This is a genomic window from Streptomyces sp. NPDC004721, from assembly GCF_053601495.1.
In genome coordinates this window covers 1-113119 of the sequence record NZ_JBSGBZ010000023.1, presented here as the reverse complement: position 1 = coordinate 113119, position 113119 = coordinate 1, and the positions used below count along the sequence as shown (strand labels likewise).

Annotated in this window: 99 protein-coding genes, 4 tRNA genes and 1 pseudogene; 55 read left to right on the top strand and 49 right to left on the bottom strand. The window is 71.7% G+C overall.

Going from position 1 to position 113119, the window contains the following annotated elements:
* Nucleotides 1-110 precede the first annotated feature (110 nt).
* The 3 genes and pseudogenes from ACWEK3_RS22225 to ACWEK3_RS22215 form a co-directional block, all read right to left on the bottom strand.
* A pseudogene (locus tag ACWEK3_RS22225) lies at nt 111-324 on the bottom strand (Scr1 family TA system antitoxin-like transcriptional regulator); the annotation flags it as partial.
* 85 nt (nt 325-409) lie between these two features.
* Nucleotides 410-970: a cysteine hydrolase family protein gene (locus ACWEK3_RS22220; RefSeq protein WP_450541035.1), complete on the bottom strand. Its 561-nt coding sequence runs from the start codon at nt 968-970 to the stop codon at nt 410-412.
* Between the two features lie 144 nt (nt 971-1114).
* Entirely contained in the window at nt 1115-3172 is a 2058-nt protein-coding gene (locus tag ACWEK3_RS22215; protein ID WP_453250408.1) for a bifunctional glycosyltransferase 87/phosphatase PAP2 family protein, read from the bottom strand.
* A gap of 412 nt (nt 3173-3584) precedes the next feature.
* Here ACWEK3_RS22215 and ACWEK3_RS22210 point away from each other — a divergent pair, with 412 nt between their 5' ends.
* Nucleotides 3585-4949, top strand: a complete 1365-nt coding sequence (locus ACWEK3_RS22210; protein ID WP_453250407.1) for an MFS transporter — start codon at nt 3585-3587, stop codon at nt 4947-4949.
* Between the two features lie 281 nt (nt 4950-5230).
* The gene (locus ACWEK3_RS22205; RefSeq protein WP_450541029.1) at nt 5231-5902 is read left to right on the top strand and encodes an O-methyltransferase; all 672 of its coding nucleotides are present in this window, start codon (nt 5231-5233) and stop codon (nt 5900-5902) included.
* Nucleotides 5903-5945: 43 nt separating this feature from the next.
* Here ACWEK3_RS22205 and ACWEK3_RS22200 read toward each other — a convergent pair whose 3' ends face one another.
* Complete coding sequence (locus ACWEK3_RS22200) at nt 5946-6338, bottom strand: hypothetical protein (protein ID WP_453250406.1); 393 nt, start codon at nt 6336-6338, stop codon at nt 5946-5948.
* Nucleotides 6339-6438: 100 nt separating this feature from the next.
* On the opposite strand from ACWEK3_RS22200, the gene ACWEK3_RS22195 reads away from it, so the two are divergent.
* Together ACWEK3_RS22195 and ACWEK3_RS22190 are read left to right on the top strand one after the other, a co-directional pair.
* Entirely contained in the window at nt 6439-6843 is a 405-nt protein-coding gene (locus tag ACWEK3_RS22195) for a DnaJ family domain-containing protein (RefSeq protein ID WP_365418135.1), read from the top strand.
* Nucleotides 6844-6938: 95 nt separating this feature from the next.
* Complete coding sequence (locus tag ACWEK3_RS22190; protein ID WP_453250405.1) at nt 6939-7439, top strand: GNAT family N-acetyltransferase; 501 nt, start codon at nt 6939-6941, stop codon at nt 7437-7439.
* Between the two features lie 137 nt (nt 7440-7576).
* Here the strand turns inward: ACWEK3_RS22190 and ACWEK3_RS22185 are convergent, their stop codons facing one another.
* Nucleotides 7577-9541: an MDR family MFS transporter gene (locus ACWEK3_RS22185; RefSeq protein WP_453250420.1), complete on the bottom strand. Its 1965-nt coding sequence runs from the start codon at nt 9539-9541 to the stop codon at nt 7577-7579.
* Between the two features lie 975 nt (nt 9542-10516).
* Here ACWEK3_RS22185 and ACWEK3_RS22180 point away from each other — a divergent pair.
* Complete coding sequence (locus ACWEK3_RS22180; protein WP_453250404.1) at nt 10517-11341, top strand: peptidoglycan-binding protein; 825 nt, start codon at nt 10517-10519, stop codon at nt 11339-11341.
* A 97-nt stretch (nt 11342-11438) separates the two neighbouring features.
* Here ACWEK3_RS22180 and ACWEK3_RS22175 read toward each other — a convergent pair whose 3' ends face one another.
* Together ACWEK3_RS22175 and ACWEK3_RS22170 are read right to left on the bottom strand one after the other, a co-directional pair.
* Nucleotides 11439-12098: an HAD-IA family hydrolase gene (locus ACWEK3_RS22175; protein WP_361408948.1), complete on the bottom strand. Its 660-nt coding sequence runs from the start codon at nt 12096-12098 to the stop codon at nt 11439-11441.
* A gap of 318 nt (nt 12099-12416) precedes the next feature.
* Nucleotides 12417-12995, bottom strand: a complete 579-nt coding sequence (locus tag ACWEK3_RS22170; RefSeq protein ID WP_453250403.1) for a TMEM165/GDT1 family protein — start codon at nt 12993-12995, stop codon at nt 12417-12419.
* Nucleotides 12996-13428: 433 nt separating this feature from the next.
* Between ACWEK3_RS22170 and ACWEK3_RS22165 the strand changes: the two genes are divergently transcribed.
* Together ACWEK3_RS22165 and ACWEK3_RS22160 are read left to right on the top strand one after the other, a co-directional pair.
* A complete protein-coding gene (locus ACWEK3_RS22165; RefSeq protein ID WP_453250402.1) occupies nt 13429-14082 on the top strand; it encodes an HNH endonuclease family protein in 654 nt (217 codons plus the stop codon).
* Between the two features lie 241 nt (nt 14083-14323).
* Nucleotides 14324-14947 carry a DedA family protein gene (locus tag ACWEK3_RS22160; protein ID WP_376550257.1) on the top strand — a complete coding sequence of 208 codons (624 nt, stop codon included), beginning with the start codon at nt 14324-14326 and terminating at the stop codon, nt 14945-14947.
* Nucleotides 14948-15018: 71 nt separating this feature from the next.
* On the opposite strand, the gene ACWEK3_RS22155 is transcribed toward ACWEK3_RS22160, so the two are convergent.
* Both ACWEK3_RS22155 and ACWEK3_RS22150 read right to left on the bottom strand, forming a co-directional pair.
* The gene (locus ACWEK3_RS22155; protein ID WP_361408938.1) at nt 15019-15249 is read right to left on the bottom strand and encodes a DUF2277 domain-containing protein; all 231 of its coding nucleotides are present in this window, start codon (nt 15247-15249) and stop codon (nt 15019-15021) included.
* A 56-nt stretch (nt 15250-15305) separates the two neighbouring features.
* The gene (locus ACWEK3_RS22150) at nt 15306-15506 is read right to left on the bottom strand and encodes a hypothetical protein (RefSeq protein ID WP_450546403.1); all 201 of its coding nucleotides are present in this window, start codon (nt 15504-15506) and stop codon (nt 15306-15308) included.
* 158 nt (nt 15507-15664) lie between these two features.
* Between ACWEK3_RS22150 and ACWEK3_RS22145 the strand changes: the two genes are divergently transcribed.
* The 4 genes from ACWEK3_RS22145 to ACWEK3_RS22130 all read left to right on the top strand — a co-directional run bounded on the left by ACWEK3_RS22145 (nt 15665) and on the right by ACWEK3_RS22130 (nt 18650).
* Nucleotides 15665-16018: a hypothetical protein gene (locus tag ACWEK3_RS22145; protein WP_453250401.1), complete on the top strand. Its 354-nt coding sequence runs from the start codon at nt 15665-15667 to the stop codon at nt 16016-16018.
* A gap of 96 nt (nt 16019-16114) precedes the next feature.
* Nucleotides 16115-16186 (top strand) — tRNA-Val (locus ACWEK3_RS22140).
* Nucleotides 16187-16391: 205 nt separating this feature from the next.
* A complete protein-coding gene (locus tag ACWEK3_RS22135) occupies nt 16392-17162 on the top strand; it encodes a DUF4097 family beta strand repeat-containing protein (RefSeq protein WP_453250400.1) in 771 nt (256 codons plus the stop codon).
* 69 nt (nt 17163-17231) lie between these two features.
* Nucleotides 17232-18650 carry a hypothetical protein gene (locus ACWEK3_RS22130; protein WP_450546407.1) on the top strand — a complete coding sequence of 473 codons (1419 nt, stop codon included), beginning with the start codon at nt 17232-17234 and terminating at the stop codon, nt 18648-18650.
* A 31-nt stretch (nt 18651-18681) separates the two neighbouring features.
* Here the strand turns inward: ACWEK3_RS22130 and ACWEK3_RS22125 are convergent, their stop codons facing one another.
* The 3 genes from ACWEK3_RS22125 to ACWEK3_RS22115 form a co-directional block, all read right to left on the bottom strand.
* Nucleotides 18682-19923: an amidase domain-containing protein gene (locus ACWEK3_RS22125; RefSeq protein ID WP_453250399.1), complete on the bottom strand. Its 1242-nt coding sequence runs from the start codon at nt 19921-19923 to the stop codon at nt 18682-18684.
* A 186-nt stretch (nt 19924-20109) separates the two neighbouring features.
* Nucleotides 20110-21450: a hypothetical protein gene (locus ACWEK3_RS22120; RefSeq protein WP_453250398.1), complete on the bottom strand. Its 1341-nt coding sequence runs from the start codon at nt 21448-21450 to the stop codon at nt 20110-20112.
* Nucleotides 21451-21508: 58 nt separating this feature from the next.
* Nucleotides 21509-23680: a transglycosylase domain-containing protein gene (locus tag ACWEK3_RS22115; RefSeq protein ID WP_453250419.1), complete on the bottom strand. Its 2172-nt coding sequence runs from the start codon at nt 23678-23680 to the stop codon at nt 21509-21511.
* A 385-nt stretch (nt 23681-24065) separates the two neighbouring features.
* Between ACWEK3_RS22115 and ACWEK3_RS22110 the strand changes: the two genes are divergently transcribed.
* Nucleotides 24066-24287, top strand: a complete 222-nt coding sequence (locus ACWEK3_RS22110) for an FmdB family zinc ribbon protein (RefSeq protein ID WP_100567009.1) — start codon at nt 24066-24068, stop codon at nt 24285-24287.
* Nucleotides 24288-24317: 30 nt separating this feature from the next.
* On the opposite strand, the gene ACWEK3_RS22105 is transcribed toward ACWEK3_RS22110, so the two are convergent.
* The 3 genes from ACWEK3_RS22105 to ACWEK3_RS22095 are packed head-to-tail and all read right to left on the bottom strand — an operon-like array spanning nt 24318 to nt 28907.
* Nucleotides 24318-25130 carry an HAD family hydrolase gene (locus ACWEK3_RS22105; RefSeq protein WP_450546413.1) on the bottom strand — a complete coding sequence of 271 codons (813 nt, stop codon included), beginning with the start codon at nt 25128-25130 and terminating at the stop codon, nt 24318-24320.
* Nucleotides 25130-27691, bottom strand: a complete 2562-nt coding sequence (locus tag ACWEK3_RS22100) for a phosphoribosyltransferase (protein WP_453250397.1) — start codon at nt 27689-27691, stop codon at nt 25130-25132. The genes ACWEK3_RS22105 and ACWEK3_RS22100 overlap by 1 nt, the downstream gene beginning before the upstream one ends.
* A 37-nt stretch (nt 27692-27728) precedes the next feature.
* Entirely contained in the window at nt 27729-28907 is a 1179-nt protein-coding gene (locus tag ACWEK3_RS22095) for an HpcH/HpaI aldolase/citrate lyase family protein (protein WP_453250396.1), read from the bottom strand.
* Nucleotides 28908-29078: 171 nt separating this feature from the next.
* Here ACWEK3_RS22095 and ACWEK3_RS22090 point away from each other — a divergent pair, with 171 nt between their 5' ends.
* On the top strand, nt 29079-29870 hold the full coding sequence (locus ACWEK3_RS22090; RefSeq protein WP_453250395.1) for a TerD family protein: 792 nt from the start codon (nt 29079-29081) through the stop codon (nt 29868-29870).
* A 30-nt stretch (nt 29871-29900) separates the two neighbouring features.
* Here the strand turns inward: ACWEK3_RS22090 and ACWEK3_RS22085 are convergent, their stop codons facing one another.
* From ACWEK3_RS22085 to ACWEK3_RS22060, 6 genes are all read right to left on the bottom strand, one after another.
* The gene (locus tag ACWEK3_RS22085) at nt 29901-30638 is read right to left on the bottom strand and encodes a TerD family protein (protein ID WP_361408903.1); all 738 of its coding nucleotides are present in this window, start codon (nt 30636-30638) and stop codon (nt 29901-29903) included.
* Between the two features lie 123 nt (nt 30639-30761).
* The gene (locus ACWEK3_RS22080) at nt 30762-31910 is read right to left on the bottom strand and encodes a DUF475 domain-containing protein (protein WP_453250394.1); all 1149 of its coding nucleotides are present in this window, start codon (nt 31908-31910) and stop codon (nt 30762-30764) included.
* Nucleotides 31911-31961: 51 nt separating this feature from the next.
* Nucleotides 31962-32540 carry a TerD family protein gene (locus tag ACWEK3_RS22075; RefSeq protein ID WP_365426390.1) on the bottom strand — a complete coding sequence of 193 codons (579 nt, stop codon included), beginning with the start codon at nt 32538-32540 and terminating at the stop codon, nt 31962-31964.
* A 115-nt stretch (nt 32541-32655) separates the two neighbouring features.
* Entirely contained in the window at nt 32656-33231 is a 576-nt protein-coding gene (locus tag ACWEK3_RS22070; protein ID WP_361408894.1) for a TerD family protein, read from the bottom strand.
* Between the two features lie 136 nt (nt 33232-33367).
* Nucleotides 33368-33826 carry a peroxiredoxin gene (locus tag ACWEK3_RS22065; RefSeq protein WP_141361258.1) on the bottom strand — a complete coding sequence of 153 codons (459 nt, stop codon included), beginning with the start codon at nt 33824-33826 and terminating at the stop codon, nt 33368-33370.
* Between the two features lie 118 nt (nt 33827-33944).
* Nucleotides 33945-34382, bottom strand: a complete 438-nt coding sequence (locus ACWEK3_RS22060; RefSeq protein ID WP_225075000.1) for a DUF3052 domain-containing protein — start codon at nt 34380-34382, stop codon at nt 33945-33947.
* 414 nt (nt 34383-34796) lie between these two features.
* Here ACWEK3_RS22060 and aceE point away from each other — a divergent pair, with 414 nt between their 5' ends.
* Entirely contained in the window at nt 34797-37544 is a 2748-nt protein-coding gene (aceE, locus tag ACWEK3_RS22055) for a pyruvate dehydrogenase (acetyl-transferring), homodimeric type (RefSeq protein ID WP_450546427.1), read from the top strand.
* 75 nt (nt 37545-37619) lie between these two features.
* Here aceE and ACWEK3_RS22050 read toward each other — a convergent pair whose 3' ends face one another.
* Both ACWEK3_RS22050 and ACWEK3_RS22045 read right to left on the bottom strand, forming a co-directional pair.
* On the bottom strand, nt 37620-37967 hold the full coding sequence (locus ACWEK3_RS22050) for a small hydrophobic protein (protein WP_453250393.1): 348 nt from the start codon (nt 37965-37967) through the stop codon (nt 37620-37622).
* Nucleotides 37968-38202: 235 nt separating this feature from the next.
* Nucleotides 38203-39753 (bottom strand): MFS transporter, encoded by a 1551-nt coding sequence (locus tag ACWEK3_RS22045; protein WP_450538910.1) that lies wholly within the window; start codon nt 39751-39753, stop codon nt 38203-38205.
* Nucleotides 39754-39961: 208 nt separating this feature from the next.
* Here ACWEK3_RS22045 and ACWEK3_RS22040 point away from each other — a divergent pair, with 208 nt between their 5' ends.
* The 3 genes from ACWEK3_RS22040 to ACWEK3_RS22030 all read left to right on the top strand — a co-directional run bounded on the left by ACWEK3_RS22040 (nt 39962) and on the right by ACWEK3_RS22030 (nt 42955).
* The gene (locus tag ACWEK3_RS22040; protein ID WP_453250392.1) at nt 39962-40654 is read left to right on the top strand and encodes a TetR family transcriptional regulator; all 693 of its coding nucleotides are present in this window, start codon (nt 39962-39964) and stop codon (nt 40652-40654) included.
* Between the two features lie 149 nt (nt 40655-40803).
* Nucleotides 40804-42021, top strand: coding sequence for an alpha/beta hydrolase (locus ACWEK3_RS22035; protein WP_450538796.1), 1218 nt, complete (start codon nt 40804-40806; stop codon nt 42019-42021).
* 67 nt (nt 42022-42088) lie between these two features.
* Entirely contained in the window at nt 42089-42955 is an 867-nt protein-coding gene (locus tag ACWEK3_RS22030) for a DUF4429 domain-containing protein (RefSeq protein WP_450538798.1), read from the top strand.
* A 76-nt stretch (nt 42956-43031) separates the two neighbouring features.
* Here the strand turns inward: ACWEK3_RS22030 and ACWEK3_RS22025 are convergent, their stop codons facing one another.
* Both ACWEK3_RS22025 and ACWEK3_RS22020 read right to left on the bottom strand, forming a co-directional pair.
* Nucleotides 43032-44054 (bottom strand): aldo/keto reductase, encoded by a 1023-nt coding sequence (locus ACWEK3_RS22025; RefSeq protein ID WP_453250391.1) that lies wholly within the window; start codon nt 44052-44054, stop codon nt 43032-43034.
* A 103-nt stretch (nt 44055-44157) separates the two neighbouring features.
* Nucleotides 44158-44631 (bottom strand): MerR family transcriptional regulator, encoded by a 474-nt coding sequence (locus ACWEK3_RS22020; RefSeq protein WP_453250390.1) that lies wholly within the window; start codon nt 44629-44631, stop codon nt 44158-44160.
* Nucleotides 44632-44736: 105 nt separating this feature from the next.
* Here ACWEK3_RS22020 and ACWEK3_RS22015 point away from each other — a divergent pair, with 105 nt between their 5' ends.
* Complete coding sequence (locus ACWEK3_RS22015) at nt 44737-45207, top strand: GNAT family N-acetyltransferase (RefSeq protein ID WP_453250389.1); 471 nt, start codon at nt 44737-44739, stop codon at nt 45205-45207.
* Nucleotides 45208-45225: 18 nt separating this feature from the next.
* Nucleotides 45226-46050 carry a serine hydrolase domain-containing protein gene (locus tag ACWEK3_RS22010; protein ID WP_453250388.1) on the top strand — a complete coding sequence of 275 codons (825 nt, stop codon included), beginning with the start codon at nt 45226-45228 and terminating at the stop codon, nt 46048-46050.
* A gap of 461 nt (nt 46051-46511) precedes the next feature.
* On the opposite strand, the gene ACWEK3_RS22005 is transcribed toward ACWEK3_RS22010, so the two are convergent.
* Entirely contained in the window at nt 46512-47168 is a 657-nt protein-coding gene (locus tag ACWEK3_RS22005; protein WP_453250418.1) for a pirin family protein, read from the bottom strand.
* A gap of 101 nt (nt 47169-47269) precedes the next feature.
* Between ACWEK3_RS22005 and fasR the strand changes: the two genes are divergently transcribed.
* The 5 genes from fasR (at nt 47270) to fabF (ending at nt 52243) form a co-directional block, all read left to right on the top strand.
* Entirely contained in the window at nt 47270-48475 is a 1206-nt protein-coding gene (gene fasR, locus ACWEK3_RS22000) for a fatty acid biosynthesis transcriptional regulator FasR (RefSeq protein WP_361408856.1), read from the top strand.
* 89 nt (nt 48476-48564) lie between these two features.
* Complete coding sequence (locus ACWEK3_RS21995; protein WP_450538825.1) at nt 48565-49482, top strand: ACP S-malonyltransferase; 918 nt, start codon at nt 48565-48567, stop codon at nt 49480-49482.
* 22 nt (nt 49483-49504) lie between these two features.
* Nucleotides 49505-50536, top strand: coding sequence for a ketoacyl-ACP synthase III (locus ACWEK3_RS21990; RefSeq protein WP_376394683.1), 1032 nt, complete (start codon nt 49505-49507; stop codon nt 50534-50536).
* 100 nt (nt 50537-50636) lie between these two features.
* A complete protein-coding gene (locus ACWEK3_RS21985; protein WP_003989952.1) occupies nt 50637-50885 on the top strand; it encodes an acyl carrier protein in 249 nt (82 codons plus the stop codon).
* Nucleotides 50886-50971: 86 nt separating this feature from the next.
* On the top strand, nt 50972-52243 hold the full coding sequence (gene fabF / locus ACWEK3_RS21980; RefSeq protein ID WP_453250387.1) for a beta-ketoacyl-ACP synthase II: 1272 nt from the start codon (nt 50972-50974) through the stop codon (nt 52241-52243).
* A gap of 114 nt (nt 52244-52357) precedes the next feature.
* Here fabF and ACWEK3_RS21975 read toward each other — a convergent pair whose 3' ends face one another.
* Nucleotides 52358-52852, bottom strand: coding sequence for a DUF3145 domain-containing protein (locus tag ACWEK3_RS21975; protein ID WP_326802325.1), 495 nt, complete (start codon nt 52850-52852; stop codon nt 52358-52360).
* Nucleotides 52853-53107: 255 nt separating this feature from the next.
* Between ACWEK3_RS21975 and ACWEK3_RS21970 the strand changes: the two genes are divergently transcribed.
* Together ACWEK3_RS21970 and ACWEK3_RS21965 are read left to right on the top strand one after the other, a co-directional pair.
* Complete coding sequence (locus tag ACWEK3_RS21970) at nt 53108-53989, top strand: SGNH/GDSL hydrolase family protein (protein WP_450538828.1); 882 nt, start codon at nt 53108-53110, stop codon at nt 53987-53989.
* A 56-nt stretch (nt 53990-54045) separates the two neighbouring features.
* Complete coding sequence (locus ACWEK3_RS21965) at nt 54046-55017, top strand: aldose epimerase family protein (protein ID WP_450538830.1); 972 nt, start codon at nt 54046-54048, stop codon at nt 55015-55017.
* Nucleotides 55018-55206: 189 nt separating this feature from the next.
* On the opposite strand, the gene ACWEK3_RS21960 is transcribed toward ACWEK3_RS21965, so the two are convergent.
* On the bottom strand, nt 55207-56016 hold the full coding sequence (locus tag ACWEK3_RS21960; protein WP_453250386.1) for an EI24 domain-containing protein: 810 nt from the start codon (nt 56014-56016) through the stop codon (nt 55207-55209).
* Between the two features lie 161 nt (nt 56017-56177).
* On the opposite strand from ACWEK3_RS21960, the gene ACWEK3_RS21955 reads away from it, so the two are divergent.
* Complete coding sequence (locus ACWEK3_RS21955) at nt 56178-57332, top strand: serine hydrolase domain-containing protein (RefSeq protein WP_453250385.1); 1155 nt, start codon at nt 56178-56180, stop codon at nt 57330-57332.
* Between the two features lie 116 nt (nt 57333-57448).
* Here ACWEK3_RS21955 and ACWEK3_RS21950 read toward each other — a convergent pair whose 3' ends face one another.
* The 4 genes from ACWEK3_RS21950 to ACWEK3_RS21935 all read right to left on the bottom strand — a co-directional run bounded on the left by ACWEK3_RS21950 (nt 57449) and on the right by ACWEK3_RS21935 (nt 60888).
* Nucleotides 57449-58636 (bottom strand): alkaline phosphatase family protein, encoded by a 1188-nt coding sequence (locus ACWEK3_RS21950; protein ID WP_450538836.1) that lies wholly within the window; start codon nt 58634-58636, stop codon nt 57449-57451.
* 383 nt (nt 58637-59019) lie between these two features.
* On the bottom strand, nt 59020-59301 hold the full coding sequence (locus ACWEK3_RS21945; RefSeq protein WP_453250384.1) for a hypothetical protein: 282 nt from the start codon (nt 59299-59301) through the stop codon (nt 59020-59022).
* Nucleotides 59302-59340: 39 nt separating this feature from the next.
* On the bottom strand, nt 59341-59769 hold the full coding sequence (locus ACWEK3_RS21940; RefSeq protein ID WP_361408825.1) for an organic hydroperoxide resistance protein: 429 nt from the start codon (nt 59767-59769) through the stop codon (nt 59341-59343).
* A 120-nt stretch (nt 59770-59889) separates the two neighbouring features.
* Nucleotides 59890-60888 (bottom strand): NADP-dependent oxidoreductase, encoded by a 999-nt coding sequence (locus ACWEK3_RS21935; protein WP_453250383.1) that lies wholly within the window; start codon nt 60886-60888, stop codon nt 59890-59892.
* 86 nt (nt 60889-60974) lie between these two features.
* Here ACWEK3_RS21935 and ACWEK3_RS21930 point away from each other — a divergent pair, with 86 nt between their 5' ends.
* Nucleotides 60975-61424: a MarR family winged helix-turn-helix transcriptional regulator gene (locus ACWEK3_RS21930; RefSeq protein WP_361408819.1), complete on the top strand. Its 450-nt coding sequence runs from the start codon at nt 60975-60977 to the stop codon at nt 61422-61424.
* Between the two features lie 70 nt (nt 61425-61494).
* Here the strand turns inward: ACWEK3_RS21930 and ACWEK3_RS21925 are convergent, their stop codons facing one another.
* Nucleotides 61495-62439, bottom strand: coding sequence for an SCO2400 family protein (locus tag ACWEK3_RS21925; RefSeq protein ID WP_453250382.1), 945 nt, complete (start codon nt 62437-62439; stop codon nt 61495-61497).
* Between the two features lie 220 nt (nt 62440-62659).
* Here ACWEK3_RS21925 and ACWEK3_RS21920 point away from each other — a divergent pair, with 220 nt between their 5' ends.
* The 12 genes from ACWEK3_RS21920 to ACWEK3_RS21865 all read left to right on the top strand — a co-directional run bounded on the left by ACWEK3_RS21920 (nt 62660) and on the right by ACWEK3_RS21865 (nt 79753).
* A complete protein-coding gene (locus ACWEK3_RS21920) occupies nt 62660-63823 on the top strand; it encodes a mandelate racemase/muconate lactonizing enzyme family protein (RefSeq protein WP_390873884.1) in 1164 nt (387 codons plus the stop codon).
* On the top strand, nt 63820-64824 hold the full coding sequence (locus tag ACWEK3_RS21915; protein ID WP_453250381.1) for a zinc-dependent alcohol dehydrogenase: 1005 nt from the start codon (nt 63820-63822) through the stop codon (nt 64822-64824). Before ACWEK3_RS21920 ends, ACWEK3_RS21915 begins: the two co-directional genes overlap by 4 nt.
* Before the next feature lie 165 nt (nt 64825-64989).
* On the top strand, nt 64990-65958 hold the full coding sequence (locus ACWEK3_RS21910) for a hypothetical protein (protein ID WP_453250380.1): 969 nt from the start codon (nt 64990-64992) through the stop codon (nt 65956-65958).
* A 60-nt stretch (nt 65959-66018) separates the two neighbouring features.
* Complete coding sequence (chvE, locus tag ACWEK3_RS21905) at nt 66019-67128, top strand: multiple monosaccharide ABC transporter substrate-binding protein (RefSeq protein ID WP_390873774.1); 1110 nt, start codon at nt 66019-66021, stop codon at nt 67126-67128.
* Between the two features lie 53 nt (nt 67129-67181).
* Nucleotides 67182-68741, top strand: coding sequence for a multiple monosaccharide ABC transporter ATP-binding protein (mmsA, locus tag ACWEK3_RS21900; RefSeq protein WP_453250379.1), 1560 nt, complete (start codon nt 67182-67184; stop codon nt 68739-68741).
* The gene (gene mmsB, locus ACWEK3_RS21895; RefSeq protein ID WP_453250378.1) at nt 68738-69982 is read left to right on the top strand and encodes a multiple monosaccharide ABC transporter permease; all 1245 of its coding nucleotides are present in this window, start codon (nt 68738-68740) and stop codon (nt 69980-69982) included. The genes mmsA and mmsB overlap by 4 nt, the downstream gene beginning before the upstream one ends.
* A 176-nt stretch (nt 69983-70158) precedes the next feature.
* A complete protein-coding gene (locus ACWEK3_RS21890) occupies nt 70159-71856 on the top strand; it encodes a pyridoxal phosphate-dependent aminotransferase (protein ID WP_453250377.1) in 1698 nt (565 codons plus the stop codon).
* A 302-nt stretch (nt 71857-72158) separates the two neighbouring features.
* On the top strand, nt 72159-75125 hold the full coding sequence (locus ACWEK3_RS21885; protein ID WP_453250376.1) for a glycoside hydrolase family 35 protein: 2967 nt from the start codon (nt 72159-72161) through the stop codon (nt 75123-75125).
* Nucleotides 75126-75308: 183 nt separating this feature from the next.
* On the top strand, nt 75309-75833 hold the full coding sequence (locus tag ACWEK3_RS21880; protein WP_384430198.1) for a toxin: 525 nt from the start codon (nt 75309-75311) through the stop codon (nt 75831-75833).
* Nucleotides 75830-76987, top strand: coding sequence for an MAB_1171c family putative transporter (locus ACWEK3_RS21875; protein ID WP_453250375.1), 1158 nt, complete (start codon nt 75830-75832; stop codon nt 76985-76987). The genes ACWEK3_RS21880 and ACWEK3_RS21875 overlap by 4 nt, the downstream gene beginning before the upstream one ends.
* 166 nt (nt 76988-77153) lie before the next feature.
* The gene (locus ACWEK3_RS21870; protein WP_453250374.1) at nt 77154-78329 is read left to right on the top strand and encodes an MAB_1171c family putative transporter; all 1176 of its coding nucleotides are present in this window, start codon (nt 77154-77156) and stop codon (nt 78327-78329) included.
* Nucleotides 78330-78355: 26 nt separating this feature from the next.
* Nucleotides 78356-79753 carry an FAD-dependent monooxygenase gene (locus ACWEK3_RS21865; protein WP_450538857.1) on the top strand — a complete coding sequence of 466 codons (1398 nt, stop codon included), beginning with the start codon at nt 78356-78358 and terminating at the stop codon, nt 79751-79753.
* A gap of 32 nt (nt 79754-79785) precedes the next feature.
* Here ACWEK3_RS21865 and ACWEK3_RS21860 read toward each other — a convergent pair whose 3' ends face one another.
* Entirely contained in the window at nt 79786-80631 is an 846-nt protein-coding gene (locus ACWEK3_RS21860; RefSeq protein WP_450538859.1) for an SMP-30/gluconolactonase/LRE family protein, read from the bottom strand.
* A complete protein-coding gene (locus ACWEK3_RS21855) occupies nt 80628-81401 on the bottom strand; it encodes an IclR family transcriptional regulator (RefSeq protein WP_450538861.1) in 774 nt (257 codons plus the stop codon). Before ACWEK3_RS21855 ends, ACWEK3_RS21860 begins: the two co-directional genes overlap by 4 nt.
* A gap of 190 nt (nt 81402-81591) precedes the next feature.
* Between ACWEK3_RS21855 and ACWEK3_RS21850 the strand changes: the two genes are divergently transcribed.
* Nucleotides 81592-82197: a hypothetical protein gene (locus ACWEK3_RS21850; RefSeq protein WP_390725006.1), complete on the top strand. Its 606-nt coding sequence runs from the start codon at nt 81592-81594 to the stop codon at nt 82195-82197.
* 13 nt (nt 82198-82210) lie between these two features.
* Here ACWEK3_RS21850 and ACWEK3_RS21845 read toward each other — a convergent pair whose 3' ends face one another.
* Nucleotides 82211-83080 carry an ATP-grasp domain-containing protein gene (locus ACWEK3_RS21845; RefSeq protein WP_453250373.1) on the bottom strand — a complete coding sequence of 290 codons (870 nt, stop codon included), beginning with the start codon at nt 83078-83080 and terminating at the stop codon, nt 82211-82213.
* A gap of 369 nt (nt 83081-83449) precedes the next feature.
* Entirely contained in the window at nt 83450-87109 is a 3660-nt protein-coding gene (locus tag ACWEK3_RS21840) for a S8 family serine peptidase (RefSeq protein WP_453250372.1), read from the bottom strand.
* 317 nt (nt 87110-87426) lie between these two features.
* Here ACWEK3_RS21840 and ACWEK3_RS21835 point away from each other — a divergent pair, with 317 nt between their 5' ends.
* The gene (locus tag ACWEK3_RS21835) at nt 87427-88467 is read left to right on the top strand and encodes a rod shape-determining protein (protein ID WP_390724008.1); all 1041 of its coding nucleotides are present in this window, start codon (nt 87427-87429) and stop codon (nt 88465-88467) included.
* A gap of 39 nt (nt 88468-88506) precedes the next feature.
* Here ACWEK3_RS21835 and ACWEK3_RS21830 read toward each other — a convergent pair whose 3' ends face one another.
* Nucleotides 88507-89442: an anti-sigma factor RsbA family regulatory protein gene (locus ACWEK3_RS21830; protein ID WP_453250371.1), complete on the bottom strand. Its 936-nt coding sequence runs from the start codon at nt 89440-89442 to the stop codon at nt 88507-88509.
* Nucleotides 89443-89752: 310 nt separating this feature from the next.
* Here ACWEK3_RS21830 and ACWEK3_RS21825 point away from each other — a divergent pair, with 310 nt between their 5' ends.
* Nucleotides 89753-90583 (top strand): ANTAR domain-containing response regulator, encoded by an 831-nt coding sequence (locus ACWEK3_RS21825; RefSeq protein ID WP_450538869.1) that lies wholly within the window; start codon nt 89753-89755, stop codon nt 90581-90583.
* Nucleotides 90580-90741, top strand: a complete 162-nt coding sequence (locus tag ACWEK3_RS21820) for a hypothetical protein (protein ID WP_172632976.1) — start codon at nt 90580-90582, stop codon at nt 90739-90741. Before ACWEK3_RS21825 ends, ACWEK3_RS21820 begins: the two co-directional genes overlap by 4 nt.
* A 160-nt stretch (nt 90742-90901) precedes the next feature.
* Here ACWEK3_RS21820 and ACWEK3_RS21815 read toward each other — a convergent pair.
* The 3 genes from ACWEK3_RS21815 to ACWEK3_RS21805 form a co-directional block, all read right to left on the bottom strand.
* Nucleotides 90902-90978: transfer RNA gene (locus ACWEK3_RS21815), tRNA-Ile, on the bottom strand.
* 189 nt (nt 90979-91167) lie between these two features.
* Nucleotides 91168-91240 (bottom strand) — tRNA-Asn (locus tag ACWEK3_RS21810).
* Nucleotides 91241-91245: 5 nt separating this feature from the next.
* A tRNA-Asn gene (locus ACWEK3_RS21805) sits at nt 91246-91318 on the bottom strand.
* A gap of 146 nt (nt 91319-91464) precedes the next feature.
* Between ACWEK3_RS21805 and ACWEK3_RS21800 the strand changes: the two genes are divergently transcribed.
* From ACWEK3_RS21800 to ACWEK3_RS21785, 4 genes are all read left to right on the top strand, one after another.
* The gene (locus ACWEK3_RS21800) at nt 91465-91767 is read left to right on the top strand and encodes a YtxH domain-containing protein (RefSeq protein WP_450538871.1); all 303 of its coding nucleotides are present in this window, start codon (nt 91465-91467) and stop codon (nt 91765-91767) included.
* 91 nt (nt 91768-91858) lie between these two features.
* Entirely contained in the window at nt 91859-93313 is a 1455-nt protein-coding gene (locus ACWEK3_RS21795) for a xylulokinase (RefSeq protein WP_390724005.1), read from the top strand.
* A 277-nt stretch (nt 93314-93590) separates the two neighbouring features.
* Nucleotides 93591-95324, top strand: coding sequence for an ABC transporter ATP-binding protein (locus ACWEK3_RS21790; RefSeq protein ID WP_450538874.1), 1734 nt, complete (start codon nt 93591-93593; stop codon nt 95322-95324).
* A complete protein-coding gene (locus tag ACWEK3_RS21785; RefSeq protein ID WP_450538876.1) occupies nt 95324-97252 on the top strand; it encodes an ABC transporter ATP-binding protein in 1929 nt (642 codons plus the stop codon). The genes ACWEK3_RS21790 and ACWEK3_RS21785 overlap by 1 nt, the downstream gene beginning before the upstream one ends.
* Nucleotides 97253-97306: 54 nt before the next feature.
* Here the strand turns inward: ACWEK3_RS21785 and ACWEK3_RS21780 are convergent, their stop codons facing one another.
* From ACWEK3_RS21780 to ACWEK3_RS21765, 4 genes are all read right to left on the bottom strand, one after another.
* A complete protein-coding gene (locus ACWEK3_RS21780; protein WP_365775376.1) occupies nt 97307-98512 on the bottom strand; it encodes an RNA polymerase sigma factor in 1206 nt (401 codons plus the stop codon).
* Nucleotides 98513-98685: 173 nt separating this feature from the next.
* Nucleotides 98686-100596, bottom strand: a complete 1911-nt coding sequence (gene dnaG, locus ACWEK3_RS21775) for a DNA primase (protein ID WP_390724001.1) — start codon at nt 100594-100596, stop codon at nt 98686-98688.
* A 38-nt stretch (nt 100597-100634) separates the two neighbouring features.
* On the bottom strand, nt 100635-101900 hold the full coding sequence (locus tag ACWEK3_RS21770) for an NAD(P)/FAD-dependent oxidoreductase (protein WP_453250370.1): 1266 nt from the start codon (nt 101898-101900) through the stop codon (nt 100635-100637).
* A 194-nt stretch (nt 101901-102094) separates the two neighbouring features.
* Nucleotides 102095-103441, bottom strand: coding sequence for a deoxyguanosinetriphosphate triphosphohydrolase (locus tag ACWEK3_RS21765; RefSeq protein WP_450538882.1), 1347 nt, complete (start codon nt 103439-103441; stop codon nt 102095-102097).
* Between the two features lie 238 nt (nt 103442-103679).
* On the opposite strand from ACWEK3_RS21765, the gene ACWEK3_RS21760 reads away from it, so the two are divergent.
* Nucleotides 103680-104393, top strand: coding sequence for a SanA/YdcF family protein (locus tag ACWEK3_RS21760; protein WP_453250369.1), 714 nt, complete (start codon nt 103680-103682; stop codon nt 104391-104393).
* Nucleotides 104394-104586: 193 nt separating this feature from the next.
* Here ACWEK3_RS21760 and ACWEK3_RS21755 read toward each other — a convergent pair whose 3' ends face one another.
* Entirely contained in the window at nt 104587-105048 is a 462-nt protein-coding gene (locus tag ACWEK3_RS21755; protein WP_384078792.1) for a gamma-glutamylcyclotransferase family protein, read from the bottom strand.
* 135 nt (nt 105049-105183) lie between these two features.
* On the opposite strand from ACWEK3_RS21755, the gene ACWEK3_RS21750 reads away from it, so the two are divergent.
* Nucleotides 105184-106827: a M4 family metallopeptidase gene (locus tag ACWEK3_RS21750; protein WP_453250368.1), complete on the top strand. Its 1644-nt coding sequence runs from the start codon at nt 105184-105186 to the stop codon at nt 106825-106827.
* A gap of 124 nt (nt 106828-106951) precedes the next feature.
* A complete protein-coding gene (locus ACWEK3_RS21745; RefSeq protein ID WP_450538889.1) occupies nt 106952-107434 on the top strand; it encodes a hypothetical protein in 483 nt (160 codons plus the stop codon).
* Between the two features lie 57 nt (nt 107435-107491).
* Here ACWEK3_RS21745 and ACWEK3_RS21740 read toward each other — a convergent pair whose 3' ends face one another.
* On the bottom strand, nt 107492-107896 hold the full coding sequence (locus tag ACWEK3_RS21740) for a nuclear transport factor 2 family protein (protein WP_450538890.1): 405 nt from the start codon (nt 107894-107896) through the stop codon (nt 107492-107494).
* Between the two features lie 403 nt (nt 107897-108299).
* Here ACWEK3_RS21740 and ACWEK3_RS21735 point away from each other — a divergent pair, with 403 nt between their 5' ends.
* Together ACWEK3_RS21735 and ACWEK3_RS21730 are read left to right on the top strand one after the other, a co-directional pair.
* Nucleotides 108300-108836: a hypothetical protein gene (locus ACWEK3_RS21735; RefSeq protein ID WP_376409304.1), complete on the top strand. Its 537-nt coding sequence runs from the start codon at nt 108300-108302 to the stop codon at nt 108834-108836.
* Between the two features lie 172 nt (nt 108837-109008).
* On the top strand, nt 109009-109626 hold the full coding sequence (locus ACWEK3_RS21730) for a class F sortase (RefSeq protein WP_365425878.1): 618 nt from the start codon (nt 109009-109011) through the stop codon (nt 109624-109626).
* A 25-nt stretch (nt 109627-109651) separates the two neighbouring features.
* On the opposite strand, the gene ACWEK3_RS21725 is transcribed toward ACWEK3_RS21730, so the two are convergent.
* Both ACWEK3_RS21725 and ACWEK3_RS21720 read right to left on the bottom strand, forming a co-directional pair.
* Nucleotides 109652-110434 (bottom strand): sulfite exporter TauE/SafE family protein, encoded by a 783-nt coding sequence (locus ACWEK3_RS21725; protein WP_376547160.1) that lies wholly within the window; start codon nt 110432-110434, stop codon nt 109652-109654.
* 127 nt (nt 110435-110561) lie between these two features.
* A complete protein-coding gene (locus ACWEK3_RS21720; RefSeq protein ID WP_450538893.1) occupies nt 110562-111488 on the bottom strand; it encodes an oxidoreductase in 927 nt (308 codons plus the stop codon).
* Between the two features lie 1007 nt (nt 111489-112495).
* Here ACWEK3_RS21720 and ACWEK3_RS21715 point away from each other — a divergent pair.
* Together ACWEK3_RS21715 and ACWEK3_RS21710 are read left to right on the top strand one after the other, a co-directional pair.
* A complete protein-coding gene (locus ACWEK3_RS21715; RefSeq protein WP_450538894.1) occupies nt 112496-112732 on the top strand; it encodes a hypothetical protein in 237 nt (78 codons plus the stop codon).
* A gap of 180 nt (nt 112733-112912) precedes the next feature.
* Nucleotides 112913-113119 (top strand): TetR/AcrR family transcriptional regulator (locus ACWEK3_RS21710; protein WP_453250367.1); only part of this gene is annotated, 207 nt, incomplete at its 3' end.

The window sequence follows — 113119 nt, the reverse complement described above, 5'->3', positions numbered from 1 at the left end:
GGGTGAGCACCGGGCCGGCGGGGGTCTTGGAGTCCCGTACGGCCACGGTGGCCTCCGGCATCTCGGCGATTTCAAGGCAGTTGCCGCCCTGGTCGCCGCTGTACGACGACTTACGCCACTGGATTCCCGTCGGCACCACGTTGTTTCCCCATAACGCTCCTCCATCACGTGCCGGATCAGCTCCGCCGAATCCCTGAGCGAAAGCGCGGCGGCCTGGAGGTGATCTTAACGGAGCGAACAGTCCATGACTGTGCCCGGATCGGCGCTCGGATGCCCGCTGCCGTAGCCCTCCGTATAAACGATGTCGGGGTCTCCGGCGAAGTGAAAGAGGTGAGGGGCAACAGCCCCGTCACCACCGCGGTGAACCACCCCGGACTCGGGGCGGCGAGTGGTGTCACCGACCCCAGGATCAGCCGGCGCCGGCGAAGTCGACGTCCTTGGTCTCGACGGTCCCGGCCGTGCGTCCCGGTGCCGCCTGGTAGTTCCAGTACAGGTTGGTGTGGGCGATGACCTGGCCCGGCGGCGGGGCGCCCCAGGCCGTCGTGTCCGTCGTGGTGTGGGCGTCACCGACCAGGATCGTGTCGTATCCCCGGACGAACGCGCCGTGCAGTGTCGAGCGGACGCACGCGTCGGTCGACGCCCCGGCCACGACGAGCCGGCCGGCCCCGAGACCCGACAGCACGGTCTCGAGGGTGGTGTCCTCGAAGGAGTCGCCGTAGTTCTTGTGGACGAGCGGTTCGCCCTCACGCGGCGTCAGCTCGGGGACGATCCGCCAGCCGTCGCTGTCCCTCACCAGCTCCTCGTCGGCGTGCTGGACCCACACGACGGGGACCCCCTCCTGCCTGGCCCGCTCGACCAGAGCGGCGATGTTCGCGACGACCGTGTCACGCTCGTGGGCCTTGTGGACGACGTCGTTCTGCACGTCGACGACGAGAAGCGCGGTGCTGGGCCGGTCCTGAAGTGTGGTCATCGTTCCCCCTTGCGCGTACCAGGGCTGTCCGCACTCACCCTAGGCCCGGCCACTGACAATGAAGGCGGCCGGCAGCCAAGTCCAGGACACGAGCCCCCGCCGGGCCGGTGCCGGCACGCCAGACGTACGGCCGTCCTCGCGGCGTCAGCTCGGCGCCCGTTCCTTGTCCTTCTCCTTCTTCACGAGCGCCGGCTCACCGGCCACCGCGACGGCCGTCGCCGCCCGCGCCCGGGGGCCCTGCAGTGCATACGCCAGCGCGAAGCCCGCGCCGACGACGATCGCGCCGCCCACCGCGTCCAGCACCCAGTGGTTGCCGGTGGCGACGATGGCCGAGACCGTGAAGAGGGGGTGGAGGAGGCCCAGGGCCTTCATCCACCACTTGGGGGCGACGACCGCGATGACCACGCCGCACCACAGCGACCAGCCGAAGTGCAGGGACGGCATCGCGGCGTACTGGTTGGTCAGGGACGTCAGGGTGCCGTAGTCCGGCTGGGAGAAGTCCTGGACGCCGTGGACCGTGTCGATGATGCCGAGGGTCGGCATCAGGCGGGGCGGGGCCAGGGGGTACAGCCAGAAGCCCACCAGGGCCAGGACGGTGGCGAAGCCGAGGGCCGCGCGGGCCCAGCGGTAGTCGACGGGGTGGCGCCAGCACAGGACGCCGAGGACGGTCAGCGGGACGGCGAAGTGGAAGGACTCGTAGTAGAAGTCGAAGAAGTTCCGCAGCCAGCCGATCTTCACCACGGCGTGGTTGACCGCGTGCTCGATGTCGATGTGCAGGAAGCGCTCGAGGGAGAGGATCTCGTGACCGTGCTGCTCGGCTCGGGCCCGGCCGCCGGAGATGGTGCCGCCCGTCGCCGCGAGGCGTACCTGCTGGTAGGCGGCGTAGGTGACGCGTATGAGGAGCAGTTCGAGGAACAGGTTCGGGCGGGTGAGGACCCGGCGCAGGAAGGGGAGCAGGGGGACCCGTCGGAAGCGGACCGGGACCGGGGGCGCGTACTCCGTCGGGACGGGTGAGGCGTAGTGCTCCGAGGTGCGGGACAGGAACGGCACGACCGTCGCGGCGGCGAGGGCGGCCAGCAGGACGATGTTGTCCCGCAGCGGGTTCAGGGCCGCGATGTGCGGCAGCATCATCGTCGCCGGCAGCGTCATGACGAGGATGACGGCGACCGGCCAGACGTACCGGTCGGAGGCGCGGCGGCCGACCCGGCCGACGACCGCGAGGAGCACCCACAGCAGCTGGTGCTGCCAGGTGGTGGGCGACACGGCTATCGCCGCGCAGCCGGTGATAGCGACGGCGAGCAGGAGCTGGCCGTCGCGGGCGTAGCGCACGGCCCGGCGCAGGCCGAGCACCGCGACCGCCGCGCCCAGCAGCAGGAACAGGCCTATCTCCAGCGGGCCGGTCAGGCCGAGCCGCAGCAGGGCGCCGTGCAGGGACTGGTTGGCGAGGGCATCGGCGCGGCCGCCGAGGCCCACGCCCGCCATGTGGTGGACCCAGTAGGTGTAGGAGTCGTGCGGCATCGCGGCCCAGGCGAGCGCGGTGCACGCGGCGAACGTGACGGCGCCGGAGACGGCGGCCGGCCGGCGCCGGGTGAACCACAGCAGGGGAGCGAAGAGGAGCACCGTGGGCTGCAGCGCGGCCGCGAGGCCGATCAGCGCGCCGCCGGCCCGCTGTCCGCGTACGACGAAGCAGCCGAGCAGCACGAGCAGGACCGGGATGATGCTGGTCTGGCCGAGCCAGAGCGTGTTGCGCACCGGCAGCGACAGCATGAGCAGGCTGATCGCGACGGGCGCGGCCAGCAGGGAGGTGCGGCGGCCGACCGGATCGGGCAGGGCGCGGGCGGCGATCAGGCCCAGGGCGACCACCAGCAGCAGCGTGCCGAAGGTCCATCCCCAGCCGAGCGCCTGCTCGGCTGCCCTGGTCAGCGGCTTGAGCACGAGGCCGCCGAACGGGGTGCCGGTGAACTCCGTCGACTCGTACAGCGACCCCTTGACGTGCAGGACGCCGTTCGGTCCGACCCAGGTCTCCAGGTCGGTGAGCCGGCTGCCACGCGGGGTGCCGAGGACGACGGCCACCTGCCGTATCGCGAGGATCCCGGCGATCAGCCACAGACCCAGGCGGGTCGCGTGCAGGCGGGCCGTGGCCGGGTCCGCCGCCGCTCCGAACGCCGCCGCCGGCCCCCCACTGCGCTCCGCATTCGCCACGCCCTCTCGGCCTCCCGCCCCGTATGTCCCGCGCGCTCCCGCGCCGGGAACCCATTCGCCATTCCCGAGAGGCTCGCACCTCCCCGGAGAAGGACGCGGCTACCCCCGATTCACCTGGCGTCCGCTCGCCTTTTGTCCAGATGACGATAGTGCGCGGAGGGTTCGGTTCCCCGGCCGGGGCGCGAGAAGGATCACAGTGCGGAGCGGGGAATCACGGTCCGTGCGGGGACTAAGTGCCTGCACATCGAACATTTAGGTGCAGTATGCATCGACGTGCGTACGGTGCGTAACGGACACAGACAGTCGTATGGTCGATTTTCGGCCTGCCCAGGTGGGCTACTTTCGGCCCCCGCGTCAGCGCCGCCGCACGGGCCTGGTCTCTGTCCCCGTCGAAAGGCAGGCGAGCGAAGCCTTGTCAGCTGTCACCGTCACCGCGCCACGGTCCGTCTCCCTCACCAAGAGCCGCCACACCACCGTCACCGACCCAGCGCTCGTCCGGCGCGCCGTGAAGGCCGCCGCGCTGGGCAACGCCATGGAGTGGTTCGACTTCGGTGTCTACAGCTACATCGCGGTGACGCTGGGCAAGGTCTTCTTCCCCTCCGGCAACCCGACGGCGCAGTTGCTCTCCACGTTCGGCGCCTTCGCCGCGGCCTTCCTGGTCCGCCCGTTCGGCGGCATGGTCTTCGGCCCGCTGGGCGACCGCATCGGCCGCCAGAAGGTGCTGGCCTTCACCATGATCATGATGGCCGTGGGCACCTTCGCGATCGGCCTGATCCCGTCGTACGCGACGATCGGCGTCGGAGCGCCGCTGCTGCTGCTCGTGGCCCGGCTGGTGCAGGGCTTCTCCACCGGCGGCGAGTACGCGGGGGCGTCCACCTTCATCGCCGAGTTCGCCCCGGACAAGCGTCGCGGCTTCCTCGGCAGCTGGCTGGAGTTCGGCACCCTGGCCGGTTACATCGGCGGCGCGGGCCTGGTCACCCTGATGACGGCCCTGCTGTCCTCGGACCAGATGACCTCCTGGGGCTGGCGGATCCCGTTTCTGATCGCGGGCCCCATGGGCATCATCGGCCTCTACCTGCGGATGCGCCTGGAGGAGACCCCGGCGTTCGCGGCCGAGGCGGAGAAGTGCGAGTCGAACCGCCCGAAGGTGCCGCTGCGCGAGATGATCGTCGGCCAGTGGAAGGCGATGCTGCTGTGCGTGGGCCTGGTGCTGGTCTTCAACGTCACCGACTACATGCTGCTGTCGTACATGCCGAGCTATCTGACCAGCGTGCTCAAGTACGACGAGACGCACGGTCTGGTCGTCGTGCTCGGCGTGATGGCCCTGATGATGATCGTCCAGCCGTTCGCCGGCGCGCTGACCGACCGCGTCGGACGCCGTCCGATGATCGCCGCCGGCTGCGCGGGCTTCCTGTTCCTGTCGATCCCCGCGCTGCTGCTGATCCGCCAGGGCAGCCTGGCGGCGGTCGGCCTGGGCATGGCCGCCCTGGGCCTGCTCCTGGTCAGCTTCACGGCCGCGATGCCGTCCGCCCTGCCGGCGCTGTTCCCGACCCGGGTCCGCTACGGCTCGCTGTCGATCGGCTTCAACGTCTCCGTCTCGCTGTTCGGCGGGACCACCCCGCTGGTGGTCACCGCCCTGATCGGCGCGACCGGCAACCTGATGATGCCCGCCTACTACATGATGGCGGCCTCGCTGATCGGCGGCGTGGCGGTCTGGTTCATGGCGGAGTCCGCGGGCCGGCCGCTGCCGGGGTCGGCGCCGTCGGTGGAGGCGTAAGCCCCCTCCTTCCGGCCGCCCGGCCCACTCGACTTTCCACCGCCGCCTCCGGCTCCTGCCGGGGGCGGCGGTGCCGTTGCGTCCCGAAGACGACTGCCGTCGCAGCCCGGCGGCTGCCGTTGCGTCCCGAAGGCCGCTGCCGTCACGGCCCTCAGGCAGCAGCCCGGACCCACGGGCCGCCCCCGAACGACTGACATTGCCTGACACCACCACCGCACCCGGCTATATTCGTTAGCCCGGCTAGTTAGAGAATCTAACTAGACATACGAAAGGCTTGGTGCATGAGCGACTCGCAGCTGTGGGACGACGTGGACGCCTACTTCACCAGTCTGCTCTCCCCGGAGGACGAATCCCTTCAGGCCGCGCTGCGCGACAGCGACGCGGAGGGGCTGCCGCGCATCAACGTCACCCCGAACCAGGGCAAGCTGCTGCATCTCCTCGCCCAGGTCCAGGGCGCCCACGCCATCCTGGAGATCGGCACGCTCGGCGGCTACAGCACCATCTGGCTGGGCCGCGCGCTGCCCGCCGACGGACTGCTGATCTCCCTCGAGTACGACCCGCGCCACGCCGACGTGGCCCGCCGCAACATCGCGCGCGCCGGTCTGGACCGGGTCGCCGAAGTGCGGGTGGGTCCGGCCCTGGAGTCGCTGCCCCAGCTCGCCGACGAGAACCCGCCGCCCTTCGACCTGGTCTTCATCGACGCCGACAAGGCCAACAACCACCACTACGTCGAGTGGGCCCTGCGCCTGACCCGCACCGGCAGCCTGATCGTCCTGGACAACGTCGTACGCGGCGGCCACGTCACCGACCCCACCAGCACCGATCCGAGCGTGCTCGGCACCCGGGCCGCCCTCGAACTCATCGCCGAGCACCCCAGGCTGGACGGCACGGCGATCCAGACGGTCGGTACCAAGGGCCACGACGGCTTCGCGCTGGCGCGAGTGCTGGAGTGACTGGCCGGAGTGACCTGCCGCCCTTCCGCCATTCGCGCGGCGCTCACGCCTCGTGGAAGAACCCGACGTTGACGCTGCGCGGACTCGTACGGTCCTGCACCACGATCTCGCCGGATCCGCCCCGGGGCAGCGCGACGGTCCCGCCGTAGGCGAGCGGCTGGGTGTGCTCACCGATGGTCAGCCGGACCTCGGACGACGGCTCCGGCTGGGAGCCGCGCAGCCAGGTGACCTGCCAGGTGCCGTCGGCCGCGCACTGGAAGTCCAGGTGGACCCGGGAGACGAACAGCCAGTCCTCGGGCGTCACCAGGCGGCACACGGCCGGGTCCCGGCCCACCCGCAGCGCGGCACCCGGCTCGCTGGGAGCGTCGGCCATGAGCATCCCGGCCGTGGCGCCCGCGTCCGTCCCGGAGACGGAGGCCATGGTCAGTTCGAGCACGTGGGTTCCCCTTGAGACGTCCTTCGCGCGGTGGCCGGATTGCCGTACCGCCGCCGCATGATAAAACGCCCGGGCCTGCCGCGTCCGGCACAATGGACCCATGACCGAGCGAAAGCCACCTGGTGTCGCGTTCGGCTCCTGGGTCGACAAGCAGATCCGCGACGCGCAGGGACGCGGAGAGTTCGACCGCCTGCCGGGCGCGGGAAAGCCGCTGCCGGACGACATGACGTACGACGAGCTGTGGTGGGTCAAACGGAAGATGGCCCGCGAGGGCCTGTCCTACCTGCCGCCGTCGCTCGCACTGCGCAAGCAGGCAGAGGACGCGCTCGCGGCGGCCCTCGCGGCCCCCTCGGAACGGATCGTCCGCGCCGTCATCGCGGACATCAACACCAAGATCCTCGACATGATGCTGAAACCCCCACCGGGCCCACCCCTGGGCCTGAAGCGGTACGACGTCGAGGAGATCGTCCAGGAGTGGCGAAGGCGACGGGGGACGGCCGAGTAGACCCTGACGCCCGACCGGCCTCCCGGCCCCGTGGCACGTGGGGCGTTCGGTGCGCGCTTTAACCGGTTGCGCCCGCCGCCCTCCTCGTCCCCACAATGTCGGTCGTGACCTGGACCATCGCACCCGAGCCCTTCAACTCCCCCGTGGCTGCGGCGCTGTGGCGCGCGTACTACACGGAGGTCAGCGACCGCTGGTACCTGCTGCACGAGGGGCGCCGCACCGACCCCGACGAGCTGGAGCGGGAGATCGCCGCCACCACGGGCGCCGAACTCGCCCCGCCCACCGGGCAGTTGCTCCTCGCCCGGTACGACGGCACCCCGGCCGGCACCGCCGGCATACGGCTGCTGGACGCGGAGCGGGCCGAACTCACCCGGGTGTTCCTGCGCGAGGAGATGCGGGGCAAGGGCGGCGCCGCCCTCCTGGTCACCGCGGCCGAGGACGCCGCCCGCGCGCTCGGCGCCCGGCGGATGATCCTGGACACCCGCAGCGACCTCGCGGAGGCCCGCGCCCTGTACGCCCGGCTCGGCTACACGGAGAACGGACGACACAACGACGATCCGTACGCCGAGCACTGGTTCGGCAAAGCCCTGCGCTGAGGACCCCGGCGGGTGACCGAGCGCCCAGCCCCGTGGCCGAGAACCCCGGCGGGTGACCGTGCGCCCTGGCCGGTGGCTGAGCGCCCAGGCCGGTGGCTGCCGGCCACGGCCGGGGTCGGCGGTCACCGGCCGCCGTCTCACATCGGGCGGGGAGCCGGCCGCCGGTCGTCGTGCGGCCGCTCCCGGTCCGGCCGCTCCCGGTCGGACCCGCACAACTCCCCCGTCAGCTCCTTCACCAGCTGCACCAGGTCGGTCGGCCGGGCCGGCCCCCACCAGTCGCCGAGCAGCCCGGCGAGCGACTCCTCCCGGGCGTGCGCCAGACGCTCGGCGGCCTCCAGGCCTCCCTCGGTCAGTACGAGGTCCACGCCGTGACGCTCGCCCAGGTGCCGTTCCTCGACCTGGCGGGTGGCCCCGATGATCACGCTCAGCGGGATGGTGGTGCGCTCGGCCAGCAGGGCGGGCTCCACCCAGCCGTACTTCTTGATCCGCAGCACCAGCCAGCTCGCCGCGGGGTCGAGGTCGCAGCCCGCGCGCTCGGTGATCTCCCGGTAGATCTCGCGCCGCCCCTCGCGGGTGCCCAGCACGGACAGCGCCCGGCACACCTCGTCGTACGAGGACCGCTCGACCGGGTTGGTCGCGTACGTCTCCGTCACGTCGGGGGCCGTGACCGAGCCGCGCAGCCGGTCCTCCTTCAGGAACCAGGCCAGCACGAAGCCGAGGAGGGCGACCGGGGCGGCGTAGAGGAAGACGTCGGTGATCGCGGACGCGTACGCGTGCAGGGCCGCCGGGCGCAGCGTGGCCGGCAGGGCGGCGATGCCGCGCGGATCGGACTTCAGCGTGTTCGCCGACACCCCCGGCGGCAGCGGCACGCCGGTGAAGGCGGCGGTCAGTTTCTCGCCGAGGCGGCCGGCGAAGACCGTGCCGAAGATGGCCACGCCGAAGGAGGCGCCGATGGAGCGGAAGAAGGTGGCGCCGGAAGTGGCGACGCCCAGGTCCTTGTAGCTGACGGCGTTCTGCACGATGAGGACGAGCACCTGCATGACCAGACCGAGGCCCACGCCGAAGACGAAGAAGCAGGCGCTCATCACGGCCGTCGAGCTGTGCTCGTCGAGCTGGTGCAGCAGGAGCAGGCCGATCGCGGTGACGGCGGTGCCCACGACGGGGAACACCTTCCAGCGGCCGGTGCGGCTGACGATCTGCCCGGAACCGGTGGAGGCCGACAGCATGCCGACCACCATCGGGAGCATGTGCACTCCGGACAGCGTCGGCGAGATGCCCCGGACGACCTGGAGGAACGTCGGCAGGTAGGTCATCGCGCCGAACATGGCGAAGCCGACGATGAAGCTGATGACCGCGGAGAGGGAGAACGTGCGGATGCGGAACAGCTTGAGCGGCAGCACCGGCTCGGCCGCCCTCCCCTCCACGGCCAGGAAGGCGAGGACGAGCACGACGCCGACCACCGCCAAGCCGATGATCTCCGGCGAACCCCAGCCCCAGGTGGTGCCGCCGAGCGAGGCGACCAGCACCAGGCAGGTGGCGACCGAGGCGATGAGGAGGGTGCCGAGGTAGTCGATGACGTGCCGCTGCGACCGGTGCGGGATGCGCAGGGCGGCCGCGATCACGGCGAGGGCGACCATGCCGACGGGCAGGTTGACGTAGAACACCCAGCGCCAGCTCAGGTGCTGGGTGAACAGCCCGCCGAGCAGCGGCCCGAGCACGCTGGTCGTGCCGAACACGGCACCGAACAGGCCCTGGTAGCGGCCGCGTTCGCGGGGCGGGACGACATCGCCGACGATCGCCATCGACAGCACCATCAGCCCGCCGCCGCCCAGGCCCTGCAACGCCCGGAACCCGATCAGCTCGGGCATGTTCCGCGCCATGCCGCACAGCGCGGAACCGATCAGGAAGATCACGATCGCGGCCTGGAAGAGCTTCTTGCGCCCGTACTGGTCACCGAGCTTGCCCCACAGCGGAGTAGCGGCAGTCGACGCCAGCAGATACGCCGTGACCACCCAGGACAGATGCTCCAGGCCGCCGAGGTCGCTGACGATGGTGGGCAGTGCGGTCGACACGATGGTCTGGTCGAGCGCGGCCAGCAACATGCCGAGGAGCAGCGCGCCGATCGAGACGAGGACGTTGCCCGGCACCTGCTCGGGCGGGGCCGCGGGGTCGCCGGGCGGGGGTTGGGGGACTTGTGGAGGCCGCGGCGGCCGCGGGGACTGCGACGACGCGGGCATGACCGACGACGGCCGGTCGCCGTCCGGGACGTCGCCCGTCGTCCCCGTCATGCCGGTCCTGCCGTGCCCATCGCCGGCCATGGAGTCCTCCCGACGCTCTCGTGACATCTCCCATCGTCATCGGAGTGTCCCGTTATGGCCTGTTGAGTCCTCCCGGAAGCCGCCATTCCGGGGGGCCTTCAGGGAGAAGGTGTGTGGAGGATCTGCATAATCCTTGGAGTTCGTACGGGAGGGGACCGACGCGTGGAAGAGCGGAAGGGGCATGCCTGCCCCGAATGCGGGGTGCCCCGGGGCACGGACAACACCCCGTCCTGCGCCTGCGGAAGCCGGGCGTCCGACGCTCTCCGCGACGCCCGAACGGCCGAAGCCGCGGCGGCGGAGGACTTCAATCCACTGCGGATTCGGCCGTACGTGGACATCGGGGAGACACCGGCGGAGGCCGGCGCGCTGACCGGGAGCGGCGCCCTGACGGGTGACGGCACCCCGACGGAGGGCGGCGCCCTGGTAGGGAGCGGCCCGCTGAGTGGGGGCGGCGCGCCGGCAGGGAGCGTCCCGGCAGGGGGCACCACCATGCCGGGGGGCGCCCCGGCTGGGGACGGCGGCCCAGCAGGGAACGGCGGGGCCGCCGGATCCGTCGGAGACGCCCGGGTTGCTGGAGCCACCGGAGACCTCAAGGCCGCTGGAGTCACCGGCGATGCCAGGGCCGCCCAAGCCGCGGGAGCCACCGGGGCTTCCGGAGTCATCGGACCCGTTGGGGCCGCCGAGACCGCAAGGGCCGCCCCTGGGGCCACCGGAGTCGCCGGGGAGGAGTCACGGCCCCCCTCCCCCGCGGAGGCCACGATGGCGCTGCGGGCCATCCCCGCGCAGCCGCCGACCCGCACCATCCCACCCGGCCTGTTCGCACCGCCACCGGGCGAACCGAGCGCGGCCGACGTGAGCCTGTTCGACACGGCGACGAAGGCGGACCCGGCGGCCACCCCGGAGCCGATCGCCGGCACGGAGGGCCCCAAGAGCCGGGAGGGCAGCCACCGCGGCGGCCGGCGGACCCGCCCCGCCGTCGTACTCGCCGCGTGCGCGGTCGTGGTCACGATCGTGGCCGGCGCCGGGTTCGCGAGCGGGCTGTTCTCCTACGAGTCGCCGGAGCGGGACCATGCCTCCCGCCAGGTACGGGAGAGCGTGCCGGACGCGTGGGTGGAGACACCCACGGGCTCCGCGCCGACGGCCGCCGCACCGTCGTACGCGTCGTCGACGCCGACGACGGCGAGCGAGTCGCCATCGCCCGGCGCGAACGCCTCACCGTCCGCGTCGGCCTCGGAGTCGGCGACGGCGGAGCCGTCGCCGTCCGGATCGCAGGAGGGTGACGTCACCGGCACGGGGTCGGAGCCGGCCGGGCCGACGCAGACCCCGACGACGATGCGCGCCAGCGCCCCGGCGGCCCCCGCCCCGGTACTGCGCCGCGGCGACCAGGGCTCCGAGGTGACGGAACTCCAGTTGCGGCTCGCCCAGTTGTTCCTCTACCCGGGGAAGGCGGACGGCGTCTTCGGCCGCCGGCTGGAGAAGTCCGTGCGCGCGTACCAGTGGTCCCGCGGTATCGACGCCGACGAACTCGGGGTGTACGGACCGGCGACGAGGGCGCGCCTGGAGTCGGAGACGACGGCGCCCTGAGCCGGGGGCCGGGGGGCCGGGTTGCTGTCAGGCTGATGCCGGCACCCGCGCATGACCCGCGTGGGAACCGGCGCCCCCGGGCGTCCGGGTGCCGCCGCTAGGCCACGTGCAGCCGGACGTTCCCGTCGCCCACGGCCTCGACCCGTACCCGGGTCAGGTCCGGGACGACCGCGTCCGGCCGGTGGAACCCGGCGCGCGGGCCGACGCCGATCACCCGCATGCCCGCGGCGCGGCCGGCCGCGATCCCCGCTCCGGAGTCCTCGAAGACGACGCAGTCGGCCGGCGCGACACCCAGTTCGGCGGCGCCCTTCAGGAAGCCCTCGGGGTCGGGCTTGCTCGCCCCGACGGACTCGGCGGTGACGCGCACGTCGGGCAGGGACAGGCCGGCGGCGGCCATCCGGGCCGTGGACAGGGCCACGTCGGCCGAGGTCACGAGGGCGTGCGGCACCTCGCGCAGCCCCGCGAGGAACTCCGCCGCCCCGGGGATCGGGATCACGCCGTCCATGTCCGAGGTCTCCTCGGCGAGCATGCGCGCGTTGTCGGCGAGGTTCTGCTCCTTGGGCCGGTCCGGCAGCAGCAGCGCCATCGAGGCGTGCCCCTGGCGGCCGTGGACGACCTTCATCACCTCGTCACCGTCCAGCCCGTGGCGGTCGGCCCAGCGGCGCCAGATCCGCTCGACGACGGCGTCGGAATTGACGAGGGTGCCGTCCATGTCCAGCAGGAGGGCGCGGGCGGTGAACACGGCGGTGGCCGTCATCGGCAACTCCAAGACACAGCGAAGGGGGGCGTGGGAGCACGCCCCCGAAGAAACAAGGCGGCCCCGTCCACCGGTCAGGGAAAGCGGACGGGAGCCACTTTGTTTCTCCACGGTACAAAACATCCGGGCATCTGGCCACCGCACCCCGGAGCCGGGGACGGAGCGGCCGAGCAAAGAGGGGCGCAGGGGCGAAGCCCCCGCGGGGTCTGGGGCGGAGCCCCAGGCCGGGACCCTCACCCCACCGAGACGGGCGGGCGGGTGGGCAAATCGAGCCCGCAGAGGGCAGCACCCCCACCTGACTCCGGGGCGGAGCCCCCGTCACGCCACCGCCTCCCACAGGCTCCACACCCCCAGCCCCGCCATCAGCAACGCCGCAACCTTCGTGATCAACGCCAGCGGCACCCGCCGCATCAACGCCTTGCCGCCCACGATGCCCAGCCCCGCCACCGCCCACAGCGCCAGCACCGCCCCCAGCCCCACCGACAGCGGATCGTCGTAACGAGCAGCAAGGTTCGCCGTCATGATCTGCGTGAGGTCACCGAACTCCGCGACCAGGATGAGCATGAACCCCGCCCCCGCGACCTTCCAGAAGGACTGGCCCTCGGGCCGCCGGACGTCCTCCTCACCGTCGCCCTTCTTCAGCAGCAGCATGGCCGCGCCACCGAGGAACAGCACGCCCGTCAGTGCGTGCACGATCCGCTGCGGCAGAAGCGTCAGCACGCTGCCGGCCGCCACGGCCAGCACCACGTGCAGCAGAAACGCGGCGGCGACGCCGGCGAAGACGTACGAGGCCCGGTAACGCGTACCGAGGACGAGCCCCGCGAGTGCCGTCTTGTCCGGCAGCTCCGCGAGGAAGACGACGCCGAAGACGAGCGCCAGGACGCTGAAGGTGATCACTGTTCCTCAATCGGTCGGGGCCACCCCGCCGAGAGTGCTGCGACTGGTGCGACAAGACGCCTCGGCAGGGCAGCACACGGTTCAACCCTGCCGTACGGCACGGGCGTGCACTGCTTACCGAAGGTCTCGCTGGCCGACCTCACTCACGAGGTCCGCCTCCGGGCGCCGGCTCAGCCGAGCTGAGCAGTATGTCGACGGTCCGGCGAAGAGCTACTCCCCTTCCGCGCCCCCATCGTACGCGACCGCCCGCGCGGCCCGGCCGGCACCGAGATCCGCATCACAGCGAACAGCGAGTCCAGCCGCACCCCTTGCTGTGTCATGCACACGTCACTAACTTCTCACCGCACACTCACCCGCCCGCAACACTGCGCGGCGAGCATTCCCTCGCTTCCCCTGCTCACACCCAACGCCCCTCACCTCCAAGGGAGTTCGTATGTCCCGCAGGTTCAAGCTCTACGCGCGTCAACGCCTCAGCATAGTCGCGGCGATCACCGGACTCATAGCCTCCATAGGCCTGTTGAACGGCCCGACCGCCTCCGCGGCCCTCCCCACCCCCGTCAGCGCGGCCACCGCCCGCACCTACCTCGCCTCGCTCACCGTCGCGACGCCGAACCACACCGGCTACGACCGCACCCTCTTCCCGCACTGGATCACCATCAGCGGCAAGTGCGACACCCGCGAGACGGTCCTCCAGCGGGACGGCTCGAACGTCGTCACCGACGCCAACTGCGCGGCCACCAGCGGCAACTGGAAGTCGGCGTACGACGGCGTCACCTTCACCGTCTCCTCCAGCCTCGACATCGATCACGTCGTTCCGCTCTCCGAGGCCTGGGACTCCGGCGCGAGCAAGTGGACCACCGCCCAGCGCCAGGCGTTCGCCAACGACCTGACCCGCCCCCAGCTGATCGCCGTGTCGGCCAGCTCCAACCGCTCGAAGGGCGACAAGGACCCGGCGCAGTGGATGCCGACCCAGACGTCGTACCACTGCACCTACGTCCGCGCCTGGGTGCAGGTGAAGTACTACTACAACCTCTCCGTCGACTCGGCCGAGAAGAGCGCGCTCCAGAACTACCTCGCCGCCTGCTGATCCCCGGCCCTCCCCATCCGCCTCCGTCGCCCCGTACCGCCGCCGTGCCGTACGGGGCGGCGGAGGCCGGCCGGACAGCCGCCGAGGCCTCGGTAATCACATCAACCCCAGTGAAACTTCTGTCACACTTCCGGCGTACGCTGTATGGCTGTTCAAGGCCGCTCCTGCCGCTCCCGCACGACACCGCGGCACGGTCCGCGGTTCACGGGGGTGACGGGGGGAGTTCTCGGTGCTGGAGAGTATGGCGAGGGTGGGGTCACTCACCGGCACTCCATGGATCTACGTCATGGTGGCCGCCTCCGTACTGCTGGATGTGTTCCTGCCGGTGCTGCCCAGCGGCGTGCTGATAGTGACGGCCGCCACGGCGGCGGCCGCGGGCACCGGCGCGGCGACCGGGCACGTCCCGCAGAACGTGCCCGACATCCTGGCCCTGACCCTGTGCGCGGCCACGGCGTCCGTACTGGGTGACCTCGTCGCCTACCGTCTGGCCCGGCACGGCGGGGAGCGTCTGGACCGTGCGATCTCCCGCTCCCGGCGGCTGAGCAGGGCGCAGGAACGGCTCGGCGCGGCCCTGTCCCGGGGCGGCGGCGCGCTGGTCGTCCTCGCCCGCTTCGCCCCGGCCGGCCGCTCGGTGGTCTCCTTCAGCGCCGGAGCGGCACACCGCCGGATCCGGGAGTTCCTGCCCTGGTCCGCGCTGGCGGGCCTGTCCTGGGCCACCTACAGCGTGGCCCTCGGCTACTTCGGCACCCGCTGGCTGGGCGCCGCCTGGCTGGCGACCTGCGTGTCGGTGGCGGCGCTCTTCGCGGCGGGCGCGGGAGCGGCGTACCTGATGCGGCGCCCGCTGAAGCCGGCGGAGGCGTCGTAGGAGAAGGCCGGCGACGGGCGCCCCGCACCCGGCGCTCACCGTCACCCGCCACCCGGCCGCCGTCCCGGCCGTCACCCGGCCCTGGACGCCGCCTGCCCCCGCACTTCCAGCCCCGCCAGCAGCTCCTGCGTGGCCTGCGCGATCACGTCGACCGCCCGGTCGAAGACCTCCTGGTTGTGCGCGGCGGGTGCCCGGAACCCCGAGACCTTCCGCACGTACTGCAACGCGGCCGCCCGTATCTCCTCCTCGGTCGCCTCCTCGGGCAACGCGGGTGGACGCAGTGTCTTGATGCTCCGGCACATGCCCCCAGTGTCAGCACGCCCCGCACCCACCGCGCAAGCGCCCTGCCGCACCATCCTCAGGCGGCGACCTGGCCGAGGGCCGGCATCACGCGGAGCAGCACACCCAGCAGCGCCGACCCGATCGCGGCGACCCGCGCGCCTCCGCGCGGGTGCGGCATCCCGCCGACGGTCCCCAGGGCCACCACGGGCACGACGCCCTGCGCCACCACCACCTGCACGTCCCCGTACCGGAGCGGCCCGACCGCACCGTCCTCCATGGCCGAGACGGCACGGACCGTGCCCCGGCGCCGACATCCGCGTTGCTACTCAAGAGCTCCTGCTCAAAAGCCGCTCCCGCCACCCGGGGCGAACTCGAACACATGAACCCCCCGCATTGCGGTCGCGCGCCAAATTCGAACAGGCGTAGCATTGCGGCGTGGCTACGCGCTATGACTTCCCGAGTGACCTCCTCGCCGGTCAGGAGGAGCTGCACCAAATCCGGGCCGAGCTGTCGGCCCTGCTCAAGCGGCTGCCCTGGTCGGTCGAGCCGCTGGACGGGTTCAGCGACGACGGCGGCTGGCGCAAGGTGGAGCGGCCGGCCTCACCGGGCTGGACACCCGACGAGCAGGCCGCGGTCGAAAAGCTCCGCCGCCGCGAGCACGAACTCGCGGTGTTCGTCAGCACCCACCGCTACTGGTCGGAACTACCCGGCCCGGACTGCGTCACCGCCCGCAGCCACCTGAAACACACCCACGAGCCCCCGGACGAGACCCCGCCCTCGACCGCCTGAACCACGGCACGCTCCTGGAAGTGACATGGGACGCCGAGGGCCGGACAACGGGTTTGCGGGACGGCTCCCCCGGCAAGGTAGGCTGTCCACTCGTCCGGGTGCGTAGCTCAGGGGTAGAGCGCCTGCCTTACAAGCAGGATGTCGGCGGTTCGAAACCGTCCGCGCCCACCGGTTGCAGTGCAGTACGACGAAGGCCCAGGTCCACGGGTGACACCCGGAGATCTGGGTCTTCGTCGTGTCAACGGACCCGGTGCTGCGGGGGTTTACCCCACCCCCCGTCCGGTAGCCCGCCGGATTCTCCGTGGCGGGGGTTCTTTCTACGGTCTTCACAGTGCCGTGGGGGCTCGTCGTCCGTCGTCAGGGGGAGATCGTCATGTCCCGTTCCGTGCCCGCTCGTGTCGCCGCCGTCGCCGGTGTCGTCGTGGTCCTGGTCGCCACGGCCACGGCCTGTGGGGGCTCCGCCGAGGACGACACCAGCCCCGACCGGCGCTCCTTCGCCCTGCACGGGAACACCCTGACCGTCGACTCGGACGACTCGGCGCTGGAGATCGTCGCCGCCGGTTCGGCGAAGGCGGGGACCGTGGGGGTCACCCGCTGGTTCCGTGGGTCCGTGCTGGTCGGGGACGATCCGAGGGTCACCTGGTCCATGAAGGACGACCGGCTGGTGCTGCGGATGAAGTGCTCGGGGGTCGTCGCCGACTGCTCGGCCAAGCACCGGATCGAGGTCCCGGGCGGGATCGCCGTGAAGGTCGAGGACCGCGACGGCAGCGTGCGTGCGCGCGGTTTCAAGGACGCGCTGAGCATCCGTACCGGCGACGGATCCGTGCATGTGACCGACTCCACCGGGCCCCTGGAGCTGCGCTCCGGCGACGGGACCGTACGGGCGGAGGTCTCCTCGCGCCGGGTGCGGGCCACCACCGGCGACGGCTCGGTCCGCCTCGAACTGGCCGCCGTGCCGGACCGGGTGGAGACGAGTTCCGGGGACGGCTCCGTCAGCCTGGTGCTGCCGCACGCCGCGTACCGGGTGACGACGAAGACCGGCGACGGCTCGGTGGACGTCTCCGTGCCCCGGGACGACGCCAGCTCTCACGTGGTGTCCGCGACCACCGGCGACGGAAGGATCACACTTCGTACGGCTGACTGACCGGCCCGTGTGTTCGTCCGCCGCGAATGGGAGAATGACCACACGCATGGCGGACGACAGGAGAGGGATGTGACGGCGACACCGGCGCCCCCCGTACAGCCGCACTCGCCGTATGCACGGCCCCGGCCTCGGAGCGCATGTCCGAGCCCGGCGCGCGCCTCGGCCGCCCGCGACGTCCGTGACGTCCTCGTACTGATGGGCCTGCCGGTGTTCGCCCTGCTCGCGCTGCCGGCCGCCTTCGCGGGCGGCGGCACCCGGCGCTGGTTCGGCGGACGGGCCGAGACCCAGCGGGTCGAGGCGCAGGCCGCCAAGGACGCCGCCGCGGCCGCCTTCTACGAGCTGGACAGCGCCCAGCGCGACCTGCGGATCTCGATCGAGACGATCACGGCCGTCGACGACTCCCCGGACGCCCGCCGCGCGATCGCCGACTTCGAGGCGCTGGGCCGGCGCATCGACGAGGTCAGTCAGCGTTACATCCAGGCCGTCGACGCCCAGGACCTGGACCGCGACGACCTGGAGGCCTCCGTCGCCTCCCGGGCGCGTGTCGACCTGACCGCCGCCAAGGACGAACTGCTGGGCGTCAAAAGGGACCTGGACCGTTTCGGCCGTGGTCTCGGGCCGCTGCTCGGCAAGGCGGAGACCCAACTGGCACGGGTGGCGCCCGCCGTGGAGCGCGCCCGGCAGGCCCTGAGCGCCGCCGCCGGCGCGCTGGACGACGTCCGCGGCTCCGGGCTCGGGGCGGACGACCTGGCCGCCCGGCTCGCCGCGCTCTCCCCCGAGCTGACCAGGCTCAACCAGGGCGCGGGGCAGCACGGCGTGCAGCCGACGCTGGAGCGCGCCGAGCGGGTGGCGCGAGAGGCGGAGGCGATCCGGGCTGACGCGGTGCGGCTGCCGGAGCAGGCCGCCGAGATCGATCACCGGCTGGTGTCGCTGCGCACCCGGGCGCAGGCGCTGAGTACGCGCGCCGGGCAGGTGGAGCCGGTGCTCAGCGAGCTGCGGCGGCGGTTCACGGTCGCCTGCTGGCAGGACCTGCAGCAGGTGCCGGAGCAGGCCGCCGGGAGTGTGCGGGAGGCGGAGGCGAAGCTGCGGGAGGCGCAGTCCGCGCGGGACGCCCAGCGCTGGCCGGACGCGACGGCGCTGCTGTCGACGGTGCGGGCGCTGCTGAACACCACCGACGAGGCGGTGTCGGCCGCCGGGGACCGGCTGCGGCGGCTGAATTCGGTGCAGAAGGACCCGCAGGCGGAGGTCGAGCGGACCCGGTTCGCGATCCGGGACGCGCAGCGGCTGGCCATGTCGGGCCGTACGACGCCGGATCCGCGGCACGCCCGCCCGCTGGACGACTCGGTGGGTCGGCTGGAGCGGGCGGTGGCCTCGCTGGAGGGCCGCCATCCCGACTACTGGCACTTCCTGACGGAGACCGAGGCGGTCCGGCAGACGGTGGCCGCGGTGGTGTCCCGGATCCGCGAGGAGCGGGGAGCCGGCCACTGACGGCCCGCTCCCCGCTCCCGGAAGGCACCGCTCAGGTCCGGTAGGCGTAGTAGTACGCGTCCGGGTAGGAGGCGATGATGCTCGCCACCGACCTGTTGTAGGTGTTGGTGGAGTGGTACGACAGGTACGGCACGCCCTGCGCGGTGCGGGACGTGACGATCATGGAGTGGTCCTTGGACCCGTCCCGGTTGAAGTCCACCTGGAGCACGTCGCCGATGTCCATCTGGTAGACGTTGGCGAGGCTGGTGACCCGCTTGGAGGACAGGGCGAACCAGGAGAACTCGTTGACGCCGACGAACGAGTCCGACTGGATCTCGGAGTTCCCGAACCACTTGTGGAAGTCGTACGTGTAGCCGGGTTCGTGCTTCCAGCCGCCCGCCTTGAGGGACTGGCTGACGAAGTTGGTGCAGTCGCCGCCGGCTCCCGCCCCGTTGAAGTCGGGGTAGTCGGGGTTGTAGTTGTTCCAGTACTTCGTCGCGTACGCCGTCATGGCCTTGTAGTCGTAGGCGCCACCGGAGAGTTTCTTCGGCGCGGCGGGCGGGTTCACGGTGATGGCCGCGCGGGGGGCCGAGGGCGGGTTGCCGTCGTCGGCGACGGTGGCGGCCGTGGTGGAGGCAGCCGGGGCCGCGGTGGTCGGAGCCGCGGTGGTCGGAGCCTGGGTGGTCTGAGCCGCGGTGGGCGCCTTGGTCGAGGCCTTCGCGGTCGGTGCCGTGGTCGACGGCTTCGCGGTGGGCGGCGTGACGACGGGCGGTGCGGCGATCTGGTTGACGGCGACGCCGTCGTCCGTGTCGTGGATGCCGGTCAGCTGCCAGTTGCCCTGCTGGTCGGCCCGGAAGGTCAGCTCGTGGTGGGCCTGGAAGCCGGTGGTCTTCGGCTCGTTGCCGCGGATCTTCCGGTACGTCAGAGTCGTGGTCTCGGTGACGGCGACCTTGGCGTCGCGGCCCTGCACCTGGGTGGCGTCCAGCGACACGCTGGTCTTGGCGGCGCTGTACTTCTCGCCCAGCTTCGCGAGCCGCGCCTTACGGCCGCGCAGTTGGTCCAGGGCGGAGGTCTCCTCGCGCGACTGCGTGCCGGACAGGCGGACCTTGCCGGAGAAGCCGGACGTCAGCCGGTGGTGGCGTCCCTTGCTTCCCGGGGCGTCGTCCACCAGGGCTTGGGTGCGGTCGGTGAAGACCGCGTCGGCCAGCTTCTGGAAGGTGGCCTTGGTGGCCGCGTCCACCGTCGGGTCGTCGGTGACCGCCGCGCCCGCGCTCCAGTTGGGCACCAGCGCCACGCCGGCGACGACCGAGGCGGCCGCCGCCGAGACTATGGTGGCGCGACGCCGTTTACGGCTTAATTTTCTTGATTTCAATGGTGTTCCCCTCTACGCCGGTAGACCTACCGGGCGACGGCATCTTCGCATGCGGTGTGGAGCTGCTGTGAAGTGGGGTCCACAAGCGGAACTCCCCATTTCTACACGTCAGTTGGCCACTGAGGACCAGTCGGGGGACTGGGCCGGGTCCAGGGCGCGCAGCCGTTGCAGCGTCTCCGGTTTCTGGACGTCCAGCCAGTCGGCGAGCTCCCGGAACGAGACGCACTTGACGTCCTTCTTGGTGCAGATGTTCTTGACGACCTGGTCGATGGCCTTCATGTAGATGCCGCCGTTCCAGTCCTCGAAGTGGTTGCCGACGAACAGGGGCGCCCGGCTGCCGTAGTAGACGCGGTTGAATCCGGCCAGGTAGGAGTCGACGGTCTGCTGCTCCCACTGCGGGAAGTTGGCCGGATCGCCCTGGGTCTCGCCGTTGGACTGGTTGTAGAGGAAGTTGAAGTCCATCGACAGGCCCTGGTACTTGCCGTCCTCGTAGGGGAGCATCTGGAGCGGGAAGTCCCAGATGCCCTCCTTCTTCGACGGCCAGATCTGGAAGTCGCCGGGCGAACTGGCGTCGTAGCGCCAGCCGTAGTCCTTGATGGCCTTCAGCAGGTTGGGCTGTCCCTCCAGGCAGGGCGCGCGTCCGCCGGTGATCTCCTTCCTGAAGTCGAAGGGCAGCGGCGGGACGTCGGTGAGGCCGCTGTTGGTCTTCCACTTCTCCGCGAAGGAGTAGAACTGGTCGATCTCGCTCTTCCACTCCTCGACGCTCCAGTCGCCGCCGCCCTTGGCGCCGCAGAAGTGGCCGTTGAAGTGGGTGCCGATCTCGTTGCCGTCCTCGTACGCCTTGCGGAGCTGCTCCAGGGTGGTGCCGATGTGGTCCACGGTGGCGTAGTCGATGGCGGCGGCGCCCGCCGAGTGCTGAGGCGGGTGGTAGAGGTCCTTCTTGGCCTTGGGCAGCAGGTAGATGCCCGTGAGGAAGAAGGTCATGTGGGCGTCGTACTCCTTGGCCAGCTCCCGGTAGTGCGAGAACAGGCGGTCGTCGCCCTCCAGGGCGCCGTCCCAGGAGAAGACCACGAACTGCGGTGGCGTCTCGCCGGGTTTGAGCGGTTTCGGCTTCCACTCGGCCTGCTGCGGGCCGGTGTAGGAGGTGGAGCCGTCGCCGAGCACCCGGACCTTGCCGTCCCACTCGGGCTCCTCGGCCGCACCGGACGGGGAACCGACGTCCTCGGGGCCGCCCCTGGAGCCGCCCCTGGAGCCGCCCTTGGAGCCGGCTTTGGCGTCCTCTCTCTTGGATCCCGCGGACGCGGTCGGCGCGGTCGAGTCGGCACGGGTCAGCGTCAGGAACCCCGCCACCACGGAGGCGACGACCAGCAGGGCGGCCAGGGTCAGGAACTCGGGGCGGGTGGCGCGGCGGGGTGCACGGGCCTTGCGTCGACGGCCGGTTGACTTCATGGGGGGGCTCAATCTGCGAGGGGGGTGGTGGGGGGTGGGTGCGGCCGGGCCGCCGGGTTCAGCCGAGTCGGTTCATGGCACCGGCCCAGATCCCGTAGGGAACGCTGTCGGCCGGGGTGCCGGCGACTCCTTCCAGCGGCAGCGGTTCGAGGCTCTTGGCCAGGTCCATGCGGTAGACGACGACCGCCGTGGACACCGACCCGGCGGTGCCCACGTACCAGGCGGCGGTGTCGTCCTCGGTGGTGCCGGCCTTGCCCGCGACCGGGGCCGTGCCGGACGCCGCGTCCGGGTGGGCGGTGCGGAAGGAGTCGCCGAGCGCCTCGGTGACCGCCTCGGCCACGTCCTGGCCGACCGCGCGCCGCGTGGCCGGGGTGTCCAGCCGGACGGAGGAGCCGTTGCGGGTGATGCGACGCACCGAGTACGGCTCGGTGTGTGTGCCCTTGGCGGCGAAGGTGGCGTAGCCGCCGGCCATCCGGATCGCGCTCGGGGTGGCGCTGCCCAGGGACAGCGCGGGCACCTGCGGTCCCATGCTGGAGGGCAGCAGTCCGGCCGCCTGGGCGGTCTGCTTGACCCGGTCAAGGCCTGTGTCCATGCCGAGTTGCATGAAGGGCGTGTTCACGGAGTTCGCGAGTGCCTGGTGCAGGCTGATCCGCCCCCAGGACTTCTTGTCGTCGTTGTGGGCGGACACCTTCTTTCCGCTGCGGTCCCAGTAGGGGCCCTCGGGGGTGGTGACGGGCACGTCGTCGTCGCCGTCGTAGAGAGTCTGGGGGGTGACCCGCTCCCGGGGGACGTCACGCCGCTTGGTGACGCCGTGCTCGAGTCCGGCCGCGTAGACGAACGGCAGGAAGGCCGAACCGGCCGGGACGGTGGAGGCGTTGGACTCGTTGTAGCCCTGGGTGCGGTGGTCGGGGCCGCCGTGGACGGCGAGGATGCGGCCGTCGGCGGCCACGGAGGCGGCACCGTAGTGCACGGTCCCGGCCGGGCCGGGGGTGGTCTTCCGCGCCTTCTTGCGGGCCTTGGTGACCGCGTCGGTCAGTGCGCTCTCCCGCTTGCGGTCGAAGGTGGTGTAGATCTGGTAGCCGCCCAGGTCGAACTCCTGGTCGGTGATGTGCGCGGTCTTCCTGGCGTACTGCGAGGCCAGTTCGACCAGGTAGTCGCTCTGCTGACCGGTGTCGTAGAGCGGGTTGCGCTTGAGCGGCTCGGGGAACGTGCGGTACGTGGCGCGTTCGCCTCGCGACAGCTTGCCGATCTTGACCATGCGGTCGAGGGTCCAGATCCAGCGCTCCACGGCACGGCTGTGGTTGGCCGGGCTCAGGGTGGGGTCGTAGAGCCCGGCGCCCTTGAGCAGGGAGGCGAGGAAGGCGGCCTCGCTCGCGTTGAGGTCGCCGACGTCCTTGCCGTAGTAGGCCTGGGCGGCGCGCTGGATGCCGTAGGTGCCGCGGCCGAACCAGCTGGTGTTGAGGTAGCCCTCGAGGATCTTGTCCTTGCTCATCCGGTTGTCCAGCTTGAGCGCGATCATCGCCTCGGTGAACTTGCGGCTGACGGACTGGTCCTGGGAGAGGTAGACGTTCTTGACGTACTGCTGGGTGATGGTGGAGCCGCCCTGGGTGTCGCCCTTGCCGACGGTGCGCCACAGGGCCCGGCTGATGCCCGTGAAGGAGATGCCGGGGTCGCTGTAGAAGCTCTCGTTCTCGGCCGCGAGCACCGCCCAGCGGACGTCCTCGGGGATGTCCTTCAGCGGCATCGCCTGGCGCTGCACCCAGCCGGTACGGGCCATGGGGGTGCCGTCGGACCAGAAGTAGACGTTGTCCTGCTGGGTGGCGTAGGTGTTCAGGTTCCGCGGAATGTCGGTCGTGGCGTAGGCGATGGCCAGGAGGAAGGTGCTCAGGCCCAGGGCCGAGAGCGTGGCGCCGAGCCACTGCTTCCAGGAGGGGAGCCAGCGCCGCCAGCCGGTGCGGCCGGGGCGCGGGTAGACCGGTTTCAGTTTCCGCGCGTACGGCGCGGCCACCGCGACGAGGGGGGCGAGGCGCCGGGTCAGGGCCGGGGGGAGCGTGGGGCCGGTGCGCGGCTTGCGGCGGTCGGCGCGCCGCCGGGGCGGACCGTCGGGCGGGTCGGACGGAGCAGAGGGGCCGGGCGGGTCGGGCTGCGTCTGTAAGGCGCGTAACTGCATCGTCTCGTGCGGCTGCGCGCTCGCGTGCCCGCCGCGGAGGGTGTCGACCTTCAGCTGCATGGTCTCGTCCGCTCGGCGCAGTGCGTCGACCTTGAGCTGGATCGTTTCCTCCGTACACACCGACCGGTCGGTCCGCGACCGGCCCGGTGATCCGGCCTCGGCGCGGCTCCCGCTGGTCCGGCGGTCCTCCTCCGGAAGGCCGTCCCCCCGTCCTGCCTCCGTCACGACTGCGTCCTCCTCCGCACGTTCGTATTGCTCGCGCGGGTCGACACAGTCACCGCAACTGCGGCTGCCCTCCCCCTTGTTCGCAGCCGCCACGCGGCCCTCGCGGCGCTACAAAATTATCAGCCGTCTTTTCAATTCCTCCGCACAAGAACTGGACAGAAACCAAGACATAAGAAACACGAAGGGCTGTGCGTCCGGTCACGCCCGTTAATCTGGGCGCATGCCTCGCTACGAGTACCGCTGCCGGAGCTGCGGCGACACCTTCGAACTGAGTCGTCCCATGGCGGAGTCGTCCGCCCCGGCGAGCTGCCCCGCCGGGCACGACGACACGGTCAAGCTGCTGTCCACGGTCGCGGTGGGCGGCTCGGCGGCCGCCCCGGCACCCGCGCCGCGGTCCGGCTCGGGCGGCGGCGGGTGCTGCGGCGGAGGCTGCTGCGGCTGACGCTCCTGCCGGCTGCCGCGGCCGGCGCTCCTACCGGGGCGCCCGGGCCGCCCTGAGGAACTCCCGCACGATCCGCTCCCCGGCGAGCACTCCGCGCTCGGGCAGGGCGGCGATGCCGGGTGCCGTCCAGCCGGTGTCGGCCAGCTCGCCGTGTCCGGGCCGCCAGCCGCGGTCCACGGCCTGCAGCAGGTCGGCGTCCAGCAGCGAGTCGCCGGCGCCGAGAACGAGGTCGGCGCCGGTGCGTCGGGCCACCTCGCGGACGGCGGCGCTCTTGGTCAGCGGCTTGGGGACGGCGTAGAGCTTGCGGCCCTGCAAGGAGACCGTCCAGCCGCGGCCGGCCGCCCACGCGGCCAGCTCCTTCACCCACTCCTCGGGCAGCAGCTCGCGCTCCACCACGAGGTAGGCGAACAGGTCCTCGGCGACGCGGTGCTTGCGCACCCAGGCCGGGTCGGCGGTGCGCAGCAGGTGCTCCTGGACCTCCGCGAGCGACGCGCACTCGTCGGCCAGCCGCGCGAGCACCCGCCGGTGCCAGTCGCCGTCCGAAACGCCGTCCACCAGCAGATGGCCGCCGTTGGCGCAGATGGCGTACGTCGGGGCCGGGCCCGGCAGGTTGATGCGCAGGTACTGCTTGCGGGTGCGGGTCGTGGCGGGCACGAACACCGCCGTGTCGGCGAGATCGGTGAGCAGCTGGGCGGCCGTCTCGGTCAGGTACGACAGCGGCCTGCTCTCGTGCACCTCCACGCACAGCAGCCTCGGCGCCCGCGCGTCCGGCATGGTCAGCGCCAGGGCGGCGGCGGAGTAGATGAGCGTACGGTCGAGATCGCTCGCCACCAGGACCGGCATCAGCGGGTCACCGCCCTGCCGTCGGCGCCGGTCGCCCCGCGCGTGTACCGGGGGTGGATCAATCCCACGCAGCTGTACGGCAGATCGCCCACCTCCTCGACCGGGACCCCGCGCTGCCCGGCCAGCAGCCGTACGTGGTCCAGGTCGGCGCCGGCGCCGGCCCGCGCCAGGATCTTCCACGGCACCCGGCGCAGCAGCACGCGGGTGGTCTCGCCGACGCCGGGCTTGACCAGGTTCACGTCGTCGATGCCGTACTCCTCGCTGATGCGCTCGACCGCCGCCCAGCCCTCCCAGGTGGGGGTGCGATCGGTGGACAGCAGTTCCTTGGCGGCGGTGTCCACGCTGTCGGCGACCTCGGGGAAGCACTGGGAGACGGCGTCGAGGAAGACGTTCGACACGTCGGCGCCGGCCAGTTCGCGGTAGAACTTCGCGCCGTGGAAGTCGTGCGGGCCGACCAGGTCCGCGCGCAGCACGGTCCGCGAGATCAGGCCGGACACGGTGGAGTTGAGGCAGGCGGAGGGTATGAGGAAGTCCTCCCGGGTGCCGTACGTCCGCACGCACGAACCGGGGTCGGCCAGCACCGCGATCTCCGGGTCGAACCCGGTGATCCCTTCGCGCTCCTCGAACTCCCTGATCGCCTGCGCCAGTTCGCGGGTGATGGCGCCCTTGCCGGTCCAGCCGTCGACGAAGACGACGTCGCGCGGGTCGTGGTGGGCGGCCAGCCAGCGCAGCGCGTTGGTGTCGATACCGCGGCCACGCACGATCGACACGGCGTAGTGCGGCAGGTCCCGGCCGTGCCGGAACCGGGCCCAGCGCCGCATCAGTACGCCGACGGGTGTGCCGGCGCGGGCCAGCGAGACGAGCACGGGGCCGGGGCCCGAGGTGTCCTCCGTCCCGGCCGGGCTTCTTCGGCGCAGGGGGAGTTCGGCGAGGATCGTCTCGGTGACCACGCCCACGGCCTGGGCGATCCGCGCGGCGGACGCCGTCAGGGCCGTGTGGAACAGCTCCTGGTACTGCTCGCTGGGCTGGTACTCCACCGGCAGCGACTCGGCGTAGTGGGCGCCACCGCTCTGGATCGCCTCCTCGCGCTCCTCCGTCGGCGCCTCCAGCGTCACGTCCGAGAGGTCCTGGAGCAGCCAGCCGACCTCGTCGGGCGCGTACGAGGAGAAGGCGGGGCCGCGGAGGGGCTCGGGCAGCATTGGGGACCTTTCGGGGGCGTGCGGGGGCACGGGGAGGTACGCGGGCACGACCGCGAGCAGGACGTGCGGGGTGTGGGCGGCGAGCCGGGCCAGCAGGCCGGCGGGCGCGTGCAGTTCGGGGGTGTCGGCGGTGGAGTCGACGACGGCGACCACGGCGTCGAAGCCGCCGTCGGCGACGTTGTAGGCGTAGCGCTCGCCGGGGCCGTCGGCCGGGTCGTCGTGCGCCGGGAAGACCAGCCGGGTGCGGATCGCGTAACCGGGGTCGTCCACGGCCAGTACGGGCGAGCGCGTGGTGGTGGAGTACCGCACCTCGGCCTCCACGACCTGCTCCACCTCCCGCGCCAGCCGCAGCGGCGCGTACATCAGCTCCTCGCAGCCGAGCACCAGCACCTGCCGCGCGCCCCGCGGCAACGCCTCGGCGATCCGGGCGGCCATGGCGGGCAGCGCCCGCTCCAGCCGGCCCCGGTGCACCGGCGTGAACCCGTGCCGCCCCCCGTCCGGCACCCCCCGGGGCCACCGCAACTCGACCCGACGAACGCGCCCGGCCCCCCGCTGCCCCGGAACGACGGACGCCTCACACTCGGCAGTACCCTCCACCGCCGAAGCACCGGCTCGGGGCGGCTCCGTCCGGGTCTGTTGGGCTGCTTCGTGGTGTGCGACGAGTTCCCGGCCCCTCTCCAGGACGTCCGCGGGGAGGCGGACCGTGCCGGAGGCGGTGGTCACCAGGGACACCTGGGCGTCGATCTGCTCGGCGAACTGCCGCAGGCGGTCCGCGTCGGACGGGGCCCGCATGTCGACCAGCGCGACCACGACGTACCGCTTGCGCGGATAGCGGGCGTGCAGGTCGCGGATGGTGTTCAGGACCGTGTTGCCGGTGGAGAACTCGTCGTCCACCAGGACCAGCGGGCCGTCGGAGGCCAGCAGGGCGGGGTTCTCCGGCAGCAGGAGGTGGGAGGTGGCGTGCGAGTGGGACTCCTCGAAGCCGCCGGCCGGAGCGACGCCGGGGACCGGGCGGCGCGTGGAGTGGAGGTACGGCGCGGTGCCGAGACCGTCCGCGACCGCGTGGCCGAGGCCCGTCGCGGTCTCCGCGTAGCCCAGGACGACCGCCCGGCCGCAGTGGTCGGCGCCCAGCAGGTCCCGGACCCGGCGGCCCAGGGCGAACCCGTGGCCGTACACGACCGAGGGCGACTGCGGCACGTGCTTGCCGAGCACGTTGGACACGAGCAGGTGCGCCCGCTTGGGGTTGCGGCGCAGCGCGAGCCCCAGCAGGCCCGTCAGGCGGTCGTCGCCCACGAGTTCGACCCCGAGTCGCTCGGCGACCCAGGTGCCGGACCAGAGCCCGTCGTTCACTGGCTTGTTCATGCCTTCCTTGTGTGCCCTCGGCGGTGATGCGGTGCGGTCAGTCGGAGACCGCGGCGGCCAGCAGTTCCACGAAGCCGACGTCCTCCCGCGCGACGCCGAAGACCTCGGCGCGCAGCAGGGTCCGCTCGGCCCAGGCGCGGTGCGGCTTCACCTCGTTCATCTTGTTCGTGTACGCCGACCTCAGGACGCCCCCGCCGCCGCGCTCGGGCCGCAGGATGTCCGCCGCGTCGCTGAACTCCTCGTGGCTGACCACCGACAGCGCGTGCACGGGCAGGACGTGGGAGGGGTGGATGCAGGTCTTGCCGAGCAGCCCGTTGGCGTGGTCCAGGGAGATCTCCCGCAGCAGCCCGTCCATCGCGTGCTCGATCAGCTTCTCGCGCAACTCGACGGCCTGCACCTCCATGAAGGGGCTCTGCCGCAACTGTGGCTTGAACATGCGCTCCTGTACCCGGAAGTACTCCCACACCGGCCCGGTCACCGTGAATCCGGTGCCGTCGGCCCGCCCCAGCATGTTCACCACGTCGGCGATCACGGAGGCGACGACCTGGAGGTCGTAGGCCGTCATGTCGGGGGCTCTGCGCAGCCCGTACGAGGAGCAGAAGTCCGTCACGCCGAGGCGCAGCGCGAGCACCCGGTCGCGGTACTTGTCGACCGCGCGGAAGATCCCCTCCAGGGTCTCCACCCGCGACTCCCGGTAGAGCAGTTCGGGCGATTCGAGGACCGGCATGGCGAACAGCCGCCGTCCGCTCTCCACCTCGGCGGCCTGCACCGCCTCCAGGAACGAAATGCCCCGCTCCGCGGTGAACTTCGGCAGCACGAACCCGGACAGCAGCCGCACCGCGGGCCCGAGGCGCCGCACCAGGTCGGGTATCTGCTCGGGGACGCGGACCCGGATGAACAGCAGCGGGAGTTCTACGGAGCCGGACGTCTGTTCGAGCGCCGCCAGCTCGGCGAACTGCCGGACCAGGTTCTCCTCGCCGTGTTCCACCTCGGCGTCGTCGATCGAGTCCTCCAGGCACAGCACCATCGAGACCACGCCGCGATCCGCCTGCTTGACGATGTCGTCGGCGAGCCGCGGGCGGGTGGCCGGGCTGTAGAGCGTGGCGCCCAGAGCCGCGGAGAGCGTCCGCGCCGGGGAGTCGGCGGTGAACTCGCACGGCTCCCGGTGGAACAGGCGCTGCCGCACCTCGGCGGCGAGGTGCCCGAAATGACGCATGAAGCTCCCCCCGTGGCGCATCGAGCGGCCTGCGAAGACTGTCAAAAGGTGGCCGGTAATAGTACGTACGAATCCATGTCCGAGGTTCCCGTGGGGCATGAATTTCAGGTAACCCGGCCGTGTCCACGCCCCGCGTTGTCGTGACCAGGACGGAGAAGGCAGGATGACCGCATGACGCACGCGATGCTGAAAGGGTCGAACGTCCCGCTGGACGCCACCACGGTACGGTCCGTGGTGCGTTGGACGCCCGGGCAGGGTATCCCGGACGTCGACGCCTCCGCTCTGGTCCTGGGCCCCGGCGGCCGTGTGCGCTCCGACGAGGACTTCGTCTTCTACAACCAGCCGCGGCATCCGTCCGGGAAGGTCTGGCGGCTGGGCAAGAAGCGGGTCGCCGACGGCCTGACGGACACGGTCCAGACGGATCTCTCCGGGCTCGACCCGGATGTGGTCCGGATCCTGCTGGTCGCCTCGGCGGACGGCGTCACCTTCGACGTCGTACAGGGGCTGCGCATCCTGCTGTACGACGCGGCGGCCGCCGGTGAGGAGCCGCTGGCCTACTTCGACATCAAACCGGAGACCGGCCAGGAGACCGCGCTGATCTGCGGTGAGCTGTACCGGCGGGGCGACGGCTGGAAGTTCCGCGCGCTCGGCGAGGGCTACTCGAACGGTCTGAAGGGCCTCGCCACGGACTTCGGCATCTCGGTGGAGGAGTCGGAGGAGGCGCAGGGCTCGCAGGGCGCGGGCGCCGCTCCGGCCGCGCAGCCGCTGCCGCCGGAGCAGCCCGTGCCGGTGCCCTCGGCGGCTCAGCCGGCGTACGGGTATCCGCAGCCGGCGTACGGCTACCCGCAGCAGCCGGTGGCGGCCACGGCCCCGTCCGGGTACGGGTATCCCCCGCCGGTGGCGGCCGTGCCCGACCCGGACTTCCGGCTGCCGCCGCAGGGGCCGCAGTTCATCGGGCGGTAGGCGGTACGGCCGAGGGACGCCCGGCTCGCGCTACCGGTCCGCCTTGGACTTGTAGCCCCGGCCCCACTGCAGGCCCCAGCCGTACAGGCGGTCCAGTTCCGACTGGAAGCCGTAGACGAACTTGACCTCACGGCGGACGACCAGTTCGCCCTTGACGTTCTCGATCAGGACCACCGCGCACGAGCGTGCCTGCGGGTGGCGTTCGTCGAGGCCGATCTCGATGCGCGGGCCGTTGCTCGGGTACATCGTGACGATCGCGTGGGTGCGGTCGAAGGCGGGTGTCTGGTCGTAGATGTAGACGAAGACCAGCAGCCGTTTGATCTCGTCCCGGTGGTCGAGGTTGATGTACATGGTCTCGCCGGACGCGGACCCGAACCGGTCGTCGCCGCTGAGCTTGACGTACGGCGCCGCGTTCACGTCGCCGAGGAAGCCGCCGAGGGGCTGTACGACGCCCTTGGTGCCGTCGGACAGCTCGTACATGCAGCCGAGGTCGAGGTCGACGTTGACCATGCTCTGGCTGTGCCCTTGCACCTCCGGCGGCTTCAGCGCCTTGAACGGGTGCCGCAGCAGGCTCTGCCGGGCCGGACCGTCGAAGTCCGAGGTGCGCATCCGCCAGGTCAGGTTGACGCGCAGATGCCCGGTGGCCGCGCCCTGTTTGGTCAGCGACACCTGGTGGTGCCGCTTGGTCAGCTCGATCGCGTTGGACGAGGCGCTGCCCGAGTCGAAGTCGGCCGCGCGTCCTCCCAGCAGACCGTCGAAGAAGCCCATGTCCCTTTCCGCCCCCAGTTCACCGCACACCGGACCCACGCGACGGGGCGGCCCCGAAGAGCCGGTTCGACCCGGTCCTCGTCGGCCGCCCCGCACAAGAGCGTTCCCTCACCCGGAGGGCTGTCACACCCCTGAGGAGACCTCGCTCTGCGCGTCCGCCCCCGCGGCGCTCGTCTCGGCCGCCGCCAGGGCGCGGTTGCGGCGCACCGAGGACCAGAAGGACCAGGCGATGAGGACCACGCCGACCAGGCCGGTGATCACCTCGTTGATCTCGTACTGGATGGTGACCATGAGGATCACGGCCAGCGCGCCGATCGCGTAGTGCGCGCCGTGCTCCAGGTAGACGTAGTCGTCGAGGGTGCCCTGGCGGACCAGGTAGACCGTGAGCGACCGGACGTACATGGCGCCGATGCCGAGGCCGAGGGCCATCAGGACGATGTCGTTGGTGATGGCGAAGGCGCCGATCACGCCGTCGAAGGAGAAGGACGCGTCGAGCACCTCGAGGTAGAGGAACATGAAGAACGCGGCCTTGCCGGCCAGGGCGACCGCCGAGCGCTTCTTTCCGGTGCGCGCGGCCTCTTCCTCCTCCTCGTGCTCGCGTTCCTCCTCTTCCTCGAGCTTGTCCTCGAAGTAGCCGGACAGTCCGCCGACGACCATGTACGTGATCAGACCGGCGATACCGGCGATCAGTACCGTCTCCGCCTTGTCGACGTGCGCGCCGCCGTGCTGGTGGGCGTTGGCGGCGAAGGTGAAGGAGCTGATGAGCAGCACGACCAGGGCGATGCAGACCGACAGCATGTCGATCTTGCCGAGCTTGGCGAGCGGCCGCTCGATCCAGTGCAGCCACTTGATGTCCCGGTCCTCGAAGATGAAGTCCAGGAAGATCATCAGCAGGAACATGCCACCGAACGCGGCGATCGCCGGGTGGGCGTCCGTGACCAGCTGCTGGTAGCGGTCCTTGTTGGTGAGCGCGAGGTCGACGGCCTCGATGGGGCCCATCTTGGCGGTGACGGCGACGATCACGACGGGGAAGACCAGCCGCATGCCGAAGACCGCGATGAGCACGCCGACGGTGAGGAAGATCTTCTGCCAGAAGGCGTTCATCTTCTTCAGGATTCCGGCGTTGACGACCGCGTTGTCGAAGGACAGCGAGATCTCGAGGATGGACAGGATCGCCACGATCCCGAAGGCGGTCCACCCCCCGTACAAGACCGCCGCGGCCAGGCCGATCGCGGTCACCGCGAACGACCAGCCGAAGGTTTTCAGAAGCACTGGCTACCCAATCCGTATCCGGTACGGGTCTCCCCCGCGCCGCACTTGGCTTTACGAAACGTTGACCCCGAAGTCTAGAGCGATTCCGCGCAGGCCCGACGCGTACCCCTGCCCCACGGCGCGGAACTTCCATTCGCCGTGGTAGCGGTAGAGCTCGCCGAAGATCATCGCGGTTTCGGTGCTGGCGTCCTCGCTCAGGTCGTAGCGGGCGAGTTCCGTGCCGTCGGCCTGGTTGAGCACGCGGATGTAGGCGTCCGAGACCTGCCCGAACGTCTGGCCGCGCTCGTCGGCCATGTGGATGGAGACCGGGAAGACGATCTTCTCGCACTGCGAGGGCACCCTGGTGAGGTCCACCAGGATCGTCTCGTCGTCGCCCTCGCCCTCACCGGTGAGGTTGTCGCCGGTGTGCTCCACGGAGCCGTCCGGGCTCGTGAGCTGGTTGTAGAACACGAACCACTCGTCGCCCAGCACCCGGTTGGCGCCGGTGCACAGCAGCGCGCTGGCGTCGAGGTCGAAGGGGGCTCCGGTGGTGGAGCGCTCCTCCCAGCCGAGTCCGACCATGACGTTGGTCAGGTTCGGTGCGGCTTTGGAGAGGGAGACGTTGCCTCCCTTGGCGAGCGTGACGCCCATGATGCTGGTCCTCCCCGAGGTGGTGCCTGTGTGGTTGTCCTGCGCGTCCGGCGCCGCGCTGAAACGCGCGGCGCCGGACGGGTCGGGATTGGTGCGAAGCCGTGCAGACCTGGACTCAGACGTTCACGCCGAAGTCCTGCGCGATGCCGCGCAGACCCGACGCGTAGCCCTGGCCGATGGCGCGGAACTTCCACTCCGCGCCGTGGCGGTACAGCTCGCCGAAGACCATGGCCGTCTCGGTGGAGGCGTCCTCGCTGAGGTCGTACCGCGCGATCTCCTGGCCGCCGGCCTGGTTCACCACGCGGATGTAGGCGTTGCGCACCTGTCCGAAGGACTGCTGGCGGTTCTCGGCGTCGTAGATCGAGACCGGGAAGACGATCTTGTCGACGTCGGCCGGGACTCCGGCGAGGTTGACCTTGATCACCTCGTCGTCGCCCTCGCCCTCACCGGTGAGGTTGTCACCGGTGTGCTCGACCGAGCCGTCCGGGCTCTTGAGGTTGTTGAAGAAGACGAAGTGCTGGTCGCTGACCACCTTGCCGGAGTTGTTCAGCAGCAGCGCGCTGGCGTCGAGGTCGAAGTCGCTGCCGGTCGTGGTGCGGGCGTCCCAACCCAGACCGACGAGGACCGCGGTCAGGCCCGGGGCCTCCTTCGTCAGCGATACGTTGCCGCCCTTGCTGAGGCTGACTCCCACGAGTCCTCCATTGGTGTCCGGGGGCGGGGAGCCCCGTCGTGCATCGGATATGGGATCAACGACTCGATCCTAGTGACGGGTTCCCGCGCCACGCAGGCCCTGGAGCCGAAGAATCACAGGTGTCGGGGACACCGGGTCACAGGGTGTCGAGCGCCTTCACGTAGTCGTTCAGGTCGCGCGCGTCCGGCAGGCCGTTGACCACGGTCCAGCGCACGACGCCCTCCTTGTCGATGATGAAGGTGCCACGCACCGCGCAGCCCTTGCCCTCGTCGAAGACGCCGTAGGCGCGCGAAGTGTTGCCGTGCGGCCAGAAATCGCTCAGCAGCGGGTACTCCAGGCCCTCCTGCTCGCCGAAGACGCGCAGGGTGTGGATGGAGTCGTTGGAGACGGCGAGCAGCTGGGTGTCGTCGTTGACGAACTTCGGCAGGTTGTCGCGCAGGGCGCACAGCTCGCCGGTGCACACACCGGTGAAGGCGAACGGGTAGAAGAGCAGCACCACGTTCTTCTCGCCGCGGAAGTCGGACAGCTTCACGGTCCGGCCGTGGTTGTCCTTGAGCTCGAAGTCGGGTGCCTTGTCGCCGACCTGGATCGCCATCGTCCTGCTTCCCTTCGGTGGGACTGTTCGGGTGATACCACCCTACGCAGTGATCACCGCAGGCCGACGGACGGGCCGACGCGAGTCGGCCCGTCCGGGGTCCGGGGACGAGGTGGAGCTACTTCTTGGACTTGGCTGCCTTGGGTGTCGCGAGGCGGCTGCCGCTCCAGTCCTTGCCGACGCTGACACTCTTGCTCGCCGACAGACCCGCCGTGGTCGCGGCTTCCGAGATGTCGCTCGGCTCCACGTAGCCGGAACGGCCCGTCTTCGGTGTCAGGAGCAGGATCGCGCCACCCTCTTCGATGTACGTGGTGGCGTCCACCAGCGCATCCGTCAGGTCGCCGTCGTCGTCGCGGAACCACAGCACCACGGCGTCGGCCACGTCGTCGTAGTCCTCGTCCACGAGCTCACTGCCGCTCGCTTCCTCGATGGCCTCGCGGAGGTCCTGGTCGACGTCGTCGTCGTAGCCGATCTCCTGGACCACCTGCCCGGGCTGGAATCCCAGCCTGGCGGCCGGGTTAGTCCGCTCCTCCGCGTGGTCCGCGGTCGCGCTCACGGGTTGCCTCCTGATGATGTTGCGATTTAGGTCTTCAGCCACGCGCGTGCGCGAAGCATTGGCCGTAGTCCACACGGGCGGGCCGGATCGCGCAAGTACCCGGCGGTTCAGACCGCCGAAACGGTGACGATCCCGGCTGTGTCGCCGCAACTCCTGACACGGTATCGCGATCAGCGGTGACACACACCACACCGTTCTGTCCGGTTCGCGTGTTCGGGAGTACGCGTCCGGGCAGGGGATGCCGGAGAGGACCCCAGGGTTACCCCGCGGTAGAGATGACGTGCGGCTTGCGCGAGGTACACGATGGGGAACGGTGCAGGCACAGGCAGACAAACCTACAGGAACCCAGGAAACCAGCAGAACGAACCCTGATACGCCCCAGATATGTCAGTCCTCTGACAGGTAAGGAACAGCGTGGCTTCCGGATCCGATCGAAACCCGATCATCATTGGCGGCCTCCCGAGTCAGGTTCCTGACTTCGATCCCGAGGAGACCCAGGAGTGGCTCGACTCGCTCGACGCCGCGGTCGACGAGCGGGGCCGGGAGCGGGCCCGCTATCTCATGCTCCGGCTGATCGAGCGCGCCCGCGAGAAGCGCGTGGCCGTGCCCGAGATGCGCAGCACGGACTACGTCAACACGATCCCCACCAAGAGCGAGCCGTTCTTCCCCGGCAACGAGGAGATCGAGCGCAAGATCCTCAACGCCACGCGCTGGAACGCCGCGGTGATGGTCTCCCGCGCCCAGCGGCCGGGCATCGGCGTCGGAGGCCACATCGCCACCTTCGCCTCCTCCGCCTCCCTCTACGACGTCGGCTTCAACCACTTCTTCCGCGGCAAGGACGACGGCCGGGGCGGCGACCAGGTCTTCTTCCAGGGGCACGCCTCACCGGGCATCTACGCGCGCGCGTACCTGCTGGACCGGCTCACCGAACAGCACCTGGACGGCTTCCGCCAGGAGAAGTCCAAGTCGCCGTACGGCCTGTCCAGCTATCCGCACCCGCGCTCGATGCCGGACTTCTGGGAGTTCCCGACGGTGTCCATGGGCCTCGGCCCGATCGGCGCGATCTTCCAGGCCCGGATGAACCGGTACATGCACGCGCGCGGGATCGCGGACACCTCCGACTCGCACGTGTGGGCCTTCCTCGGCGACGGCGAGATGGACGAGCCGGAGTCGCTCGGCCAGCTGTCCATCGCCGCCCGTGAGGGCCTGGACAACCTGACCTTCGTGGTCAACTGCAACCTCCAGCGCCTGGACGGCCCGGTGCGTGGCAACGGCAAGATCATCCAGGAGCTGGAGTCGGTCTTCCGGGGCGCCGGCTGGAACGTGATCAAGCTGATCTGGGACCGCTCCTGGGACCCGCTGCTGGCCCAGGACCGCGACGGCGTGCTGGTCAACAAGATGAACACCACACCGGACGGCCAGTTCCAGACCTACGCCACCGAGTCCGGCGCCTACATCCGCGAGCACTTCTTCGGTGAGGACCACCGGCTGCGCAAGATGGTCGAGAACATGACCGACCACCAGATCCTGATGCTCGGCCGCGGCGGCCACGACCACCGCAAGATCTACGCGGCGTACAAGGCGGCGCTGGAGCACAAGGGCCAGCCGACGGTCATCCTGGCCAAGACGGTCAAGGGCTGGACCCTCGGCCCGAACTTCGAGGGCCGCAACGCCACGCACCAGATGAAGAAGCTGACGGTCGACGACCTCAAGCGCTTCCGCGACCGGCTGCACCTGCCGATCTCCGACAGGGAGCTGGAGTCCGGCCCGCCGCCGTACTACCACCCGGGCCGGGACACCGAGGAGATCCAGTACATGCACGACCGCCGCAAGGGCTGCGGCGGCTATGTGCCGACCCGGATCGTGCGCTCCGAGCCGCTTCGGCTGCCGGGCGACCGGACGTACGCGTCCGTGAAGAAGGGGTCGGGCCAGCAGTCCATCGCGACCACCATGGCCTTCGTGCGGCTGCTGAAGGACCTCATGCGGGACAAGGAGATCGGCAGGAGGTTCGTGCTGATCGCGCCGGACGAGTACCGCACGTTCGGCATGGACTCCTTCTTCCCGAGTGCGAAGATCTACAACCCGCTCGGCCAGCAGTACGAGTCCGTCGACCGCGATCTGCTGCTCGCCTACAAGGAGTCGCCGACCGGGCAGATGCTGCACGACGGCATCTCCGAGGCGGGCTGCACGGCCTCGCTGATCGCGGCGGGCTCGGCCTACGCCACCCATGGCGAACCGCTGATCCCGGTGTACGTCTTCTACTCGATGTTCGGTTTCCAGCGCACCGGCGACCAGTTCTGGCAGATGGCCGACCAGCTGGCGCGCGGGTTCGTCCTGGGCGCGACCGCCGGCCGCACGACCCTGACCGGTGAGGGTCTCCAGCACGCCGACGGCCACTCCCAGTTGCTGGCCTCCACCAACCCGGCGTGCGTGGCCTACGACCCGGCGTACGGGTACGAGATCGCGCACATCGTGCAGGACGGCCTGCGCCGCATGTACGGCGGCGACGAGCGGCATCCGCACGGCGAGGACGTCTTCTACTACCTCACCGTCTACAACGAGCCGATCCAGCAGCCGGCCGAGCCGGCGGACGTGGACGTGGAGGGCATCCTCAAGGGCCTGCACCGGCTCGGCGAGGGCACGGCGGGCGACATCCCGGCGCAGATCATGGCGTCGGGCGTGGCGGTCCCGTGGGCCCTGGAGGCCCAGCGGATCCTCGCCGAGGAGTGGAACGTCAGGGCCGGCGTCTGGTCGGCGACCTCCTGGAACGAGCTGCGGCGCGAGGCCGTGGCGTGCGAGGAGTACAACCTGCTGCACCCGGAGGAGGAGCAGCGGGTGCCGTGGTTGACGCGGAGGCTGAGCGCGGCCGAGGGGCCGTTCGTGGCCGTCTCCGACTGGATGCGCTCGGTGCCGGACCAGATCGCGCGGTGGGTGCCGGGGACGTACCAGTCGCTGGGCGCCGACGGCTTCGGCTTCGCCGACACCCGTGGGGCGGCCCGGCGGTTCTTCCACATCGACGCCCAGTCGATCGTGCTGGCGGTGCTGACGGAGCTGGCCCGCGAGGGCAAGGTCGACCGGTCGGTGCTGAAGCAGGCCCTCGACCGCTACCGGATCCTGGAGGTGTCGGCGGCCGACCCGGGCACGGCGGGCGGCGACGCCTAGTGCTGTGACCGGAGAAACCGGAAAAAGGAGGGCGCCGGGCCGTCGGTCCGCCGCCCTCCTTTCCCATTTCCGGTGTCAGAACAGGCCGTTGCCCGGGGTTGCCGCTTGGGCCGGCCGGACGACGGCCAGGAGTGTGTCGATGGCGCCTAGGACCACGGCGACCAGGGCCGGAAGCGAGCGGCCGCCCGTCCAGGTGCGGCCCATCGCGAGCCGGCCGCAGACGACCGCCGCCGGGCCGAGGACGATGCCCAGCGCGAAGAAGCCGGCGATCGCGCAGATGATCCCGATGATCCCGAGTGTCGCGCGGTCCGGCCTTCCCCCGAGCTCTCGGCTTCGCTCGAGCAGGGGAAACCCCCATCGCTGCCACGTCCGGCTGCGCGAACGGGGGTACCCGCGCGTTCCGCGTCCGAAGCCCGTCATCATCAACTCCCTGTGACACCTGTCGCGTTGGAGTTTCGTTGGGTTCGTGGGTGCGGATACCCCGGTTCCGGCCGCCGAAGCCGCCCGCGCGCTGCCCCCCTCCGGCAGCGCGCCGCGGCCGCTTCTCCCCCGTCCCCTGCGGAGGACTTGACCCACTGTCACCTGCGGTGCGGACCGAAGGCGAGGGATAGTCGGCGGAGTCACCCTGACGGGCGAACTCCGCCGATCGAGGGCGTCCTCAGATGTGGCCGACGCCCGCGCCCGCCTCCGCGTTCTCCCCGCGCTTGGTGAGCAGCGCCACCAGCACGGCCACGGCCGCGATCGCGGCGGCGACGAGGGAGGCGAGGCTCATGCCGGAGATGAAGGTGTCGTGCGCGACGGCGGTGATCTTCGTGGCGATCATCTCGGGCGTGCCCTGCGGCACCGGCGCCGCGCCGAACTGGACCGCCTCGGAGGCCTGGTCCAGCTGGGTGGGGGTGAGCGGCGGGAGCCCCGCGTCCTTCCAGTTGCCGGCCAGGTCGTTGTTGACCTTGGAGGCCATCACGGCGCCCAGCACGGCCGTACCGAGGCTGCCGCCGATCTGCATGGCGGACTGCTGGAGACCGCCGGCCACCCCGGACAGCTCCAAAGGCGCGTTGCCGACGATGACCTCGGTGGCGCCGACCATGACGGGGGCGAGGCCGAGGCCGAGCAGGGCGAACCAGAGCGACATGGTGAGGCTGCTGGTGCCCGTCTCGAGCGTCGACATGCCGTACATGGCGAGCGCGGTGGCGGCCATGCCGCTCGCCAGCGGGATGCGCGGGCCCACCTTGGTGATCATGAAGCCCGCGAGCGGGGAGCCGACGATCATCATGCCGGTGAGCGGGAGGAGGTGCGTGCCCGCCTCGATCGGGCTCATCCCGTGCACGTTCTGGAGGTAGAAGGTGACGAAGAACAGGCCGCCCATGAACGCGATGGCCATCAGCACCATGAGCACCACACCGGCGGACAGCGGGACCGAGCGGAACAGCGCCAGCGGGATCAGCGGCTCCTTCACCTTCGTCTCCCAGAAGGCGAAGGCGGCGAAGCCGAGCACGGACGCGGCGATGAACGCCCACGTCGTACCGTCGCCCCAGCCCCAGGCCGGAGCCTTGATCAGGGCCCACACCAGGCAGAACATCGCGCCGGAGAGCAGGACGATGCCGGGGATGTCGAACGAGCGCGGCGCGTTCTTGGCGCGGTGGTCGAGCAGGATCAGCAGGCCCAGGATCAGGGCGAGGGCGCCGACGGGCACGTTGATGAAGAACACCGACTGCCAGTTGACGTGCTCGACGAGCACACCGCCGAGGATCGGGCCGCCTGCGGTGGAGGCGCCGATGACCATGCCCCAGATGCCGATGGCCATGTTCAGCTTCTCGGCCGGGAAGGTGGCCCGCAGCAGGCCGAGCGCGGCCGGCATCAGCAGCGCGCCGAACAGGCCCTGGAAGACCCGGAAGGTGATGACCATGGCGATGCTGTTCGACAGGCCGATGGCGCCCGAGGCGGCGGCGAAGCCGGTCACGCCGATGAGGAAGGTCTGCCGGTGCCCGAAGCGGTCACCGAGCTTGCCCGCGGTGATCAGGGAGACCGCGAGGGCGAGGAAGTAGGCGTTGGTGATCCACTGCACGTCCGCGAGGGTCGCGTGCAGCTCCTTGCCGATGACGGGGTTGGCGATGGCCACGATGGTGCCGTCGAGGGCCACCATCATGACCCCTACGGCGACGGTGATCAGGGTGACCCACGGGTGCCCGCGCAGCCCCTTGGCCGGCATGGGGTCCGGTGGGCCCGCTGGGGCTTTGTCCCCCGGCCCCGTCGTGTCGATGGTGGTCTGACTAGTCATACATTCGAGGCTAATGTCAGTCACTGACAAACGACAAACCAATTCACAAGTCGGTAACTGACGTGTCGCTCCCCTAGTAGTCTGATCAGGGGAAACAGTTCGCTTCGGGGTAGCGGTGCGGGAAAGAGGTCCGGAGTCCATGGAGACGGCGGGGACTGCCGGGGCGGCGCCACGGACGGTGCCGCGGACGGCAGCACGGCCGGGCCTGCGCGAACGCAAGAAGCGGCGCACCCGCGACGCGCTGCTGCGGGCGGCACTGGAGCTTTTCACCACCCAGGGGTACGAACGGACGACGGTCGACGAGATCGCCGAGGCCGTCGACGTCTCCCAGCGCACCTTCTTCCGCTACTTCCCCAACAAGGAGGAAGCCGCCTTCGCCGTGCAGGAGATCGTGGAGGCGCACTTCGTCGACTCGCTGCGCGCCCGCCCGCCCGGCGAGGCTCCACTGGAGGTGCTGCGCCGGGGCCTACTGGAGGGCTGGGACACGATCAGCGACGCCGTGGGGAGCGTCGTGCCCGTGGAGCTGTACCTGCGCATGTTCCGGGTGATCGAGTCGACGCCGGCCCTGCTCGCCGAGCATCTGCGCCGTTCGACGGAGACCGAGGAGCAGATCGCGCGACTGCTCGCCGAGCGCGAGGGCCTCGACGTGGACGCCGATCCGCGGCCGCGGCTGGCGGTGGCCGTGTTCGGCGCGGTGATGCGGGTGACGAGCCGTCAGTGGAGCACGCGCGAGGACGCCGGCCAGGAGGCCATGCGGGAGCTCACCGCCGCCTACCTCGATCAGGTGGGCCCCGCGCTCACCGGGAACTGGCGTACGAGCCCGCGGCCTTGAGTCCGGACATTCCGCCGATCTTGAACTGCCGTACGCCGAACCGATCTTGGACACGCTCACCGGCTGAGGTAACCGTCACACTGCTCGAAACGTGATACCTGTCACTCGGTTAACGCGAGACCGTCTCGTTCTCCTAGTGTGTCCTCCCAGTGACTTCCTTCGACACCTCCCCACAACTCAACGTCTGGCGCGCACTGCTCGCGCTGGCCGTGGTCTTCGTGATGCTGGCCACCACCGGCTGGACCGCGGTGCGCGGCCATCGCGGGACCACCGCCCTCCAGGCGTCGCTGACCGCCTGGGACCACGGCCACCTGCACGGGCACCGGCTGCCGGACGCGGACGCCTCCCCCACCCTGCTGCGGCGCTTCTTCGCCTCGCTCGGCGCGCAGGACCGCGGCCGGCTCGCCCATCGCTACCCGCTCGCGGTCGGCAACATGGACGGCGCCCCGGTCCGGCTGCGCTACCAGGCCAACCGCATCGCGCTCCACCGGGCGCGCAAGGTCGAGCTGGCCCGCATGCACGACAGCCGGCTCTCACCGGTCGGTCAGCAGGACGCGGGCCGCCGCATGGAGCGCTACACCTCGCTGATGGCGAAGGACCGGCAGATCCTGGCCTTCGATCCCGAGGGCTCGGGCCGGGTCGCCGAGGTCTTCGGCGACCTGGGCAGGGCCGAGCGGGTCTCCGTCGTCGTCCCCGGCGTCGACACGGACCTGATCACCTTCCGGAAGACCTACCGCCCGTACTCGGCGCCCTACGGCATGGCGAAGTCGCTGTACACGGCCGAGCGCACGGCGGCCCCCTCGACCCGTACGGCCGTGATCGCCTGGGCCGACTACACCGCGCCCAGCGGGCTCGGCGTGGACGCGGCCACGGCGATGCGCGCCGAGGAGGGCGCGGTGCGGCTGAACAAGCTGGTGCGGGGACTGCCCGGCGACGCGTCCGTCTCGCTGTTCTGCCACAGCTACGGGTCGGTGGTGTGCGGCGTCGCCGCGCGGGCGCTGCCGCAGCGGGTGTCCGACATAGCGGTGGCCGCCAGCCCCGGGATGCGGGTGCGCAGCGCCTCCCACCTGCACACCTCCGCCCGGGTGTGGGCGATGCGGGACGCCACCGACTGGATCCAGGACGTGCCCTACCTCGAACTCGGCGGCCTCGGCCACGGCGCCGACCCGGTCTCCGCGGCGTTCGGGGCACGGGTGCTGTCGGCACGGGGTGCCAAGGGCCACGCCGGCTACTTCGAGCCGGGCACCGACAGCCTGGCGAACTTCGCCGAGATCGGGGTCGGCTCGTACGGGTCGGTGCGGTGCGCACATGACGATGACGGATGCCGGGCGGATTTGTCCGGCGCGACAGGGGCCGGACGCGCGTAGAGACAGCAGGAACTGCGGTCTGCCCGGGGAGGGACGAAGGAGCTTTGCGCCCCCTACGATGAGCCGCATGGGTGACGTACTGGCCGGATTTCACGCTGCCTGGGAGTTCGAGTCCGATTCCGTGCTCATCCGCTACGAACGGGGGATTCGAACACCCAAGCTCTTCCAGGCCCTCGGTGCCCGCCGGATCCCGCTGGCGGCACTCGCGGGCGTGACACTCACCGCGGGCCGACGCGGCACCGTGGTCCTGCGTGCCGAGCCCAGACCGGGCGCCGATCCACTCATGGAGGCGGCCGACGGGCAGCTCAAGGAGGGGTGCGACCCGTATCGGCTGGTGCTGCCCGCCGAGCGGGAGACGCTGGCCGAGTACTACGCCGAGGAACTGCGCGCCCGCCTCTCCGCGAGCGGACCGGCCGACCGCCACCTGGTGGCGGCACCGGAGGCCCCCCAGCAGTTCAAGGCGTACGACGGGAAGGCGTCCTTCGACGGTACGGCGGTGCGGTTCCGGTGGTCGTGGACGGGAGCCTCCTCGGCCAAGTGGAAGGCCGGCGACCAGAGCTTCCCCGTGGCCGACATGGGCGGGGTGGAGTGGCGCTCGCCCGAGGTGTTCGAGGGGCATCTGCGGCTGCTGCCGCGCGATCCGGGCGCCCCCGCGCAGTCGCCGCAGCCGGATCAGGATCCGGCCGCGGTGGTGTTCGGGCTCGGGTACGGGCCCGTGCACGAGTCACTGCCGTTCGCCGCGGCCGTACTGGCCGCCGTGCGGGCGGCGGGCCCGGCGACGCCAGTGCCGGTGCCGGTTCCGGTGCCGGCCCCGCGCCGCGACCCCGCGGACATCGCGGAGCGGATCCGCCACCTCGGGGAGCTGCATCAGGCGGGGCTGGTGACCGACGAGGAGTTCTCGCTGAAGAAGGCGGAACTCCTGGCCGAGCTGTAGCGGCCCGGCCAGGGGCGCCCGTGCCGCCGGCGCGGCACGGGCGGGCTTCCGCCCGGCCGCACTCGGCGGCGGACGGTCACCGCCGCTCCCGGCCCCGCGACGTGAACGACATGTCGGCGTAACGCGTGCCCGACACCTTCGCGGCGATCGGCTCCAGCAGCGCCAGCTCCTTCTCGGTGAGCACGATCCGCACCGCCGCCACGTTCTCCCCCACCCGGCTCGGCTTGCGGGTGCCAGGGATCTGGACGACCGGGAGACCGTGCACGGACGATCGCTGCTGCACCCAGGCCAGGGCGATCTGCGCGAGCGAGGCTCCGTGGGCCTTCGCGACCGTGCGGATCGGCTCCAGCAGGGCGGCGTTGGCCACCGCGTTCTCCCCCTGGAAGCGGGGCATGGTGCGGCGGAAGTCGTCGCCGGTCAGCTCCTTCTCGGCGTCGACGAACCCGCCGGTCAGAAAGCCCCGTCCGAGCGGCGAGTACGGCACCAGCGCCACACCGAGATCACGCGCCGCGGGCACCACGTGCGTCTCGATGTCGCGGCTGAACAGCGACCACTCCGACTGCACGGCGGCGATCGGGTGCACGGCCCGCGCGGCCCGCAGCTCGTCGGCCGTGACCTCGCTCAGGCCCAGGTGCTTCACCTTGCCCTCGCGCACCAGGTCGGCCATGGTCCCGACGCTCTCCTCGATCGGGACGTTCACGTCGCGGCGGTGCATGTAGTAGAGGTCGATCACGTCGACGTCCAGGCGCTCCAGGCTCGCCTCGACGGCCTGCCGTATGTAGGGCGGGTCGTTGCGGATGATTCGCTTGGCCGGCTCGTCCGGCGGGATCGACAGGGCGAACTTGGTGGCGATCACGACCTCGTCCCGGTGCGCCTTGAGGAACGGGGCGAGGAACCGCTCGTTCTCGCCCTGCCCGTAGGCGTCCGCCGTGTCGTAGAGGGTCACGCCCAGTTCCAGGGCCCGCTCCAGGGTGGCGCGGGACTCCCCCGCGTCCGCGGGGCCGTAGGCGAAGCTCATGCCCATGCATCCGAGGCCCTGTACGCCGACCTCCGGTCCGTCCTCGCCCAGCCGTACGGTCGGGATCCTGCTTTCGGTCATCGCGTTGTCTCCGCTTCTCAGGGGCGTCCGCTTCTCGGTGGCGTCCGGCATCTGAGCGGCGTCCGCAGTCCAGCGGCGTCCGCAGCTCGGTGGCGTCCGCAGCTCAGTGGCGTCCGGCGTCCGCGTAGAAACTGATCTTGCGGTCCAGTACCGCGAGCGTGTCCCGCAGTTCGGCGATCCGGGCCAGGACGTCCCGGCGGGTCGCCTCCAGCAGCGCGTGCCGGTCGCCGTAGGTGCTCTCGCCCGCGCGCACCAGCTCCGCGTACCGGACCATGTCGGCGACCGGCATCCCGGTCAGCCGGAGCTTGCCGACCAGGTCGAGCCAGTCGAGGTCGCGGTTGGAGTACCGGCGCTGGCCCGTGTGCGAGCGGTCGACGTGGGGCATCAGGCCGATCCGCTCGTACCAGCGCAGGGTGTGGGCCGTCAGCCCGGTGAAGGCGACGACCTCGCTGATCGTGTAGCCGTCCTGCCCGTCGGGGCGCGGGTGCCGCCGGGGTGGGGCGGAGCAGAGGTCGGCGCCGGTGGGGGCTTCCTCGGTCACCTCGATGGTCACGGCCGTGGTCTGCGTCACCGTCATGGCCCCACGCTATGGCCTTGGAGTGCACTCCAAGCAAGCGGAACCCGGCAGGGCGGCGAGAAATGCGCGCGACGCGGGGCGGGCGTGGTGACTAGCGTGCCGGACATGAGTCTCGTACGACGCGCTGAGCCCGAGGACGCCGCGGAAGTGCTGCGACTGCGCCAGGTGATGATCGACTCGGTCCACGGCACCGATCCCTCCACAGACTGGCATGCGGAGTCCCTGCCCACCCTGCGCGCGAAGCTGGCCGACCTGGACGGGGACTTCGCGGCGTACGTCGTGGACCATCCGGAACGACCGGGGGCGCTGGCCGCGCTGGTGGCGGGCACGATCGACTACCGGATCGGCCGGGCGGGCCACCCGCGGGGCGCGGTCGGCTACGTCTTCAGCGTCGCGACGGACCCGGACGCCCGCCGTCGCGGGTACGCGCGCGCGTGCATGGAGACACTGCTGGAGTGGTTCCGCGAGCGCGGTGCCGGCCGGGTGCAGCTCACCACGTCCACGGAGGGGGCGCCGCTGTACACCTCCCTCGGCTTCCGGCCCAAGCCCGACCCGTTGCTGGAGCTGTGGCTGTGAGCGCTTAGGCTCGACGTCATGTCGTTGAACTCCCTGGCGTCGATCGAGAACTGGCCGGTCCCCACCGCGGCGGCGGGCGTGGTCCGCGCGGACGGCACGGTCCTGGGCACCCACGGCCCGACCGCGCGGCCCTTCCCGCTGGCCTCGGTCACCAAGCCGCTGGCGGCGTACGCGGTGCTCGTCGCCTACGAGGAGGGCGCGATCGAGCTGGACGAGCCGGCCGGTCCGCCCGGCGCGACCGTCCGCCATCTGCTCGCCCACACCTCGGGCCTGGCCTTCGACGAACACCGGGTGACCTCCCCGCCCGGCGAGCGGCGGCTCTACTCCAACGCCGGCTTCGAGCAGCTCGGCGACCATGTGGCCAAGGCCACGGACATCCCGTTCGCCGAGTACCTGCGCCAGGCGGTCCTGGAGCCGCTGGGCATGACGTGGACGACCCTGGAGGGCTCCCCGGCGAAGGACGGGGTGTCCACGGTCGACGACCTGCTCCGCTTCGCCGCCGAGATCCAGGCCCCGCGCCTGCTGGACCCGCGCACGGTCGCGGAGGCGATGACGGTGCAGTATCCCGGCACCAAGGGCGTCCTGCCGGGCTACGGCCACCAGAACCCCAACGACTGGGGCCTGGGCTTCGAGATCCGCGACTCCAAGTCCCCCCACTGGACGGGCACTTCCTCCTCCCCCCGCACCTTCGGCCACTTCGGCCAGTCCGGCACGTTCCTGTGGATCGACCCGGCCGCGGGCGCCTCCTGCGTGGCCCTGACCGACCGCGCCTTCGGCCCCTGGGCCATCGAGTCCTGGCCACCGTTCACGGACGCGGTACTGGCGGAACTGCGCGCCGCCTGAGAACAGCCCCCGGGGCGCCCCCACGGACTCGCCGACGTTCGCAGGCTTGTTCGGGCGGCCAGGGCTCCCATCTCCGTGGTGAGGCCGTACGTCCTCGTCCACGACCCTGTGACGGGGCACCGGTGCTGGTGCTGTTCCCCGCTCACGCCCGGCCGGAACCCAGCCCGACGCCGTGCCGGCGGTGCGCGCACCGGGCTCGGACAGGCGACCACAACGGGGGCTGCCCGATCCCGTCGGCACAGCCGACCTGCGGGGCCGGCTCGACGAAGAGTCCACCGTGGTGCCATGGATCGAGGACCGGGCGTTCTGGCCCCTGCACGGCCGGCGGAAGATGCGTGCCGGCGTGACGGAGGACCAGAACTGCCTTCGCCACCTCATGGGCGGCACGGAGGAGTTGTTCGCACTGTCACCGTGCCAACACGTTGTAGTGGTCACTCCGGCGGCCAGAGCGTCACCGCGGCTCACCGGCCGGCCATCTCCCACATCAGCAGCTCCGCGTTCGTCAGTGCCAGCGTCTCGATGTCTCTGGCGGATGTGATGCGGACCGCGTCCCCTGGGCCCAGCTTTTCGGCGCCCAGGCGTACTTCGCCGCGTACGACGTGGACGTACACGTATGCCGCGTCCGGGATCGCCGTGCGTTCGGTCGGGGTGAGGCGGCGTACGTGGAGCATGGCGCCGGCCTCCGGGATGGCGTAGGGGGTGGAGTCGGCGATGCCGTGGACGAGTTCGTAGCAGGGGGTGCCGCCGGGTTCCAGGGGGGCCAGCCAGGTCTGGACGAAGGTCAGGGGGGCGGGGCCCGCGTTGCGCTCCACGTGGTGGACGCCGCCCGCCGAGCTCAGGCGCTGCACGTCGCCGGGGCGGACCACCGTCTCGTGGCCCGTGGAGTCGCGGTGGGTCAGCTCGCCCTCGACGACCCAGGTGACGATCTCGGTGTGGCTGTGCCGGTGCTCGTCGAAACCGGCGCCGGGGGCCAGGTGTTCCTCGTTGCAGGCGATCACCGCGCCGAAGCGGAGGTTGTCCGGGTCGTAGTGCGGGCCGAAGGAGAAGGCGTGCCGGGAGGTGATTCCGGCAGCCGGCTCGCCGCCCTCGTAGCGCTCTGCCGCGCGCCGTACGTCCATCGTCACGCGGACTACCGTAGTCCCCGGCCGTGACGGGCCGGAGCAGCCCAGCCCCGACCCGGCGACACGCACGCACGTCCGGATGAGGCAGTCTTGTCCCCGTGCCCGAACCCGAATCCCGCCAGGCCGAAGCCGCGGCCCACTCCGTCCATCCGCACTCCGCGACCCTGAAGAGACTGGAGAAGTCCTCCGGGTCGCTGGCCGCGCAGGCGATCGCGCGGATGGACGAGACGCTGCCTTGGTACCGGGCGATGCCCCCGGAGAACCGTTCGTGGATCGGGCTGGTCGCCCAGGCGGGCATCGCCGCCTTCACCGAGTGGTTCCGGCACCCGGACGCGCCCCAGGCGATCTCCACCGATGTGTTCGGGACCGCGCCGCGCGAACTGACACGGGCGATCACGCTGCGGCAGACCGTGGAGATGGTGCGCACCACGATCGAGGTCATGGAGTCGGCCATCGACGAGGTGGCGGCGCCGGGGGACGAGTCCGTGCTCCGGGAGGCGCTGCTCGTCTACGCCCGCGAGATCGCCTTCGCCACCGCCCAGGTCTACGCGCAGGCCGCCGAGGCACGCGGTGCCTGGGACGCCCGGCTGGAGTCCCTGGTCGTCAACGCGGTGCTCAGCGGGGAGGCCGACGAGGGGGCCGTGTCGCGGGCCGCCGCCCTGGGCTGGAACTCTCCCGAACACGTGTGCGTGGTGCTCGGGACCGCGCCCGACGGGGATTCCGAATTGACCGTGGAGGCCATCCGGCGGGCCGCCCGGCACGCCAAGCTCCAGGTGCTCACCGGGGTGCTCGGGGACCGGCTGGTGGTGATCGCGGGCGGGAGCGACAACCCGCTGGCGGTGGCCAAGTCACTGATCGGGCCCTTCGCCGCCGGGCCGGTCGTCGCCGGGCCGGTCGTGCCGGACCTGCTGGCCGCGACCCGGTCCGCGCAGGCCGCGGCGGCCGGGCTGAAGGCGTGTTCCGCCTGGCAGGACGCACCGCGGCCGGTGCTGGCGGACGATCTGCTGCCGGAGCGGGCCATCGCCGGCGACCCGGGCGCGCGGGAGCAGTTGGTAGAGGAGATCTACAGACCGCTGGAGGAGGCCGGCTCCGCGCTGCTGGAAACTCTCAGCGTCTATCTGGAGCAGGCGAGCAGTCTGGAAGGCGCGGCCAGGATGCTCTTCGTTCACCCGAACACCGTGCGCTACCGGCTCCGACGTGTGACTGACGTCACCGGTTGGTCACCCTCCGATGTACGATCCGCGTTCACCCTGCGGATCGCACTGATCCTGGGGCGTCTGGCCGACGGAGATCCCCAGGCCTAGGCTTTTGTCGGGGGCCCACAAAACCCCTTGCCGTTCTTCGTCCCTGTCCCCACGGGCGGCCGCGGCCGTCCCCAAGAGAGAGTGTGAGAGTGCTCGTACTCGTCGCTCCCGGCCAAGGCGCCCAGACGCCCGGCTTCCTGACTCCCTGGCTCGAACTGCCCGGCGCCGCCGACCGTGTGGCCGCCTGGTCCGACGTCATCGGCTTGGACCTCGTCCACTACGGCACGCAGGCCGACGCGGACGCGATCCGCGACACCGCGGTGGCCCAGCCGCTGCTGGTCGCCGCCGGGCTCCTGTCCGCCGCGGCACTGGGTGACACCGGCGCGGACGTGGTCGCGGGCCACAGCGTCGGCGAGATCACCGCCGCCGCGTTCGCGGGCGTCCTGGAGGACACCGCCGCGCTGACCCTGGTCCGCCGCCGGGGCCAGGCCATGGCCGAGGCCGCCGCGATCACCGAGACGGGCATGTCCGCGCTGCTGGGCGGCGACCCGGACGTGTCCACCGCGCACCTGGGCAAGCTGGGCCTGACCCCGGCGAACGTCAACGGCGCGGGCCAGATCGTGGCCGCCGGCACCATGGAGCAGCTCGCCGCGCTGAACGAGGACAAGCCCGAGGGCGTGCGCAAGGTCGTCCCGCTGAAGGTGGCCGGCGCCTTCCACACGCACCACATGGCTCCCGCGGTCGAGAGGCTGGCGGAGGCCGCCAAGTCGCTCGCGCCCGCCGACCCGAAGGTCACCTACGTCTCCAACAAGGACGGCCGGGCCGTGCACAGCGGCGGCGAGGTCGTCGAGCGGCTGGTCGGACAGGTCGCCAACCCGGTCCGCTGGGACCTGTGCATGGAGACCTTCAAGGAGCTGGGCGCCACCGCCCTGATCGAGGTGTGCCCCGGCGGCACTCTGACCGGTCTGGCCAAGCGCGCGCTGCCCGGCGTGAAGACGCTGGCGCTGAAGACCCCCGACGACCTCGACGCGGCCCGCGAGCTCATCGCGGAGCACGCGAGCGCCTGACGCCTTTAAGGAGCCGACGAGCATGTCGAAGATCAAGCCCAGCAAGGGTGCCCCGTACGCGCGCATCCTCGGTGTGGGCGGCTACCGGCCCACACGCGTGGTGCCCAACGAGGTGATCCTCGAGAGGATCGACTCGTCCGACGAGTGGATCCGCTCGCGCTCGGGCATCGAGACCCGGCACTGGGCGTCGCCCGAGGAGACCGTCGCGGCGATGTCGATCGAGGCCTCCGGCAAGGCGATCGCGGACGCCGGGATCGACGCCTCGCAGATCGGCGCGGTGGTCGTCTCGACGGTCTCGCACTTCAGCCAGACCCCGGCCATCGCCACCGAGATCGCGGACAAGCTCGGTACGGACAAGGCGGCCGCCTTCGACATCTCGGCGGGCTGCGCCGGCTTCGGCTACGGCCTCACCCTGGCCAAGGGCATGGTCGTCGAGGGCTCGGCGGAGTACGTGCTGGTCATCGGCGTGGAGCGGCTCTCCGACCTGACCGACCTGGAGGACCGGGCCACGGCCTTCCTCTTCGGTGACGGAGCGGGCGCGGTCGTGGTCGGCCCCTCGCAGGAGCCCGCGATCGGCCCGACCGTGTGGGGCTCGGAGGGCGACAAGGCCGAGACCATCAAGCAGACCGTGCCGTGGGACCGCTTCCACATCGGCGACGTGTCCGAGCTTCCCGTCGACAGCGAGGGCAACGTCAAGTTCCCCGCGATCACGCAGGAAGGCCAGGCGGTGTTCCGCTGGGCCGTGTTCGAGATGGCGAAGGTCGCCCAGCAGGCGCTGGACGCGGCCGGGATCACCCCGGACGAACTGGACGTCTTCATCCCGCACCAGGCCAACGTGCGGATCATCGACTCGATGGTGAAGACGCTCAAGCTGCCGGAGCACGTCATGGTCGCCCGTGACATCCGCACCACCGGCAACACCTCGGCCGCCTCGATCCCGCTCGCGATGGAGCGGCTCCTGGCGACCGGCGAGGCGAAGAGCGGCGACACCGCACTCGTCATCGGCTTCGGGGCGGGTCTCGTGTACGCCGCGACGGTCGTTACCCTCCCCTAGGCACTCCGTGCCGGATCATGCTTCCGGTGCGGGACCGCACACCCCTACCGCTGACGCGGTGGGCGCCACACCCTCTGGAAATCTACGAAGGAGCGCCGACATGGCCGCCACTCAGGAAGAGATCGTCGCCGGTCTCGCGGAGATCGTGAACGAGATCGCCGGGATCCCGGTCGAGGACGTCCAGCTGGACAAGTCCTTCACCGACGACCTGGACGTCGACTCGCTGTCCATGGTCGAGGTCGTCGTCGCCGCCGAAGAGCGCTTCGACGTCAAGATCCCCGACGAGGACGTCAAGAACCTCAAGACGGTCGGCGACGCGACCGACTACATCCTCAAGCACCAGGGCTGATCGACCGATCACAGCCTTGGGTTGACTGCCCCGCCACCCGGCGGTGGCGCCGTACGAATCCTCGTTCCGTTGGAGAAAGAATTCCCGTGAGCTCGACCAATCGCACCGTGGTCGTCACCGGTATCGGCGCAACCACACCGCTGGGTGGCGACGTAGCCTCTACCTGGGAGGGCCTGCTCGCCGGCAAGTCCGGCGTGAAGCCCCTGACCCAGGAGTGGGCGGCCGACCAGGCCGTCCGTATCGCCGCCCCGGTGGCCGTGGAGCCGACCGAGGTCATCCCGCGGCCGCAGGCCCGCCGTCTGGACCGCTCGGCGCAGTTCGCGCTGATCGCGGCCCAGGAGGCCTGGAAGGACGCCGGTTTCACCGGCAAGGCCGGTGAGGACGGCTCCGTCGACCCGGACCGGCTCGGCACGGTCGTCGCCTCCGGCATCGGCGGCGTGACCACTCTGCTGGACCAGTACGACGTGCTGAAGGAGAAGGGCGTCCGCCGCGTCTCCCCGCACACCGTCCCCATGCTGATGCCGAACGGCCCCTCGGCCAACGTGGGCCTGCTCGTGGGCGCCCGCGCGGGCGTGCACACGCCGGTCTCCGCGTGTGCCTCGGGTGCCGAGGCCATCGGCTACGCCATCGAGATGATCCGCACCGGCCGTGCCGACGTCGTCGTCGCCGGCGGTACGGAGGCGGCGATCCACCCGCTGCCCATCGCCGCGTTCGGCAACATGATGGCGATGTCGAAGAACAACGAGGACCCCGAGGGCGCCTCGCGCCCCTACGACGTCGCCCGGGACGGCTTCGTCCTAGGAGAGGGCGCGGGTGTGCTCGTCCTGGAGTCCGCCGAGCACGCCGCCAAGCGCGGTGCCCGCGTCTACGCGGAGGCGGTCGGCCAGGGCATCTCCGCCGACTCCCACGACATCGTCCAGCCGGAGCCGGAGGGCCGGGGCATCTCGCACGCCCTGCAGCACCTGCTCGACAGCACCGGCCTGGACCCGGCGGAGATCGTGCACGTGAACGCGCACGCCACCTCGACGCCGGCGGGTGACATCGCCGAGCTGAAGGCGCTGCGCAAAGTCTTCGGCGACCACTCCGACCACATCGCCGTCTCCGCGACCAAGTCGATGATCGGCCACCTGCTCGGTGGCGCGGGCGGTGTGGAGTCGGTGGCGACGGTGCTGGCGCTGTACCACCGGGTGGCTCCGCCGACCATCAACGTCGAGAACATCGACCCCGAGGCCGAGGCGAACGCGGACGTGGTCCGCGGGGAGGCGCGCAAGCTGCCCGCCGAGGGCCGTATCGCCGCGCTGAACGACTCGTTCGGCTTCGGCGGGCACAACGTGGTGCTGGCGTTCCGGACGGTCTGAGAACGCCCGGCAGCGGATGTCCGAAGGGCCCCCACCGATCGGTGGGGGCCCCTTCGGCTCTGCAAGGAGCGTCGTCGTTGTGGGAGCCTCGGATCCGGGAGTGGTCCGAAGTCGTCAGACCACCTGGTGCAGCCAGCGGACGGGGGCGCCTTCACCCGCATAGCGGAACGGCTCCAACTCGTCGTCCCAGGGCTTGCCCAGGAGCTTGGCGAGTTCGGCCTCCAGGTCGGTCTCGCCGCGCTGGGAGCGCAGCAGGGCTGCGCGCAGCCGGTCCTCGGGGATGAGGATGTCGCCGTGGATGCCGGTGACGGCGTGGAAGATGCCGAGGTCGGGGGTGCAGCTGTAGCGCTCGCCCTCGGCGGTGGGGCAGGGCTCGGCGGTGACCTCGAAGCGCAGCAGCTGCCAGCCGCGCAGCGCGGAGGCGAGTTTGGAGGCGGTGCCGGGCTGGCCCTGCCAGGAGAACTCCGAGCGCCAGGTGCCGGGCGAGGCGGGCTGCCGGATCCAGTCCAGACTGACGCGCGTACCGAGCACCCCGGCGACGGCCCACTCGACGTGCGGGCACAGCGCGCGCGGCGCGGAGTGCACGTACAGAACTCCACGTGTCGTCACCGGGACCTCCGGACAGAGCGGGACATGGTGCGGGCGGGCGGACAGCGGTGGCGTTGAGGCCACGTTGATGGCGAGGCTACCGTGAGACGGGGCAAGGAGTGTGACGTACCGTCGGTCCCAGTGCCAGGAAACGCCCTCCATTCACCCAGGGGGACGCTTGTACGGGTGCGAGCCCCCCACTCGAGTGGGGGCGGGAACCCTCGCGCGTTCTCATGGAGGGGAGCACTTCACGACGATCGAGGGGATCACCAGGGCATGCGGAAACGACGTCACCGTACCCGGGCCGCTCACGCCGTCGTGGCGGCGGCCGTACTGGCCACCGCGGGCTGCAACGCCGTCGGACTGGAGGCCGGGGCCGGAGCCTCCCGCCCGTCAGCGGCACCGCCACCCGCCTGGAACACCAGCCCGGACTCGATCGCCGCGGTCGGCGACTCCATCACCCGCGGCTTCGACTCCTGCATGGTGCTGACGGACTGCCCGGAGGCGTCCTGGGCGACGGGCAGCGACGCGTCGGTCAACAGCCTGGCGGTGCGGCTGCTCGGGTTGACCGGGGCGGCCCAGCGCAGCTGGAACTTCGCGGTCACCGGGTCCCGGATGGCCGATCTGAACAGCCAGATGGCGCAGGCCGCGCGGAAGAATCCGCAGCTCGTGACGGTGATGGCCGGAGCCAACGACGCCTGCCGTGACTCCCTGGACGCGATGACGCCGGTGGCGGTCTTCCGGGCCGAGTTCGAGGCCGCGATGGACACACTGCGTCAGGCCCTGCCCAAGACACAGGTGTACGTCTCCAGCGTGCCGGACCTCAAGCGGCTGTGGTCCGAGGGCCGGACGAACGCGCTGGGCAAGCAGATCTGGAAGCTCGGCCTCTGCCCGTCCATGCTGGGTAACGCCGACGCGCTGGACGCGGCGGCCACCAAGCGGCGCGACACGGTGCAGGCCCGGGTGCGGTCGTACAACGAGGTGCTGAAGGAGGTCTGCGCGAAGGACCACCGCTGTCGCTTCGACAACAACGCGGTCTTCGACTACCGCTTCGGCACCGACCAGCTCAGCCACTGGGACTGGTTCCACCCGAGCCGCAACGGCCAGGCCCGGATCGCCGAGATCGCCTACCGGACCGTCACCGCGAAGACCCCCTGAAAGGCCCCCGAAGAGCCCCTGAATGCCTCCTGACGACAGGACTTAGGGTTTTCCCCATGAGCGAACTCTTCGGCACGCCGGCAGACGGCACCGAGGTGCACCGCTGGACGCTGGAGCGGGCCGGGGTGCGGGTACGGGTGCTGTCGTACGGCGGGATCGTGCAGTCGGTGGAGGTCCCGGACCGGGACGGGCGCCCGGCGGACGTGGTGCTGGGCTTCCCCGGCCTGGACGGCTATCTGGCCCACCCCGAGCCCTTCCTCGGCGCGCTGATCGGGCGGTACGCCAACCGGATCGCCGGGGGCCGCTTCGCGCTGGACGGGCGGACGTACGCGCTGGAGCAGAACGAGGGCGGCAATTCGCTGCACGGCGGTGACGGCGGCTTCGACAAGCGGATGTGGGAGGCGGCGCCGGTCGAGCACGGTGTGCGGCTCAGCCGGGTCAGCCCGCACGGCGAGGAGGGCTTCCCGGGCCGCCTGGAGGTCTCGGTGACGTACACCCTGGACGAGGCGGGCGCCCTGCACCTCGCCTACACGGCGGTCACGGACGCGCCGACCGTCGTGAACCTCACCAGCCACTCGTACTGGAACCTCGGCGGCTTCGGCGGCGCGGGCAGGCACGAACTGCGGCTCGCCGCCTCCCGGTACACGCCGGTGGACGCGGATCTGATCCCGACCGGTGTCCTCGACGAGGTGACGGGCACCCGCTTCGACTTCCGGGAGACGCGGGAGGTGGGCTCCGGCTACGACCACAACCTGGTCCTCGACAAGGGCGTCACGGACGAGCCGGTGCAGGTCGCCGAGCTGCACGATCCGGCGAGCGGCCGGGTCCTGACGGTGGCGACGACCGAGCCGGGCCTCCAGCTCTACACCGGCGACCATCTCCCCGCCCCCTTCGCCCCGGGCGACGGGATCGCGCTGGAGACCCAGCACTTCCCGGACTCCCCCAACCGCCCCGGCTTCCCGAGCACCGAGCTCAGGCCGGGCGAGGTCTTCCGCTCGCGGACGGTGTACGGCTTCTCGGCGCGCTGAGCGCGCCGGCCCAGCCCCGGCCCAGGGGTCAGGTCCCGGACCGGGGCTGCCGGTGGGCAGACTCGGCCCGGACCCGACGTTAACCGCCTGGGGGGAGAAGCCGGCCGGTCATCGGGCACTGTGCCGCGATCTCGTACGAACCCTTCACAAACGCGGGCGGCTTCGCCCGGCTGTGCCGGGGTCCCCGCGTCAGGCGGGCGCCGGCGACTGTGACGGCAGCGGCGTCCGGGGTGCCGGGGTGACCGCGTCGTCGGTCTCCTCGTCCAGCAGCTCACGGGCGAGCAGGGTGGCGCCCGCGACCGCGCCCGGCATCAGGAACACCGCCACGAACGGCACCAGGAAGGCCAGGGCGAGCGGGGCGCCGAAGCCCCAGACCAGCAGCTTGCGGGAGCGCAGCAGCGCCAGACGGTCACCGAGCCCGACGCCCCGGCGCTGGAGGGCGACGGCGGCGAGCTCCTCGGTCAGGAAGAAGCCGGTGACGAAGAAGCCGAGCACCGGCACGACCGTCTGCCCGACGAACGGCAGGAAGCCCAGCGCGAAGAGCAGTACGCCCCACAGTGCGGCCCGCACGACGATGCGGAGGCTGTCGCGGGCCGAGATCCACAGGTCGCGCCAGAGCGGCAGGCCGGACTCGGGCGCCGTGCCGTCGGGCGACACGTCCCGGTCCACCTGTTCGGACAGGCTCTCGTAGAAGGGCTGGCCGATCAGGAGGGTGACCGCGGTGAAGGTGACCACGGCAAGCAGCAGCGCCAGGGCGAACAGCACGGCGGTGAGCAGGCCGCGGAAGAGGCCGGTCCAGGGCCCCGGCCAGTCGTCGGCGAAGGGGGTGGCCCAGGTGACGGCGTCGCCGCCCCACAGCGCGAGCGCGGTGAGCGCCGCCGCGTACAGCACCAGCGTGATCAGACCCGGGAGCAGTCCGAAGCGGTACGACTGCCCGTGCCGGGCCATCCAGCGCTGGCCTTTGAGGAGATGGGCGAAACCGGCCCCGAGGTCACGCATGGGAAAACTGTATGCGGGGCCCGCGCCCGCCCAACCTCCGGGTGCGCGCCCGCTCGTCCTCCGGGTACGCCGCCCGTTGAGTCGAACGGCCGGGCGCCGCCGTACCGATCGGCGGGACGCACTGTGTCGCCAGCGAGCACCGGTCAGGTTGAGGAGAGCGGATGACCCAGGAGATCCACGGCACCGTCACCGACGGCTACGAACCGGTGCGGGAGGAGTTCGCCGCGTTCGTGGCGGCTCAGCGGCCGGACTTCGAGGGGCAGTTGTGCGCGTACGTCCACGGGCGGCGGGTGGTCGACCTGTGGGCCGGACCGGACGGCGCCGACGGCGGCTCGCTGTACGGGGTGTACTCGTCGACCAAGGGCGCCGCGCATCTCGTGGTCGCGCTGCTCGTCCAGGACGGCACCCTGGAGCTGGACCGCAAAGTGACGTACTACTGGCCGGAGTTCGCGGCCGAGGGCAAGGGCGCGCTGACCCTGCGGGACGTGCTCGCGCACCGGGCGGGCCTGGTCGGCGCCGACGGCGGTTTCACGCCCGCCGAGCTGGCCGACGACCGGGCCGTCGCCGAACGCCTCGCCGACCAGCGGCCGTTCTGGCGTCCCGGCACCGCCTTCGGCTACCACGCCCTGGTGATCGGCGCGCTCACCGGCGAGATCGTGCGCCGCGCCACCGGCCGTACGCTCCAGGAGCTGCACGAGGAGCGCGTCCGCGCCCCCTACGGCCTGGACTTCTTCCTGGGCCTGCCCGGCTCCCGGGAGTCCCGTTTCCGCCCCACGCAGCCCATGGCGCCCACCGCCGAGCAGCAGGCGCTGCTGGACGCGCTGCCGAGCGGACCGCACTCGCTCGCGTCGATCGCGTTCAACCGCCAGGGCGCCGTCCCGACCGACCTCGAGTCGCTCCCCAACGACCGGCTGATCCGCGCCCAGGGCCCCGCCTCGTTCGGCGGGATCGCCTCGGCGCGCGGCCTCGCCGGCCTGTACGCGGCGGCGATCAGCGAGGTCGACGGCAAGGCCCCGCTCCTGAAGCCGGACACGGTGGCGGAGTCCGGGCAGCTCCACTCCGTCGGGTACGACCTGGTGGCCCGGAGCCACAGGTCGTACGGCCTGGGCTTCCAGGCCACCGCCGACACCTGGCACCCGTTCCTGGGCGCGGGCTCGATCGGCCACAGCGGCGCCGCCGGCTCCCAGGCCTTCGCCGACCCGGCGAGCGGCCTGGCCTACGGCTACACCCGCCGCCGCTTCGCCTTCCCGGGCGGCGCCGCCCCGGAGAACGACCGCCTGGCGAGGGCGGTGCACCGGGTGGCACGGGCAGGCTGAGCACCAGGGGCGAGACACGGTGCCAGGGCCCGCGAGCCCGGCGTGATCCAAACGAGAGGCCCAAGTGCTGTGACCGGAAAGGTTTGCGCGAGCCGGTGAACCTTCCGGTCGCAGCACTAGGCCTGTACCCGGAGCAGGGGTACTGCCAGTTCGTCGGGGGTCATTGCGCCGTGGAGGCCGGTCATGGTGCTGGCACCGGGCTCGGTGCGGCCGGCGATCACCGCCACGTCGGTCTGTGCGACGGCGATCACGTCGCCGATGCGTTCGCGGACGCGGTCCTCGACCTCCGGGCCGAACCAGCCCGCCTCGATCGCCTCGTCCCGTGTGGCGATCCACATGCGCTCGCCCAGTCTTTCGCACCAGGCGGCGTGGACGTCGGCGGCGGCATCGGGCGCGGTGTAGACGTGGCGGGCACGGGCCTCGCCACCGAGCAGGGCGACGCCTGCACGCAAATCCCATTCGTCGTCGTAGTCGACGCGGTCCTGGGGTGCGACATCGACCATGCCGTGGTCGGAGGTGACGTACAGGGCGGAGCGGGGCGGCAGGCGGTTGGCCAGGCGTTGTGCGAGCCGGTCGGCGCGCATGAGCTGTTCGCGCCACTCGTCGGAGTCGACGCCGAAGGTGTGGCCGGCGGCGTCGAGCTCGCCGAGGTAGGTGTAGACGAGGGCGCGGCCGGCCAGGGCGAGTTCGGCGGCGGCCCGGTCCATCCGGCGGTCGGCGTCGTCCTCCGGGATGAAGCGGCCACCGGAGACGGCGATGCGGGTGAGCGCCGTGGTGGCGAAACGGGTGGGCAGGACCTGGGCGGTATGGATGCCCTGGGCGTGCAGGGTGCGGAAGAGGGGCGGGTGCGGTTGCCAGTCGGTGGGCTCGGTCCACGGCTCCCAGCGCAACTGGTTCATGAGGACGCCGTGGCCGGGAACGGCGACGGTGTAGCCGGCCAGGCCGTGGCGGCCCGTGGGCAGGCCGGTTCCGAAGGAGGCCAGCGAGGTGGCCGTGGTGGAGGGGAATCCGGCGGTCAGCGTGGGGGCGGGGTTGCCGTCGGCCGGCGCGGAGTCCGTTAGTGAGGCGAGGAACGGCGCGTAGGGGGCGTGCTCACGCAGTTGGTGATGGCCCAGGCCGTCGATGAGGAACACGCACACCCGGTCGGCGGGAGGCAGCCGCAGCCCGGTCGCCGGAATGGGCGGGGGTGCGCTGTGCTTCAGGCCGAAGCCCGCGGCGACTGCCGGCAGCAGGTCGCACAGGGAGCCGGTGCCGTAGGCGGGAACCGGGGCGTCGAGGGGATCCAGGGCGGGGGAGAGAGGCATGAGTGCGGCCTAGCGGAGGAGGGGGGAGGATGTCGCGCAGGTCCTCGGTGTCGATGACGCGGTCGGCGGCGGCACGGGCGTCGGCGGTGGCGTTGAGGGCGATGGACTTTCGCGCCGCGCGGAACAGGGGGCGTCGGAGCGTGAGTCGCCCACGACGGCGACCTCGTGGAGTGCCGCACCGTGCGAGCGGCACCACTCCTCGACGAAGGCGGGTTTGCCGTCCGGTGCGTCCCGCAGGTGACCGCGGATCCGCGAGGGCGTCCCGTCGACGTCGAAGGCGATCACGTGGGTGCGTCTCATGGCCGGCTTCCGCTCCTGGCACCGTTCTCGGACAAGGGCTCTTGCGGGGACTGCGTCATGATCGGGTCGTGGCGGATCCGTGGTCACGACCAGCCCGTGCGCCGGGCCGGCCAGGTGCGGCACAGTCTGCCGTACCACGCCTCGTGGGTCCGGATGTGCGGTGACCAGCATGGCGCCGGCAGGGGTGCGCTGCGGGTGTAGAACCCGGCCAGGGCGCATTCGAACGCGTCGATCGCCGTGGGATCGGCCCGGCGTGTCAGCGGGTGGCCCGCGGCGATCCCCTCCGGGGCGCCGCCTGCCGCCGCGACCGCCGCGACCGCCGGAAGGAGGTACACGAGTTCGACCCAGAAGGGAAAGGCCCCCACCTGCGGTGGGGGCCGGGCCGGGCGAACGGGCCGTCGGGGTCAGGCCAGCGTCACCGTGATGTTCCCCCGGGTCGCCTTCGAGTACGGGCAGACCTGGTGGGCCTTCTCCACCAGGCTCTTCGCCGTCGCGGCGTCGACGTTCGGGATGTCGGCCGAGATCTCCACGATGATCCCGAATCCGTCCTCGTTCTTGCCGATGCCGACCTTCGCGGTGACGGTGGAGCCGGAGATGTCGGCGCCCTCCTGGCGGGCGACGACGCCGAGGGCGCCCTGGAAGCAGGCGCTGTAGCCGGCGGCGAACAGCTGCTCCGGGTTGGTGCCGGCACCGCTGCCGCCCATCTCCTTGGGCGGGTTGACGACGACGTCGAGCTTGCCGTCGTCGGTGGCGACCCGGCCGTCACGGCCGTTCTCGGCGGTGGCGACGGCGGTGTACAGGACGTCAGAACGTCGGATTGCAGGGCTGGGCATGGGGTTGCGTTCCTTCCTTCGTCCGCCGCGACTCGCGCCCACGATCGCACCTGGCGGTTTCGGGTTCCGGAAAGAAGTTACCGCATACCGAAACCCCAGGGAACGGCCGCCGGGAGGGGTTCACAGCTTGACGATCATCTTTCCGGTGTTGTCGCCGCGCAGCACGCCGAGGAACGCCTCCAGCGTGTTCTCGATGCCTTCGACGAGGGTCTGGCGGTACTTCAGCTCGCCCGAGCGCACCCAGGCGCCGACCTCCCGCACGAACTCGGGCTGGAGGTCGTAGTGGTCGCCGACGAGGAAGCCCTCGATGCGGCCACGGGTCTGGATCAGACGGGCGAGGTTCTTCGGGCCCGGGGCGGGCTCGGTGTTGTTGTAGACCGAGATCATTCCGCAGATCGCGATGCGGCCGCCCAGGTTGAGGGAGCCGATGGCGGCTTCCAGGTGCTCGCCGCCGACGTTGTCGAAGTAGACGTCGATGCCGTCCGGGGCGGCGGCACGCAACTGCTCTGCCACCGGGCCGCTCTTGTAGTTGAAGGCGGCGTCGAAGCCGTACTCCTCGGTCAGCAGCCGGACCTTCTCGTCGGAGCCGGCGGAGCCGATCACCCGCGAGGCGCCCTTGAGCCTGGCGATCTGCCCGACCTGCCCGCCGACCGCGCCGGCCGCGCCGGAGACGAAGACGGCGTCGCCCTCCTTGAAGGAGGCGGTGCGCAGCAGACCCGCGTAGGCGGTCAGCCCGGTCATGCCCAGCACGCCGAGGTACGCCGGCAGGGGCGCGGCCGCGGGGTCGACCTTGACCGCGCTGCGGCCGTTCACGGCGGCGTACTCGCGCCAGCCGCCGAAGTGCAGGACGTGGTCGCCGACGGCGATCCCCTCGGCCTCGGAGGCGACGACCTCGCCGACGGCGCCGCCCTGCATGGGCCTGCCCAGTTCGTACGGCGCGGCGTACGACTTGGCCGCACTCATCCGGCCCCGCATATAAGGGTCGACGGAGAGGTACTCGTTGCGTACGAGGACCTGGCCCTCACCAGGCCGCGGGACCTCGGTCTCGACCAGGGCGAAGTCCTCGGGCTTCGGCCAGCCGACCGGACGGCTGAGCAGGTGCCATTCTCGGTTGATCACGACAGCGCCTTTCAGTTACTTCAGTTACTGAAACAACCATGCGCCTGAATATTTCATGAAGTCAAGTAAGCCGGTACGCTGAACGCATGGCCGCTGCACCGAACACCCGCCGACCCGACGCGCTGACCCTGGAGGTCGTCGAACTGATCGGCGACGTCGTGGCCCGGTTCTACGAGGACTACGAGGAAGCCGCCGGGGAGCACGCGCTGACCGGGGCGCAGGCGCGGCTGCTGAGCCTGCTGTCGCTGGAGCCGCTGCCGATGCGGAAGCTGGCGCAGAAGCTGAAGTGCGAGCCGTCGAACGTCACCGGGATCGTGGACCGGCTGGAGACGCGGGGACTGGTGGAGCGGCGGCCGGATCCGGGCGACCGGCGGGTGAAGCTGGCGGCGGCGACCGAGGAGGGGCGGCGGGTGGCCCGGGAACTGCGGGAAGGGCTGCGCTTCGCGCGGGAGCCGCTGGCGGGCCTCTCCGAGGGGGAGCGGCTGGCACTGCGGGACCTGCTGCGGCGGATGGTGGACCAGGGGGAACTCGGCTGACCGCGGCCGCCGTCACGGGGGCGTGGAGCCCGGCGCCGACGGGGCGGCCCGCAGGCACGTGGATCGCGCCCTACGTGCACCACCACAGGAAGCGGTCGCACGTGCGCGTCGGCGTGGGGGTCGGGTCCGGCTGAGGGGGCGGTGGAGCGGGGTCCGTCATCGGCGGGTCCGCGGGCCGGGGCGCCTCCGAGGTCGCCGGGTCCGGCCCGTCCGAGCCCCCGCCCGTGCCGTCCTGCGCCGTCGCCTCGGCCGACTCCCGGGGACTGCTCCCACCGCTCGCGTCCGGCTTCGGTTTTCCGCCCTTCGCGGAGGCGGAGGGCGAGGCCGACTTGGAGGCGTCCGGTGACGCCGTGCCCGTACCGGCCCCCGGAGCGCCGTCAGCCGGCGCGGTCGTCCCGCCGGTACCGGTGGAGGACGCCTCGCCCTCCCCCAAGTCGTCGCCGACCGCCGCCGGTTCGGGGTGGGAGAAGCCCGGCAGGCCCGGTGCGTCGACGCCGAGTTCGGCCAGGCTCAGACCGCCGCCCGCCAGTACGAAGCCGGCGGCTATCAGCAGGACCCGGCGGCGGCGCCTGCGATGGGCCGCGGCCTTGCGGTCCCGCCGGCTCGCACTCCGGCGCCCCGCGGTCTCCGCGTCCTCGGCGGCCTCGCTGTTCTCGGTGCCCTCAGTGCCTTCGGTGTCCGTCCGGGCGGCGTCGGCGGCTCCGCCCCGGCCACGCGGGCGGCGCCGCCCGGCCCGCCCCTCCGGCTCGGCAAGGCCGCCGTCAGGGCCATCCTCGTCGTACCCGTCGTGGCCGTCGTACCCGTCGCGGCCGTCATGCCCGTCATGCCCGTCATGGCCGCCCCGCCCGCCGTCGAGGTGGAACTCCCCGCTCTCCTGCGGGACTTGGGCGGCCGCCGGCTCCGCGCCCACCCCCGGATCCTCCGCGTACACGGGAAGGATCTCCACTGGGGTGCCGCACCCCGGGCAGGCGAGGGCGCCGTTGAGGTGCCGTCGGCACGGGTGGCAGTAGTTCATGACGCGGGAAGAGTAAGTTCCGGATGGGCACGGTTCCTAGGCACCCCTGTGAAGGTTCTGTGCGGGATCGAAAGAGTGGTCGAAAGTCTCGCCGAAACCGTTATCTGTCGGACCCATTGACACCCTCACTACCCCCTCCTTAGTGTCTCGCCAGCATTTCGAACGTCTGACGAAATCTCGAACAACGACATCGATGTCGAGCAGCCGAGGGGCGGGCGCCGTGCGCATCACCGGAATCAGCACCCATGTGGTCGGGACGCCGTGGCGCAACCTGACCTACGTCCAGGTCCACACCGACGAGGGCATCACGGGGGTCGGCGAGACCCGGATGCTGGGCCACACCGACGCGCTCATCGGCTACTTGAGGGAGGCCGAGGCCAACCACATCCTCGGCTCAGACCCGTTCGCCGCGGAGGACCTCGTCCGCCGGATGAAGTACGGCGACTTCGGCCGCGCGGGTGAGATCGTGATGTCCGGCATCGCGGTGGTGGAGATGGCCTGCTGGGACATCAAGGGCAAGGCGCTGGGTGTTCCGGTGTGGCAGCTGCTCGGCGGCAAGGTCACCGACCGGGTCAAGGCATACGCCAACGGCTGGTACACCACCGAGCGCACCCCGGAGGCGTACCACAAGGCCGCGCGGGGGGTCATGGAGCGCGGTTACCGGGCGCTCAAGATCGACCCCTTCGGCACCGGGCACTTCGAACTCGACCACGAGGGAACCCTGTACGCCGTCTCGCTCATCGAGGCCGTACGGGACGCCATCGGCCCGGACGCCGAGCTGATGCTGGAGATGCACGGCCGCTTCTCCCCCGCCACCGCCGTCCGGCTGGCCAGGGAGATGGCGCCCTTCGCCCCGGCCTGGCTGGAGGAGCCGGTGCCGCCGGAGAACCTGAAGGCGCTGCGGAAGGTCGCCGCCAAGGTGGACGTACCGGTCGCCACGGGGGAGCGCATCCACGACCGGATCGAGTTCCGCGAGCTCTTCGACGACCAGTCCGCCGACATCATCCAGCCGGACGTCGGCCACATCGGCGGCATCTGGGAGACCCGGAAGCTGGCCGCGACCGCCGAGACGCACTACATGCTCGTCGCCCCGCACAACGTGGGCGGGTCCGTGCTCACCGCCGCCTCGCTCCACGTGGGCTTCACCACACCGAACTTCAAGATTCTGGAGCACTTCAACGACTTCGCGGACGCGGAGATCAAGAAGGTGGTCAGGGGAGCGCCCCGGGTGGATCCGGAGGACGGCTGCTTCCACCTCTCCGACGCGCCCGGTCTCGGCGTCGAGCTGGACGTCGACGCGGCGGCCGAATTCCCCCAGCAGCAGGCCCGCTTCGACCTGTGGGCCGAGGGCTGGGAGCAGCGCAGGCCGAAGGGGGCGAAGTGAGCACCGAGATCGTCGTCGAGGCCCCGGGCGCGCACCGGATCGCCGTGCACACGCCGCGCGACCCGGGTCCGGGCGAGGCGCTGGTCGCCGTGCACGCCGTGGGGATCTGCGGCAGCGACCGCGAGGTGTACCAGGGCAACCGGCCCGAGGGGTACGTCCGTTACCCGCTGACGCCGGGCCACGAGTGGTCCGGGACGGTCCGGCGGGTGGGCGCCGGGGTGCCCGGCGGTCTCGTGGGCCGCAAGGTGGTCGGCGAGGGTTTCCGCAACTGCCAGGTGTGCGACCGCTGCCACGCGGGCGAGACGACCCTGTGCACGGCGGGGTACGAGGAGACCGGCTTCACCCGGCCCGGCGCGATGGCCACCACGCTGACGCTGCCGGCCAGGCTGCTGCACGTGCTGCCCGAGGGCGCCGACCTCACCGCCGCCGCCCTGCTGGAGCCGGCCGCCTGTGTAGCGGCCGCCGCGCTGAAGACGGACGCCCGGCCGGGCGAGCGGGTCGCCGTGGTCGGCACCGGCACGCTCGGGATGTTCGCCGTGCAGTTCCTCAAGGCCCTCTCCCCGGCCGAGCTGCTGGTCGTCGGCACACGCGAGGACCGCGAGGGCCTGGCCCGGCGGTTCGGCGCCACCGGCTTCTCCACCAAGGACCGGCAACTGCCCGGCGGCTTCGACGTGGTGATCGAGACCGCCGGATCCGCGGACGCGGCGCGGACCGCCGCCGCGCTGCTCAGACGTGGTGGGCGGCTGGTCCTGACGGGCATCCCGGCACCGGGCGCCGAGGGACTGGACCCGACCGACCTCGTCGTACGGCAACTGGAGGTGCACACCGTCTTCGGAGCACCGCCGCACGCCTGGGCGCAGACGGTGCGGGTGTTCGCGGCCGGGCTGCTCGATCCGCTCCCACTCGTCACCCACGAACTCCCGCTCGCCGAGTTCTCGCACGCCATCGATCTGGTGGGGGCGGGCGACCCGAAGGTGGGCAAGGTGCTGCTCCGCCCGTGACCGTGCGCCGCTCACGGCGTGACCCGATGACGCCGTGAGCGGCGCACGGGGCCCGGATCACCGGCAGCGGTACGCCGGGCCCGGATCACCGCCGGTCCCCGTGCACGACCCGCCACACCCGGAGTCGCGAACCTTGTCCGAGATACCGAACACGAAGGACTGCCCGTGACCGACGCTTCCGCCACGGCCGCCCGCAGGCCCGGTGAGCAGACGCTCACCGCACTCGGCCTGGGCGCCCCCGCCCTCGACCCCGCCGACGCCTCGCCCCACGCCTTCCCGGGCGGCGGCCGCTGGCGCACCGAGATCCCCTCGTGCGAGGGCCCGGAGGCGCTGGCGATGGTCCTCGACGAGGCCGCCCGGCTCGATGTGCCGATCCACCGGATCAGCCAGGGCAGCGGCGTGTGGATGCTGACCGACGCCGAGATCACCGAGATGGCCGGGGCGAGTGCCGCACGCGGCATCGAGCTGTGCCTGTTCACCGGCCCGCGCGGCACCTGGGACACCGGCGGCTCGGTGCGCTCCGACTCGCGTGGGGCGGGGCTGCGCGCCCGCGGCCACGACGCGGTCGCCGGATGCGTGGAAGACGCCGTACGGGCCACGGAGTTGGGCGTGCGCTGCCTGCTGGTCGCCGACGAGGGGGTGCTGTGGACGCTGCACCGGGCGCGTACGACGGGACTGATCCCGGCCGACACCACCCTGAAGGTGTCCGCGCTGATCGGCCCGGTGAACCCGGCGTCGTACGCCGTCTTCGAGCGGCTGGGCGCCGACTCCGTGAACGTGCCCAGCGATCTGACGCTCGATCACCTCACCGAGATCCGGCGGGTGTCGGGCGCCCCCATGGACATGTACATCGAGGCGCCCGACGACCTCGGCGGCTATGTGCGCATGTACGAGGTCGCCGAGCTGATCCGGCGCGGCGCACCGCTCTATCTGAAGTTCGGCCTGTCCAAGGCGCCCGGCATCTACCCGTACGGACACCACCTGCGCGAGCTCACCCTGGCCACCGCCCGGGAACGGGTGCGGCGCGGCCGGCTCGCCCTGGACCTGCTCGCCCGCCACGGCGCCGCCGGTGACATGGCGCCGCTCGGCTCCCGGCTGCCGGGCCCGCTCCACCGCTTCCCCACCGGCGCCTGACAGGCGCCGAGAGCACCTCCCCACGCCCCACCCCGACCAGACGGACAAGGACTGATCCCCATGCGCAACCGCAGAGCCGCCCTCGCCGCCACGGCCGCAGCCGCGTCCCTCGCCCTGACCCTGTCCGCCTGCGGGCAGAACAGCGAGGGCGGCAGCAAGGAGAAGGCGGGCAGCACCAAAGGCGCCACCATCGGCATCGCGATGCCGACGAAGTCCTCCGAGCGGTGGATCTCCGACGGCGACAACGTCGTCAAGGACCTCCAGGCCAAGGGCTACCGGACCAAGCTGGTCTTCGGCGAGGACAACCCCGACACCCAGGTCTCGCAGATCGAGAACCTGATCACTCAGGGCGTCAAGGGCCTGATCGTCGCCGCCATCGACAACAAGTCGCTGAACAACGTGCTCCAGGAGGCGGCCGACGCCGGCATTCCGGTCATCGCCTACGACCGGCTGATCCTCGGCACGGAGCACGTCGACTACTACGCCTCCTTCGACAACGAGAAGGTGGGCCGGCTCCAGGCCGGCTACATCGTCGACAAGCTCGGCCTGAAGGACGGCAAGGGCCCGTTCAACATCGAGCTGTTCGCCGGCTCCAACGACGACAACAACACCAAGTACTTCTTCAACGGCGCGATGAGCGTCCTGAAGCCGTACCTGGACAGCGGCAAGCTGAAGGTGAGGTCCGGCCAGACGCAGCTCACCAAGGTCACCACCCTGCGCTGGGACGGCGCCACCGCGCAGCGGCGCATGGACGACATCCTCACCTCCTCCTACAAGAGCGGCCGGGTCGACGCGGTGCTCTCGCCCTACGACGGCATCTCGATCGGCATCCTCTCCGCGCTGAAGTCGGACGGCTACGGGTCGGGGAGCAAGCCGCTGCCCGTCGTCACCGGTCAGGACGCCGAGCTGGCCTCGGTGAAGTCGATCATCGCGGGCGAGCAGACGCAGACCGTCTACAAGGACACCCGCAAGCTCGCCGAGGTCGCCTCGGCGATGGTCGACGACGCCCTGAAGGACAAGAAGCCGCAGGTCAACGACACCAAGACCTATGACAACGGCTCGAAGGTGGTGCCCGCCTACCTGCTGCAGCCGGTGAGCGTCGACAAGAGCAACTACGAGGAGGTCCTGGTCAAGGGCGGCTACTACACGGACGCCGAGCTGAACAAGTAGCCCGGGAAGCGACCGCCGCATCCACCGACCCCAACCGACTGGAAGGCACGACCATGGCGGGACCCGTCCTGGAAATGCGCTCGATCGGCAAGACCTTTCCCGGTGTCAAGGCGCTGTCGGACGTCACGCTGACGGTTCGCCGGGGCGAGGTGCACGCCATCTGCGGGGAGAACGGCGCCGGCAAGTCCACCCTGATGAAGGTGCTCTCCGGCGTCCACCCGCACGGAAGTTACGAGGGCGAGATCCTCTTCGAGCAGGAGGTCTGCCGTTTCAAGGACATCCGGGCCAGCGAGCGGCGCGGCATCGTCATCATCCACCAGGAGCTGGCGCTGGTGCCGTACCTGTCCATCGCGGAGAACATCTTCCTCGGCAACGAACACGCCACCCGCGGGTTCATCAACTGGAACGACACCCTCCGGCACGCCACCGAACTGCTGCGCCGCGTCGGCCTCGACGAGCACCCCGAGACCCGGGTCGCCGACATCGGCGTCGGCAAGCAGCAGCTCGTGGAGATCGCCAAGGCGCTGTCGAAGTCGGTGAAGCTGCTCATCCTGGACGAGCCGACGGCCGCCCTGAACGACGAGGACAGCGGCAAACTCCTGCGTCTGATCCTGGAGTTGAAGAAGCAGGGCATCACCTCGATCGTCATCTCCCACAAGTTGAACGAGATCCGCCGGGTCGCCGACTCGGTGACGATCCTGCGCGACGGCCGCGCCATCGAGACCCTGAACGTGACGGCGGCCGGCACCACCGAGGAGCGGATCATCGCCGGCATGGTCGGCCGCGACCTCGACCACCGCTTCCCCGAACGCACCCCGCACCAGCCCGAGGTGGGCGCGGCCCCGGCCCTGGAGATCCGGGGCTGGACGGTGTTCCACCCGATCGACCGGCAGCGCCGGGTCGTCGACGACGTGTCGGTCCGGGTGCGGCGCGGGGAGATCGTCGGCATCGCCGGCCTGATGGGCGCCGGCCGCACCGAACTGGCGATGAGCGTCTTCGGCCGCTCCTACGGCCGGTACGCGGCCGGCACGGTCCTCAAGGACGGCCGGGAGATCAACACCAGGACCGTCGCGGAGGCGGTGGGGCACGGCATCGCCTACGTCACCGAGGACCGCAAGCACTACGGCCTGAACCTCATCGACACCGTCCACCGGAACATCTCGCTGACCGCGCTGCGCAAGGTGGCCCGGCGGGGCGTGGTGGACGAGCACGGGGAGCGGCAGGTCGCCGAGGGCTTCCGCACGTCCATGAACATCAAGGCGCCGACCGTCTTCGAGCCGGTGGGCAGGCTGTCCGGCGGCAACCAGCAGAAGGTCGTCCTCAGCAAGTGGATCTTCGCCGGTCCGGACGTGCTGATCCTGGACGAGCCCACGCGCGGCATCGACGTGGGCGCCAAGTACGAGATCTACACGGTCATCGACCGGTTGGCCGCCCAGGGCAAGGCGGTCGTCTTCATCTCCTCCGAACTGCCGGAGCTGCTCGGCATGTGCGACCGCATCTACACGATGGCCGCGGGGCGGCTGACCGGTGAGGTGCCGCGGGCCGAGGCCACCCAGGAAGTGCTGATGCGCCACATGACGAAGAACACGAAGGACGAAGAGGTGACGCGATGAGCACGGACGTGACCGCGCAGACCCCGGCCCCCGCGCCACCGGAGCGCGGCGCGGCGGCCGCCGGCCAGGGTCTGCTCCGGCTGGTGCTGAACGGCCTGCGCCGCAACATGCGGCAGTACGGGATGCTGCTCGCGCTCGGCCTGATCGTCGTCCTGTTCGAGATCTGGACCGGAGGGGACCTGCTGCTGCCGCGCAACGTCTCCAACCTGGTGCTCCAGAACAGCTACATCCTGATCCTGGCCATCGGCATGATGATGGTGATCATCGCGGGCCACATCGACCTGTCGGTCGGCTCGCTGACCGCCTTCGTCGGCGCGGTGGCGGCGGCGCTGACGGTCAGCCACCAGGTTCCGTGGCCGGTCGCGGTGGGCCTGTGCCTGCTGGTGGGGGCGGCCGCGGGCTCGCTGCAAGGTTTCATGATCGCGTATCTGGGCATACCGTCGTTCATCGTCACCCTCGCCGGGATGCTGCTCTTCCGCGGTCTGACGGAGATCCTGCTCAAGGGCCAGACCCTCGGCCCGTTCCCGGGCGGGCTCCAGAAGATGGGCAACGGCTTCCTGCCCGAGGTCGGGCCGCACACCAACTACCACAACCTCACCCTGCTCCTCGGCCTCGTCCTGATCGCCTCCGTGGTGTGGCAGGAGGTGCGCGATCGGCGACGGCAGCAGGAGTTCTCCCTCGAGGTGCCGCCCGCGCGGCTGTTCGCGCTCAAGCTCGTCGCCCTCGTCGCCGCGGTCCTGGTCGTCACGCTGCTGCTCGCCAGCTACAAGGGTGCGCCGATCGTGCTGATCGTCCTCGGCGTGCTGGTGGTCGGCTATGGCTATGTGATGCGCAACGCCGTCTTCGGCCGCCACATCTACGCCATCGGCGGCAACCTGCCCGCCGCGAAGCTGTCCGGCGTCAAGGACCGGCGAGTCACCTTCCAGGTGTTCCTGAACATGGGCGTGCTGGCGGCCCTGGCGGGCCTGGTGGTGGCGGCCCGCCTGAACGCGGCCTCTCCGAAGGCGGGCGTGAACTACGAACTGGAGGCGATCGCCTCGTCGTTCATCGGCGGCGCGTCCATGAGCGGCGGGGTCGGCACCGTGCTCGGCGCGATTATCGGCGGCCTCGTCCTCGGCGTGCTGAACAACGGCATGAACCTCCTCAGCGTCGGCACCGACTGGCAGCAGGTCATCAAGGGCCTGGCGCTGCTGGCGGCGGTCGGGTTCGACGTGTGGAACAAGCGCAGGTCCGGTTCGTAGGCGGCCCGCAACGCACCCGCGCGGAGTCCTCGGGTACCCGGAAATCACACTTCCCACACATGAGTTGAACAACGCCGCCTCCCTCTCCGTATCCATGGGTGGCCCGTGCCCGCGCGGGCCACCCCAGGACGACGGGCCCGGTCGTCCCCGCCGGGCCCGCCACACACGGAGGTTCCATGGCCGACAACGTCACCTCGCTGTTCCGCAGCACCGCGGCGCACAGCCCGTCGATGGCGGCGCTGACGCGGGAGGGCGGCGACGGGGCCGGGCCGGTGGACTTCTGCATTCCGTGCAACCCCTACTTCCCCACGTCCGCCATGTTCCAGGACATGGCGACACGGCTGCGCGAGATCGTCACGTACTACCCGTCCAGCGCGGACACGATCACCGCCGAGCTGTGCAGCCTGCTCCAACTGCCGCCGCAGTGCGTGGCGATGGGCAACGGCTCCACCGAGCTGATCACCTGGATCGACCATCTGCTCGTGCGTGAGTCCCTGGCCGTCCCCATCCCCACCTTCGGCCGCTGGACCGACCAGCCCATGGAGACCGGCAAGCGGGTCGACATGTTCCCGCTCCAGGAGTCCAACGGCTTCGCCCTTGACCCGGCGCAGTACGCCGAGTTCATCCGGGCACGGGGGACCAGGGTCGCCGTGGTCTGCAACCCCAACAACCCCGACGGCGGCTTCGTGCCCAAGCACACCCTGGTGCAGTTCATGGACGCCCTGGCCGACCTGGACCTGGTGGTGATCGACGAGTCGTTCCTGGAGTTCGCCGACGCCGAGGCCGAACCGAGCGTGGTGCAGGAGGCGATGCTGCGCCCGAACGTGGTCGTGCTGCGCAGCCTGGGCAAGAACTTCGGCCTGCACGGCATCCGCTTCGGATACCTGGTCGCCAACCCGGCGCTGGCGGGCAAGGTCCGTTCGATGCTGCCGAAGTGGAACCTCAACTCCTTCGCCGAGCACGTGGTGTTCATGCTCAAGGAGCACGGCGCGGAGTACCGGCAGAGCCTTCAGCAGGTGCGTCGCGACCGGCTGGAGATGGCCGCCCACCTCTCGGCGCTGCCCGGTCTGACGGTCTACCCGTCCCAGGGCAACTTCCTCTTCGTACGCCTTCCCGTGGGCGCCGAGGGCACCGTGGTCCGGGACCGGCTGCTCACCGAGCACCGGATCCTGGTCCGCGAGTGCGGCAACAAGATCGGCTCCTCCAGCCGCTTCCTGCGGCTCGTGGTGCGCCCCGAGGTGGACGTTCGTCGTCTCGTCTCCGCCTTGGAACAGGTGCTCTACGGCAGCGGGAGGGGTGCGGCCGTACCCGAGCTGGGTACAGGGACCAACTACAGCTCGGGTACGGCCGCGGTGGACCGGCTGGTGAGCGAGACCAATGGGGGCGGGATGCGGCTGCCGGCCGCCGCACAGGCCGCGGTGGCCGCCGCCCCGGGGATCGCCGCCGTTCCCGGGATGGCCGCCGCCCCGGGGATCGCCGCCGTCCCGGGAATAGCCGCCCCGGGAATAGCTGCCCCGGCCGCCGGCACCGCGATGCCGCTCCCCGTCACGGCGTCGGCGGCCCCCGCCCCGCAGCCGCCCGCCGCCGGCACGCCCCTGCCGGCGACCACCGCCCCGCCGCCGGCCCCCGCACCGGCCCCGATGCACCCCCTGGCACCGGCAGCGCAACAGGTCCTGGCCCCCGCCCCCGTACCGGCGCCCGCTCCCGGGCCCACCCCGCCGGGCGTCCCCGCCCGCGGCGGCCTCACCGCCGCCCAGGTGCGCGGCATGACCGCCCCGCCCCCCGGCGCCCCCGGCCTGACCCCGGCCCCGGCGACCGGCTGGCCCAGCCCCCAGAACTGGCCGAACGCGGCAGGCATGGGACAAGCGGGCTAGCGGCAGAGCAGGCCCCCGCACCGGCGCCCGCCCCCCGGGCCCACCCCGCCGGGCGTCCCCGCCCGCCGCGGCCTCACCGCCGCCCGGGTCCGCGGCATGCCTGCCCCCTCGGTCGAACGCGGCGGGCATGGGACAAGCGGGGTGGCGGCGAGGCCGGGGGGCGCCTCCTCCGCAGGGCTCCGGCGCCGCTCGTACGGCGTCGTGCGAGCACGCCGGGTTCCGTGTGCGTGCCGAGTGCGGGCCCGCCTCCGTGCAGAATGGCGGCACCCGCGCCCCGTAAGATCGCCCCCGGAGGCACACCCTTGGCGCTCAGCAGACGTTCATTCAGCGCCCTCGCGGGCGCCGCCGCGCTCGGACTGGCCCTGGGCGGCAGTGGCGGACCGGGGGCGCCGTCGGCCTACGCCGCCCGCTCCGTGCCCACCGGCCCGCCGCCGCCCCCGCCGAGCGCCGACGGACGGCGGCACAGCGTCGGCTTCGACCGCTACTCGCTGCTGGTCGACGGCCGGCGGCTGGTGCTGTGGTCGGGCGAGATGCACCCCTTCCGGCTGCCGAGCCCCGCCCTGTGGCGGGACGTGCTCCAGAAGATGCGCGCGTACGGCTACAACGCCGTCAGCGTCTACGTGGCCTGGAACTACCACTCCCCCGCCCCCGGAAAGTACGACTTCACCGGAGTGCGGGATCTGGACCTGTTCCTGCGCATGGCCGCCGAGACCGGCCTCTACGTCATCCTGCGCCCCGGCCCCTACATCAACGCCGAGGTCGACGGCGGCGGCTTCCCCGGCTGGCTGACCGCCACCGAGGGCACCGCGCGGACCGCCGATCCCACGTACCTGAAGCACGTCGACGAGTGGCTGAGCCACGTCGACGCCATCGCGGCCCGGCACCTGTTCACCCGGGGCACCGGCACGGTCCTGCTCTACCAGATCGAGAACGAGTACGACGCCCACGTGGGCGAGCCGACCGGGCGTGCCTACATGGCCCACCTGTACAAGAAGGTGCGCGCCGACGGCATCGACGTCCCCCTCTTCCACAACGACAAGGGCAGGAACGGCCACTGGATCCCCGGCTCGTTCGACACCGGCGGCGAGAAGCGGGGGTGGCTGTACGGGTTCGACGGGTACCCCTCGCCGGCCCAGACCCCGCCCGACTGGGGGTACTTCGGGAGCGGCGGGAAGACCGGCGGGGCGAGCGCCAGCCCCCGTACGCCCGGGTTCATGCCGGAGTCCGGCGGCGGCTGGTTCGATCCGTGGGGCGGTGCCTGGTCGAAGGGCAAGGGGTACGCGGAGTCGCGGCGCACCCGGGACGCGGCGTACGAGCGGCGCTTCTATCTGACCCACCTCGCCAACGGCATCACCGTCCACAACGTGTACATGGCCTTCGGCGGCACCTCCTGGGGCTGGCTGCCCGCGCCGGTCGTCTACACGTCGTACGACTACGGGGCGGCACTCGACGAGGGCCGCCGGCCCACCGACAAGCTGGTGCCGATGCACCAGATCGGGCACATGCTCCAGCGCGTCCCGGACTTCGCCAGGCTGGACCGCGCGGCCGACGTGAAGGTGCGCGGGCTGAGGACGTACCACCTGAAGAACCCGGACACCGGCGCCCACGTCTACGTCCTGCGCAACGACGGCGACCAGGAGGTCTCCTCGACGCTGCGCGCGGCCGGCGGCGACCTGCCGGTGACCGTGCCGGCCCGGGACGCCCGGCTGATGGTCACAGGCCTGTCCCTGGGACGGCGCAAGGTGCGGTACTCCACCACGCAGCCGATGCTGCTCCTCACCGCGGGACGGCAGGACGTCGCCGTGTTCTGCGGCCGGCAGGGCGATTTGGCCCGCGTGGTGCTGGAGGCCGCCGAGGAGCCGCTGGTCACGCGGATGAGCCAGGAGGCCGCGTACGCCTACGACCGGGGTCTGCTGCGCCTGACCGTCCCGCTCGGCGCCGGCGGGCTGATCGGGGTCCGGGTGGAGGGCGACGGGAACGACCGCCCGCTGCTGCTGCTCTTCGCCGACGAGGCGACCTCGATGCGCCTGTGGCCGTACGACACCCCGTCGGGCTCAATGCTGGTGCACGGCCCCGCGCTGCTGCGCACCGCCACCGTGCGCGGCTCCACGGTGCACCTCACCGGCGACACCGTCGGGGAGACCGGGCTGGAGATGTGGGGGCCGCGCGGCATCGACGGTGTGACGTGGAACGGCCGCGCGGTGCCGGTGTCGGCCACCGGCTCGGGGAGCCTGCGGGCCGGCGCGCCGCTGCCGGGCGTGCCCGAGGTGACGCTGCCCGCGCTCGGCGGCTGGCGGACGCGCACCGAGAACCCCGAGTCCGGGCCGGGCTTCGACGACTCGGCGTGGAAGGCCGCCGACCGGTCGTCCTCGCACAGCACGACCCCCGTGCCGAAGGGGCAGCCGGTGCTGTTCGCCGACGACTACGGCTTCCACTACGGGGACGTCTGGTACCGCGGCACGTTCACGGACTCCACGAACGTCGAGTCGGTCTCCCTCTCCTACAGCACCGGCACGCAGGGACTGCTGATGGCCTGGCTGGACGGTGAGCCGCTGGGCACCCACCGGATGCCGGTGCCCGACAACAGCACCGTCCGGCAGGGCAGTTGGTCGGACACGGCGGTCTTCCCGGTGCGCGGCCCGCAGCGCGGGCCCGGCCCGCGCGTGCTGTCGGTCCTGGTGCGGCGGATGCAGCACGACCAGGACGGCGCGGCGCGCGACACGCACAAGGCGGCGCGGGGTCTGACGGCCGTCACCTTCACCGGGGCCGCGCCGAATGTGCGGTGGCGGATCCAGGGCGAGGCCGCGCCCGACCCGGTGCGCGGGCCGCTGAACAACGGCGGGCTGTACGGCGAGCGGGAGGGCTGGCACCTGCCGGGCTTCCCGGACCGCGACTGGGAGCCGGTGACGTTCCCGCGCGCGGCGCGGCGGCAGGGGGTGACCTGGTACCGGACCACGTTCCGGCTGGCCGTGGAGCAGGACGTCGACGCCTCGATCGGGCTCACCCTGGACGACGACCGGAACCGCTCCTACCGCGCGCAGATCTTCCTCAACGGCTGGAACATGGGCCAGTACATCAACGATGTCGGTCCGCAGCACACGTTCGTCCTGCCGAACGGGATCCTGCGCACCCGGGGCACCAACACCCTGGCCCTGGCGGTGCTGTCGGAGTTCACCACGCTGTCGGGCCCGGGGCAGGTGCGGCTGACGCTGCTGGGCGCGGCGGCCGGCGGGGTGCCGGTGACACCGCTGCCGTCACCGGGACGGTGACATGGCAACCGCGCAACCAGCCGGAAGGCGGCGGTCGTTCACGGTCGCACAACGGTCGCCGGATCGCATGACGCGGGCAACTCCCGCCGCGTAGGCTCGGACGGCCCTCTCAGAAGTCCTTCCGCCACCGCGGGCGGCGCGAGGATGATGGGGTCATGCCTGGATGATGCACGGGGGAACATGGTGCGTAGGAAACGGGAGATGCGGCGGCTCGCCGACGCGCTCATCGACCCCATCCAGGTGCCGGTACCCGCCGACCCGGAGGTGCTGTTGACCGCGCTCGTCGACTCCGTCAGCGCCTGGCGGGGCCGCCGGGTCGTCGTCCGGCGGGAGGTGTTCCCGCCGCACACCGCCAGCGGGCTGTGGCTGGAGGGCGAGACCCAGGACGTGGTCGTCGTCGACCAGCGGGCCGCCGTGTGGCACCAGATCGTGATCTTCTGCCACGAGGTGTGGCACATGAGCCGGCGGGAGGCCGACGCGGACGCCGCGCCCGCCGCGGGACCGCCCCGGCCGGTCGCGGCGCGCACCGACTTCAGCCTGGCCGACGAGCAGGAGGCCGACCAGTTCGGCATGCTGATGGGCCGTCGGCTGCGGACCTGGCTGGAGGCACCGGCGGACCCGGCGTTCGGCGACGGCGCCGACCACGGCCAGGGCCTCGCCGGACGTATCGGGGCGGCGCTCAACTACCGGGGGAACCGGGGAACATGAGTGGCCTGATCAACTACGCCAGCTGCGGTGTGCTGTGGCTGGGTCTGGCCGTGAAGGCCCCCGATCTGGCCCGACATCGCAGCGATCCCTATCTCCGCGCGATCTGCGCGGTGCTGGGTCTGGGCGGCTTCTGCTTCCTCCTCGGGGCCCCGCCGACGGTCGGCGCGATCAACCGGCTCAGCGGTGTGCCGAACCTCGCCGCGCCGCTCACGTACGCGTCGATCACCGCGTACAGCGCGGCCTCCCAGGTCCTCGTCGTCTACTGGCGGGGCGGCGAGCACGTGCACCAGGTGGCCCGGCGCTGGATCGTGGCCTACACGCTGGTGCTCGTCGGCATCGCCGCCACGTTCGCACTCGGCGAGGCGCCGGTGGAGCGCCGTACCGACCTGGACACCTACTACGCGACGACGCCGTTCTTGGCCGAGATGATCGTGCTGTACCTGGTGGGGCATCTCTGCGCCGTCAGCGTCACCACGGTGTCCGCGCTGCGCTGGGCGCGCGAGGTGGCCGGCTGGCTGCGTGCGGGGCTGGTGGTGCTGGGGGTGGGCTCGCTGTGCGCCGGCGGGTACAGCGTGACCAAGCTCGTGGCCGTGGTCGCCCGCTGGTGCGGGCGGGACTGGTCGGCGCTCGGCACGAACGTCTCGCCGGCCGCCGCCGGGTTGGGCGCCCTGCTGACGTCGGCGGGCATCCTGGTGCCGCTGGCCGGGCCCCGCCTCACCGAGTGGCGGCGGTCCCGGCTGGCGTACGCGCGGCTGGAACCGCTGGAGCGCGAGCTGGACGACCTGCTCACCCGCCGCTGCCTGCGGCTGCCGCGGCCCCGCTGGGCCACGCCCACCACCCGGCTGATGTGGCGTCAGACCAGCATCCACAACGCGCTCAGCTATCTGGACGCGTCCTTCGACCGGTCCCTGTACGAGCGCACCCACGAGGTGGTGCTGGAGTCGACCGGTGACACCGAGCGCGCCGAGGCCGCCGCGTGGGCGGCGGTCATCGCCGCCGCCGTGCGCGAGCCCGGCGGGCCGCTGCCCGGCGAGGTGGACCGGCTGACCGTCCGCGTACCGGGCCCGGCCGCCCTGGTCCGCGTCGCGGACGCCCTGGCCACCCCCACCCCCGCAACGGCCACCCGCGTCACGACCCCCACGACCACACCATGACCGACTCCCACGCGGCCCGACGACCGCAACGCGAAACCCGCAAAGCCACGCCCACGGCCCACACGACGGCATTGCCCCGGGCGGTCGTCCGTGGGGCCGATGCGGTCGAGGGCGTTTCGGGCGGGAGGGGCCTCGGACCGGTCGGGCGTGCGGGGAGGTGGTCGTCGTGAGTCTTGTCGTTTATCTGGCGGCCGGGATCTTCGGGCTGTCCGCGACCGTGTTGCTGCGGCGGCCGCGTACCGCGGTGCGGAATCCGCTGACCATGTCCACGTGTGCGGCGATCGTCCTCGGTTCGCTGGTGTTCGTCTGCTCGGCGCCGCTGACGCTGGCCACCGTCAACGACCTCACGGGCATCCCCAACTTCGGTGCCCCGCTGACCTACGGGATGCTCTCCGCGTACAGCTGCTCGCTGCTCATCCTGCTGATCAACTGGCGGGGCGGCCCGCGCGAGCGGGTGCGGCGCACGGTGCTGCGGAGCATCGCCGCCTACGCTCCGCTGATCATCGTCATCGTCGTGCTGTTCATGCTGGGCGACGCCCGCACCGAGCGGCTGACCGACCTGGACACCTACTACGCCAACACGCCGTACCTGCGCGAGATGATCCTGCTCTACCTGCTCGGGCACAGCGCCGCGACACTCGCGGCGTGCGCGATGTGCGTCAAGTGGAGCCGCGAGGTCACCGGGCTGCTGCGGGCCGGGCTGCGGCTGATCCTGGCCGGCTCGGCGCTGGACGTGGTGGGCTTCCAGCTGACCAAGTACACGGCGATCGCGGCGCGTTGGACGGGCCACGACCTGGACGTGCTGTCCACGAAGGTCGCCCCGCCGATGGCCTCGCTCGGCGCGCTGCTGTGCTCGGCCGGCTTCGTGCTGCCCAGGCTGCTCCCGGCGGTCCTCGCCCAGGCGCGCGGCCTGCGCGACCACCGGCGGCTGGGCCCGCTGTGGTCGCGGGTGCGGTTCGTGTCCACCGCGCCCAAGCCGCCGAGCCCGTGGTGGCAACTGCCGCTCGCGCGCCTCCAGTGGCGGGAGGTGTCGATCCACGACGCGCTGCTGGGCCTCGCCCCGTACTTCGACGACGGGGTCCGCGAGCGGGCGCTGGCCGCCGCCCGGCGCACGGGCCGCGGCGCCCACGAGGCGCGGATCGCCGCGGAGGCGGCGATGCTCGCCGACGCCGCGCGCCGCGCCGCCGCCCGCGAGGAGCCGCTCCCGGCGCCGAGCGGATACCGCCTCCACGCCACGGAGGTGTCTGGAACCAGCGGTCTCGTGGAACTGGCGCAGGCGCTGGTCCCCACACCCGCCGAAACCGCCGTACGAGCAGGAACGGTGAAGACCTCCCATGGCTGAGGCCATGGCCGACTCCGAGGAGCCCCATGCCCCGTAGAGCTGTCGTCATCGGTGCCGGACTGGCCGGCATGCTGGCCGCGGCGGTGCTGTCCGGCGTCGTGGACGACGTGGTCGTAGTGGACCGCGACGACCTGCCCGAGGGGCCGGAGCACCGCCGGGGGCTGCCGCAGGGGCGCCACGCCCATCTGCTCATGGCCGGTGGCCTGGCCGCCATGGAGGAGCTGATGCCGGGCGGGAGCATCCGGGAGCGGCTGCTGGCCGCGGGCGCCCGGGAGATACCGCTGGGCCACGGCATGGTGGCCCTGACCCCCGAGGGCTGGCTGCGGCGCTGGCGGCACGACGGACCGCGGATGCTCAGCTGCACCCGCGCCCTGCTGGACTTCACGGTCCGCTCCACCGTCCTCGCCCACACCGGGACGGTGATCCGCAAGGCGCAGGCGGTCGGGCTGGTGGGCGAGGCGGGGCGCGTGCGCGGTGTCCGCGTCGCCACCCCCGCCGCGGAGGAGGTGCTGGCCGCGGACTTCGTGGTCGACGCGAGCGGGCGCGGGTCGCGGGTGGTGACCTGGCTCCGGGAGCTCGGGATCTCCGGGGTGCGGGAGCGCGGCGTGGACGCCGGGCTGGTCAACGCCACACGCGTGTACCGCACGCCCGCCGGGGCCGAGCAGTTCCCGCTGACGATGGTGCAGGCGAACCCGTACGCGGGCCGGCCGGGCCGCAGCGGCATGGTGCTGCCGATCGAGGGCGACCGCTGGATGGTCAGCCTCGCCGGCACGCGGGGCGGTGAGCCGCCGGCGGACCCCGACGGGTTCCTGCGGTACGCCCTCGATCTGCCGTCCCCCATCGTCGGCCGGCTCGTCTCCGGCGCCGAACCCCTCACCGACGTGCACATCAGCCGCAGCACCAGCAACGCGCGCCGCTACCTGGAGAAGCTGCCGCGGTGGCCGGAGGGCTTCGTGGCGCTGGGCGACGCGGTGGCCACCTACAACCCGGCCTACGGGCAGGGCATGTCGGTGGCCGCGCTCGGTGCCCGGCTGCTGCGCGACGAACTGCGCCGCTCCGGCCCGGACGCGCCCGGCCTCGCCCGCCGTGTGCAGCGCGGCGCCGCCCAATCGGTCGACGCGGCCTGGGCGGCCGCGGTCGGCCAGGACGTCTGGTACCCGAACAGCCGCGGCGCCTCGCCGGGAGCCGCCGACCGCCTGGTCACCTCCTACAGCCGCCGTCTGACACGGGCGGCCACCGGCTCCTACCGGGCCGCGGCCGCCCTCTGGGAGGTCACCAGCCTCCGCACCGGGCCGCAGCGCCTCCTCCGCCCCGACACCCTCCTCGACGTCCTGAACGGCCCGCTGCTCCCCCCGCTGGCGGGACCCCCGCTGACCCCGGCCGAGCGCAAGATCCTGGAGGGACTGGACCGGACGAACACCTGACCAGGCCCGACCGTCGAAGCGGGCCGACGGGATCAGCCCGCGAAGGCGGGTTGGACCAGGCCCTGGCCCGCGTCGGGGACGACGAGGAGTGAGCCCGCCAGCGGGTGGGGGGCGGCCAGGCCCGTACGGGCCGTGGTGACGTAGAGGTCGGTCAGACCGGGGCCGGCGAAGGCGCAGGCCGTCGGGCGGGAGACGGGGAGGGCGAGTACGCGGTCCAGGGTGCCGGCGGGGGTGTACCGTCGGATCGCGGCGCCGTCCCACAGGGCCACCCAGACACAGCCGTCGGCGTCGACGGTGAGGCCGTCCGGGAAGCCGGCGCCCTCCTCCACCTGGGCCAACGGCCGCCTGCCCGTGATCCGTTGGCCGTCGAAGTCGAAGACGTCGACACGGCGGGTCGGTGAGTCGACGTAGTACATCAGGCGGCCGTCGGGGCTCCAGCCGGTGCCGTTGCTCACCGCCACGGCGGGCAGCACCACCTCGGCCGTGCCGTCGCCGGTGAGGCGGGACAGGGTGCCGCCGCCCGGGGCCTCGTCGTAGCGCATGGTGCCGGCCCACAGGGAGCCGTCGGGTGCCACGGCGGCGTCGTTGCCGCGCCGGCCGGGAACCGGGTCGCGGTGCAGCCAGCGGAAGGCGCCGTCGGGGTCCACCAGGCCCACCCCGTCCCGGAGGTTGAGGACGAGCCCGCCGCCCGTGCGGGGCTTCGCCGCGCCCACGTGCTGCCCGGTCGTACGGACCGTGCACCGGCCCGTGGAGGGGTCGTAGCCGTGCACCCGGGAGGAGAGGATGTCGACCCAGATCAGCCGCCCGGTCTCCGGGTCCCGGGTCGGGCCCTCGCCCAGTTCCGCCCGCGCGCGGACGGCGACCTCGTACCCCGTCATGCCGCGCCCCGGTGGCCGAGCCGCTCCGACAGCTCGGCGGCGCCCTTCGCGGCGAGCTGCTCCAGCTCCGCCCGCCGCTCCTCGCTCCAGCGGATCATGGGCACCGAGATGGACAGGGCCGCGACCACCTGCCCGGTGCGGTCGCGCACCGGCGCGGCCACACAACTGACGTCCGGGTTGGACTCGCGGCTCTCCACCGCCACGCCCCGCCGCCGGATCTCGCCCAGGGCCTCGCGCAGCGCGGCCGGGTCGGTGATGCTGTTCGGCGTCATCGCGGCCAGTTCGGCGTCGTCCGGGACACGCGCGCCCAGCTCCTCCTCGGGCAGGGAGGCGAGCAGCATCTTGCCGACCGAGGTGCAGTGCGCCGGGAGGCGGCGCCCGGCCGCGGAGACCATGCGCACCGCGTGCGTGGAGTCCACCTTGGCGATGTAGATGACGTCGGTGTCCTCCAGGATCGCCACGTGCACGGTCTCGTCGCAGGTCTCCGCGACCGAGCGGGCGACCTGCTGGCCCTCGGCGGCGAGGTCCAGCTGCTCGGCGTAGCGGCTGCCGAGCTGGTAGGGGCGTACGCCCAGCCGGTAGCGTCCGGGCTGCCCGGTCACGGGGACGATGTACTGGCGAGCGGCGAGCGTGGTGACCAGCTCGTGCACCGTGGTGCGCGGCAGTCGCAGCCTGCGCACGATGTCGGGGGCGGAGAGCGTCCCGTCCCCGTCGAGGAAGAGCTCGAGGATGTCCAGAGCCCGGGTCACGGCAGGTACGAGGCGTCCCACGACCGGCCCCCTCCCTTGATCCGAGTGATCCGAGTGATACAAGCCTGTGTTCGACATATCAAAAGGCGGTCGGAATGACGAACACAGGCTAGTCACTGCGGATTGCGCGGGCAATGGGCGGGTGCGTGGGCAATGGGTGGGCGCGCGGGCAATGGGTAGGGAAGGGCCGGTCGGAACGGGGTGGGCGACGATGGATCCCATGACCACGCCCTCCGGAAAGCGCCCCGCCGGCCCCTTCACCCCGCTGGACTTCCAGCTGGTGCTGCTGCGCCGCATGGCCGACCACAACCCGGACCTGGTGGAGGACGCCCGCCGCACGCTGGGCGCCTCCCGCGCGCAGATGCGCGAGGCCAACAAGCGCTGGCAGGCGATGGTCCGCTCACCACGGTCCCGCTCGGCGGCGTCCCGGTACCGCTCGATCCTCGGCGAGCCCGAGTCGACGACCGCCCGCCGTATCGGTGACCTGGACTGCGAGGCCCGCAGCTGGCCCGTCCCGCTCTGGCCCGATCTGCGCCTGGAGGTGCTGGCCGCCCCGGACGGCCGGGTCTGGAACGAGTGGCTGGTGCGCGCCCCGGGGGCCGAGGGACCCGACCTGCGGACCGCGGCCGATCTGACCCCCTGGTCCTGCACGGTCGACGAGGCCGCCCGTGCCTTCGCCCCGGCCCGCCCCCTGGAGGGCACCGCCCCGACCCGCTGGGGCCTGTCCTTCCAGGCCCCGGACGGTCAGGGTGTCCGCCGGGAGGTCGTGGCCGAGTTCACCTGGGGCCTGCTGCAACGGACGCGGATCGGCGAGTGACCCCTCGGGCGGCTCAGCCCGCGGCGGCCAGGATCGCCTCCGTCACAGGTGCCACCGACTCCGGATGCAGCCACAGGAACAGGTTCGGCTCCACCAGCTCCAGCTCCATGAGGCGGGGTTCGCCCTCCTCCCCGTCCACCAGGTCGACCCGGGCGAAGAGCAGCTCGGGAACGCCGGGCACGGCGGCCAACGCTCGCTCGGCAACGGAGAGTTCGGCCGGGGTCGGGGTCCAGGGCGCGATGCCCGGGTGGGCCGCCTTGCGCTCGTCGTAGGCGACGCCGGGGGCGAGGACTGCACCCTTGCGGCCGGCGTGCAGCAGGCGTCCGCCGAAGAACTGGAGCGCCCGCTCCCCGCCCGCGTCGATGCGCCGCATGTACGGCTGGACCATGGCCGTGAGCCCTTCGGCGTGCATCCGCGCGAGCTGCCGTACGGCGGTGTCACGCTCGTCGGGCGTGTACCGGGCGGCGAACCGCGCTCCGGCCCCGGACGCCGGTTTGATCACGTACTCGTGGTCGTCGGGCAGGTCGGCCGGGTCTCCGGGGGCCAGGTACCGGGTCGGCACGACGGGCACACCGGCCGCCCCGAGCTGCCCGAGGTACCGCTTGTCGACGTTCCACCGCACGACCTCGACGGGATTGGCCAGCCGTGTCGCCTTCGCGCACCGCTCGGCCCACTCCGTGAACTCCCCCACCCGCCAGCTGTAGTCCCAGGTCGACCGGATCACGGCGAGATCGAACCCGCCCCAGTCGGCCCCGGGGTCGTCCCACGCCACGACCCGCGCCTCGGCCCCGGCCTCCTCCAGCGCCTCCACCAGCACCGGAAGGTCCGGGTCGTCGCTGATACCGGGCGTGGGCCGGCAGGTGACGAGCGCGATGCGGGGCACGGCGGGGCTCCATCCGCGTAATTCCTCGTAGATCCGCGCAGATCCGCGCAGACCCTGGTCCGAGGCTTCGAACAGTGACGGGCCCGCAGGCTAACAACCGCCCGCGTCGGTGCGTACGGTCGCCCCCTGGTGCAGGAACGGAGTCACCGGCCCCGGCCAGTCGGTCCCAGGAGTTGGCCGATCACGTGACCCGGCGGCCGGCCCCGCACAAGCGGCCCCGGGTCGTCCGTCTCCTCGACGCCCTGCCCCGCAACGACATGGGGAAGATCATGAAGCGGGGCTGGCGCGGGGCTGAGCGGCGGCCGCGAGGGGCCCTGCCCCGGCGGGCCCCTCGCGGCCTCTTCTCCCGCGCTCCGTCCCCCGGCCCGATCAGGACGGGGGACGGTCCTCCTGCCCGACCCCCACCGCCCGGACGACCTCCTGCCGTACCGAACCGCCCCGGTCGTCGCCCGCGGTGGCCCGCAGCGAGACGGATGCGGCGTCGCGCGGCACCGACAGGGTGCCGCGCCAGGAGCCGTGCCCGCCCGTGAGCGGCACCGGCCGCCAGGTCGCGCCCTCGTCGTAGGACACTTCGAGGCCGGCGTCGCCGACGGTGCCGGTGCCGGTCGCCCCCGCCACGTACCGCGCGCGGACGCCGACCGGCACCCGGCCGCCGCCGCGCAGGTCGCCCGCGAGGTCGGTGCCGATGTCGAAGGCGAGGTTGATCAGGGGCAGGGTGGTCCAGTGGTCCTCGGGGGTGGCCGATGAGCGGAACGTCCACTCGGCATGCCCCCGCGTGGCGAGCCGCCACCTGCCGGCGTCCAGCGCGGTGTCCGTGACAAGCCGGTACGTGTGCTCGTCCGGGGGCGCGTCCGCCAGGTACGCGGCCGCGCCCGTGCGCCGGTCGGCCAACTGCCCGTCCAGGTAGACCGCCGTCGTCTGGGACATGCCGCTGTCCGCGCTCCACACGTCCCCGAAGCCGGTGTGGTCGGGCCCGGAGTCACCCCAGCCGGGCACGTTGAACTGGAGCCGGTCGCCCGCCCGTTGCTGACCCCAGTCGAGTCCGGTGCCGAGCCAGGGGTGCCAGACGGGCTTGAACCAGTCGAGCACGGGGCGCGTTTCGCCCTCGTAGCGGACCTGGCCACCGCGCTGCTCCAGCGTGCCGTCGCCGACCGTCACCGACTCCTGCCAGCGCTCGCCGGGACCGGTGGAGACGTAGTCGGTGCGCTCGGCCGGGAGGTCGATCCGCTCCTGGAAGCCGATGCCGACGGGGAAGGTGTCGGTGAGCGCGTACCGGAACTCACCGCCGCTCGTCGGCCGCGGAGCGTGGAACCTGGTCCGGATTCCGGCCAGTTGGCGAGGCCCGGGCGCGTACGTCAGTTCCGTGTCGGGGATCGCCCCGCGATGCCCCTGCGAAAGGTCGTACACGTACGGGGTGTTCCGCGTCCCCGTCATGTCGACGCGGCCCGCGGTCCGCAGCCGTGCCGCGTCGGCCGCGTCGACCGTGGCGATCTGGAGGGGGCGGTCGGCGTTGTCGTCGGTGCCCCACCAGGCGCTCAGCCGGCCGGGCAGGTCGTCCGTCACGAACAGGGCCTTCACACCCGCGTCCTGGGCGGCCCGGGCCAGCGCGGCCGGTTCGGCGGAGCCGGTGAACCGGGCCAGGACCGCCTTGCCGCGTACGTCCCTGCCGGTGAAGTCCCCGTCGCCGACGTCGACGAGCGGCAGCCTGCTGCGGCCCTCGATCAGCGTGGCGCCGGGCTGGACGAGCGCCTCTGCGACGCCCTTGACCTCCAGCGGCGGTTTGCCGAGCCGCCACACGGTCCGGTACTCGAAGGTGCCCCGCGTGACCGGCTCGGTCGGCGCGGCGAAGACGCTGTCGTACGCCACGGGCACCTGGACGGCGCCGAACAGGTCGGAGCCGTCCGCCGTCCGGTCGTACTCCATGAGCAGTTGCCGGGTCTCCGTGCGCCGTCCGGTCTCGGCCCTGATCTCCCGCAGCCGGCGCCCGTCCAGGGTGACCTCGCGGTCCCGGTCCAGCGTGATTTCGGGCGCCGCGAGGAATCCCAGGCCGAGGGAGTCGGCGCCGTGACCGCCGCGTACGTCGAGGAAGGAGGTCAGGCTGTACGTGCCCGGCTCGAGGCGCAGCCGCAGGGTGCCCGAGTCGCCGACGTGCGCGGGGTACGGATCGGCGCCCGCGGCGAGCCGCTGCACGGTGAGATCGGCGGGCACGGGAGCGCCGTCGCGGTCCTTGACGCGCACCGTGAGCGTGTACCGCTCGTCCTCCTTGACCAGCCCGAACACGGTGTGCGCGACCGGGGTGCCGGACGCGGAGGCCACGATCCACCCGCTGGTCCCGCCCACCGGCGCCTTGGCCGCGTCTCCGGTCACGGTGGTGGTGACGGTCCCGTGGGCGGGCACGGTGAGCGCGGAGTCGGCGAGGGTGGCGACGCCGTCCGGGGCGCCCTGGACGACGAGACTCAACTCGATGTCGGCGTCGGAGGAGTTGGCGTAGGTGAGAGTCCTGGTCACCGGCTTGTCCGCGTCGTGGGGCCAGCGGTGGAACCCGAGGTCGGCGCTTCCGGTGGCGGTGATCCGCGCGTGCACGGCGTCCGGGACGCTCACCCGGCCCGCCCCCAGCAGGTAGGCGGACGCGTCGAGTTGCCTCGCCGTCGACATCAGCGCGTCCTTGATCCGTTCACCGCTCCAGTCGGGGTGCTGCTGGGCGAGCAGCGCGGCGGCACCGGCGACGTGGGGCGTCGCCATGGAGGTGCCGCTCATGGTGGTGTAGGCGCCGCTGCCGGGAGCGAGTCGGGAGCGGGCGGCGAGGATGTCGACGCCGGGTGCCGCGAGGTCGGGTTTGAGGGCGTTGTCGCCGGTGCGGGGCCCGGCGCTGGTGAAATAGGCGGCCCGGTCGGACGGGTCGACCGCGCCGACGGTGAGGGCGGCGTCGGCGGCGCCGGGCGAGTCGATGGAGGAGGGGGCGCCGGTGTTGCCCGCGGCGACCACGAAGAGGGCGCCGGTCTCCCGGGAGAGGGTGTCGACGGCCCGCGCCATGGGATCGGTGCCGTCGCTGGGCTCGCTGGAGCCGAGGCTCATGGAGACGATCCGCGCGCGCACGTCCCGGGCGGCCCACTCCATCCCGGCGATGATCTGCGACTCGCTGCCCGACCCCTGGTCGCCGAGCACCTTGCCGACGGCGAGGATGGCGTCCGGGGCGACCCCCTTCTCCTCGCCGCCGGAGGCCGCGCCGCTGCCGCCGACGGTGGAGGTCACATGGGTGCCGTGGCCGTTGCGGTCGGCGGCGTCCTCGCCGTCCACGAAGTTCCTGGTGACGGCGACCCGTCCGGCGAGGTCGGGGTGGGAGGTGTCGACGCCGGTGTCGAGGACGGCGACGGTGACGCCCTTGCCGGTCAGACCGGACGCCCAGGCCTCGCGGGTGCCGATCTGCGCGTTGCTCTCGGCCATGTCGGCGGTGACCCGCCCGTCGAGCCACACCTTGTCGATACCGCCGGACGAGGTGCCGTGCCCGGTGAACTCCCGCCAGAACACCCGACCCTTGGCGGCCTCCACGGCGGCCCCGCGCACACTGGCGAGGCTCCGGGTCCGCTCCGTCCCCCGCGGGGTCGCCGCCCGAACTCCCTTGCCGTAGGTCACGATCAGCGGCAGCTCGCCGGTACGGGCGTCCGCGAGCCCCTGCCGTAACAGCGTGTCCACGTCGAACAGCCGCCGGTCCAGCCGGCCCGCCCGCAGATACGGCAGGGCCTCGTCCGGTACGACGCTCAGGGCGCCGCGCGCCGTCTGGGTGCGCACGGCACCCGTGGCGCCCTGGGGCCGGCGCACCGTGACGGTCCGCTTCCCGCCGCCGAGGTCGGTGACGGTGACCTTGTCGCCGGTGACGAGGGTGACGGCGCGGGCGCCGCCCGGGGTGGCCGCCGGAGGACCGGGCGGCCCCGCGGGCTGCCGCACCGCCGCCGGTCCGGCCGGCAGCAGGGCGATCACGAGCCCGGCCGACACAAGGCCCGCTGTCCGTCCGGGGGGTCCTGCGCGCATCCTGCCTCTCCTCTCCGCCACACGTCCTCAGTGCTGCGAAGAGTGGCAGAACCCTTGTGTGGCAGGGGAGTTGGAAGGGGACAACGAGTCGGCGCCTGGCGGGTTCCCGCCAGTGGGACAGGCCCCGACCGTCGACGGCGGGAGCCGTCCATGTGTCCTTGTCCCTCACTCCTTACGCGCAGAGCGCCGGAATCCACCCGCCCAGCGGCACCCCGCCCGGCCCCCTTGAACAGGCGCCCGCTCCGCCGCGCCCGCACGATGCCAGGGAGGCCGCCACCCGGTGGCCGCCACGGTCCGCGCTCTCAGGAGGCTCCGCCATGTCCGCCAGTCTGGAGCAGTTGCGCCGCTGCCACTTCGCCGTCGACCTGGGAGCGGCCCGGACCCGTGTCTATGTCAAGGGCCCCGGGCTCGTCGTCGACCAGCCCTCGGTCGCGGCCGTGAACACCCGTAACGGAGCCCTGATCGCGGTCGGCGAGTTCGCGGAGAGGATGACGGGCCGCACCCCCGCCTACATCCGGGTCGTCCGCCCGGTCTCCGGCGGCACGGTCGTCGACATCGAGATGGCGCAGCGCATGCTGCGGCACCTGCTCGGCGACGGGATGCGCCGCGCCCTGCGCCGCAAGGCGGCCCGGCTGCGGGCCGCCGCCTGCACCCCGCACGACGCCGATCCGCTCGCCCAACGGGCCACGATCGAGACGCTCGTCGGGCTCGGCGCGCGGCGCGTGGAACTCGTCGACACGCTGATCGCCGCCGCCGTCGGCTGCGGGCTGCCCGTGGAGCGGGCCGAGGCCACCATGATCATGATGTGCGGGGCCGCGGCCACCCAGGTGGCCGTCCTCTCGCTCGGCTCGATCGTCGCCGCCGAGCGCATTCCCGTCGGCGGGGAGGCCGTCGACCACGCCATCGTGCAACACCTGCGCCACGCCCATGCGTTGACGCTGCCCAGCCAGTCCCTGCGGCCGCTCCAGATCGCCCTGTCCGGCAACGGGCTCACCCCGTCCGGCCCGGCGTCCACCGAGATCCACGGGCGGGACGTGGCCACCGGACTGGCCCGGTCCGTGCGGATCGACACGGCCGCCGTACGGGACGCCATCCAGACGCCGCTGACCGCCGTGCTCGACGGCATCTACAAGGTGCTGCGCGTGTGCCCGCCCGATCTGGTGGCCGACCTCGCCGACCGCGGGATCATGATGGTCGGCGGTTCCGCGCTGCTGCCGGGCCTGGACCAGATGCTGCGCGACGCGACCGGCATGCCGGTGCACATCGCCGAACGCCCCGACGTGTGCGCGATCCAGGGGCTGGGCGCGATGCTGGAGGGCGAGATCGAGCCGCTGGTGCTGAACCCGCTGGGCGCGTAGGCGCGTTGACCGGTCGGGGCGCCGGGGCACCGGTGGCGGTCAGTCGGCGAACCAGCAGCGGACGGTGGTGCCCTCCGCGCCCGAGTGCACGCGGACCAGGTCGGCGACGAGGTTGACCAGCAGCAGACCGCGGCCGCCGCGCTGCTCGCGGGGAACGGGCCGGCGGCCGGCCAGCGGATCGTCCAGGCGGCCCTTGTCCCGCACCTCGCACAGCACGCACCCGTCCTGCGCCCACACCCGCAGCTCACCCGACCCGCCGCCGTGCACCACACTGTTGGTGGTCAGCTCGGCCACGGACAGGGCCAGGTCCTCCAGCCGGGCGGCCGCGGGCCCGAGCCGCGCGCCCTCGGCGACGGCGACGTGCCGGGCCTGCGACAGCGTCTGCTCCGTGAAGGAGAACGACAGCGCGTCCGGCACCGGCGGCAGCGGCTCGTTGTACCGGGCGACGACCTGCTCGGGAGCGTAGGCGGCGCTCTCCCGCTGCCCGGCGGCACCCGCGGGGATGACCACGGGGTGGGTGGCGTGCGCGTCGGCGAGGGCCCGTCCGCCGAGGCGGGCGGCGTCGTACGGGCACAGGATGGTGACCTCGCGGCCCTGGAAGGCCGCGTTGATCAGTGCCTCGTGCTGGACGCAGGCCGGGTATTCGACGGGCGTACGGCCGGCCCAGACCGGCTCGCCGATGATCCGCACCCGGCGGCCGGGCGGCTGGGCGTCGGCGAAGGCGCGCAGCACCGCGGGGATGATCCGGCCCGGGTTGCGCCCGACCTCGCGCATGTCGAGCAGCCGTACGGACCCGGCGTCGGCGCCCAGACCGGTCTCGATCAACCGGAGGTTGTCGCCGGGGACGGCCACCGCGACCGGCTCGCCCGACTCCAGTCCTTCGCGCACGAAGGACACGGTGCCCGCGAGGTACTCCCGCTCGTCCCGGTAGAACAGGGCGGGGTGGACGAAGGGTTCCGCCGCAGTCGCGGTCATGCCGTCGACACCTCCATCCCGGCAGCTCGGGCCAGAACGTCTCCGTTGCCCCCGGACGCGACGCCCCCTGTCCTCCGCCCGTCCGGCACCTGTGCCTTACGCGTACCCACTGCGTCCCCGACAAGGCCCGTTCCCGGGCGTGTGTAGTCGTCCGGGGAGCGGGCAGGCGCAGGGCAGCACCGCCGGGGTTCCGTGGCTCCGCAGCGCCGCGGTGTGCGTGGGGCACGGGCCGGCCGGGGCGACGGGGACGACGGGAAACGCAGCGTCGCGAGGACGCACGAGGGCTGCCGAGGACGGACGGGGCGGGGACATGGCCGCAGCGGCATCACGATCTCACGCACAACGGCGGAACACCCCGGCCGGCACGCTCACCGTCGACGTCCGCACGGACCCGGTGGCCGACCGGACGTCGCTCACCGCGCGCGGGGAGCTGGTGCACGGCTGCGCGGACGCCCTGGCCCAGGCGTTGACCGAGCTGCCGCCGGACGTCGGCCGGGTCGACCTGGACGTGTCCGGGGTGACGTTCATGGACACTGCCGGACTGGAACTCCTGGACAGCCTCGACGATCACGGCCGGCGTCCCCCGGTCCGGGTGACCGCGACCGGCTGGACGGGCCAGCCGCGCCGCGTCCTGGAGCTGACCGGCCTGGACACCACGGACCCGCCGCACCCGTCGGCCGCTGCCGCGGGACCGGAGCCGCCCGCGCCGCCGGTCACCTCCGCGGTGGCCCTGGAGCGGACGGAACGGCTGCTCCAGCTCCAGACGGAGGTCGAGCAGCTCCGCCGGGCCATCTCCTCGCGCCCGGTGATCGACCAGGCGCGCGGCGTCCTGATGGCCACCCACGCGTGCACCGCGGAACAGGCGTGGGACGTCCTCCGGGAGGCCTCCCAGCGCTCCAACACCAAGCTGCACGCGGTGGCCGCCGCGATCACCGCGGGCGCGCGCGACGACGGCCCCGCACCGCCGATGAAGATCCGCTCGGCGCTGCGCACCGCGCTCGCGCGGCACACCGGCCCGGCCCGGACACACCCCGGCCCGGAAACGGCACGGACGCACCGCGGACACGGTGAGGGCCCGGCCACCGGGGTACCCGATATGCGGACGAGTGACCAGTCCCGTCCACAGGAGTCACCACCATGAGAGAGCACACCCCATCCCAGGCCGAGGGCGAACGCGACGACGAGGACACGCAGCGCGCCGCAGGACCGCCGGACACGCCGTACCCGACCCCTTCCCAGGCCGAGGGCGACCGCGACGATCTGCCGGAGACCGCCGACCCCGCCGACGACCGTTCCTGAGCAGCCCGTCAGTAGCCCGTCCGCGCCTGCCGTTGCTCCGGCCGAGTGCAAAACGGGCCAACACGCGCCGAAGGCCCCCGGATCCAGTTCCGGGGGCCACAGACTTGCTGGGAGTGACCCGCGAAACCGCTGGTCACATCGATTCTGCGCGGGTAGCGCCTGGTGGGGCGGGTGGGACTCGAACCCACGGCCGACGGATTATGAGTCCGCTGCTCTAACCGGCTGAGCTACCGCCCCGTTGCGGCGCGTCGCGTACAAGTGTGCGCGCCGTCTGCCGCAGCATAGCCGCTCATACGATCTCCTGCTTCGGATGGTCGTCTTCCGCGGCTGTTCACGACCTTGAGGACTTCACCGCGGCCGCGGTGGTTCCCCGGGGACATGAATCCGGACATGAAAAAGGACCCCGAAGGGTCCTCGTTCAACATGCTCCCCCGACTGGACTCGAACCAGTAACCTGCCGGTTAACAGCCGGCTGCTCTGCCAATTGAGCTACGGAGGACCGAGCTCCCCCGACTGGACTCGAACCAGTAACCTGCCGGTTAACAGCCGGCTGCTCTGCCAATTGAGCTACGGAGGAATGCCTCGTTGCATCGAACGCACCTACCTGGGTATCCGCCAGGGGGCGCGCGCTCGCTGCGACACATACATTAGCGCAAGCAGGGGGGTGCTCCGCCAATCGGTTCTCCCCGGCTGTGACCTCGAGGCAAGGGAAGGGTGGCCGCCATGCGTTACCGGCTCACGTTCATCGCAGGGATCGCCGTGGGTTACGTGCTGGGCACGAGGGCCGGACGTGAGCGCTACGAGCAGCTGAAGAAGTCCGCGCGTCAGATCGCCCAGAACCCCGCCGTGCGCAACACCGCCGAGACCGCGGCGCAGCAGGGTCGGCAGTTCGCGGGCAAGGCCTACCACACGGTCAGCGAGAAGGTCGGCGACCGCGTTCCCGAATCGGTCGCCCAGCGGGTGCGCTCCCTGCGCACCCACGCCAACGGCAGCGGCGAGGACGACTGGGGCACCAGCAACACGTGAGCGGCCCGCGCCGACGGGACCGCGCGCACCCCCCGCGACGCCGGGGCGACCGCGGCCCGAGCAAGCCCGGCGGTACGGCAGAATTTTCGCCATGGGGATAGTCGCCGGGTTGGACAGTTCGCCCGATTTCACTCGTATCGTCGTTTGTGACGCGGACACGGGGTCCGTACTCAGGCAGGGATATGCGCCACATCCGGTCGATACCCCAGAGGGCGGCGGGCGCTCCGCCGACGTCGATCCGCAGGCCTGGCTGCTGTCCCTCGGGGAAGCCGCGGGCGGCGGGCTCCTGGAGGGCGTGCAGGCGATCGGCGTCTCCGCGCAGCAGAACGCGCTGATCCCGATCGACGCCCAGGGCGCCACCGTGCGGCCCGCGCTGGTCGGCGGCGACCGGCGGGCGCAGGTCGCCGCGGCCGACCTGATCGACGCGCTCGGCGGCCGGGAGGCCTGGGCACAGGCGGTCGGCTGCGTGCCGCAGGCCCCGCTGCCGGTGACCAAGCTGCGCTGGTTCGCCAAGAACGAGCCCGAGGCCGCCGGGCGTACGGCGCTCCTGCTCCAGGCGCACGACTGGCTGGTGTGGCAGCTGCTGGGGCGGCCGATGCGCCGCACCACCGACCGCGGCGGCGCCTCCGGCACCGGCTACTGGTCCGCCGCCACCGGCGCCTACCGGCCCGACCTGGTCGAGCTGGCGCTCGGCCGGCAGGCCGCGCTGCCCGAGGTGATCGGTCCCGCCGAGGCGGCCGGCACCACCCCGGAGGGGCTGCTGATCTCGGCCGGGACCGGGGAGACCATGGCCGCCGCCTTCGGACTGGGACTGGGCCTGGGCGACGCGGTCGTCTCCCTCGGCGCCTCCGGTTCCGTGATGGCCGTTCACCCCGAGGCGCTCGTCGACCAGACGGGGATGATCACCTCGCTCGCCGACGCCACCGGCATGCACCTGCCGGTCGTGACCACGCTGAACGCGGTACGGGCGCTGCGCGGCACCGCCGAACTGCTGGGCGTGCCCGACCTGGAGGGCCTGTCGGACCTGGCGATGAAGTCGACGCCGGGCTCGCACGGACTCGTGCTGCTGCCCTACCTGGAGGGCGAGCGGACGCCCAGCCTGCCGCACACCGCCGGGATGCTCGCCGGGCTCCGGCGCGAGTCGATGAAGCCGGAGCATGTGGCGCGGGCCGCGTTCGAGGGCATGCTGTGCGGGCTCGCGGACGCGCTCGACGTCCTGCGCGGCCGGGGCGTGGAGGTGCGCCGCGTCTTCCTGCTCGGCCCCGCCGCGGAGCTGTCCGCCGTACAGGCCGTGGCGCCCTCGGTGTTCGGCGCGCAGGTCGTCGTACCGCAGCCGGCCGACTACGCCGCGATCGGCGCCGCCCGGCAGGCCGCCTGGGCGCTCGGCGCCTCCCAGGGCACCCTGGATCCGCGCACCCCGCCGGCCTGGCAGGGCGCGGTGGCCCAGATCCTCGAGCCCGGCGAGGATCTGGCGGTGGGCCAGGCGGTGCGCCAGCAGTACGTGTCGGTGCGTGAGCAGGTTCACCCCGGGGCCTTCCAGGGGTGACGACCGCCCCACGAGCCTTTTTGTCCGCACAGGCCTTTTCCGGCTTATCAGACATAAAGGTCAGTCATATTGTCCGCAACGTGCATCCTTACGGGGGCGTTTGGGGCATAACGGTTCACTCGTGCGGTGGGTCCGACGACGTGGGGTCAAGGGACGACCCGGCCCCGGTCGTTGACCCGCCGTCGAGTTAATCGGTTGAGGTAACGCGGGTGGAGTGTTCGACGATAGGTGCCAGGGGACATCGACTGCCCCCACCGCCGACTCCGAGAGACCCAGCGTGCTCATTCGACTCCTGCGGACCTATCTCAGGCCCTACAAGAAACCCATAGCCCTCCTGGTGCTGCTGCAGTTCCTGCAGACCTGCGCCACGCTGTACCTGCCCACCCTGAACGCCCACATCATCGACAACGGTGTGGTGAAGGGTGACACCGGCTACATCCTGACGTTCGGTGCCGTGATGATCGGCATCTCACTGGCGCAGGTCGTGTGCAACATCGGTGCCGTCTACTACGGCGCCCGCACCGCCTCGGCGCTCGGCCGGGACGTACGGGCGGCCGTGTTCGACCGTGTGCAGTCCTTCTCGGCCCGTGAGGTCGGCGGCTTCGGGGCGCCTTCCCTCATCACCCGGACGACGAACGACGTGCAGCAGGTCCAGATGCTGGCCCTGATGACGTTCACCCTGATGGTGTCGGCGCCCATCATGTGTGTGGGCGGTGTCGTCCTGGCCCTCGGCCTGGACGTGCCGCTGTCCGCGGTGCTGGTCGCCGTCGTCCCCGTGCTCGGCATCAGCGTGACCCTGATCGTGCGCCGGCTGCGTCCGCTGTTCCGGTCCATGCAGACCCGCCTGGACACCGTGAACCGGGTGCTGCGCGAGCAGATCACCGGCAACCGCGTGATCCGCGCCTTCGTCCGCGACGAGTACGAGAAGGACCGCTTCCGCGGGGCCAACGGGGACCTGACGGAGATGTCGCTGGCCACCGGCCGGCTGCTCGCGCTGATGTTCCCGATCGTGATGACGGTGGTGAATCTGTCGTCCATCGCCGTGGTGTGGTTCGGCGCCCATCGCATCGACAGCGGCGGGATGCAGATCGGCGACCTGACCGCGTTCCTCGCCTATCTGATGCAGATCGTGATGTCCGTGATGATGGCCACCTTCATGTTCATGATGGTGCCGCGCGCGGAGGTGTGCGCCGAGCGCATCCAGGAGGTCCTGGACACCGAGTCCAGCGTCGTGCCGCCCGTCGCGCCCGTGACCGAGCTGCGCCGCCACGGCCATCTGGAGATCCGCGGCGGCGGCTTCCGCTACCCGGGCGCCGAGGAGCCCGTCCTGAAGGCCATCGACCTGCTCGCCCGCCCCGGTGAGGTGACCGCCGTCATCGGCTCGACCGGCAGCGGCAAGTCCACCCTGCTCGGTCTGGTGCCCCGGCTGTTCGACGCGACCGACGGGGAGGTCCTCGTCGACGGCGCGGACGTACGCACCGTGGAGCCGGAGCTGCTCGCCAAGACCGTCGGCCTGGTGCCGCAGAAGCCGTACCTGTTCGCGGGCACCGTGGCGACCAACCTGCGCTACGGCAACCCGGACGCCACCGACGAGGAGCTGTGGCACGCGCTGGAGGTGGCGCAGGCCAAGGACTTCGTCAGCGAGCTGGAGAACGGCCTGGACGCGCCGATCGCCCAGGGCGGCACCAACGTCTCCGGCGGCCAGCGCCAGCGCCTGGCCATCGCCCGCACCCTGGTGCAGCGCCCGGAGATCTACCTCTTCGACGACTCCTTCTCGGCCCTCGACTACGCCACCGACGCGGCCCTGCGGGCGGCGCTGGGGCGCGAGACCTCCGAGGCGACCGTCGTCATCGTCGCCCAGCGCGTGGCGACCATCCGCGACGCCGACCGGATCGTCGTCCTGGACGAGGGACGGGTCGTCGGCACCGGCCGCCACCGCGAGCTGATGGCGGACAACGAGACCTACCGGGAGATCGTGCTCTCCCAGCTGACGGAAGCGGAGGCTGCCTGATGGCCGGGCCGATGGGGCGGATGATGTCCGGGGGCGGGCCCGACAACCGCTCGATGGACTTCAAGACGTCGAGCAAGCGGCTCATCACCCAGTTCAGACCCGAACGGATCACGCTCGCCGCCCTGGTGCTGTGCGTGGTCGTGAGCGTCACGCTCAGCGTGATCGGGCCGAAGATCCTCGGCAAGGCCACCGACCTGGTCTTCGCGGGGATCGTCGGCCGGCAGATGCCGGCCGGGGCGACCAAGGACGAGGTCCTCGCCTCCATGCGGGAGCGCGGCCAGGGCTCGATCGCCGACATGCTGAAGAGCACCGACTTCACCCCCGGCAAGGGCATCGACTTCGGTGCCGTCGGCGAGGTCCTGCTGTTCGCGCTGGGTACGTTCCTGGTGGCCGGCCTGCTGATGGCGGTGGCGACCCGGCTGGTGAACCGGTCGGTGAACCGGACCATGTTCCGGATGCGCGAGGACGTGCAGACGAAGCTGTCGCGGCTGCCGCTGTCGTACTTCGACAAGCGCCAGCGCGGCGAGGTGCTGTCCCGCGCCACCAACGACATCGACAACATCGGGCAGACGCTGAACCAGTCGATGGGCCAGCTGATCAACTCGGTGCTGACCATCATCGGCGTGCTCGTCATGATGTTCTACGTCTCCTGGATCCTGGCGCTGGTCGCGCTGGTGACCGTGCCGCTGTCGTTCGTCGTCGCCACGCGCGTGGGCAAGCGGTCGCAGCCGCACTTCGTGCAGCAGTGGCGCTCGACGGGCCAGCTCAACGCGCACATCGAGGAGATGTACACCGGGCACACCCTGGTGAAGGTGTTCGGGCGCCAGGAGGAGTCGGCGAAGCAGTTCGCCGAGCAGAACGAGGCGTTGTACGAGGCCGGGTTCAAGGCGCAGTTCAACAGCGGCGTCATGCAGCCGCTGATGATGTTCGTCTCGAACATCAACTACGTGCTGGTGGCCGTCGTCGGCGGTCTCCGGGTCGCGTCGGGCACGCTGTCCATCGGTGATGTGCAGGCCTTCATCCAGTACTCGCGGCAGTTCTCGATGCCGCTGACCCAGGTGGCGTCGATGGCGAACCTGGTGCAGTCCGGCGTCGCCTCGGCCGAGCGCGTCTTCGAACTGCTGGACGCCGAGGAGCAGACGGCGGATCCGGTGCCGGGCGTGCGGCCTCAGGAGCTGCGCGGGCTGGTCGCGCTGGAGCAGGTGTCGTTCCGCTACGACCCGGACAAGCCGCTCATCGAGGACCTGTCGCTGACGGTGGAGCCGGGGCACACGGTCGCGATCGTCGGTCCGACCGGCGCGGGCAAGACCACGCTGGTCAACCTGCTCATGCGGTTCTACGACGTCACCGGCGGGCGCATCACGCTCGACGGCATCGACATCGGGAAGATGTCGCGTGACGAACTGCGGTCCGGGATCGGCATGGTGCTCCAGGACACCTGGCTGTTCGGCGGCACCATCGCGGAGAACATCGCCTACGGCGCCTCCCGCGAGGTCACCCGCGGCGAGATCGAGGAGGCGGCGCGGGCCGCGCACGCCGACCGGTTCGTCCGTACGCTGCCCGACGGCTACGACACCGTGATCGACGACGAGGGCTCCGGGGTGAGCGCCGGTGAGAAGCAGCTCATCACCATCGCTCGGGCGTTCCTGTCCGACCCGGTGATCCTCGTCCTGGACGAGGCGACCAGCTCGGTCGACACCCGTACCGAGGTGCTGATCCAGAAGGCGATGGCCAAACTCCAGCACGGCAGGACGTCGTTCGTCATCGCGCACCGGCTCTCCACGATCCGGGACGCGGACACGATCCTCGTCATGGAGAACGGCTCCATCGTCGAGCAGGGCGCCCACGACGAGCTGCTGGCGGCCGACGGGGCGTACGCGCGCCTGTACAAGGCGCAGTTCGCGCAGGCGGTCGCCGAGGTCGACTGACCGACGGTGCGTGCTGCTGTCGGGGGCCGCTCGCCCAAGGTGAGCGGCCCCCCGTCAGTCCAGATAGCCGCGGAGCTGGTCGGCGAAGGCGTGGTCGCGCAGTTTGTTGAGGGTCTTGGACTCGATCTGGCGGATCCGCTCCCGCGTCACGCCGAAGAGGCGTCCTATCTCCTCCAGCGTGCGCGGGCGCCCGTCCACGAGCCCGTACCGCAGCTGCACGACCTTGCGCTCGCGCTCCCCCAGCGTGGACAGCACGGCCTCCAGGTGCTCGCGCAGCAGCAGGAACGCCGCCGACTCCACGGGCGAGGCGGCGTCGCCGTCCTCGATCAGGTCACCGAGGGCGACCTCGTCCTCCTCGCCGACCGGGGCGTGCAGGGAGACCGGCTCCTGGGCGAGCCGCAGGACCTCGCTCACCCGCTCGGGCGGCAGGTCGAGGTGGGCGGCGACCTCCTCGTGGGCCGGCTCATAGCCCCGCTCCTGGAGCATCCGCCGCTGCACCCGCACGACCCGGTTGATGAGTTCGACGACGTGCACGGGCACGCGGATGGTGCGGGCCTGGTCGGCCAGGGCCCGGGACATGGCCTGGCGGATCCACCAGGTGGCGTAGGTGGAGAACTTGTAGCCGCGGGCGTAGTCGAACTTCTCCACGGCCCGGATGAGCCCGAGGTTGCCCTCCTGCACGAGGTCGAGCATGGTGAGCCCCCGGCCGACGTACCGCTTCGCCACGGACACCACGAGCCGCAGGTTGGCCTCGATGAGCCGGCGCTTGGCCATCCGGCCGAGGACGACGATCCGGTCCAGGTCCAGAGCGAGCCGGCTGTCCAGGTCCGGGGTGGTGGTCAGCTTCTCCTCCGCGAACAGGCCGGCCTCCACACGCCGGGCCAGTTCGACCTCCTCGGCCGCGGTGAGCAGCGGGATCCGGCCGATCTCCCGCAGGTACTGGCGGAACAGGTCGGAGGACGGACCCCCGCTCTCGGTGCGAGCGGGAACCGGCTCGGGAAGCTCGGACGGGGCCTCCGGCTCCGCCTCGGGGTGGTGCGCGCCCCGGCCCTGCGGGGGTACGGCCGCGACGACGTCGGCCTCCCCCAGGTCCGGGTCCGGTCCGGCAAGGCCCGGGCCGGTGGCGATGTCGGTCTGGGTGAGGGTCTGGGTCTGCACGGGGGCGACCTCCAGGATGATCGCTGCTGAGGTGTGCGGCAGCGGTACTAGGGGGGCGGAGTCGGCGGCCTCGCCACCGTCCGTCCCGTACGCGAGGAGCACAGCCGCTCAGATGTGGGACCCGTGGGAGACGGAGCGGCCGCGCGCCGAGGACTCAGGCAACCGGACCCAGTGTGGGGTACGACACATCACCGCCACGAGGGGCGTGCGATGACTTTTTGCGTCCCGTCCGTGACCGGCCGGTTACGCAGACCGTCCGACGGTCGGGCCGACGATCACAGTGCCGCCGCGCCACGCTCCCGCAGAGCTTGGTCGTATTGCTGGAGGATCCACAACTCGTTCTGAGCGGAGGCCAGTTGGGCGGGGTCGCCGCCGGTGCCGAGGCGGGCGACCGTGCTCTGGAGGTCGCGGATGCGGCGTTCGACCGCGCGACGGCGGACCGTCACCAGCTGGGCACCCGCGTAGGCGTCGTCGACCTCCCGGCGGAGCAGGATCGCCTCCACCGCCAGCTCGGTGACCATCGCGCGGACCGTGTCGTCCGGGGCGGCCTCGCGGACGCGGGCCAGGTACTCCTGCGGGTCGCCCACGCCGTACTCGGCGCCGCCCGCGTCCAGGACCGCCTGGCGTACGGCGGCGTAGGACGGGGCGGTGAACTCGTCCACGCCGTAGGCGTCGAAGGCCGGTGAGACCAGCTCCGGGCGTTGCAGGGCGAGTTTGAGCAGTTCGCGTTCGGTGGCGAAGACCGGGTTGCGCAGGTTGAGCGCCGGGCCCCGGGACGCGGGGCGCGTCGGCGCGTGCTCCTGCCGCGGGCCCCGCTGCCGCTGGTCCGGCGCCGGGCCGCGGCCGCCGCGCTCGCGTGCCCAGCGGGCCAGCTGGGCCACCCGCTTGACCACGAACTGGGTGTCGAGGATGCCGAGCAGTCCGGCGAGCTGCACCGCGACCTCGTGCTGGGCGCCGCTGTTCTTGATCCGGGCGACGACCGGCGCGGCCTCGTCCAGGGCGCCGGCCCGGCCGGCCGGGGTGTCGAGGTCGTAGCGGGCCACGATCTGGCGCAGCGCGAACTCGAAGAGCGGGGTACGCGGTTCGACCAGGTCGGCGACCGCCTCGTCGCCCTTGGCCAGGCGCAGGTCGCAGGGGTCCATGCCGTCCGGGGCGATCGCGATGTAGGTCTCGGCGGCGAACTTCTGGTCGTCCTCGAAGGCCCGCAGGGCCGCCTTCTGCCCTGCCGCGTCGCCGTCGAAGGTGAAGATCACACGCGCCGAGCCGTTGTCCATCAGCAGCCGGCGCAGGATCTTGATGTGGTCGCCGCCGAACGCCGTGCCGCAGGTGGCGATGGCGATGGGCACGCCGGCCAGGTGGCAGGCCATGACGTCGGTGTAGCCCTCGACCACCACCGCGCGGGAGCTCTTCGCGATCTCCTTCTTCGCCAGGTCGATCCCGTACAGCACCTGGGACTTCTTGTAGATCGCCGTCTCGGGGGTGTTGAGGTACTTCGGTCCGTTGTCCGCCTCGTACAGCTTGCGCGCGCCGAAGCCCACCACGTCGCCGCCGATGTCGCGGATCGGCCACATCAGCCGGCCCCGGAAGCGGTCGATGGGGCCGCGGCGGCCCTCCTGGGCGAGGCCGGAGAGGATCAGCTCCTTGTCGGTGAAGCCCTTGCCGCGCAGAAAGCGGGTGAGGTGGTCCCAGCCCTGGGGGCTGTAGCCGACGCCGAAGTGGACGGCGGCGCCCTGGTCGAAGCCGCGCCCGGCGAGGAAGACCCGGCCGGTCTCGGCCTCGGCGGAGCTCGCGAGCTGTTCGGCGTACCAGTCGGCGGCCAGCTTGTGCGCCTCCACCAGGCGGATGCGCTCGCCGCGCTGGTGGGCGGGGTTGTACCCGCCCTCCTCGTAGCGCAGGGTGATGCCGGCCTGGGCGGCCAGCCGCTCGACCACCTCCGAGAAGGAGAGGTGGTCGATCTTCATCACGAACGTGATGGTGTCGCCGCCCTCCTGGCAGCCGAAGCAGTGGAAGAGTCCCTTGCTCGGGCTGACCTGGAACGACGGCGACTTCTCGTCGTGGAACGGACACAGGCCCTTGAGGTTGCCGCCGCCCGCGTTCCGCAGCTGGAGGTACTCGGACACCACGGCGTCGATCGGGACCGCGTCCCGTACCGCCTTCACGTCCTCGTCGTTGATCCGTCCTGCCACGCCAGAAGTCTACGGTGGTCGCCGAGGCTCCCGTCCGGCTACGGGGCCAGGCTGTCCAGCGGCACGTGCGGGTCCGCGAGCGCCTCCGTGTCCACGTGTGCCTTCGTGCGGATCAGGCGCTGGATCGGGTCCGTGACGTCCCACACATTGACGTTCATCCCGGCCAGGACGCGGCCCTCCTTCACCCAGAACGCGATGAACTCGCGCTTTCCGGCGTCCCCGCGGATCACCACCTCGTCGTACGAGCCGGGGGGCGCCCAGCCGCTGTACTCCATGCCCAGGTCGTACTGGTCGGTGAAGAAGTAGGGCACGCGGTCGTACACGGCCTCCTGGCCGAGCATCGCGCGGGCCGCGGCCGGGCCGCCGTTGAGCGCGTTGGCCCAGTGCTCCACCCGCAGCCGGGTGTCGAACAGCCCGTGCGGGAAGGAGGCCACGTCGCCGGCCGCGTAGATGTCCGGGTCGGACGTGCGCAGCCGCTCGTCCACCTTGATGCCGCCGCCGTGGATGCGGTCGGCCAGCTCCAGGCCCGCCGACTCCGCCAGGGCGAGGCGCGGCGCGGCGCCGATCGCGGCGAGCACGTCGTGGCAGAGGTGCTCCTCGCCGTCGTCGGTCCGGGCGGCGAGCACCATGCCGTCCTGCCCGACGATCTCGGTCAGCCGGGCGCCGAAGTGGAAGCGGACGCCGTGCTCGCGGTGCAGGTCGGCGAAGAGCTGGCCCAGCTCGGGGCCGAGCGCGCCGTGCAGCGGGGTGGCGGCCGGCTCGACGACGGTGACCTCGGCTCCGTACTCGCGGGCCGCCGCCGCGACCTCCAGGCCGATCCAGCCGGCGCCCGCGATGACGAGGTGGCCGTTGTCCCGGCCGAGGTGGGTCAGGACGTGCTTGAGGCGCTCGGCGTGGGCGAGGCGGCGCAGGTGGTGGACGCCGGCGAGGTCGGTGCCGGGGATGTCCAGGCGGCGCGGCTCGGCGCCGGTGGCCAGCAGCAGCTTGTCGTAGCGCACATGGGTGCCGTCGTCCCCGTAGTGGACGGTCCTGGCGGCGCGGTCGATCGCGACGACCGTCTGGCCGAGGTGCAGTTCGATGTCGTTCTGCGCGTACCAGGCGGGCTCGTGCACGAATACGCTGTCGCGCTCCTCCTTGCCGAGCAGGTAGCCCTTGGACAGCGGCGGCCGCTCGTAGGGGTGGTCGCGCTCGTCGCACACGAGGATCACGCGGCCGCTGAAGCCCTCCGCGCGCAGGGTCTCGGCCGCCTTCGCACCGGCCAGACCTCCTCCGACGATGACGAATGTCTGATCCGCGTCGACCACTTGATGCCTCCTCGTAAGGGTGCCGCCACATGGGAGCGTCCCGCACGGAGCGTGGTGCGGGAAGAGGGAGTGGCCCGATCAGGCCACGGAGGGTCACCTGGAGACCCGGTCGGGGCCACGGGGTTCACTCGGGTCCCACCCGTACCACGGGTGTCCGTAAACGTGCTGTCAATGTCATGCGCGCTCTCTCGAAGTCATGCGTGCCCTCTCAGGCGCGCGTGAAGCGAACGGGCCGAGGCGTCGGTGAGGGAGGCAATCTGGTCGACGAGCACGCGCTTGCGCGCACCGTCGTCGGCGGCCTGGTCGAACAGGGCGCGGAACTGGGGGTCGAGGCCGTGCGGGGCGCGGGCGGTCAGCGTCTCGGCCAGCTCGGCGACCACGATCCGCTGGTCGGCGCGCAGCCGCTCCTGCTCGGCGCGCTGCATGACGTACCGGTCGGCGACGGCCTTGAGGACCGCGCACTCCATTCGGGTGATCCGGGGGACGACGAGCTCCGCGCCGTAGCGTGTGAGGCGCCCGCTTCCGTACCGCTCTCTGGTGGCGCCCTCGGCGGCCAGGCAGAAGCGGCCGATGAGCTGGCTGGTGGCGTCCTTCAGGCGGGCCTGGGCGACGGCCGAGCCGTCGTATCCGTGCGGCCACCACTCCTGGTCCAGGAGGCGGTCGAGGGCCTCGGCGAGTTCCCCGGGGTCGGTGCCGGCCGGGACGTAGCGGCCGACGGCGACCGCGAAGACCGCCTGCCGCTCGGGTTCGGCGTGCAGGCAGCCCGGGTCGATGTGGCCGGCGTGCAGCCCGTCCTCCACGTCGTGCACCGAGTACGCCACATCGTCCGCCCAGTCCATGACCTGGGCCTCGAAGCAGGTGCGGGTGCCGGGAGCGTCCTTGCGCACCCAGTCGAAGACCGGCCGGTCGTCCTCGTAGACACCGAACTTGGGCGAGGCCGGGTCGGTGGGGTGGGCACCGCGCGGCCAGGGGTACTTGGTGGCGGCGTCGAGGGCGGCGCGGGTGAGGTTGAGGCCGACGCTGACGAGTTCGTCCGTGGCGGCGTCGACGACGAACCGCTTGGGCTCGATACGGGTGAGCAGGCGCAGCGACTGGGCGTTGCCCTCGAAGCCGCCGCAGTCCCGCGCGAACTCGTTCAGCGCCTGTTCGCCGTTGTGCCCGAAGGGCGGGTGGCCCAGGTCGTGGGAGAGGCAGGCCGCCTCCACCAGGTCGGGGTCGCAGCCGAGGGCGGCGCCCAGCTCACGGCCGACCTGGGCGCATTCGAGCGAGTGGGTGAGCCGGGTGCGGGGACTGGCGTCCCAGACCTGGCTGTGATCGCCCGGTGTGACCACCTGGGTCTTGCCGGCCAGCCGTCTCAGGGCCGCGGAGTGCAGCACGCGCGCGCGGTCGCGCTGGAAGGCGGTACGCCCCGGCCGCTTGTCCGGCTCGGCGGCCCACCGCTCGACGGCCGGCGCCTCGTAGCCGGCGGGCGGCACGTGGTTCTCGGGCGGCCGGGGGGCGTGCCGGCGCGGGTGGGCTGCCTCGGATGCGATCCCTTCCATGGTTCGACAGTAAGCGCAGGTACCGACAATCGGGATGTCACCGTCCGCCTCCGGTCCGCGACGGTGTGCGTGTCGCGTGCGTGTCGTGTGCGCGCCCTCCCGGACTCCGCTGCTGTGTCTGCCGTGTCTGGCGTGTCTGGCGTCACAGGAATGGGTCAGGGGCGGGTGAACCGGGGTGGCGTGCGCCGCGTCCTTGCTGATCGAGGGCCGTGGGGCCGCCCGGGGAGGGGACTGACCGATGCGCTTGACGCATGCGCCGCGCACGCCGCGCCGACTGTCGTGGACACGTCCGCGCCTGCCGCGCACCCGCGCCGGGCGGCGGCTGCTGGTGCAGGCGGTGATGGCCGGATGCGCGCTGGCCCTGCTGCCGGCGACCTGGATGTACGTCGTGGCCGGCGACCGGCTGCGCACCACGGCGGACGCGCCGCGCACCGACGTGGCCGTGGTCTTCGGCGCGGGCCTGTGGGAAGGGGAGCCGTCGCCCTACCTGGCGCACCGGCTGGACGCGGCGGCGAAGCTGTACCACGAGGGCCGGATCAAGGTGCTCCTGGTGACCGGCGACAACAGCCGCGAGGACTACGACGAACCGGACGCCATGCGCGCCTACCTGACCAGGCGGGGCGTGCCCGGCGTCCGGATCGTGAGCGACTACGCCGGCTTCGACACCTGGAGCTCCTGCGTCCGCGCGAAGAAGATCTTCGGCGTGGACCGGGCGGTCCTGGTCACCCAGGGGTTCCACGTCCGGCGCGCGGTCGCCCTGTGCGACGCGGCGGGCATCGACTCCTACGGTGTCGGCGTCGACGCCAAGCACGACGCCACCTGGTACTACGGCGGCACCCGCGAGGTGTTCGCGGCCGGCAAGGCGGCCGTGGAGGCGGTGTTCCAGCCGGACCCGAAGTTCCTGGGCCGCACGGAGCACGGGGTGGCCAGGGCCCTGGCCGACGCCGGGTAGGGCCCGCGGCCCGCGTCCGCACCCCGGGGGTGGCCACGCGGAGTTCGTACCGCGGGCCCTCGTGCTCCGCGGGCGGGACGCGTTCGGTGTACGGGGGCTGGACGCCGTGGGTCCCGATCACCGTCTCGTGGGGCTCCGGCACCTCGTTGCGAACGGGTCGTCGCCGGCCCGGCCCCGGTCGCGTCGCCGCCCGTCAGACCCGGTGCCGCGTGTGCCGCGTTCGCCAGTCCCCGCCCTCGATGCGCGAGCCCTCGGTGCGCAGGTGCCGGGTGACGGACGGTCCGGCGACGTAGACCCAGGCGCGTACGGTCGCTCCGTCGGTCTCGCGGACCACCTCGCGCTCGATGCGCTCGTAGAGGCTGCGCGGGTCGCCGGCCACGTATCCCTCCAGCCGGTCCAGGGCGGTGAGCACCTCGCCGTACTCCTCCGGCCGGGCGGCGACGAGGTCGCCCCGCACCAGCCCGCCGGGCTCCTCCACGGCGTAGGGATAGCCGGGTCCGTCGTAGAGCACCGCGCCGGACAGCCGGGCGGGCTCCTCGGAGCGGGTACGGCCGCGCAGGAACAGTCCGTGGTTGCCCTCGCCGGGGCGCAGGGTGCCGTAGACGAAGAACGGAAGCGGTGCGGGCGGCGGCGTCGGAGCAGTCGAAGTCGTCACGGAAACGATTCTCTCTCCCCTGGACACCCACCCTGCGGACGCTATGGACATGACATGTCATGAGCACTTAAATCTCTGAGCAACGCCAGCGCAACCCCCAAGCGCCCCCAGGGGCGCCCGCGCTCTAGGAGACCGATGAGTCGGACACGGCACATCCGAGCTTCCCGCCTTGCCACGGCAGGCGTGGCCGCCACCACCGCCACCCTGCTGGCCGCCGCCCTCTCCCCCGCCGCACACGCGGAGGGCAGACCCGACCGGGCCGCCGCGATCCACAACGCCGCGTCGGCGCTCGTGAACCACTCCACGGCCCTGGACCTCTCCTCCGCCGAGGCCACCACCGTACGGGACGTGATCGTCGACAAGGACGGCGCACAGCACGTCCGCTACGACCGCACGTACCACCAACTTCCCGTGCTGGGAGGTGACTTCATCGTCCACATGGCTCCGGACGGCAGCTACACCGGCGCCGACCGGGCCTCGAAGGGCACGGTCTCCCTCCCGAGCACCACGCCCCGGCTCTCCGCCCCGAAGGCGGCCGACCTCGCGGTGAACGCGCTGCGCGCGGAGAACCTGGGCACGAAGCTGCGACAGGTCAAGGCCAAGCCGGAGTTGATCGTCGACGCCCTGCACGGCGCCCCGCGCCTGACCTGGCGCACCAATGCCGTCGGGCTGGACTCGCTCGGCAACCCGGTGGCCCGTACGGTGCTCACCGACGCCCGCACGGGCACACAGATCGACGCCTGGGACAGCATCGAGACGGCGACGGGCGACGGCCAGTCGCTCTACAGCGGAACGGTGCCGCTGGAGACCACGGTCTCGGGCTCGACGTACCAGCTCAAGGACCCGACGCGCGGCAACACGTACACCGGCGACGCGGAGAACAAGACCGACGCGTGCTTCTTCGGCATCTGCTTCCAGCGCGCCCCCGCCACGCTGTTCACGGACGCCGACAACCACTGGGGCACGGGCACGACCGCGGACCGCGCGACGGCGGCGGTCGACGCGCAGTACGGCACCAACGAGACCTGGGACTACTACAAGAACGTCCACGGCCGGAACGGCATCGCGGGCGACGGCAAGGGCTCGTACAACCGCGTCCACTACGGCAGCAACTACAACAACGCCTTCTGGGACGACAGTTGTTTCTGCATGACGTACGGCGACGGTGACGGCACCACGTTCGGTCCGCTGGTCGCCCTCGATGTGGCCGGCCACGAGATGAGCCACGGCGTGACGTCGAAGACGGCGGCACTGACGTACTCGGGCGAGTCCGGCGGCCTGAACGAGGCCACCTCCGACATCCTGGGCACGCTGGTGGAGTGGTACGCCGACAACCCCTCGGACCCCGGGGACTACCTGATCGGCGAGAAGATCGTCCGCTCCGGCTTCGGCAAGTCGGCCCTGCGCTACATGGACAAGCCCTCCAAGGACGGCAGTTCGGCCGACTGCTGGAGCAGTTCGGTGGGCAACCTCGACGTCCACTACTCCTCCGGCGTCGCCAACCACTTCGCCTACCTGCTCGCCGAGGGCAGCGGCGCCAGGACCGTCAACGGCGTCGCCTACGACTCCCCCACCTGCAACAACTCCTCGGTGACGGGCATCGGCCGCGACAAGCTCGGCAAGATCTGGTACCGGGCCCTGACGGTCTACATGACGTCCTCCACGAAGTACGCGGGCGCGAGGACGGCGACCCTGAACGCCGCCAAGGACCTCTACGGCGCCGGCGGCACCGAGTACAACGCGGTGGCAGCGGCCTGGAGCGCGACCAACGTGAACTGACAGCTCGGCTCCCGAGTGTTGCGGCCGCTCCCGCCTTCCCGGCCGGGGCGGCCGCAGCACGTCCGGCTCGACGAAACGACCGCCTGGACGGCCTTCCGGCCGATCGTGTGAGAAGGTCCGGCCTGTGATCAACCAGACTGACGACCCCGGCCGCGAGCTCGTACTCGTGGGCGGTTTGAGTCCCGCGGACGTCGCGCTTGTTCACCGCGAGGCTCTGCGCGTCCTGCGTTCCACCATCGACACGGCCCACCTCGACGCCTACAGCGACGACGCCTGGCCGCCGGCGGTGCGGCACGCGTACGAACGCGCGCTGTCCCTGGCCCGGGAGGCGGTGGCGGACGGCACTCGCTCGCGGCGCGGCGATCCCGGGATGGGGATCGACATCGACGTCCGCGACGACGAACAGTTCGCGGTGCTCTCGGACTTGGCTCCCCGCACGATCAACGCCGAAGGGTGGCGGGGAGACCGGCTGGTCTTCAGCGCCAGCGACTCGGGAACGTCCCTGTGGATCACCGTGACACGGGGACAAGAGGAGGAGCTTCTGGCCCGGTTGAACGCGCTGGGGATCCCGTCGACCGCGCTTGCCGTCCGGCGACGTGAGCGCTGAGGCACTTCCGGACAGCACGTCGATGACGGACCTTGCCGCGCAAGTACCGGAGTCCGGTCAGGCCCTGGTGATGTTCCTGCCCGGCATCGGCTCCGCGAGTGCCGTCCGCCATTCGGGTGCGCCGAAGGCGTCCGCGAAGTACTGGGTCTCGTGCACCACTTGTCCGTGGGCGAACTCCATGATGCTCACCGAGTAGGAGGGCACCCCGTCGTAGGTGATGACACACTCGCTCACCCACAGGTCCCCGCCGCCGGCGATCCGGTGGACGGTGAAGTGCCGACTGGCGGGGTGCCCGCCACGTTGCGCCGAGATCGTCGCGCGGCCCCGGAAGCGTTCACCTGACTGGGGGTAGTCGAGGATCGCGTCCGCGGCGTAGATGGCGTGCTCGGCCTCGGTGTCCCCGCGTTCCGATGCCCGCCAGTGTTCCTCGATCGCGGCCCTGGTCCGGATATCGGGATCCATCGCTTTGTCCCTTCTGCGGGCGGCCGGTGCGATCCGGGTACCGGGTACCTGGGAGTGCTACGAGGCTTCCTCCCAGGGCGCTCGGCCGTCGAACGTCATGGGCAACGGTGGCAGCGTAGACCGCCCGGTGCGGCGGCTCGGGCACCCGTTCACCCTCACGTCCCGCGCCCTTCCGGGTGGTCTCCGACGTGCCGTCAGTAGAACGGCGTTGACCTGCCGAAACGTCGACCGCGGGGCGGTCCGGGGCGATGGTCCGGCCACCCGTTCGCCGCATTCCTGACAGGCCTTCAGCAAGCGGGAACGGCGCCGGGCCACTTACCTCGATAGGGCAGGGGCACGGCCGACGGCGGCACACGCGGGTGTCGCGGGCCGTGGCCCCACCGCAGAGCCCGGAGGAGCACCGATGCGACGTATCGCCCGCCGGCCGGCCAGGGCCATGGCCGGGGCCGTGCTCACCGCGGCCGCCGTGGGCGGTCTGGCCGCGCCCGCGTACGCTGCGGCCGGTGGCAGCCTGGAGGTGAATCCGTACTCGGTCCAGCCGGGCGGTCAGGTCACGGTGAACACCAAGGGGTGCGGCAAGAAGGCGTCCGCGGCGGGTGACGCCAGCGCGGTCGGCGCGGGTCCCTTCACGCTGGCGCCCAGCGCGCGCGAGGGCGAGGCCGTCGGGCGGTTCCGGGTGCCGGAGAGCGCGCAGCCGGGGACGTACGAGATCGTCGCGCAGTGCGCCGAGGGCGACCAGGAGGTCAGGGGCGACCTGGTCGTCACACTGATGGCCGCTCAGGAGCAGGTGGAGCCCCGGGGAAGCGTGAAGACGGGGGTCGGCGGCAGCGAGCTGGACCGCGACCCCGTGAAGACCGCGGCCGGTGTGGCGGCTCTCGCCGTCGCCGCCGCGGGCGGTACCTGGCTCCTGCATCGCCGGGCGAGAGGCGACGGGATCTGACGGACATCCTCCGCTGTCCGTCCGCCAGTACCGCATGCCCCCGCCCCCTTCCGGGTGCGACGCCCCTCGCGGCCCGGAGGGGGGTGCGGGGCACCGAGTCCGGGAGGGGTCCCAGAGGGGCCGAAAGGGGGGCCGGAAGGAATCCCGCGGGATTCCGAGAGGGGTCGTCCCTATGCGCATAGGCAACGCCGCGATAGCAACCGTCACCGTGGTCGCCTTCTGCTCCGGCGCCTGGCTGCTGCACAGCGGCGCCGAGTCCCACGCCCCACCCCAGCCCGGAGCGGCGGAGGGCGTGCTCGACCCCGGTGAGGAAGCCCGCGCCGCCCCCGCGCTGCCACCGTCCCCGCCCCTGCGCATCCGCATCCCCTCCATCCGGATAGACGCCCCCCTGACCGGCCTCGCTCTGACGAAGTCCGGCAGCCTCAACGCCCCTCCCGCCGACAACAAGAACCTGGCCGGCTGGTATGAGGCCGGCACCACCCCCGGCGAGCGGGGCACCGCGATCGTCGCCGGCCATGTCGACAACGCCCAGGGACCCGCCGTCTTCTACAACCTCGGCGCCCTGAAGAAGGGCAGCACCATCGAGGTGGACCGCCGGGACGGCGGCGTCGCCGTCTTCACCGTGGACGCGATCGAGGTCTACGAGGCCAAGGACTTCCCCGACGAGAAGGTCTACGGCGCCGCCAAGCGCCCGGAGCTGCGCGTCATCACCTGCGGCGGCGGCTACTCGAAGACCACCGGCTACCGGGGCAACGTGGTCGTCTTCGCCCACCTGACCGGCAGCCGCTGAGCCCGGCATGATCCAAACGAGAGGCTTAGGCCACCCACTGCTGGTAGGCCATGTTCGCCACCAGGGCGAACACCACTGTCAGCAGCACGATCCGGACGAAGCCGCTGCCCTTCTTCAGCGCGGTGTGCGCGCCCAGGGCGCCGCCCGCCAGGTTGAAGACCGCCAGGACGGCCGCCAGTTGCCACAGGATCGCGCCCTGCCAGGCGAAGGTGGCCAGGGCGCCCGCGTTGGTGCAGCAGTTGACGATCTTGGCGGTGGCGGAGGCGGTCACCAGGTCCAGGTGGAGTACGGCGGTCAGCGCCAGGACGAGGAACGTGCCGGTGCCGGGGCCGATGAGGCCGTCGTAGAAGCCGATGCCGAGGCCCGCGAGGCCGATCGCCGCGAGGATCCGGCGGCGGGTGGCCGGGCCGGACACCGGGGCGGTGCCGAACGAGGGACGCAGGATCACGAAGGTTCCCACCCCGAGCAGCACCACCATGATCACCGGCTTGAGCACCTCGGTGCTCATCCCGGCCGCGAAGAACGCCCCGGCGGAAGACCCGGCGAGCGCTGCCAGCCCGATGCGGACGGCGGTGCGGACGTCCACGGGCGCCCGGCGGACGTAGGTCACGGCCGCTCCGGTCGTGCCGACGATGGCGACCGCCTTGTTGGTGCCGAGCGCGGCCGCGGCCGGGGTGCCGCCGGGCAGCCCCAGCAGCAGGGCCGGCAGCAGCAGGAGCCCGCCCCCGCCGACCACGGCGTCGATCCACCCGGCCGCGAACGCGGCGAGGCACAGCAGGACGACCACGGTCAGCGATATGTCGGGCATGATCGCGACCCTAGGCAGGGATGCGTGCGCGGTCCACGTATCTGAGGGTCTTTTGAGGTCCGAGGGCCAGGTGAGGTGCGGCCGGCTCAGTCCTCCAGGGTGCCTCACCTCAGTGCTTCAGGTCGCCTCAGTGCTTCAGGGCGTCGTACGACACCCCGGTGAGCCGCTCGGACGCCTCCCAGAGCAGCCGGCCGCCCCGGTCGTCCAGGGTCCAGGGCGCCCGCCAGGACGGGGCCGGCGCTCCGCGCCACATGGCGAAGGACGGGCCGTGGAAGGAGTCGGGGCGCACTCCCGGGACGGTGGCCGCGTACAGCGTGGGCAGGGCGCCCGCCTCGGCCGGCTGGGCGACGACCCGGTTGCCGGCCTCCATGAGCCGTTCGGCCGTCCGGCGGCCCTCCGCCCGTGGCCCCGCGGTCTGGAGGTTGGTGGCGGCGTATCCGGGGTGGGCGGCGGCCGCGACCACGTCGGACCCGGTGGCCGCGAGCCTGCGCGCCAGCTCGTGCGTGAAGAGCAGGTTGGCGGTCTTGGAACGGGCGTAGGCGATCCAACGCCGGTAACGGCGCTCGCTGTTGAGGTCACGCAGATCGACGTTGGCCAGCGCGTGCATCATGCTGGAGACGGTCACGACGCGGGCGCCCGGCGTGTCGAGCAGCCTGGGCAGCAGCAGCCCGGTGAGGGCGAAGTGCCCCAGGTGGTTGACCCCGAACTGGGTCTCGAACCCGTCCGCCGTCGTCCCGTAAGGCGGCGCCATCACTCCGGCGTTGTCGACGAGCAGATCGAGCCGCTGGTACGGGTACCCGTCCGCGAACTCCCTCACGGATCCCAGGTCCCCGAGATCCAGCCGCGCGAACTCGACCTCCGCGCCCGGTACTTCACGCGTCACCCGATCGGCCGCCGCACTCCCCCGCGCCTCGCTCCGGCACGCCAGCACCACCCGGGCGCCCCCGCGGGCCAGTTCCCGCGCGGTGACGAGACCGAGCCCGCTGTTGGCCCCGGTGACGACCGCCGTACGGCCGCTCTGGTCGGGCATGTCGTGCGTGTTCCAGCCGGGCATGGAGGGCTCCCTGGTGACGGAGGGACGGCGGGTACCTGTGATCCAACGTAGGAGAGGGGCGGCATCCCCAATGAAGCGGCTTGCCTCACCAGGGCGCGGTACCGGGGAGACGCGGTCACGATGAGTGCCTTCACCGCCTCCGGATGAAGCGGGTGGATCTCCGGATAGAAGACCTCCGGCGGTTTCAGCCCCTCCCATGGGTACTTCGGAATGATCCCCTCTTGGTGGGCCATCTTCAGGATGCTGGTGCAGACATTCCAGGATGTCGCGAAGCTCGATGGAGCCATGACCGCAGACCGCTCTTTGATCCACCTCAGTCCGTCTGCTCGCTGAATCCGGCCGATCTCCCGATTGCCGAACGTCGGGTAGATGCGCAGCCGTAGGGCCCGCTCGACGTTCGACTGTGTCCGCTCGCGGTGTACGGCCGTCTCCTGCCAGCGTTCAGCGATGGCCCTGAACTTCTGCTTGCCCAACTGCCGGTTCACGAACGTGCCGCCGTCGAGTTCAGTCATCACCTTGGCGGCACGGGAGTCCGCAGCACTCTTCTTCTCGAAGTTCTCCTTGCACTGCTTACCGGACAAGTCCCGGTAGCGCACCTGCCAGCGTTTCCCTGTGCCGTGCTGGGTGCTGGGATACACCGTCTGGGTCTTGCTGCTGTGCGCCTCGCACGGCTCAGCGTCGGCCGGCGGTCGGGACAGGCGCCAGCGGTCGTACACGTCAGCCATCAGTTCCCCTCCCCTCAGAGAGTGATTCGTGAGGTGATGCCGGTTTCGTCGTTGCGGTTGGGATAGCTGAGCCGATCGTGGAATCGGCGGGCGTTTACGGCCACGCCCGGGCGAACAGGCCTGGCTTGGTCTCGGATTTCGCGATCGACCAGGCGTGTGAGCTTGGCGCGGACGCCCTCGGGGTGTGATCCCAACGCGGCTGGGCAAGTAAAGCCACGCGCTACGCCCCGTTGTTGACTATGCGGAACTCTCGTGAGGGTCACCGCTGTTGGGGAGGAATAAATGCCGACCACATACACCGCCGACGTCCAAAGTGAGGAGTGGGCGGAGTGGCTCGCGGGACTCGACGAACTGGAGGGCCTTGTCATCCACCTTGGCAAGGGCAGGGTGCGCCTCACCGAGACCGCCATCGCCTACCTGCGGTGCGTGGGGTACCCGCTCCGGCTTTATGTCCACGTAACTGACGACAACCACCTGTTCATCGACTTGCTGGTGACCGATCTGGTTCGCGATCAGTAAGCTGGCGACGTCGTCGAACGCAGCGGTGAACGTCGCCCGGCCCCGGCCTGGCCCTCCTCGCCGGCGCACGACAAGGAAACGGGCATCAGCTCACGAATCGCGAGAACGCGACTTCCTCCCCCAGGTTCCCCCCTCCGGTGCCGATTGACGTCCTTGGCTAATGGCAATAGCCTCTGGGCTATGGTTGCTAAGAGGTCGCTGACGCCGGCCGCCGTGGTCGATGTGGCGCTCGGCATCGTGGACGAGCACGGGCCGGACGGCCTCACGCTCGCCGCCGTGGCGCACGGCTGCAGGGTCGCCACGCCGTCGCTCTACAAGCACGTGGCGAGCCTCGGCGAACTGAAGACGCTCGTCGGAGTGCGGGTGCTGGAGGATATGACCGACCGG

Excerpts from the sequence above, each read along its gene's own strand:
- ACWEK3_RS22220 (WP_450541035.1), bottom strand. The coding sequence starts at position 970 with ATGACCACACTTCAGGACCGGCCCAGCACCGCGCTTCTCGTCGTCGAC.
- ACWEK3_RS22205 (WP_450541029.1), top strand. The coding sequence starts at position 5,231 with ATGAGCGACTCGCAGCTGTGGGACGACGTGGACGCCTACTTCACCAGT.
- ACWEK3_RS22195 (WP_365418135.1), top strand. The coding sequence starts at position 6,439 with ATGACCGAGCGAAAGCCACCTGGTGTCGCGTTCGGCTCCTGGGTCGAC.
- ACWEK3_RS22190 (WP_453250405.1), top strand. The coding sequence starts at position 6,939 with ATGTCGGTCGTGACCTGGACCATCGCACCCGAGCCCTTCAACTCCCCC.
- ACWEK3_RS22185 (WP_453250420.1), bottom strand. The coding sequence starts at position 9,541 with ATGTTGCTGGCCGCGCTCGACCAGACCATCGTGTCGACCGCACTGCCC.
- ACWEK3_RS22180 (WP_453250404.1), top strand. The coding sequence starts at position 10,517 with ATGGCGCTGCGGGCCATCCCCGCGCAGCCGCCGACCCGCACCATCCCA.
- ACWEK3_RS22175 (WP_361408948.1), bottom strand. The coding sequence starts at position 12,098 with ATGACGGCCACCGCCGTGTTCACCGCCCGCGCCCTCCTGCTGGACATG.
- ACWEK3_RS22165 (WP_453250402.1), top strand. The coding sequence starts at position 13,429 with ATGTCCCGCAGGTTCAAGCTCTACGCGCGTCAACGCCTCAGCATAGTC.
- ACWEK3_RS22160 (WP_376550257.1), top strand. The coding sequence starts at position 14,324 with ATGGCGAGGGTGGGGTCACTCACCGGCACTCCATGGATCTACGTCATG.
- ACWEK3_RS22155 (WP_361408938.1), bottom strand. The coding sequence starts at position 15,249 with ATGTGCCGGAGCATCAAGACACTGCGTCCACCCGCGTTGCCCGAGGAG.
- ACWEK3_RS22150 (WP_450546403.1), bottom strand. The coding sequence starts at position 15,506 with ATGGAGGACGGTGCGGTCGGGCCGCTCCGGTACGGGGACGTGCAGGTG.
- ACWEK3_RS22135 (WP_453250400.1), top strand. The coding sequence starts at position 16,392 with ATGTCCCGTTCCGTGCCCGCTCGTGTCGCCGCCGTCGCCGGTGTCGTC.
- ACWEK3_RS22120 (WP_453250398.1), bottom strand. The coding sequence starts at position 21,450 with ATGAAGTCAACCGGCCGTCGACGCAAGGCCCGTGCACCCCGCCGCGCC.
- ACWEK3_RS22115 (WP_453250419.1), bottom strand. The coding sequence starts at position 23,680 with ATGCAGCTGAAGGTCGACACCCTCCGCGGCGGGCACGCGAGCGCGCAG.
- ACWEK3_RS22110 (WP_100567009.1), top strand. The coding sequence starts at position 24,066 with ATGCCTCGCTACGAGTACCGCTGCCGGAGCTGCGGCGACACCTTCGAA.
- ACWEK3_RS22105 (WP_450546413.1), bottom strand. The coding sequence starts at position 25,130 with ATGCCGGTCCTGGTGGCGAGCGATCTCGACCGTACGCTCATCTACTCC.
- ACWEK3_RS22100 (WP_453250397.1), bottom strand. The coding sequence starts at position 27,691 with ATGAACAAGCCAGTGAACGACGGGCTCTGGTCCGGCACCTGGGTCGCC.
- ACWEK3_RS22095 (WP_453250396.1), bottom strand. The coding sequence starts at position 28,907 with ATGCGTCATTTCGGGCACCTCGCCGCCGAGGTGCGGCAGCGCCTGTTC.
- ACWEK3_RS22090 (WP_453250395.1), top strand. The coding sequence starts at position 29,079 with ATGACGCACGCGATGCTGAAAGGGTCGAACGTCCCGCTGGACGCCACC.
- ACWEK3_RS22085 (WP_361408903.1), bottom strand. The coding sequence starts at position 30,638 with ATGGGCTTCTTCGACGGTCTGCTGGGAGGACGCGCGGCCGACTTCGAC.
- ACWEK3_RS22075 (WP_365426390.1), bottom strand. The coding sequence starts at position 32,540 with ATGGGCGTCACGCTCGCCAAGGGAGGCAACGTCTCCCTCTCCAAAGCC.
- ACWEK3_RS22065 (WP_141361258.1), bottom strand. The coding sequence starts at position 33,826 with ATGGCGATCCAGGTCGGCGACAAGGCACCCGACTTCGAGCTCAAGGAC.
- ACWEK3_RS22050 (WP_453250393.1), bottom strand. The coding sequence starts at position 37,967 with ATGATGACGGGCTTCGGACGCGGAACGCGCGGGTACCCCCGTTCGCGC.
- ACWEK3_RS22045 (WP_450538910.1), bottom strand. The coding sequence starts at position 39,753 with ATGCCGGCCAAGGGGCTGCGCGGGCACCCGTGGGTCACCCTGATCACC.
- ACWEK3_RS22040 (WP_453250392.1), top strand. The coding sequence starts at position 39,962 with ATGGAGACGGCGGGGACTGCCGGGGCGGCGCCACGGACGGTGCCGCGG.
- ACWEK3_RS22030 (WP_450538798.1), top strand. The coding sequence starts at position 42,089 with ATGGGTGACGTACTGGCCGGATTTCACGCTGCCTGGGAGTTCGAGTCC.
- ACWEK3_RS22025 (WP_453250391.1), bottom strand. The coding sequence starts at position 44,054 with ATGACCGAAAGCAGGATCCCGACCGTACGGCTGGGCGAGGACGGACCG.
- ACWEK3_RS22020 (WP_453250390.1), bottom strand. The coding sequence starts at position 44,631 with ATGACGGTGACGCAGACCACGGCCGTGACCATCGAGGTGACCGAGGAA.
- ACWEK3_RS22015 (WP_453250389.1), top strand. The coding sequence starts at position 44,737 with ATGAGTCTCGTACGACGCGCTGAGCCCGAGGACGCCGCGGAAGTGCTG.
- ACWEK3_RS22010 (WP_453250388.1), top strand. The coding sequence starts at position 45,226 with ATGTCGTTGAACTCCCTGGCGTCGATCGAGAACTGGCCGGTCCCCACC.
- ACWEK3_RS22005 (WP_453250418.1), bottom strand. The coding sequence starts at position 47,168 with ATGGACGTACGGCGCGCGGCAGAGCGCTACGAGGGCGGCGAGCCGGCT.
- ACWEK3_RS21990 (WP_376394683.1), top strand. The coding sequence starts at position 49,505 with ATGTCGAAGATCAAGCCCAGCAAGGGTGCCCCGTACGCGCGCATCCTC.
- ACWEK3_RS21985 (WP_003989952.1), top strand. The coding sequence starts at position 50,637 with ATGGCCGCCACTCAGGAAGAGATCGTCGCCGGTCTCGCGGAGATCGTG.
- ACWEK3_RS21970 (WP_450538828.1), top strand. The coding sequence starts at position 53,108 with ATGCGGAAACGACGTCACCGTACCCGGGCCGCTCACGCCGTCGTGGCG.
- ACWEK3_RS21965 (WP_450538830.1), top strand. The coding sequence starts at position 54,046 with ATGAGCGAACTCTTCGGCACGCCGGCAGACGGCACCGAGGTGCACCGC.
- ACWEK3_RS21960 (WP_453250386.1), bottom strand. The coding sequence starts at position 56,016 with ATGCGTGACCTCGGGGCCGGTTTCGCCCATCTCCTCAAAGGCCAGCGC.
- ACWEK3_RS21955 (WP_453250385.1), top strand. The coding sequence starts at position 56,178 with ATGACCCAGGAGATCCACGGCACCGTCACCGACGGCTACGAACCGGTG.
- ACWEK3_RS21950 (WP_450538836.1), bottom strand. The coding sequence starts at position 58,636 with ATGCCTCTCTCCCCCGCCCTGGATCCCCTCGACGCCCCGGTTCCCGCC.
- ACWEK3_RS21940 (WP_361408825.1), bottom strand. The coding sequence starts at position 59,769 with ATGCCCAGCCCTGCAATCCGACGTTCTGACGTCCTGTACACCGCCGTC.
- ACWEK3_RS21930 (WP_361408819.1), top strand. The coding sequence starts at position 60,975 with ATGGCCGCTGCACCGAACACCCGCCGACCCGACGCGCTGACCCTGGAG.
- ACWEK3_RS21925 (WP_453250382.1), bottom strand. The coding sequence starts at position 62,439 with ATGAACTACTGCCACCCGTGCCGACGGCACCTCAACGGCGCCCTCGCC.
- chvE (WP_390873774.1), top strand. The coding sequence starts at position 66,019 with ATGCGCAACCGCAGAGCCGCCCTCGCCGCCACGGCCGCAGCCGCGTCC.
- mmsA (WP_453250379.1), top strand. The coding sequence starts at position 67,182 with ATGGCGGGACCCGTCCTGGAAATGCGCTCGATCGGCAAGACCTTTCCC.
- mmsB (WP_453250378.1), top strand. The coding sequence starts at position 68,738 with ATGAGCACGGACGTGACCGCGCAGACCCCGGCCCCCGCGCCACCGGAG.
- ACWEK3_RS21890 (WP_453250377.1), top strand. The coding sequence starts at position 70,159 with ATGGCCGACAACGTCACCTCGCTGTTCCGCAGCACCGCGGCGCACAGC.
- ACWEK3_RS21875 (WP_453250375.1), top strand. The coding sequence starts at position 75,830 with ATGAGTGGCCTGATCAACTACGCCAGCTGCGGTGTGCTGTGGCTGGGT.
- ACWEK3_RS21865 (WP_450538857.1), top strand. The coding sequence starts at position 78,356 with ATGCCCCGTAGAGCTGTCGTCATCGGTGCCGGACTGGCCGGCATGCTG.
- ACWEK3_RS21860 (WP_450538859.1), bottom strand. The coding sequence starts at position 80,631 with ATGACGGGGTACGAGGTCGCCGTCCGCGCGCGGGCGGAACTGGGCGAG.
- ACWEK3_RS21850 (WP_390725006.1), top strand. The coding sequence starts at position 81,592 with ATGGATCCCATGACCACGCCCTCCGGAAAGCGCCCCGCCGGCCCCTTC.
- ACWEK3_RS21840 (WP_453250372.1), bottom strand. The coding sequence starts at position 87,109 with ATGCGCGCAGGACCCCCCGGACGGACAGCGGGCCTTGTGTCGGCCGGG.
- ACWEK3_RS21835 (WP_390724008.1), top strand. The coding sequence starts at position 87,427 with ATGTCCGCCAGTCTGGAGCAGTTGCGCCGCTGCCACTTCGCCGTCGAC.
- ACWEK3_RS21830 (WP_453250371.1), bottom strand. The coding sequence starts at position 89,442 with ATGACCGCGACTGCGGCGGAACCCTTCGTCCACCCCGCCCTGTTCTAC.
- ACWEK3_RS21825 (WP_450538869.1), top strand. The coding sequence starts at position 89,753 with ATGGCCGCAGCGGCATCACGATCTCACGCACAACGGCGGAACACCCCG.
- ACWEK3_RS21820 (WP_172632976.1), top strand. The coding sequence starts at position 90,580 with ATGAGAGAGCACACCCCATCCCAGGCCGAGGGCGAACGCGACGACGAG.
- ACWEK3_RS21800 (WP_450538871.1), top strand. The coding sequence starts at position 91,465 with ATGCGTTACCGGCTCACGTTCATCGCAGGGATCGCCGTGGGTTACGTG.
- ACWEK3_RS21795 (WP_390724005.1), top strand. The coding sequence starts at position 91,859 with ATGGGGATAGTCGCCGGGTTGGACAGTTCGCCCGATTTCACTCGTATC.
- ACWEK3_RS21785 (WP_450538876.1), top strand. The coding sequence starts at position 95,324 with ATGGCCGGGCCGATGGGGCGGATGATGTCCGGGGGCGGGCCCGACAAC.
- ACWEK3_RS21765 (WP_450538882.1), bottom strand. The coding sequence starts at position 103,441 with ATGGAAGGGATCGCATCCGAGGCAGCCCACCCGCGCCGGCACGCCCCC.
- ACWEK3_RS21760 (WP_453250369.1), top strand. The coding sequence starts at position 103,680 with ATGCGCTTGACGCATGCGCCGCGCACGCCGCGCCGACTGTCGTGGACA.
- ACWEK3_RS21750 (WP_453250368.1), top strand. The coding sequence starts at position 105,184 with ATGAGTCGGACACGGCACATCCGAGCTTCCCGCCTTGCCACGGCAGGC.
- ACWEK3_RS21740 (WP_450538890.1), bottom strand. The coding sequence starts at position 107,896 with ATGGATCCCGATATCCGGACCAGGGCCGCGATCGAGGAACACTGGCGG.
- ACWEK3_RS21735 (WP_376409304.1), top strand. The coding sequence starts at position 108,300 with ATGCGACGTATCGCCCGCCGGCCGGCCAGGGCCATGGCCGGGGCCGTG.
- ACWEK3_RS21730 (WP_365425878.1), top strand. The coding sequence starts at position 109,009 with ATGCGCATAGGCAACGCCGCGATAGCAACCGTCACCGTGGTCGCCTTC.
- ACWEK3_RS21725 (WP_376547160.1), bottom strand. The coding sequence starts at position 110,434 with ATGCCCGACATATCGCTGACCGTGGTCGTCCTGCTGTGCCTCGCCGCG.
- ACWEK3_RS21720 (WP_450538893.1), bottom strand. The coding sequence starts at position 111,488 with ATGCCCGGCTGGAACACGCACGACATGCCCGACCAGAGCGGCCGTACG.
- ACWEK3_RS21715 (WP_450538894.1), top strand. The coding sequence starts at position 112,496 with ATGCCGACCACATACACCGCCGACGTCCAAAGTGAGGAGTGGGCGGAG.